Annotated in this window: 97 protein-coding genes and 4 pseudogenes (1 of these 101 running past the window's edge); 55 read left to right on the top strand and 46 right to left on the bottom strand. The window is 70.8% G+C overall.

Annotated elements, in window-relative coordinates; translation table 11 throughout:
• A protein-coding gene (locus ACZ5TL_RS22855) for an alkyl hydroperoxide reductase (RefSeq protein WP_468591975.1) crosses the window boundary here: on the bottom strand, positions 1-132 show its beginning. 402 nt of this gene lie to the left of the window's left edge; only the first 132 of its 534 coding nucleotides appear in the window; it begins with the start codon at positions 130-132; its stop codon lies off the left edge, out of view.
• Between the two features lie 6 nt (positions 133-138).
• Positions 139-693: a peroxiredoxin gene (locus tag ACZ5TL_RS22850; RefSeq protein WP_190195680.1), complete on the bottom strand. Its 555-nt coding sequence runs from the start codon at positions 691-693 to the stop codon at positions 139-141.
• A gap of 139 nt (positions 694-832) precedes the next feature.
• On the opposite strand from ACZ5TL_RS22850, the gene ACZ5TL_RS22845 reads away from it, so the two are divergent.
• Positions 833-1,777 (top strand): LysR substrate-binding domain-containing protein, encoded by a 945-nt coding sequence (locus tag ACZ5TL_RS22845; protein WP_468592087.1) that lies wholly within the window; start codon positions 833-835, stop codon positions 1,775-1,777.
• Positions 1,778-1,793: 16 nt separating this feature from the next.
• On the opposite strand, the gene ACZ5TL_RS22840 is transcribed toward ACZ5TL_RS22845, so the two are convergent.
• From ACZ5TL_RS22840 to ACZ5TL_RS22820, 5 genes are all read right to left on the bottom strand, one after another.
• On the bottom strand, positions 1,794-4,118 hold the full coding sequence (locus ACZ5TL_RS22840) for an FtsX-like permease family protein (protein WP_468591973.1): 2,325 nt from the start codon (positions 4,116-4,118) through the stop codon (positions 1,794-1,796).
• A complete protein-coding gene (locus tag ACZ5TL_RS22835) occupies positions 4,115-4,804 on the bottom strand; it encodes an ABC transporter ATP-binding protein (protein WP_468591972.1) in 690 nt (229 codons plus the stop codon). Before ACZ5TL_RS22835 ends, ACZ5TL_RS22840 begins: the two co-directional genes overlap by 4 nt.
• Positions 4,801-5,325 carry a PadR family transcriptional regulator gene (locus tag ACZ5TL_RS22830; RefSeq protein WP_468591970.1) on the bottom strand — a complete coding sequence of 175 codons (525 nt, stop codon included), beginning with the start codon at positions 5,323-5,325 and terminating at the stop codon, positions 4,801-4,803. The genes ACZ5TL_RS22835 and ACZ5TL_RS22830 overlap by 4 nt, the downstream gene beginning before the upstream one ends.
• Positions 5,326-5,478: 153 nt before the next feature.
• Positions 5,479-5,739, bottom strand: coding sequence for a type II toxin-antitoxin system antitoxin (locus ACZ5TL_RS22825; protein WP_468591968.1), 261 nt, complete (start codon positions 5,737-5,739; stop codon positions 5,479-5,481).
• Complete coding sequence (locus ACZ5TL_RS22820) at positions 5,736-6,689, bottom strand: SPFH domain-containing protein (RefSeq protein WP_468591966.1); 954 nt, start codon at positions 6,687-6,689, stop codon at positions 5,736-5,738. The genes ACZ5TL_RS22825 and ACZ5TL_RS22820 overlap by 4 nt, the downstream gene beginning before the upstream one ends.
• Before the next feature lie 272 nt (positions 6,690-6,961).
• Here ACZ5TL_RS22820 and ACZ5TL_RS22815 point away from each other — a divergent pair, with 272 nt between their 5' ends.
• Positions 6,962-9,250, top strand: a complete 2,289-nt coding sequence (locus ACZ5TL_RS22815) for a transglycosylase domain-containing protein (protein ID WP_468591965.1) — start codon at positions 6,962-6,964, stop codon at positions 9,248-9,250.
• Positions 9,251-9,309: 59 nt separating this feature from the next.
• Here ACZ5TL_RS22815 and ACZ5TL_RS22810 read toward each other — a convergent pair whose 3' ends face one another.
• The 3 genes from ACZ5TL_RS22810 to ACZ5TL_RS22800 all read right to left on the bottom strand — a co-directional run bounded on the left by ACZ5TL_RS22810 (position 9,310) and on the right by ACZ5TL_RS22800 (position 13,953).
• On the bottom strand, positions 9,310-11,454 hold the full coding sequence (locus ACZ5TL_RS22810) for a SpoIIE family protein phosphatase (RefSeq protein WP_468591963.1): 2,145 nt from the start codon (positions 11,452-11,454) through the stop codon (positions 9,310-9,312).
• Between the two features lie 301 nt (positions 11,455-11,755).
• Entirely contained in the window at positions 11,756-12,466 is a 711-nt protein-coding gene (fomD, locus tag ACZ5TL_RS22805) for a cytidylyl-2-hydroxypropylphosphonate hydrolase (protein ID WP_468591961.1), read from the bottom strand.
• 83 nt (positions 12,467-12,549) lie between these two features.
• Positions 12,550-13,953 carry a class II fumarate hydratase gene (locus tag ACZ5TL_RS22800; protein WP_468591960.1) on the bottom strand — a complete coding sequence of 468 codons (1,404 nt, stop codon included), beginning with the start codon at positions 13,951-13,953 and terminating at the stop codon, positions 12,550-12,552.
• Between the two features lie 145 nt (positions 13,954-14,098).
• Between ACZ5TL_RS22800 and ACZ5TL_RS22795 the strand changes: the two are divergent.
• Positions 14,099-14,491: pseudogene (locus ACZ5TL_RS22795) on the top strand (transposase); the annotation flags it as partial.
• Positions 14,492-14,638: 147 nt separating this feature from the next.
• Here ACZ5TL_RS22795 and ACZ5TL_RS22790 read toward each other — a convergent pair.
• Positions 14,639-16,309 (bottom strand): fumarate hydratase, encoded by a 1,671-nt coding sequence (locus tag ACZ5TL_RS22790; RefSeq protein WP_468591959.1) that lies wholly within the window; start codon positions 16,307-16,309, stop codon positions 14,639-14,641.
• Between the two features lie 165 nt (positions 16,310-16,474).
• Here ACZ5TL_RS22790 and ACZ5TL_RS22785 point away from each other — a divergent pair, with 165 nt between their 5' ends.
• Entirely contained in the window at positions 16,475-17,161 is a 687-nt protein-coding gene (locus tag ACZ5TL_RS22785; RefSeq protein WP_468591958.1) for a DUF1707 SHOCT-like domain-containing protein, read from the top strand.
• A 114-nt stretch (positions 17,162-17,275) separates the two neighbouring features.
• Positions 17,276-17,653, top strand: a complete 378-nt coding sequence (locus tag ACZ5TL_RS22780; protein WP_468591957.1) for a WhiB family transcriptional regulator — start codon at positions 17,276-17,278, stop codon at positions 17,651-17,653.
• 154 nt (positions 17,654-17,807) lie between these two features.
• On the opposite strand, the gene glpX is transcribed toward ACZ5TL_RS22780, so the two are convergent.
• Positions 17,808-18,842, bottom strand: coding sequence for a class II fructose-bisphosphatase (glpX, locus tag ACZ5TL_RS22775; RefSeq protein WP_150482819.1), 1,035 nt, complete (start codon positions 18,840-18,842; stop codon positions 17,808-17,810).
• Between the two features lie 127 nt (positions 18,843-18,969).
• On the opposite strand from glpX, the gene ACZ5TL_RS22770 reads away from it, so the two are divergent.
• Positions 18,970-19,494 (top strand): DUF4245 domain-containing protein, encoded by a 525-nt coding sequence (locus tag ACZ5TL_RS22770; protein ID WP_468591956.1) that lies wholly within the window; start codon positions 18,970-18,972, stop codon positions 19,492-19,494.
• A gap of 84 nt (positions 19,495-19,578) precedes the next feature.
• Here ACZ5TL_RS22770 and ACZ5TL_RS22765 read toward each other — a convergent pair whose 3' ends face one another.
• The 3 genes from ACZ5TL_RS22765 to xseA all read right to left on the bottom strand — a co-directional run bounded on the left by ACZ5TL_RS22765 (position 19,579) and on the right by xseA (position 21,778).
• Positions 19,579-20,169 (bottom strand): malonic semialdehyde reductase, encoded by a 591-nt coding sequence (locus ACZ5TL_RS22765; RefSeq protein WP_468591955.1) that lies wholly within the window; start codon positions 20,167-20,169, stop codon positions 19,579-19,581.
• A 145-nt stretch (positions 20,170-20,314) separates the two neighbouring features.
• On the bottom strand, positions 20,315-20,560 hold the full coding sequence (locus ACZ5TL_RS22760) for an exodeoxyribonuclease VII small subunit (protein ID WP_468591954.1): 246 nt from the start codon (positions 20,558-20,560) through the stop codon (positions 20,315-20,317).
• Between the two features lie 9 nt (positions 20,561-20,569).
• A complete protein-coding gene (xseA, locus tag ACZ5TL_RS22755; protein WP_468591953.1) occupies positions 20,570-21,778 on the bottom strand; it encodes an exodeoxyribonuclease VII large subunit in 1,209 nt (402 codons plus the stop codon).
• A gap of 257 nt (positions 21,779-22,035) precedes the next feature.
• Between xseA and ACZ5TL_RS22750 the strand changes: the two genes are divergently transcribed.
• The gene (locus ACZ5TL_RS22750; protein WP_468591952.1) at positions 22,036-23,061 is read left to right on the top strand and encodes a 4-hydroxy-3-methylbut-2-enyl diphosphate reductase; all 1,026 of its coding nucleotides are present in this window, start codon (positions 22,036-22,038) and stop codon (positions 23,059-23,061) included.
• A gap of 69 nt (positions 23,062-23,130) precedes the next feature.
• Positions 23,131-23,877, top strand: a complete 747-nt coding sequence (gene ppgK, locus ACZ5TL_RS22745) for a polyphosphate--glucose phosphotransferase (protein ID WP_468591951.1) — start codon at positions 23,131-23,133, stop codon at positions 23,875-23,877.
• A gap of 25 nt (positions 23,878-23,902) precedes the next feature.
• On the opposite strand, the gene ACZ5TL_RS22740 is transcribed toward ppgK, so the two are convergent.
• A complete protein-coding gene (locus ACZ5TL_RS22740; RefSeq protein ID WP_468591950.1) occupies positions 23,903-24,487 on the bottom strand; it encodes a DUF6542 domain-containing protein in 585 nt (194 codons plus the stop codon).
• Positions 24,488-24,656: 169 nt separating this feature from the next.
• Between ACZ5TL_RS22740 and ychF the strand changes: the two genes are divergently transcribed.
• Both ychF and ACZ5TL_RS22730 read left to right on the top strand, forming a co-directional pair.
• Positions 24,657-25,745, top strand: a complete 1,089-nt coding sequence (gene ychF / locus ACZ5TL_RS22735; protein WP_468591949.1) for a redox-regulated ATPase YchF — start codon at positions 24,657-24,659, stop codon at positions 25,743-25,745.
• A gap of 119 nt (positions 25,746-25,864) precedes the next feature.
• Positions 25,865-26,275: pseudogene (locus ACZ5TL_RS22730) on the top strand (relaxase/mobilization nuclease domain-containing protein); the annotation flags it as partial.
• Between the two features lie 51 nt (positions 26,276-26,326).
• On the opposite strand, the gene ACZ5TL_RS22725 reads toward ACZ5TL_RS22730, so the two are convergent.
• Together ACZ5TL_RS22725 and ACZ5TL_RS22720 are read right to left on the bottom strand one after the other, a co-directional pair.
• Complete coding sequence (locus tag ACZ5TL_RS22725; RefSeq protein ID WP_468591948.1) at positions 26,327-26,860, bottom strand: SMI1/KNR4 family protein; 534 nt, start codon at positions 26,858-26,860, stop codon at positions 26,327-26,329.
• An 84-nt stretch (positions 26,861-26,944) separates the two neighbouring features.
• Complete coding sequence (locus tag ACZ5TL_RS22720; RefSeq protein ID WP_468591947.1) at positions 26,945-27,544, bottom strand: hypothetical protein; 600 nt, start codon at positions 27,542-27,544, stop codon at positions 26,945-26,947.
• A 295-nt stretch (positions 27,545-27,839) separates the two neighbouring features.
• On the opposite strand from ACZ5TL_RS22720, the gene ACZ5TL_RS22715 reads away from it, so the two are divergent.
• A complete protein-coding gene (locus ACZ5TL_RS22715; protein ID WP_468591946.1) occupies positions 27,840-28,379 on the top strand; it encodes a hypothetical protein in 540 nt (179 codons plus the stop codon).
• A 725-nt stretch (positions 28,380-29,104) separates the two neighbouring features.
• The gene (locus tag ACZ5TL_RS22710) at positions 29,105-30,412 is read left to right on the top strand and encodes a nucleotide sugar dehydrogenase (protein WP_468591945.1); all 1,308 of its coding nucleotides are present in this window, start codon (positions 29,105-29,107) and stop codon (positions 30,410-30,412) included.
• On the opposite strand, the gene wecB is transcribed toward ACZ5TL_RS22710, so the two are convergent.
• The 4 genes from wecB to ACZ5TL_RS22690 all read right to left on the bottom strand — a co-directional run bounded on the left by wecB (position 30,400) and on the right by ACZ5TL_RS22690 (position 34,932).
• The gene (gene wecB, locus ACZ5TL_RS22705; protein ID WP_468591944.1) at positions 30,400-31,500 is read right to left on the bottom strand and encodes a non-hydrolyzing UDP-N-acetylglucosamine 2-epimerase; all 1,101 of its coding nucleotides are present in this window, start codon (positions 31,498-31,500) and stop codon (positions 30,400-30,402) included. The genes ACZ5TL_RS22710 and wecB overlap by 13 nt on opposite strands.
• Positions 31,497-32,150 carry an acyltransferase gene (locus tag ACZ5TL_RS22700; RefSeq protein ID WP_468592085.1) on the bottom strand — a complete coding sequence of 218 codons (654 nt, stop codon included), beginning with the start codon at positions 32,148-32,150 and terminating at the stop codon, positions 31,497-31,499. Before ACZ5TL_RS22700 ends, wecB begins: the two co-directional genes overlap by 4 nt.
• Positions 32,151-32,800: 650 nt before the next feature.
• Positions 32,801-33,793: a Gfo/Idh/MocA family protein gene (locus ACZ5TL_RS22695; protein ID WP_468592083.1), complete on the bottom strand. Its 993-nt coding sequence runs from the start codon at positions 33,791-33,793 to the stop codon at positions 32,801-32,803.
• Between the two features lie 41 nt (positions 33,794-33,834).
• Positions 33,835-34,932, bottom strand: a complete 1,098-nt coding sequence (locus ACZ5TL_RS22690) for a DegT/DnrJ/EryC1/StrS family aminotransferase (protein WP_468591943.1) — start codon at positions 34,930-34,932, stop codon at positions 33,835-33,837.
• Between the two features lie 530 nt (positions 34,933-35,462).
• Here ACZ5TL_RS22690 and ACZ5TL_RS22685 point away from each other — a divergent pair.
• The 4 genes from ACZ5TL_RS22685 (at position 35,463) to ACZ5TL_RS22670 (ending at position 41,183) form a co-directional block, all read left to right on the top strand.
• Complete coding sequence (locus tag ACZ5TL_RS22685; RefSeq protein WP_468591942.1) at positions 35,463-37,157, top strand: DUF4012 domain-containing protein; 1,695 nt, start codon at positions 35,463-35,465, stop codon at positions 37,155-37,157.
• A gap of 240 nt (positions 37,158-37,397) precedes the next feature.
• On the top strand, positions 37,398-39,302 hold the full coding sequence (locus ACZ5TL_RS22680) for an SDR family NAD(P)-dependent oxidoreductase (protein WP_468591941.1): 1,905 nt from the start codon (positions 37,398-37,400) through the stop codon (positions 39,300-39,302).
• Between the two features lie 62 nt (positions 39,303-39,364).
• Positions 39,365-40,027, top strand: a complete 663-nt coding sequence (locus ACZ5TL_RS22675) for a sugar transferase (RefSeq protein WP_468591940.1) — start codon at positions 39,365-39,367, stop codon at positions 40,025-40,027.
• On the top strand, positions 40,020-41,183 hold the full coding sequence (locus ACZ5TL_RS22670; protein WP_468591939.1) for a DegT/DnrJ/EryC1/StrS family aminotransferase: 1,164 nt from the start codon (positions 40,020-40,022) through the stop codon (positions 41,181-41,183). Before ACZ5TL_RS22675 ends, ACZ5TL_RS22670 begins: the two co-directional genes overlap by 8 nt.
• Before the next feature lie 241 nt (positions 41,184-41,424).
• Here the strand turns inward: ACZ5TL_RS22670 and ACZ5TL_RS22665 are convergent, their stop codons facing one another.
• The gene (locus ACZ5TL_RS22665) at positions 41,425-42,042 is read right to left on the bottom strand and encodes an acetyltransferase (RefSeq protein ID WP_468591938.1); all 618 of its coding nucleotides are present in this window, start codon (positions 42,040-42,042) and stop codon (positions 41,425-41,427) included.
• A complete protein-coding gene (locus tag ACZ5TL_RS22660; protein ID WP_468591937.1) occupies positions 42,039-43,346 on the bottom strand; it encodes a glycosyltransferase family 4 protein in 1,308 nt (435 codons plus the stop codon). Before ACZ5TL_RS22660 ends, ACZ5TL_RS22665 begins: the two co-directional genes overlap by 4 nt.
• 814 nt (positions 43,347-44,160) lie before the next feature.
• On the opposite strand from ACZ5TL_RS22660, the gene ACZ5TL_RS22655 reads away from it, so the two are divergent.
• Genes ACZ5TL_RS22655 through ACZ5TL_RS22640 form a run of 4 tightly spaced genes read left to right on the top strand, consistent with a single transcriptional unit; the run spans position 44,161 to position 50,270 of the window.
• A complete protein-coding gene (locus tag ACZ5TL_RS22655; protein ID WP_468591936.1) occupies positions 44,161-46,893 on the top strand; it encodes an O-antigen ligase family protein in 2,733 nt (910 codons plus the stop codon).
• An 8-nt stretch (positions 46,894-46,901) separates the two neighbouring features.
• Positions 46,902-48,116 (top strand): glycosyltransferase family 4 protein, encoded by a 1,215-nt coding sequence (locus ACZ5TL_RS22650; protein WP_468591935.1) that lies wholly within the window; start codon positions 46,902-46,904, stop codon positions 48,114-48,116.
• The gene (locus ACZ5TL_RS22645; RefSeq protein ID WP_468591934.1) at positions 48,113-49,087 is read left to right on the top strand and encodes a D-glucuronyl C5-epimerase family protein; all 975 of its coding nucleotides are present in this window, start codon (positions 48,113-48,115) and stop codon (positions 49,085-49,087) included. Before ACZ5TL_RS22650 ends, ACZ5TL_RS22645 begins: the two co-directional genes overlap by 4 nt.
• The gene (locus ACZ5TL_RS22640; RefSeq protein ID WP_468591933.1) at positions 49,074-50,270 is read left to right on the top strand and encodes a glycosyltransferase family 4 protein; all 1,197 of its coding nucleotides are present in this window, start codon (positions 49,074-49,076) and stop codon (positions 50,268-50,270) included. Before ACZ5TL_RS22645 ends, ACZ5TL_RS22640 begins: the two co-directional genes overlap by 14 nt.
• A gap of 70 nt (positions 50,271-50,340) precedes the next feature.
• On the opposite strand, the gene ACZ5TL_RS22635 is transcribed toward ACZ5TL_RS22640, so the two are convergent.
• Positions 50,341-51,225, bottom strand: a complete 885-nt coding sequence (locus ACZ5TL_RS22635; protein ID WP_468591932.1) for a glutaminyl-peptide cyclotransferase — start codon at positions 51,223-51,225, stop codon at positions 50,341-50,343.
• A 125-nt stretch (positions 51,226-51,350) separates the two neighbouring features.
• Entirely contained in the window at positions 51,351-51,860 is a 510-nt protein-coding gene (locus tag ACZ5TL_RS22630; protein ID WP_468591931.1) for a hypothetical protein, read from the bottom strand.
• Here ACZ5TL_RS22630 and ACZ5TL_RS22625 point away from each other — a divergent pair.
• Genes ACZ5TL_RS22625 through ACZ5TL_RS22615 form a run of 3 tightly spaced genes read left to right on the top strand, consistent with a single transcriptional unit; the run spans position 51,844 to position 54,367 of the window.
• Positions 51,844-52,125 (top strand): hypothetical protein, encoded by a 282-nt coding sequence (locus ACZ5TL_RS22625; RefSeq protein ID WP_468591930.1) that lies wholly within the window; start codon positions 51,844-51,846, stop codon positions 52,123-52,125. The genes ACZ5TL_RS22630 and ACZ5TL_RS22625 overlap by 17 nt on opposite strands.
• A gap of 17 nt (positions 52,126-52,142) precedes the next feature.
• Entirely contained in the window at positions 52,143-53,822 is a 1,680-nt protein-coding gene (locus ACZ5TL_RS22620) for a tyrosine-protein kinase domain-containing protein (RefSeq protein WP_468591929.1), read from the top strand.
• Complete coding sequence (locus ACZ5TL_RS22615; RefSeq protein WP_468591928.1) at positions 53,819-54,367, top strand: arsenate reductase/protein-tyrosine-phosphatase family protein; 549 nt, start codon at positions 53,819-53,821, stop codon at positions 54,365-54,367. Before ACZ5TL_RS22620 ends, ACZ5TL_RS22615 begins: the two co-directional genes overlap by 4 nt.
• 711 nt (positions 54,368-55,078) lie before the next feature.
• On the opposite strand, the gene ACZ5TL_RS22610 is transcribed toward ACZ5TL_RS22615, so the two are convergent.
• The gene (locus ACZ5TL_RS22610; RefSeq protein WP_468591927.1) at positions 55,079-55,249 is read right to left on the bottom strand and encodes a hypothetical protein; all 171 of its coding nucleotides are present in this window, start codon (positions 55,247-55,249) and stop codon (positions 55,079-55,081) included.
• Between the two features lie 183 nt (positions 55,250-55,432).
• Between ACZ5TL_RS22610 and ACZ5TL_RS22605 the strand changes: the two genes are divergently transcribed.
• The 7 genes from ACZ5TL_RS22605 (at position 55,433) to ACZ5TL_RS22575 (ending at position 64,034) form a co-directional block, all read left to right on the top strand.
• Positions 55,433-56,527, top strand: coding sequence for an acyclic terpene utilization AtuA family protein (locus tag ACZ5TL_RS22605; RefSeq protein WP_468592082.1), 1,095 nt, complete (start codon positions 55,433-55,435; stop codon positions 56,525-56,527).
• The gene (locus tag ACZ5TL_RS22600; RefSeq protein WP_468591926.1) at positions 56,520-56,843 is read left to right on the top strand and encodes a DUF4387 domain-containing protein; all 324 of its coding nucleotides are present in this window, start codon (positions 56,520-56,522) and stop codon (positions 56,841-56,843) included. Before ACZ5TL_RS22605 ends, ACZ5TL_RS22600 begins: the two co-directional genes overlap by 8 nt.
• Before the next feature lie 144 nt (positions 56,844-56,987).
• Positions 56,988-57,641, top strand: a complete 654-nt coding sequence (locus tag ACZ5TL_RS22595) for an NAD(P)H-binding protein (RefSeq protein ID WP_468591925.1) — start codon at positions 56,988-56,990, stop codon at positions 57,639-57,641.
• A 302-nt stretch (positions 57,642-57,943) separates the two neighbouring features.
• Positions 57,944-58,831: a universal stress protein gene (locus ACZ5TL_RS22590; RefSeq protein ID WP_468591924.1), complete on the top strand. Its 888-nt coding sequence runs from the start codon at positions 57,944-57,946 to the stop codon at positions 58,829-58,831.
• Between the two features lie 543 nt (positions 58,832-59,374).
• Positions 59,375-60,256 carry a universal stress protein gene (locus ACZ5TL_RS22585; protein WP_468591923.1) on the top strand — a complete coding sequence of 294 codons (882 nt, stop codon included), beginning with the start codon at positions 59,375-59,377 and terminating at the stop codon, positions 60,254-60,256.
• A 2-nt stretch (positions 60,257-60,258) separates the two neighbouring features.
• Positions 60,259-63,030 carry a cation-translocating P-type ATPase gene (locus ACZ5TL_RS22580; protein WP_468591922.1) on the top strand — a complete coding sequence of 924 codons (2,772 nt, stop codon included), beginning with the start codon at positions 60,259-60,261 and terminating at the stop codon, positions 63,028-63,030.
• A 98-nt stretch (positions 63,031-63,128) separates the two neighbouring features.
• Positions 63,129-64,034 (top strand): universal stress protein, encoded by a 906-nt coding sequence (locus ACZ5TL_RS22575; protein WP_468591921.1) that lies wholly within the window; start codon positions 63,129-63,131, stop codon positions 64,032-64,034.
• On the opposite strand, the gene ACZ5TL_RS22570 is transcribed toward ACZ5TL_RS22575, so the two are convergent.
• The 4 genes from ACZ5TL_RS22570 to ACZ5TL_RS22555 all read right to left on the bottom strand — a co-directional run bounded on the left by ACZ5TL_RS22570 (position 63,976) and on the right by ACZ5TL_RS22555 (position 66,425).
• A complete protein-coding gene (locus ACZ5TL_RS22570; RefSeq protein ID WP_468591920.1) occupies positions 63,976-64,461 on the bottom strand; it encodes a hypothetical protein in 486 nt (161 codons plus the stop codon). The two genes, ACZ5TL_RS22575 and ACZ5TL_RS22570, sit on opposite strands and share 59 nt — an antisense overlap.
• Positions 64,458-64,889, bottom strand: a complete 432-nt coding sequence (locus tag ACZ5TL_RS22565) for a class F sortase (RefSeq protein ID WP_468591919.1) — start codon at positions 64,887-64,889, stop codon at positions 64,458-64,460. Before ACZ5TL_RS22565 ends, ACZ5TL_RS22570 begins: the two co-directional genes overlap by 4 nt.
• On the bottom strand, positions 64,882-65,712 hold the full coding sequence (locus ACZ5TL_RS22560) for a DUF4397 domain-containing protein (protein WP_468591918.1): 831 nt from the start codon (positions 65,710-65,712) through the stop codon (positions 64,882-64,884). Before ACZ5TL_RS22560 ends, ACZ5TL_RS22565 begins: the two co-directional genes overlap by 8 nt.
• Positions 65,713-65,819: 107 nt before the next feature.
• Complete coding sequence (locus ACZ5TL_RS22555; RefSeq protein ID WP_468592080.1) at positions 65,820-66,425, bottom strand: RNA polymerase sigma factor; 606 nt, start codon at positions 66,423-66,425, stop codon at positions 65,820-65,822.
• Positions 66,426-66,590: 165 nt separating this feature from the next.
• On the opposite strand from ACZ5TL_RS22555, the gene ACZ5TL_RS22550 reads away from it, so the two are divergent.
• From ACZ5TL_RS22550 to ACZ5TL_RS22535, 4 genes are all read left to right on the top strand, one after another.
• Entirely contained in the window at positions 66,591-67,601 is a 1,011-nt protein-coding gene (locus tag ACZ5TL_RS22550; protein ID WP_468591917.1) for a MerR family transcriptional regulator, read from the top strand.
• A gap of 145 nt (positions 67,602-67,746) precedes the next feature.
• The gene (locus tag ACZ5TL_RS22545; protein WP_468591916.1) at positions 67,747-68,961 is read left to right on the top strand and encodes a lycopene cyclase family protein; all 1,215 of its coding nucleotides are present in this window, start codon (positions 67,747-67,749) and stop codon (positions 68,959-68,961) included.
• A complete protein-coding gene (locus ACZ5TL_RS22540; protein WP_468591915.1) occupies positions 68,958-69,689 on the top strand; it encodes a class I SAM-dependent methyltransferase in 732 nt (243 codons plus the stop codon). The genes ACZ5TL_RS22545 and ACZ5TL_RS22540 overlap by 4 nt, the downstream gene beginning before the upstream one ends.
• On the top strand, positions 69,686-71,254 hold the full coding sequence (locus ACZ5TL_RS22535) for an FAD-dependent oxidoreductase (RefSeq protein WP_468591914.1): 1,569 nt from the start codon (positions 69,686-69,688) through the stop codon (positions 71,252-71,254). Before ACZ5TL_RS22540 ends, ACZ5TL_RS22535 begins: the two co-directional genes overlap by 4 nt.
• Before the next feature lie 112 nt (positions 71,255-71,366).
• Here ACZ5TL_RS22535 and ACZ5TL_RS22530 read toward each other — a convergent pair whose 3' ends face one another.
• The 6 genes from ACZ5TL_RS22530 to ACZ5TL_RS22505 all read right to left on the bottom strand — a co-directional run bounded on the left by ACZ5TL_RS22530 (position 71,367) and on the right by ACZ5TL_RS22505 (position 79,187).
• Positions 71,367-72,374: a DUF5914 domain-containing protein gene (locus ACZ5TL_RS22530; RefSeq protein ID WP_468591913.1), complete on the bottom strand. Its 1,008-nt coding sequence runs from the start codon at positions 72,372-72,374 to the stop codon at positions 71,367-71,369.
• Positions 72,367-73,368 carry a phytoene/squalene synthase family protein gene (locus tag ACZ5TL_RS22525; RefSeq protein WP_468591912.1) on the bottom strand — a complete coding sequence of 334 codons (1,002 nt, stop codon included), beginning with the start codon at positions 73,366-73,368 and terminating at the stop codon, positions 72,367-72,369. The genes ACZ5TL_RS22530 and ACZ5TL_RS22525 overlap by 8 nt, the downstream gene beginning before the upstream one ends.
• Complete coding sequence (gene crtI / locus ACZ5TL_RS22520; RefSeq protein WP_468591911.1) at positions 73,355-74,926, bottom strand: phytoene desaturase family protein; 1,572 nt, start codon at positions 74,924-74,926, stop codon at positions 73,355-73,357. Before crtI ends, ACZ5TL_RS22525 begins: the two co-directional genes overlap by 14 nt.
• Positions 74,923-76,068 (bottom strand): polyprenyl synthetase family protein, encoded by a 1,146-nt coding sequence (locus ACZ5TL_RS22515; protein ID WP_468591910.1) that lies wholly within the window; start codon positions 76,066-76,068, stop codon positions 74,923-74,925. The genes crtI and ACZ5TL_RS22515 overlap by 4 nt, the downstream gene beginning before the upstream one ends.
• Positions 76,069-76,180: 112 nt before the next feature.
• Positions 76,181-77,548, bottom strand: a complete 1,368-nt coding sequence (locus ACZ5TL_RS22510) for a cryptochrome/photolyase family protein (protein WP_468591909.1) — start codon at positions 77,546-77,548, stop codon at positions 76,181-76,183.
• Positions 77,549-77,552: 4 nt separating this feature from the next.
• Positions 77,553-79,187 (bottom strand): SDR family oxidoreductase, encoded by a 1,635-nt coding sequence (locus ACZ5TL_RS22505; RefSeq protein WP_468591908.1) that lies wholly within the window; start codon positions 79,185-79,187, stop codon positions 77,553-77,555.
• 769 nt (positions 79,188-79,956) lie between these two features.
• Between ACZ5TL_RS22505 and ACZ5TL_RS22500 the strand changes: the two are divergent.
• Positions 79,957-80,070: pseudogene (locus ACZ5TL_RS22500) on the top strand (DUF4383 domain-containing protein); the annotation flags it as partial.
• 113 nt (positions 80,071-80,183) lie between these two features.
• Here the strand turns inward: ACZ5TL_RS22500 and ACZ5TL_RS22495 are convergent.
• A complete protein-coding gene (locus ACZ5TL_RS22495) occupies positions 80,184-81,761 on the bottom strand; it encodes a S8 family peptidase (protein WP_468591907.1) in 1,578 nt (525 codons plus the stop codon).
• Positions 81,762-82,083: 322 nt separating this feature from the next.
• A complete protein-coding gene (locus tag ACZ5TL_RS22490; protein ID WP_468591906.1) occupies positions 82,084-82,305 on the bottom strand; it encodes a DUF2283 domain-containing protein in 222 nt (73 codons plus the stop codon).
• A 232-nt stretch (positions 82,306-82,537) separates the two neighbouring features.
• On the opposite strand from ACZ5TL_RS22490, the gene ACZ5TL_RS22485 reads away from it, so the two are divergent.
• From ACZ5TL_RS22485 to ACZ5TL_RS22455, 7 genes are all read left to right on the top strand, one after another.
• Positions 82,538-83,677, top strand: coding sequence for a DUF4190 domain-containing protein (locus tag ACZ5TL_RS22485; RefSeq protein ID WP_468591905.1), 1,140 nt, complete (start codon positions 82,538-82,540; stop codon positions 83,675-83,677).
• Between the two features lie 147 nt (positions 83,678-83,824).
• On the top strand, positions 83,825-84,577 hold the full coding sequence (locus ACZ5TL_RS22480) for a GntR family transcriptional regulator (protein WP_468591904.1): 753 nt from the start codon (positions 83,825-83,827) through the stop codon (positions 84,575-84,577).
• 340 nt (positions 84,578-84,917) lie between these two features.
• Positions 84,918-85,109 carry an SPOR domain-containing protein gene (locus tag ACZ5TL_RS22475; RefSeq protein WP_468591903.1) on the top strand — a complete coding sequence of 64 codons (192 nt, stop codon included), beginning with the start codon at positions 84,918-84,920 and terminating at the stop codon, positions 85,107-85,109.
• Positions 85,110-85,229: 120 nt separating this feature from the next.
• On the top strand, positions 85,230-85,658 hold the full coding sequence (locus ACZ5TL_RS22470; protein ID WP_468591901.1) for a (deoxy)nucleoside triphosphate pyrophosphohydrolase: 429 nt from the start codon (positions 85,230-85,232) through the stop codon (positions 85,656-85,658).
• 134 nt (positions 85,659-85,792) lie between these two features.
• A complete protein-coding gene (locus ACZ5TL_RS22465) occupies positions 85,793-86,236 on the top strand; it encodes an ATP-binding protein (RefSeq protein ID WP_468591899.1) in 444 nt (147 codons plus the stop codon).
• Between the two features lie 252 nt (positions 86,237-86,488).
• On the top strand, positions 86,489-89,125 hold the full coding sequence (locus tag ACZ5TL_RS22460; protein ID WP_468591898.1) for a SpoIIE family protein phosphatase: 2,637 nt from the start codon (positions 86,489-86,491) through the stop codon (positions 89,123-89,125).
• A gap of 68 nt (positions 89,126-89,193) precedes the next feature.
• Positions 89,194-90,318: a glycoside hydrolase family 18 protein gene (locus ACZ5TL_RS22455; protein ID WP_468591896.1), complete on the top strand. Its 1,125-nt coding sequence runs from the start codon at positions 89,194-89,196 to the stop codon at positions 90,316-90,318.
• Between the two features lie 22 nt (positions 90,319-90,340).
• On the opposite strand, the gene ACZ5TL_RS22450 is transcribed toward ACZ5TL_RS22455, so the two are convergent.
• The 4 genes from ACZ5TL_RS22450 to ACZ5TL_RS22435 are packed head-to-tail and all read right to left on the bottom strand — an operon-like array spanning position 90,341 to position 94,254.
• Positions 90,341-91,117 (bottom strand): succinate dehydrogenase/fumarate reductase iron-sulfur subunit, encoded by a 777-nt coding sequence (locus tag ACZ5TL_RS22450; RefSeq protein WP_468591894.1) that lies wholly within the window; start codon positions 91,115-91,117, stop codon positions 90,341-90,343.
• Positions 91,114-93,054: a fumarate reductase/succinate dehydrogenase flavoprotein subunit gene (locus ACZ5TL_RS22445; protein ID WP_468591892.1), complete on the bottom strand. Its 1,941-nt coding sequence runs from the start codon at positions 93,052-93,054 to the stop codon at positions 91,114-91,116. Before ACZ5TL_RS22445 ends, ACZ5TL_RS22450 begins: the two co-directional genes overlap by 4 nt.
• Positions 93,055-93,072: 18 nt before the next feature.
• On the bottom strand, positions 93,073-93,909 hold the full coding sequence (locus ACZ5TL_RS22440; RefSeq protein WP_468591890.1) for a hypothetical protein: 837 nt from the start codon (positions 93,907-93,909) through the stop codon (positions 93,073-93,075).
• 54 nt (positions 93,910-93,963) lie between these two features.
• On the bottom strand, positions 93,964-94,254 hold the full coding sequence (locus tag ACZ5TL_RS22435) for a hypothetical protein (RefSeq protein WP_468591889.1): 291 nt from the start codon (positions 94,252-94,254) through the stop codon (positions 93,964-93,966).
• Positions 94,255-94,542: 288 nt separating this feature from the next.
• Here ACZ5TL_RS22435 and ACZ5TL_RS22430 point away from each other — a divergent pair, with 288 nt between their 5' ends.
• The 8 genes from ACZ5TL_RS22430 to ACZ5TL_RS22395 all read left to right on the top strand — a co-directional run bounded on the left by ACZ5TL_RS22430 (position 94,543) and on the right by ACZ5TL_RS22395 (position 106,066).
• Complete coding sequence (locus ACZ5TL_RS22430) at positions 94,543-96,735, top strand: ABC transporter family substrate-binding protein (RefSeq protein ID WP_468591887.1); 2,193 nt, start codon at positions 94,543-94,545, stop codon at positions 96,733-96,735.
• 111 nt (positions 96,736-96,846) lie between these two features.
• Positions 96,847-97,476: a hypothetical protein gene (locus ACZ5TL_RS22425; protein WP_468591885.1), complete on the top strand. Its 630-nt coding sequence runs from the start codon at positions 96,847-96,849 to the stop codon at positions 97,474-97,476.
• Between the two features lie 221 nt (positions 97,477-97,697).
• Positions 97,698-99,605, top strand: a complete 1,908-nt coding sequence (gene typA / locus ACZ5TL_RS22420; protein ID WP_468591883.1) for a translational GTPase TypA — start codon at positions 97,698-97,700, stop codon at positions 99,603-99,605.
• 620 nt (positions 99,606-100,225) lie between these two features.
• Positions 100,226-101,839, top strand: coding sequence for a peptide ABC transporter substrate-binding protein (locus ACZ5TL_RS22415; RefSeq protein ID WP_468591882.1), 1,614 nt, complete (start codon positions 100,226-100,228; stop codon positions 101,837-101,839).
• Between the two features lie 131 nt (positions 101,840-101,970).
• Positions 101,971-102,900, top strand: a complete 930-nt coding sequence (locus ACZ5TL_RS22410; protein WP_468591881.1) for an ABC transporter permease — start codon at positions 101,971-101,973, stop codon at positions 102,898-102,900.
• Positions 102,893-103,855: an ABC transporter permease gene (locus ACZ5TL_RS22405; RefSeq protein ID WP_468591879.1), complete on the top strand. Its 963-nt coding sequence runs from the start codon at positions 102,893-102,895 to the stop codon at positions 103,853-103,855. Before ACZ5TL_RS22410 ends, ACZ5TL_RS22405 begins: the two co-directional genes overlap by 8 nt.
• A gap of 11 nt (positions 103,856-103,866) precedes the next feature.
• Positions 103,867-104,925: an ABC transporter ATP-binding protein gene (locus ACZ5TL_RS22400; RefSeq protein WP_468591877.1), complete on the top strand. Its 1,059-nt coding sequence runs from the start codon at positions 103,867-103,869 to the stop codon at positions 104,923-104,925.
• Positions 104,918-106,066: an ABC transporter ATP-binding protein gene (locus ACZ5TL_RS22395; RefSeq protein WP_468591876.1), complete on the top strand. Its 1,149-nt coding sequence runs from the start codon at positions 104,918-104,920 to the stop codon at positions 106,064-106,066. Before ACZ5TL_RS22400 ends, ACZ5TL_RS22395 begins: the two co-directional genes overlap by 8 nt.
• Positions 106,067-106,299: 233 nt before the next feature.
• Here the strand turns inward: ACZ5TL_RS22395 and ACZ5TL_RS22390 are convergent, their stop codons facing one another.
• Positions 106,300-108,423, bottom strand: a complete 2,124-nt coding sequence (locus ACZ5TL_RS22390) for a prolyl oligopeptidase family serine peptidase (protein ID WP_468591874.1) — start codon at positions 108,421-108,423, stop codon at positions 106,300-106,302.
• Between the two features lie 178 nt (positions 108,424-108,601).
• Here ACZ5TL_RS22390 and ACZ5TL_RS22385 point away from each other — a divergent pair, with 178 nt between their 5' ends.
• Together ACZ5TL_RS22385 and ACZ5TL_RS22380 are read left to right on the top strand one after the other, a co-directional pair.
• Positions 108,602-108,796 (top strand): hypothetical protein, encoded by a 195-nt coding sequence (locus ACZ5TL_RS22385; protein ID WP_003992731.1) that lies wholly within the window; start codon positions 108,602-108,604, stop codon positions 108,794-108,796.
• Positions 108,797-108,896: 100 nt separating this feature from the next.
• Positions 108,897-109,040, top strand: coding sequence for a hypothetical protein (locus ACZ5TL_RS22380; RefSeq protein ID WP_468591873.1), 144 nt, complete (start codon positions 108,897-108,899; stop codon positions 109,038-109,040).
• 4 nt (positions 109,041-109,044) lie between these two features.
• Here ACZ5TL_RS22380 and ACZ5TL_RS22375 read toward each other — a convergent pair whose 3' ends face one another.
• Both ACZ5TL_RS22375 and ACZ5TL_RS22370 read right to left on the bottom strand, forming a co-directional pair.
• Positions 109,045-109,254 (bottom strand): DUF397 domain-containing protein, encoded by a 210-nt coding sequence (locus ACZ5TL_RS22375; protein ID WP_468591872.1) that lies wholly within the window; start codon positions 109,252-109,254, stop codon positions 109,045-109,047.
• Positions 109,251-110,126 carry a helix-turn-helix domain-containing protein gene (locus tag ACZ5TL_RS22370; RefSeq protein ID WP_468591871.1) on the bottom strand — a complete coding sequence of 292 codons (876 nt, stop codon included), beginning with the start codon at positions 110,124-110,126 and terminating at the stop codon, positions 109,251-109,253. The genes ACZ5TL_RS22375 and ACZ5TL_RS22370 overlap by 4 nt, the downstream gene beginning before the upstream one ends.
• 147 nt (positions 110,127-110,273) lie before the next feature.
• On the opposite strand from ACZ5TL_RS22370, the pseudogene ACZ5TL_RS22365 reads away from it, so the two are divergent.
• From ACZ5TL_RS22365 to ACZ5TL_RS22355, 3 genes and pseudogenes are all read left to right on the top strand, one after another.
• Positions 110,274-110,754 (top strand): annotated as a pseudogene (locus ACZ5TL_RS22365) (ATP-binding protein).
• Between the two features lie 280 nt (positions 110,755-111,034).
• Positions 111,035-114,577, top strand: a complete 3,543-nt coding sequence (locus ACZ5TL_RS22360; protein ID WP_468591869.1) for an nSTAND1 domain-containing NTPase — start codon at positions 111,035-111,037, stop codon at positions 114,575-114,577.
• A gap of 171 nt (positions 114,578-114,748) precedes the next feature.
• Positions 114,749-115,159: a VOC family protein gene (locus ACZ5TL_RS22355; protein ID WP_468591867.1), complete on the top strand. Its 411-nt coding sequence runs from the start codon at positions 114,749-114,751 to the stop codon at positions 115,157-115,159.
• Positions 115,160-115,343: the final 184 nt, after the last annotated feature.

Below are 115,343 nucleotides of genomic sequence, written 5' to 3'. Positions count from 1 at the left end.
GATCGCCGTCGCCAGCACGGTGCCCCACAGCTGCTGGGCCGGCAGCTCGGAGTTGCCGATGACCGAGCCCAGGTTGAGCTTCAGGTCCTTGGCGTAGTCCGGTAGGGCGGACTTGAGTGCGTCGAGGGACATGTCAGATCACTCTCCCGAGAGCAGGGCGACCGGGTCGAGCGTCTCGTCGCCCTTGGACCAGTTGCAGGGGCACAGCTCGTCCGTCTGGAGCGCGTCCAGCACCCGCAGGACCTCCTTCGGGTTACGGCCGACGGAACCCGCGGTCACCATGGAGAACTGGATCTCGTTGTTCTGGTCCACGATGAACACCGCGCGCTTGGCGAAGCCGTCCTCGCCCTCGATGCCGAGGTCGCGCATCAGCTCGTGCTTGGAGTCGGCCATCATCGGGAACGGCAGGTCACGCAGGTCGTCGTGGTCCTTGCGCCAGGCGTGGTGGACGAACTCGGAGTCGCCGGAGAAGCCGAGGACCTGCGCGTCGCGGTCGGCGAACTCGTCGTTCAGCTTGCCGAAGGCGGCGATCTCGGTCGGGCACACGAAGGTGAAGTCCTTGGGCCACGCGAAGATGACCTTCCACTGACCCTCGTAGGTCTTGTGGTTGATCTGCTGGAACTCCTTGCCCTTCTCCAGCGAGACGCAGGCGGTCAGATCGAACTCGGGGAACTTGTCACCGACAGTGAGCACACGCTCTCCTTGCAGCGAAGAAACACCCGGATTGCGGGTGTTTCCCATGGGTTGGACGGTGTTGATGTTGGCACAACGTCGATTGATTACAGAAATAGCTACACTCGGTCGAGTTGATCGAAGGTGGTTATCAGTGACTGTGGGTAGTAAGCGCAGGCAGCCCAGCCTCGCCCAGCTGCGGGCCTTCGCAGCCGTGGCCGAGCACCTGCATTTCCGGGACGCAGCCGGGGCGATCGGCATGAGCCAGCCCGCCCTCTCGGGAGCCGTCTCGGCGCTGGAGGAGTCACTCGGAGTGACGCTCCTCGAGCGTACGACGCGTAAGGTGCTGCTCTCCCCGGAGGGCGAGCGGATCGCCGTACGGGCCAAGGCGGTGCTGGCCGAGGTGGGTGCGCTCATGGACGAGGCCGAGGCGGTCCGAGCCCCGTTCACCGGTGTGCTGCGGCTCGGGGTCATCCCCACGGTGGCGCCCTATCTGCTGCCCACGGTCCTGCGGCTCGTCCACGAGCGGTATCCGCACCTCGACCTCCAGGTGCACGAGGAGCAGACCGCCAACCTGCTCGACGGCCTCACCAGCGGTCGGCTCGACCTGCTGCTGCTCGCCGTACCGCTCGGCGTGCCGGGCGTGGCCGAACTGCCGCTGTTCGACGAGGACTTCGTGCTCGTCACGCCGCTCGAGCACTGGCTCGGCGGACGCGAGGGCATTCCGCGCGAGGCGCTGCGCGAGCTGAACCTGCTGCTGCTGGACGAGGGGCACTGCCTGCGCGACCAGGCCCTCGACATCTGCCGGGAGGCCGGACGCGACGACGTGCCCGTCACCACCACCGCCGCCGGACTGTCCACGCTGGTGCAGCTCGTGGCGGGTGGGCTCGGCGTGACGCTGCTGCCGCGCACCGCCCTGAAGGTCGAGACCTCCCGCAGCAACCAGCTCCTCACCGGGTACTTCGCCGATCCGGCCCCCACCCGCCGGATCGCCCTGGCCATGCGGGCGGGGGCCGCGCGCGGAACGGAGTACGAGGAGCTGGCGGCCGCACTGCGGGAAGCACTGCGGCCGCTGCCCGTACGGGTCCTGGACGAGGACGCCTGACGGCCCGTGCGGGCGGCTACTCCGTCCGCAGACCGTCCGGCCGCACCAGCTTCAGCAGCGGCGGCAGGCTCAGCAGCGTCACCACCAGGACGACGCCCGCGCCGACCCCGGTCATCGACAGCACGCTCGGCCAGTCCACCCGGACGGTCGCGTTGACCATCCGCAGCAGGACCGCGCCCAGGGCCATGCCGACCGTCGCCGCGAGCAGCAGGCCCAGCCCGATCGGAATCGCCGTCTGCCACAGCACCGACAGGCCCAGGGTGCGGCGCCGGGTGCCGAAGGCGACCAGCGACGACAGCAGCCTGCGGCGTTCGCGCAACTGCTCCAGCTGCGAGATCAGCAGGCTCGCCCCGATCAGCGCCAGCACGCAGGCGGCGCCGACGGACAGGCCGGTGCGGATGGTGGCGTAGCGTTCGTCGCGTTCGACGGAGTGCCAGACCATGGGGTCGGAGCCGATGCCCATGCGTGCCGCCGCGTTGCGCACGTACTCGTACGCGTCCGGCTCGCCGGGGGCGAGGGTCAGGTAGAGCTCCTTCTCGGCGAAGGGCGCGAGCCCGGTGAACGGAGCGCCCGGCGTGACCAGGATGCCGCCGTGCTCGGTGCCGGTCGGGTCCTCGCGGGACTCGGCCTGCCGGATGTCACGCGGCACCGTCCAGGAGAAGCGCTCCTCGGGACCGCCCTCGTTCACGCTGTCGGACCACAGTCTCTTACCCGCCTCGGCCGTCACGGTGTCGTGCTCCGCCCCGTGCACGGCGAAGACGTCGCCGTCGCGGCAGGAGGGCAGCGTGGCCACCTCGCGCAGTGCGTCACAGTCGCCCAGGGTGACCCGGACGAAGGAGCTCGCGTCGGTGCGCCCGTCGGCGAGGTGGGTCTCGGCCAGGGCGGTGACCTTGCGCACGCCCTCAGTGTCCCGGAACGTCTCGGCGGTGGAGGCGAGTTCGAGGTGGTCCGGCACGTGGATCTGCATCTGGGCGCGGGAGACGTCGTACCGTGACGCGGCGGTGTAGGTGCCCTCCACACCCGCAAACAGCATCTGCAGCGCGATCGCCCCGGCCACCGCCACCGCGATGCCGTTGACCATCCGGGCCGCCGCGCCGCTGCTCAACTGGAGCCTGCGCACGGCCAGCTGCCAGGCCACCCCGCCCGAGCCGAGCCGGGCGACGACCGTCTCCACGATCCAGGGCAGCAGGGCCGTGACGCCGACGAGCAGGAGCATGACACCGCCGACGACGAGGTACTGGTTGAAGGTCCCGTCGTCGTTGCCCTGCCCGATCATGGGGACGAGCAGCGCGAGTCCGCCCAGCGGCAGCAGCAGCCGCCACCACAGCCGGCGCCGCGCGGGCTTGGCCGTGCGCACCACGCCGAGCGGCTCGATGACCACCCCGCGCAGCGCGAGGAGCGTCACCAGTACCGCGGCCGTCGGCACCGCCAGCGCGACCAGGACGGCCAGCAGGGGAGAGGGGGTCAGATAGCTCGGGAAGACGCTGACATGGAACACCTCGACAGAGGACGCCAGTTGACGTCCGAGCAGGAAGAACCCGGTGCCGAGGACGAGCCCGAGCAGGGAACCGGCCAGCGCCTCCCCGGCGGCGATCCGCCGGGTCATGCGACTGTCGGAGCCGACCAGCCTGAGCGCCGCGAGCCGGCGGTCGCGCCGCTCGCCGCCGAACCGTACGGCCGCGGCGATGAACACGGCCACCGGCATCAGCAGCACTACGAAGACGACCAGCACCAGCAGGAGCAGGACCGGGTCCCAGGGGTCCGACAGCCCCAGGTCCGGGTTGCCGAAGCTGTCGATCCGGGCCCCGCTGGTGTGTTCGAGCTGCTTGGCGAGCCCCTTGCCGCCCGCGAAGTAGGCGAGTTCCTGGGAGCCGACCAGCCCCTGCTCGCCGATGGTGCCCGCGATGCGGTAGTCCAGCCGCTCGCGCAGCAGCTTGCCGTCGTCGGAGGCGAGCAGCTCCCTCAGCGCGGGGGAGACGACCATCTCGCCGTCCGCCGGGAACGCCGAGACCCCCGGTGGCAGCGGAGCATCAGGGCCCTCCGCCTCCAGCACGCGTCCGCGGACGCCCCGGTCCCGGAACACGGTGTCCGAGTCCAGGACGACCAGGGTGTCGTCGGCCTTCGGTATCTTCTGCTGGCTGAAGGTGTGGTCGCTGCGCGCCCCCTCGCGCCGGTCCCGTTCCGCCAGCGCGTTGGGGACGGCGGTGGTGAGCAGCAGCAGCGCCACGCCGAGCCCGACACCGACGGCCGTCAGCAGCGCCCGGGTCCACCCCTCGCGCCCGCCCGCGAAGGCGAAGCGCACCCCCATGGCCAGCTCCCGGGCCCACGGTCCGACGCTCATACGACGCGCTCCATGTCCCGGGACCTGCCGTCCCGTACGACGATCTCGCGGTCGGAGTAGGCGGCCACCCGCGCCTCGTGCGTGACGAGCAGCACGGCCGTGCCGGCGGACCTGGCGGCGTCCGTGAGCAGTTCCATCACGCGCTCGCCGTTGAAGGAGTCGAGCGCGCCGGTCGGCTCGTCGGCGAAGACCACCCGCGGGTTCGTCACCAGCGAGCGGGCGACGGCGACCCGCTGCCCCTGACCGCCGGAGACCTCGCCGGGCCGCTTCCTGCGGAGGTCGTCGACCTCCAGCCGTTCCATCCACGCCAGGGCGGTCCGCTCGGCCTCCCTGCGGGAGGTGCCGTTCAGCCGCAGCGGCAGCGCGACGTTCTCCACGCAGGTGAGTTCCGGCACGAGCTGCCCGAACTGGAACACGAACCCGAACTCGGAGCGCCGCAGCGCACTGCGCTCGGCGTCGCTCATCGAGGTCACCTCACGCCCGCTGTACGTGATCGAGCCCGAGTCGGGCATGACGATCCCGGCGAGACAGTGCAGCAGCGTCGACTTGCCCGACCCGGAGGGGCCCATCACGGCCACGACCTCGCCCGGGTGGATGGAGAACTCCGCCCCGTCGAGCGCGGTCGTCGGCCCGTACGCCTTGCGCAGGTCCCGGGCGGTGAGGAGCGAACCAGCGGGAATCGTCACCGGGACACCGCCTCACGGAGCTTGTCCAGACGCGCCGCGGTCAGCTCCAGCCAGCGCAGGTCCGCCTCCAGGTGGAACAGGGCGTGGTCGCAGATGAGCTGGTCGGCCAGGTCGCCCTTGCGCTTGCGGTCGGTGAGGATCCGCATGCTGCGCAGGTGCTCCGAGCGCTGGGTGTCGAGGATGTCACCGGCGTCGCGGTGGGTGAGCAGTGCGAGGACGACCTTGGTGTAGAGGGTCGACTGGAGGTACGGCTCCGGCTTCTCGGGCGTGGCGAGCCAGCGCGCGACATCCGTGATGCCGGCCTCGGTGATCGCGTACCGCTTGCGCTCGGGCCCGCCGCCCGCCTCGATGCCGTTGACCTGGACGAGCCCGTTCCTCAGCAGGCGGGACATCGTCGAGTAGACCTGGCCGTAGTGGAGCGGCCGGTCGTGACCGAACTTCTCGTCGAAGGCCCGCTTCAGGTCGTAACCGTGCCGCGGACCGGACTCCAGGAGCCCCAGGAGAGTGTGACCGATGGACATGACCAGGACTGTACACGGGGTGTATACGCGGCATGTATACGCCGAGTGTGTAGAGCGTGGCGGGCGGTACGGCCGGGCAGGCCGGGGGCGGTTGTCACGGTTCCGCAACAGCCCCCGTCAACGGTCGGCCGATCAATCGAGCCGGTCAGCCGATCAGGCCGGCGGGGGCCCGGGGCCGGAGTCCCCGGGCGGCCGGCCACGCCGTGGCAGCGGGCCGGTCTCCCGGGGCAGCCGCCCCGCCTCCGCCAAGGCCCTGCGCAGCAGGAACTCGATCTGCGCGTTGGCCGATCGCAGTTCGTCCCCGGCCCACCGTGCGAGCGCCTCGTGCACCGCCGGGTCCAGCCGCAGCAGCACCTGCTTGCGCTGCTGCTGCGGCCGGCGCCGCGGGGCCGGGCCTTCGGACGGGGTGGTCACTGGTAGAGGGACCCGGTGTTGAGGACCGGCTGCGCGGCGCGGTCACCGCACAGCACGACCATGAGGTTGGAGACCATCGCCGCCTTGCGCTCGGAGTCCAGCTCCACGATGTCCCGCTCGGTGATCCGGGCGATCGCGTCCTCGACCATCCCCACCGCTCCGTCCACGATCTGCCGCCGCGCGGCGACCACCGCTCCGGCCTGCTGCCGCTGGAGCATCGCCGAGGCGATCTCGGGGGCGTACGCGAGGTGCGTGAAGCGGGACTCGATGATCTGCACCCCGGCCGCCTCCACACGCGCGTGCAGTTCGGCGGCGAGCTTCTCGGTGATCTCCTCGGCGTTGCCGCGCAGGGAGAGGCCGTCCTCCTCGTGGGCGTCGTAGGGGTACTCGATGGCGATGTGCCGCACGGCCGCCTCGGTCTGGGTGGAGACGAACTCGATGTAGTCGTCCACCTCGAAGACGGCCTGGGCGGTGTCCTCGACCCGCCACACCACGACCGCGGCGAGCTCGATCGGGTTGCCGTAGGCGTCGTTGACCTTCAGGACGGCGGTCTCGTGGTTACGGACACGCGTCGAGATCTTGGTGCGCGAGGTGAGGGGGTTCACCCAGCGCAGGCCGTCCCGCCGTATGGTGCCCCGGTACCGGCCGAAGAGCTGGACGACGCGGGCCTCGCCCGGCGCGACCATGTTCAGACCGCCCATGGCGAGAGAGGCCGCGAGTGCGACCAGGAGGCCGCAGATGACCAGCGCCGTCTTGGCGCCGGTCGCGTCCACCGCCGTGGAGGCCGCGATCAGCCCGGCGCCGGCCAGCAGCCCGAGCAGGCCGAGCAGCAGGGCGAGCCCGCCGCCGATGCTCTGCGCGGTGAACTCCCGCACGCGGGGCGCCGGCATCTCGGGTACGTCGGCCGTGACTTGTGTGACCTGTGTGACCTGCGTGCCTGGTGCGGACATGGGTGGTCCCCCCGTTCTTCTGCGAAGCCACTCCCGCGTAGCTTCTGTCTAGCTAAGTGATATCACTTTATCGCGTTCTGGCAACCCTGCGCGTGTCTCGTACGTCGGTTCCGTTGGGAGGGGTTTGGGGTGGGTGCTGATTGTCACGTCCGCAAAGGGGCGGATCGGCAGCCCTTTCTCATATCTCCCGGTGTTAACTTTCTGAGCTGACCTGAGCGGCGAACCTGTGTGACGCGTGAGCACACACGAACGAAGCGGAGCGGATCGGACCCATGGGACGAGCGGAAGAGAGACGCGCCCGACAGCGCGGTGGGCGCCGGGCGGCACCCAAGCGCCGCCGTTCGTCGGGCGCGGCCGGGAAGAGCGGCATACGCAGACTCTTCACCTGGAAGAAGATCCTCGGCACCTTCCTCGGCCTGTGCCTGCTGGGCATGGGCGCCTTCATCGTGCTGTACATGATGATCGGAATCCCGAAGGGGAACGCCGACGCCCGGTTGCAGAGCAACGTCTACAAGTACAGGGACGGCTCGCTGCTGGCCCGCGCGGGTGAACGCAACCGCGAGATCGTGGGCCTGGCCGAGGTGCCCAAGCCCGTCCAGAGGACCTTCGTCGCCGCCGAGAACAAGACCTTCTACAAGGACGCCGGTGTCGACCTGAAGGGCACGGCCCGCGGTCTGCTCAACACCGTCACCGGCAAGGGCGCGCAGGGCGGCTCCACGATCACGCAGCAGTACGTCAAGAACTACTACCTGACGCAGGAACAGACCGTCTCGCGCAAGCTGAAGGAACTGGTCATCTCGCTCAAGCTGGACCGGGAGGAGTCCAAGGACTACATCCTCGCCGGCTACATCAACACCAGTTACTACGGTCGTGGCGCCTACGGCATCCAGGCCGCCGCGCAGGCCTACTACCAGGTGGACGCCAAGGACCTGACCGTCGAGCAGGGGGCCTACCTCGCCGCGCTCCTCCAGGCGCCGAACCAGTACGACTGGGCGATAGCCTCCGACACCGGCAAGAAGCTGGTCAAAGACCGCTGGAACTACGTCCTGGACAACATGGTCGACGAAGGCTGGCTGGACCAGGCCGAGCGTCAGGCCATGAAGTTCCCGGTGCCCGAGGAGCCGAAGGCCGACCCGAGCCTGGGAGGGCAGACCGGGTACCTGGTGAAGGCCGCCGACGCCGCTCTGCAGAAGCAGCTTGTCGCCGAGGGAGCCGCCGAGGACGCCAAGCAGGCGGAGGCGCTGGTCAACCAGGGCGGCTGGACCGTCACGCTCAACATCGACAAGAAGAAGCAGGCGGCGCTGGAGAAGTCCGTCAAGCAGCAGCTGACCAGCAAGCTCGACCCCGAGAAGCGCAAGGTCGACGGGGACGTCCAGGCCGGTGCCGTGTCCGTGAACCCGAAGACGGGCGCCGTGGTCGCGATGTACGGCGGTGTGGACTACTTCAAGCACTACATGAACAACGCCACCCGCCCCGACTACCAGCCGGCCTCCACCTTCAAGCCGGTCATCCTGGCCGCGGCCCTGGAGGAGCAGGCACAGACGCAGGACGGCAAGCCGATCACCGCGAACACGATCTACGACGGCACGAGCGAGCGCCCGGTCGTCGACAACGGCAGCAAGGTCGGCTTCGCCCCCGAGAACGAGGACGACGGGAACTACGGGAAGATCACCGTGCAGACGGCGATGAACAAGTCCGTCAACTCCGTCTTCGCGCAGATGGGCGTAGACGTGGGCATGACCAATGTGGTGGACGTCGCCGGCAAGCTCGGCATGGACACCAAGAACATGGAGGCCGTGCCCGCCCAGACCCTGGGCAGCATGGGCGCGAGCCCCCTGCAGATGGCCGGTGTCTACGCCACGCTCGACAACCACGGCAAGAAGGTCACCCCGGCCCTCGTGAAGTCGGCTGAGCACCTGAACCGGACGGTCACCATGCCCGACCCGGTCGGCGAGCAGGTCATCAGCCGCGAGGCCGCCGACTCCGTCACCTCGGTGCTGACCGGCGTGGTCGACGACGGCACCGCCCAGGCCTCCGTACGGGACAACCCCCAGCGCGACGGCCAGCAGGTCGCGGGCAAGACGGGTACGTCCGACAACAACAAGTCGGCCTGGTTCACGGGCTACACGCCGAACCTGGTCACCTCGGTCGGCCTGTTCGGCGAGGACGCCAAGACCCAGGCCCAGGTCCCGATGTACAAGGCGCTCGGCGAGCCCCGGATCAACGGCGGCGGCTTCCCGGCACGGATCTGGGCGGCCTACACCTTCGGCGTGATGGGCGAGGTCACCAAGTTCGACCTGGACACCGAGCAGGGCGCGGCCGTCCAGCCGACGCGGACGCCGACGCCCACGCAGGAGCCGACCAAGGAGCCGACCGAGGAGCCGACGACCGAGGAGCCGTCGTCCTCCCCGCCGCCGACGACGGAAGAGCCCTCGTCGTCCCCGCCGCCGCCGACGCCGTCGACGAGCCCGCCCACCTCCACACCGCCCACGGTCCCGGAGACGTCACCGCCGACCGACGGCGACCCGTTCGAGCCGGTCAAACCGGACGAAGACGAATAGGACAAGCCGAAGGGCGCCCGGCGAGGAACGGGCGCCCTTCGGCTTGTCCGTACGGCGTGTCAGCCGTGGTTGAGCTCGAACCACACCACCTTGCCCGTGCTCAGCCGGGTCGCGCCCCAGCGCCGGGCCAGCCGGTTCACCAGGTACAGCCCGCGTCCGCCCTCGTCCGTCGCGCGGGCCTGCCGCAGACGCGGCAACTGCGGGACGTCGTCACCCACTTCACAGCGCAGCACGTCCGTGCGCAGCAGCCGCAGCGTGACCGGCCGGGACGAGTACCGCACGGCGTTCGTCACGACCTCGCTGACCAGCAGCTCGACGGAGTCGCTGAGTTCCTCCAGGCCCCAGCGCTGGAGCGCGCGCCGGGCCAGCCGGCGGGCCCGGCCGGGGGCGGCGTCCTCCGGCTCCAGGAACCAGTACGCCACGTCGCTGGGCGCGATCCCGTCGAAGCGGGCCGCGAGCAGCGCGATGTCGTCGTCCCGGTCGCCCGGGCCGAGCATGTCGAGCACCTCGTCGCACAGCGCTTCCAGGGGCGGCGGATGGTCCGGCCCGGTGAGCTGCGCGACCGCGGCGAGCTTCTCCCGCAGCTGCTCGATGCCCGTCCACACGTCCCGGAGCCGGGACTCGACCAGGCCGTCGGTGTAGAGCAGCAGGGTCGCACCGGCGGGCGCGTCCAGCTCCACCGCCTCGAAGTCCACGCCACCGACCCCGATGGGGGCACCGGCCGGGACACGCAGCACCTCGGCACGGCCGCCCAGGTGGAGCAGGACGGGCGGCGGATGACCGGCGTTGGCGATGGTGATGCGGTGCGATACCGGGTCGTACACCGCGTAGAGACAGGTCGCCATGCGGTCCACGCCGAGGCGCTGGGCCTGCTCGTCGAGGTGGTGCAGCACCTCCTGCGGCGGCAGGTCGAGGCCGGCGAGGGTCTGGGCCGTGGTGCGCAGCTGGCCCATGATGGCGGCCGACGTCATGGAGTGCCCCATGACGTCACCGACGACCAGGGCGACCCGGCTGCCGGGCAGCGGGATCGCGTCGTACCAGTCGCCGCCGACGCGGGCCGTCTCCGCGGCCGGCAGATAGCGGGAGGCGAGCCGCACCCCGGTCGGGCGGGGCAGCGTCTCGGGCAGCATGGTGCGCTGCAGCTCGTCCGCGATGTAGGCCTCGCGTCCGTACAGCACGGCCTTGTCGATGCCGAGGGCGCTGTGCGTGGCGAGCTGGGCGGCCACCAGCAGGTCGTCCGGCTCGAAGGCGATCCGCTCGGGCCGGCGCAGGAACAGCGCGGCGCCGATCACCCGGCGCCGGCCGCGCAACGGCGCGAGGATCGCGCGCTGCCCGTCCGGCACCGCGAACGCGCCGCTCTCACCGAGCAGTTCCGGCAGCGCTGCACGGGCCGCGGGGGCGTCGGTGAACACCGGGCGCACCCCCCGCAGGACCTCGGCGAGCGCACTGCCGGGCCGCACCTCGCACAGTTCGGCGCCGACCGTGTCCAGCTCGCTCGGCTCGGGCTGCGCGGCCGGCAGGAAGCCGTTCTCGGTGTCGCGCTCCGCCGGTATCCGGTCGGTGCGGCGCAGCCGCAGCACCAGCGGGCCGGTGGGCCGCTCGTCGCCGACGGGCAGCGGGTCGCGCAGATAGACCAGGATCGCGTCGGAGAAGGTGGGCACGGTGGCCCGGCACAGCCCCATCACGATCTCGTCGAGATCGATGCCGCGGGCGATCCGCCGGGTGGCGGCACCCACGAACCTGAGCCGGTCGCCGTCGCGGCGCATCGGCGTGGGCCGCCCGGGCGGCAGGCTCTGGCCGCTGCGGCGCTCCTGTCCGTCGAGGTCCGGCACCGGCCGGTCCTGTTCGTCGGCCGGCTGGACCGGGATGCCCTCGGGGGCGGGCCGCGGCCGGGGAGTGTCGCGCTCGGCGGTCTGCTCGGCACCCGGCTGGGAGTGCTCTGAGGCGGGGTCGCTCACGGTGTCCTTGCCCTTGCCGAACGGCGTGGAGGTGCCCGGCCCCGACGTGCCCGGCGTGGTGTGTGCCGTCGTGACCGGAACGGTGACGTCGCCGCCGGGGCGGCCCTGTACCGGTAAGGCGCCCGCTCCGGGCGCACGCGCCGGTGTCGGGGTGTGCAAGAGCGCCCCGCGCGGGTCCGCGGGGTCGACGCCCGGCTGGGGGCGTTCGAAGGAGGTCGGCTGCTCCGTCACGCGTGTCGAATCCATCCGTCCGGGGCTGCGCGCCTCGCACGCAGGTGGTCCCGCCGAAACTCCGATACCCGGAATACGTGCCCCAGGAACGGAATTCCCGCGTGGTCAGAGGTTGTTCCTGTGCCACCGGCGGACCGTCTGCGGCCCTGAAGGCCTGTGGCGCAGGCCCCGCCGGTGTTGCCCTCGTACCCCTCGCTCACGTCCTGCCGCCCCTCGGTGACGATCGGTCAAGCTCAGCGCGTGCTCCGGTGGTTGCCGCCGCGCGCCCTTGCGGAGGACGATCCTACGTTTCTTGCCCGGGGGCGCAGCAAGGGTCTCACGAGGACACATGCGCGGGCGTACGATCCCAGTCCTCCGGCAGTGACGGTACCGCCCAGGACGGATCCGGGCGCCAGTGCTGCCAGCCATCCGAGAACGGCGGCCCCCAGGCGCGGATCACCTCCACCGCGGCCTGCCCCGCCGCCCGTACTCTTTCCGCCTGCTGGTCGTCCATCAGCCCGTCACGCCGGGCCTGGGCGAACTCGTCCTCGTCGCGCCAGTGCCAACTGCGGTCCGGGTGGACGGAGATGTCCAGGAAATGGTCGACGGAGTCGACGCCGCCCGCCCAGCGGGCCAGCGGTTCCTCCAGGTTCACGTACCAGTTCTTGAACCGCCAGCCCGGGTCCCAGAACAGCCACACCGACCAGGGCAGGCCGGGCCGGGCGAGCTTCAGCACACCCGTGCCGAACCACCGGTCGCGCTGCACGGTCCGAGGCTTGGTGTAGCGCGACTCCAGCGGCTCCTGATGTACGGGCGTGCCGTCGGCGAGCACGGGTTTCACACACTCGGTGCCGGGCGCCAGCCACACGGCGAGCAGCTCCGCGTCGTCCTGGACGACGGTGACGGGACGCGCGATGTGGACCTGCGGAGCCCCCGCTCGCGCGGCGCCGCCGTTCTCCCGGTACCGCCACAGGATTTGGCTCCCGGGCGCCCAGAAGCCTGCCGCACCACCCGTTTCCACGCGTCTCATCGCTTCACCGTCTGCCATGGACAGATATTAGGTGTCACAGGCATACGACGCTGCGGCGCGTGTCACGGTTCACGCGCCGGGCGCTCCGGGCCGGCCGATCGTCACGGGCGTGTCATCCGCAGGACATCCAGCGCCTCGTCGAGCTGCTCCCGCGTCAGGTCCCCACGCTCCACGTACCCGCCGTCCAGGACGACCTGACGGATCGTCCTGCGCTCGGCCAGGGCCTTCTTGGCGACCTTCGCGGCCTCCTCGTACCCGATGTACTTGTTGAGCGGCGTGACGACGGAGGGGGAGGACTCGGCGTACTCCCGCGCGCGCTCGCGGTCGGCGGTGATGCCGTCGACGGTCCGGTCGGCCAGCAGCCGCGAGACGTTGGCGAGCAGCCGGACGGACTCCAGCACGTTCTTCGCGATGACGGGCAGCATCACGTTGAGCTCGAAGTTCCCGGCGGCGCCGGCCGTGGCGACCGTCGCGTCGTTGCCCACCACCTGAGCGGCGACCATCAGCACGGCCTCCGGAATGACCGGATTCACCTTGCCCGGCATGATCGAGGAGCCGGGCTGGAGGTCGGGCAGGGCGATCTCGGCGAGGCCGGTGCGCGGCCCGGAGGACATCCAGCGCAGGTCGTTGGCGATCTTCGTGAGCCCGACCGCGATGGTCCGCAGCTGCCCGCTGGTCTCGACGACGCCGTCCCGGGCGCCCTGCGCCTCGAAGTGGTTCCGGGCCTCGGTGAGGGGCAGCCCGGTGGTGCGGGCGACCTCCTCGATCACGGCGGCGGAGAAACCGGGCGGGGTGTTGATGCCGGTGCCGACGGCCGTGCCGCCCAGGGGCAGTTCGGCGAGCCGGGGGAGGGAGGCCTCGAGCCGTTCGATCCCGTACCGCATCTGAGCGGCGTACCCGCCGAACTCCTGGCCCAGCGTCACGGGCGTCGCGTCCATCAGGTGGGTCCGTCCGGACTTCACCACGTCCGCGAACTCCTCGGCCTTGCGCTCCAGGGAGGCGGCGAGATGGTCCAGGGCGGGGACGAGGTCGCGCGTCACGGCTGCGGTGGCGGCGATGTGGAGGGAGGAGGGGAAGACGTCGTTGGACGACTGCGAGGCGTTGACATGGTCGTTGGGGTGCACGCTCCGGCCCAGCCGCTCACCGGCCAGGGTGGCGATCACCTCGTTCATGTTCATGTTGGACGAGGTACCGGACCCGGTCTGGAACACGTCGACCGGGAAGTGCTCGTCCCACCTCCCCTCGGCGACCTCCCCGGCCGCCTCCTGGATCGCCCCGGCGATGTCCTGGTCCAGCACCCCCAGCTCGGCGTTGACCTTGGCGGCCGCGCCCTTGATCCGGGCCAGCGCCTCGATGTGCGCCCGCTCGATGCGCTGCCCGGAGACCGGGAAGTTCTCGACGGCGCGCTGGGTCTGGGCACGCCACTTGGCGTGGGCGGGCACCCGCACCTCGCCCATCGAGTCGTGCTCGGTGCGGTACTCGGTCCTGTCCTGCTCGTCGGTCATCGACGATCACCTCCACGTGTCACAGCGTCCGCGCCGGGACCACTGTTCCCCGTGGAGGCGCGTCGTCACCGCCATTGTCAGGCGAGTCCGGGACCCCGTACCGGAATGGATGTGAACGTGGGCGCCGCCGGGTCCTGAAAGAATCCGGTACTCCACCAACCACCAGGTTGTCATCGACGCCGACCCCTGGCTTGTCGTCGCGGTCGGCCGACCAGTCGCCGGCAACCCCGACGACTGCAAGGCGTGGGAGCTGTCCGGCGCGAGAGACGCCGTCGGCAAGACCACGGTCATCGCGGACGGTGGCTACCGGGGTACCGGCCTGGTCATCCCGCACCGCCGCGAGAAAGGCCGGACCGAACTCCCGGCCTGGAAGGAGGAACGCAACGCCTCCCACCGTAAAGTCCGCGCCCGCGTGGAGCACGTCTTCGCCCGGATGAAGGGCTGGAAGATCCTTCGCGACTGCCGGCTGAAAGGCGACGGCGTCCACCACGCCATGCTCGGCATCGCCCGCCCGCACAACCTCGCCCTTGCCGGGTGACGCAGAAACCAGCTGGTCACCCAACACGTCAAAGATCATTTACGGGACGGCCCTCAGGCGGGCGCACCCGGAGCACATTTGTCTGCCCGCAGCGACAGACCCCCCGGCGGGCGTCGAGGGGTCTGAGAGGGGGGGCATCAAGGGCACTCAGGCCAGGCCAGGACCCCGCACCGGGATGCTGGTGAACGTCGGCTGCTCAGGTTCCCGCGAAGTGAAGAAGTCGTTGCCCTTGTCGTCGACCACGATGAACGCCGGGAAGTCCTCGACCTCGATCTTCCAGACGGCCTCCATGCCGAGCTCCTCGTACTCGAGGACCTCGACCTTCTTGATGCAGTCCTGGGCGAGCCGGGCGGCCGGGCCGCCGATGGAGCCGAGGTAGAAGCCGCCGTGCGCGTCGCACGCGTCCGTGACCTGCTTGCTGCGGTTGCCCTTGGCCAGCATCACCTTGGAGCCGCCCGCCGCCTGGAACTGCTCCACGTAGGAGTCCATCCGGCCGGCCGTGGTCGGACCGAAGGAGCCGGACGCGTACCCCTCGGGCGTCTTCGCCGGGCCCGCGTAGTACACCGGGTGGTCCTTCAGGTACTGCGGCATCTCCTCGCCCGCGTCCAGCCGCTCCTTGATCTTGGCGTGCGCGATGTCACGGGCCACGACCAGCGGCCCGGTGAGGGAGAGCCGGGTCTTCACCGGGTACTTGGTGAGCTCCGCGAGGATCGTCTCCATCGGCTGGTTCAGGTCGATCCTGACGACGTCGCCCTCTTCGAGGTGCTCGTCCGTCGTCTCCGGCAGGAACCGCGCCGGGTCCGTCTCCAGCTGCTCCAGGAAGACGCCCTCGGCGGTGATCTTCGCGACGGCCTGGCGGTCGGCGGAGCAGGACACCGCGATGGCGACCGGGCAGGAGGCGCCGTGCCGCGGCAGGCGCACCACGCGCACGTCGTGGCAGAAGTACTTGCCGCCGAACTGCGCCCCGATGCCGATCTTCTGCGTCAGCTCGAAGACCTTCTGCTCCAGCTCCTGGTCCCGGAAGCCGTGCCCGAGCGCCGACCCCTCGGCGGGGATCTCGTCCAGGTAGTGCGCGGAGGCGTACTTCGCGGTCTTCAGCGCGTACTCGGCGGACGTGCCACCGACCACGATCGCCAGGTGGTACGGCGGGCAGGCCGCCGTACCGAGCGAACGGATCTTCTCCTCCAGGAACTTCATCATGGAGGCCTCGTTCAGGACGGCCTTCGTCTCCTGGTACAGGAACGACTTGTTGGCCGAGCCGCCGCCCTTCGCCATGAACAGGAACTTGTAGGCGCCGCCGTCGGTCGCGTACAGCTCGATCTGCGCAGGGAGGTTGGAGCCGGTGTTCTTCTCCTCCCACATGGTGAGCGGAGCCATCTGCGAGTAGCGCAGGTTCAGGTTCTGGTATGCGTCGTGGATGCCGCGGCTCAGGGCCTCCTCGTCGCGGCCCCGCGTCAGCACGTTCTGCCCGCGCTTGCCCATCACGATCGCCGTGCCCGTGTCCTGGCACATGGGCAGGACGCCCGCCGCCGCGATGTTCGCGTTCTTCAGAAGGTCCAGCGCCACGAACTTGTCGTTGCCCGACGCCTCGGGGTCGTCGATGATGCGGCGCAGCTGCGCGAGGTGCGCCGGGCGCAGGTAGTGCTGGATGTCGTGGATGGCCTCCTCGGCGAGCTTGCGCAGCGCCTCCGGCTCCACCTGGAGGAAGGTCCGCCCGTCCGGCCCCTCGACCGTGGAGACACCCTCGGAGGTCACCAGCCGGTAGGGGGTGGTGTCCTCTCCCTGGGGGAGCAGATCGGTGTACGCGAACTCAGGCATCTCGCCCATTCCTCACTCGACAGACGCGGCCCGCCTCCTTTGGCGGGCGCCCACCAGCGTAGAACCTGCCGCTGACAGCGGGCTTGTGAGGTAAGGCTCAGTTCGTCACGGTCGTAGGCGACGCGGGGGGTATCGCGATCTATCGTGAGTGGGTACGCTGCTGTCGTGGACCTTCAGAAGCAGACCGTGCCCGCCGTCTCCGAGCTCCGCGCCTCCGACGCCGAGCGCGACCGCATCGCCGACATCCTGCACGACGCCCTGGCCGAGGGCCGCCTCACCGCGGACGAGCACGCCGAGCGCGTCGAGGGGGTGCTGCGCGCCAAGACCGTCGGCGAACTGGAGGTCTTCATCCGGGACCTGCCCGCGGCCCACCGCCGGGGCCCTGGCCCCGCCCACGCCCCGGCCCCGTACCGCCCCACGGCCGGCGCCATCCCGGCCGACCCGGACGACAACGTGGTCGCGGTCTTCAGTGGTGCCGTCCGCAAGGGCCGCTGGCGCGCGGGCCGCCGGATCCACGCCTACGCGATCTTCGGCAGCGTCGAGATCGACCTCAGCGAGGCGCTCTTCGACCACCAGCAGGTCGTCGTCAAGTCGTTCGCGATCTTCGGCAGCGTCGACATCCGCGTCCCGGAGAACGTGTCGCTGCGCGGCATGGGCGGCGGCGTCCTCGGCAACTTCGAGGTGGCCACACTCGACTCGGGCGACCCGGAGGCCCCCATCGTCTACGTCGACGGCTGGGCCGTCCTGGGCAGTGTCGAGGCGCGGCCCCGGCGCGGCAAGATCGTCGCGGACATCCTGGACCGGGTGCAGCGCAAGGTCGACAAGGGTTTGCGTAAACACCTGGGTCATTGACAGTCGCGAATCCCCCGAAACCGGCGGTTCGGAACTCAGTGCATAGGCGCGCGCACAGCGGGTAGGCCTTGCTGCATCGTCTCTCGCTCGCGAAGCCGTCGTCAGGAGTAGACCGTGCCGCAACCGCCGCATTCGTCCCTGCAGGTAGCTGCCGTTCCGGCCCCGCGGGTGCCAGCGCGAGACAGGGACCAGGACGCCCCGTGGCACACCGAGGCGGTGTGCCGGCGTGACGAGGCCGGCCTGTTCTTCGCGCCCTCCAAGGAACCCACCGCCGCCCGGCTGTCCCGGGAAGAGGCGGCGAAGCGCGTCTGTGCCCGCTGCCCGGTCATGGTCGAATGCCGCGAGCACGCCCTGCTCCAACCCGAGCCCTACGGCGTCTGGGGCGGCCTCACCGCGGCGGAGCGCCGTGTGGTCCTGGCCCGGCGCCGCCGCCGCGACATGGAGCTGAAGAAGGCGGCCCGGGCGACGAACCCCATAGCGGCAGCGGGCTGACCGCACGCCGCACGAAGGGCGTCCCCACCGCACGGCGGTTTCCAGGGGACGCCCTCTTCGTTCGGCCGGCCTTCCTGGGGGGCGCGGGGAGCCGCGCGACACGTCACCGACGGCCCGCAGCCGTCCATGACCTACGACCCCAACCCCCGGCGCGCTACTTCCCCTTGTCGAAGTCGATCGCGCTGTAGGCCCGCAGCTTGCTCAGCCGGTGCTCGGAGTCGATCCTGCGCACCGTCCCCGACCGCGACCGCATCACGATCGAGTCGGTCGTGGCGGTCTCGGCCCGGTACCGGACCCCCCGCAGCAACTCCCCGTCCGTGATGCCGGTGGCGACGAAGAACACGTTCTCCCCGGTGACCAGGTCCTCCGTGGTCAGCACCCGGTCGAGATCGTGCCCCGCGTCGATAGCCCGCTGCCGCTCCTCGTCGTCCTTGGGCCACAGCTTGCCCTGGATCGTGCCGCCCAGGCACTTCACCGCGCAGGCCGAGATGATGCCCTCGGGCGTACCGCCGATGCCGAGCAGCAGATCGACCCCGGTGCCCTCCCGTAGCGCCAGGATCGAGCCGGCCACGTCGCCGTCGGAGATCAGCCTGATGCGTGCCCCGGTGTCGCGGATCTCCTTGATGATGCCCTCGTGCCGGGGGCGGTCCAGGATGACCACGGTCACGTCCTCGGGCGCGGACCGCTTCGCCTTGGCGACCCGCCGGATGTTCACCGACACCGGCGCGTTGATGTCGACGAAGTCGGCCGCCTCGGGCCCGGTGACGAGCTTGTCCATGTAGAAGACGGCGGACGGGTCGAACATCGACCCGCGCTCGGCGGCGGCGAGTACCGCGATGGCGTTGGTCATGCCCTTCGCGGTCAGCGTGGTGCCGTCGATCGGGTCGACGGCGATGTCGCACTCGGGCCCGGTCCCGTCGCCCACGCGCTCCCCGTTGAAGAGCATCGGGGCCTCGTCCTTCTCACCCTCTCCAATGACGACGACGCCGTTCATCGAGACGGTGGAGACGAGGGTCCGCATGGCACGCACCGCGGCACCGTCGGCGCCGTTCTTGTCACCGCGTCCGACCCAGCGGCCCGCGGCCATCGCCGCCGCCTCGGTGACCCGGACCAGTTCCAGGGCGAGGTTGCGGTCCGGGGCCTCGGAGGGCACATCGAGTTCGGACGGCAAGTGATGATGCTCGGTCATCGGAGCGCACCTTTCTGTACGACGACGGCCGGATGAGGGCTTTGTCGCCCGACTCTATCGCCGAGCCGCCAAAATGAGCAGGGGCCCCCACGGATGAGCGCACTGGAGACCTGCGACGATAGGGGGCGTGGCAGGCACCAATGGCATGCAGAAGACGGCGCGGGACATGATCCTCTCTCTGGGGGTCATAGCCCTTGTGGCGGGCGTCATGTACCTCTTCATCCCGCACGACGACACCGCACCCGACCTCAAGCGCGTCGACTACCGGGTCGAACTGCTCACGGCACGCCGTGCCGCCCCGTACCCCATCGTCGCGCCCGAGGGCCTGCCCGACACCTGGAAGGCCACCTCCGTCCGTTACCGGGGCGACGACTTCGACGCCTGGCACCTGGGTTTCCACGACCCCGAGGGGGAGTACGTGGCGGTCGAGCAGTCCACTCAGCGCCGGCCCGTCTTCCTGGACGAGGTGACCCAGGGCGCGCGGGAGACCGGGAGGACCGAGAGGATCGGCGGGGAGACGTGGACCCGCTGGGAGGGCGGCCGGTACGACGCGCTGGCCCTGGAAGGCACGGAGGGCTCGACGACGGTCGTGACGGGCACCGCGCCGTTCGCCCGACTGGCGGAGATGGCGAAGGCACTGAAGGCGGAGTGAGACCTCCCTCACTCGCATGGCGAAGCCCCTCGCCCACATGGAAAAGGCCCCCGGCGTGCCGGGGGCCTTTCTGGTGCGCGGGTGTCAGACCGTGGTGACGACCTGGTCGAACTCCAGACGAGGCGAGCGCGGGTACCAGGCGTCCGGACCGGGGCGGCCGATGTTGACGACCATCAGCGGGGTGTGGTCGTCGTCCAGGAACTCCTTGCGGATGCCCTCCAGGTCGGCGCCCGTCATGGGGCCGGCGGCCAGGCCGGCGGCGCGGACGCCGATGATGAAGTAGGCGGCCTGCAGGGCGGCGTTCAGTGCGGCGTGGCTCTCGCGGACGCCGCGGTCGCCGAAGAAGGCGTCCTTGGCCTGCGGGAAGTGCGGGAAGAGGTGCGGCAGTTCCTCGTGGAACTCGTTGTCCGCGGAGAGGATCGCCACCAGCGGCGCGGCGGCGGTCTTGGCCTGGTTGCCCTCGGCCAGGTGCTGCACCAGGCGCTCCCGGGCCTCGGCGGAACGGACCAGCGTGACGCGCAGCGGCGACTGGTTCATGGAGGTGGGGCCGTACTTGACCAGGTCGTAGATCGCCTGCACCTGCTCGTCGGTCACCGGCTCGTCGGTGAAGGTGTTGGCGGTGCGGGCCTCGCGGAAGAGCAGGTCCTGGGCGGCGGGGTCAAGGGCGAGAGACATGAGCGAACCTTCTCGGGGACGTGCGTCGGGTCCGGGGCCGGACCGGCTGGCGTCTGCGACGGTACGCCAGTGAAGTTCAACGTTCAACCAAGCTCGGGGTGTGGTGATCCACTTCACAGAGCCGCACTCACGCCGGCGCGTTCTGCTACCCGGCGTCCTCTTCCGCCGCGCTCTCCTCCGCCAGGGCCGCGTCCAGCCGCGCCCGCGCCCCGTCCAGCCAGCGCCGGCACACCTTGGCCAGCTCCTCGCCCCGCTCCCAGAGCGCCAGGGACTCCTCCAGCGTCGTACCGCCCGCCTCCAGGCGGCGGACGACCTCGATCAGCTCGTCCCGCGCCTGCTCGTACCCGAGCGCCTCGCTCATGCCCGGCGTCTCATCAACCTCGCTGGTCATCCACCCACCCTATGTGTCCACTCGTACGGAGAACTCACCCTCGGAGACCCGCGCGCGCAGGGCCTCGCCGGCCTCCACCTCGCCGGGATCGCGGACGGCGTGCCCGTCCGCCTTCTGCAGCACGGCGTACCCGCGCTTCAGGGTCGCGGCGGGGGAGAGGGCCACCACGCGTGCGTGCGTGTGCGTCAGCTCCGAGTCCGCCCGGTCGAGCTGGTGCCGCAGGCAGCGCCGGGCCCGGTCGAGCAGGTCCGCCACCTGGTCGGCGCGCTCGTCGATCATCCGGTGCGGATCCTCTATCGAGGGCCGCGCGAGCGCGTGGGCCAGGCCGCGCTCCTCCCGCTCGACCAGCGCCGCCACGCATCGCCGCGCCCGGTCCCGCAGCAGCCGCACGCGCTCGTACTCCTCGCCGACGTCCGGCACGACCTTCTTGGCGGCGTCGGTCGGGGTGGAGGCGCGCAGGTCCGCCACGTAATCCAGCAGCGGGTTGTCGGGCTCGTGCCCGATCGCGGACACCACGGGCGTACGGCACTGGGCGACCGTCCGGATCAGCTGCTCGTCGGAGAACGGCAGCAGGTCCTCCACGCTGCCGCCGCCCCGGGCGACGATGATCACGTCCACGTCGTCGAGCGCGTCGAGCTCCTTCACGGCCTGCACGACCTGCGGCACGGCGTGCACGCCCTGCACGGCGACGTTGCGCACCTCGAAGCGCACGGCGGGCCAGCGGTGCCGGGCGTTCTCCAGCACGTCCCGCTCGGCGGCCGAGGCCCGGCCGCAGACCAGCCCGACCAGCTGCGGCAGGAAGGGCAGCGGCTTCTTCCGCTCGGGCGCGAACAGCCCCTCCCGCGCGAGGGACTTCTTCAGCTGCTCCAGGCGCGCGAGCAGCTCGCCGACCCCGACCGGCCGTATCTCGGCGGCCCGCAGCGACAGCTGCCCGCGCGGGGCGTACCACTCGGGCTTGGCGAGGACGACGACCCGGGCGCCCTCGCTCACCACGTCCGCGACGTCGTCGAACACCTGCCGGTAGCAGGTGACGCTGACGGAGATGTCGTACGACGGGTCCCGCAGCGTCAGGAACACCACACCGGCACCCGGCCGCCGCGACAACTGCGTGATCTGCCCCTCGACCCACACCGCCCCGAGCCGGTCGATCCACCCCCCGATGAGCCGCGACACCTCACCGACGGGCAGCGGGGATTCCGGAGTCGTGTTCACTGCCATGCCCGCGAGAGTAGTGGCCACCACTGACATCGCCGGTCAGACGCCCGGCGAGCCCCCGCCTCCCGCTCCGCGCCCCGGACTGCGTTGCAGGGCGAGCTCCCCGACGCCGTGGGGACCGCCGCCCCGTTCCCGGCCACCGTCGCTCCGCCTCCGCCTTCATCCCCGCTTCCGCGTTCCGTCGCACGCGCCGCGTTCAGTCAGTCTTCCCGGGGACTCCACACGGACGCGATCTTCGACCCGCCGGACGCGGCCTTACGATGGGACGCATGTCTGCTTCGCCTGGCCGCCGTGTCCTGCTCGCCGCCCCCCGTGGCTACTGCGCGGGCGTGGACCGCGCCGTGATCGCCGTCGAGAAAGCGCTGGAGCAGTACGGCGCTCCGGTCTACGTCCGGCACGAGATCGTCCACAACAAGTACGTCGTGCAGACCCTGGAGAAGAAGGGCGCGATCTTCGTCGAACGGACGGAGGAGGTCCCGCCGGGCAACATCGTGATGTTCTCGGCGCACGGCGTGGCCCCCGTCGTCCACGAGGAGGCCGAGCGCGGCCGCCTCGCCACCATCGACGCCACCTGCCCGCTGGTCACCAAGGTCCACAAGGAAGCCGTCCGCTTCGCGAACGAGGACTACGACATCCTCCTGATCGGCCACGAGGGCCACGAGGAGGTCATCGGCACCTCCGGTGAGGCCCCCGACCACATCCAGCTCGTCGACGGCCCGGGCGATGTCGGGAAGGTCGAGGTCCGCGACCCGTCCAAGGTCGTCTGGCTCTCCCAGACCACGCTCTCCGTCGACGAGACCATGGAGACCGTCGACGCCCTCAAGGAGAAGTTCCCGCAGCTCATCTCCCCGCCCAGCGACGACATCTGCTACGCCACGCAGAACCGCCAGCTGGCCGTGAAGCAGATGGGCGCCGAGTCGGACCTGGTCATCGTGGTCGGCTCCCGCAACTCCTCCAACTCCAAGCGGCTCGTCGAGGTCGCCAAGATCGCGGGTGCCCGCGCCGCCTACCTCGTGGACTTCGCCGACGAGATCGACGAGGCCTGGCTGGAGGGCGTCTCCACCGTCGGCGTCACCTCGGGCGCCTCGGTGCCGGAGGTCCTGGTCGAGCAGGTGCTGGAGTGGCTCTCCCAGCGCGGCTTCGAGGACGTCGAGATCGTCAAGGCGGCCGAGGAGTCCATCACGTTCTCCCTTCCCAAGGAGCTGCGCCGCGACCTCCGCGAGGAGGCGGCGGCCCTGACGGCCGAGCGCGGCGGCGCCGGGAGCGGTGAACATTCCGGGGAGTGATCGCGGACGGGCCGGGCAGTGACCGCTGTCCGGTCTGTGACCGTCAGTCGTTCGTCGTAACGTGGGGCCATGCAGATCTTCGGTGTGGACATCGGCGGATCCGGGATCAAGGGCGCCCCGGTGGACCTGGACAAGGGTGACCTGGCGCAGGAGCGCCACAAGGTCCTCACCCCGCAACCGGCCACGCCCGCCGGGGTGGCCGACGGCGTCAAGCAGGTCGTCGACCACTTCGGCTGGACGGGCCCGATCGGGGTCACGTTCCCGGGCGTGGTCACCGACGGAGCCATGATCCGTACGGCGGCGAACGTCGACGACAGCTGGATCGACACCGACGCGCGTGCGCTGCTCGGCGAGCGGCTGGGCGGCCCGCAGGTGACGGTGGTGAACGACGCGGACGCGGCGGGCGTCGCCGAGATGAACTTCGGCGCAGGCCGGGGCCGCCGGGGCACGGTGATCCTGCTGACGCTGGGCACGGGCATCGGCAGCGCGGTCTTCGCGGACGGCGTCCTCGTCCCCAACACCGAGCTGGGCCACCTGGAGCTGGACGGGCACGACGCGGAGAAGCGGGCCTCCAGCAGGGCCCGGGAGGACCACGACATGACGTGGGAGCACTGGGCGGCGCACCGCGTGCGCAAGTACCTCGCCCACGTCGAGATGCTGTTCTCGCCGGAGCTGTTCATCATCGGCGGTGGCGTGAGCCGCAAGTCGCACAAGTTCCTGCCCTACATCGAGGGCATCAAGGCGGAGATCGTCCCGGCGCAGTTGCAGAACAACGCGGGCATCGTCGGCGCGGCGATGCGGGCGGCCGGACACTAGGGGGTCTTCGTACCGGCGGCGTGTGTCACAGCGGCGGGCGGGCTCCGGCCGTCCGCCGCCGGTGCACCAGCCGGACCCGCCGGACGATCACGATCAGCCCGGCGACGAGCGTGCCCCCGTACAGCCACCCGGCCTGCGTGGCGAGCGCCGTCACCAGCCCCATCAGCTGGCCGCCGGTCCCGCCGTCCCCGTCGGCCACCGGCAGCAGTCCCACGGCGAACGCGATCGGCACGACCACGGGGGCGGTCATCAGGTCGCCCCGGCGCACCCAGAGGGCGGTCAGTACGCACACCGGCAGGAACAGCACGCCGTACGCCGTCAAGGACGCCCCGAACAGCGCCGCGCAGAGCGCGCCGAGCAGGAACATCACCACCGCGCAGAACAGTCCGCTGCCCAGTCCGGTCAGGCGCGGGTTCGGCAGCCGTCCGGCCGCAGGTGCGGGTGGGGGCGCGGGCCGCCGTGCCGGTGCCGGACGGCGCTGCGGCCCGGGCGGCCGGGCCGTCCGCACGGGCCCGCCGCCCGCACCCCGTTTCGCCTGGGGCGGCAGGGGCGGCCTCGGCCGGTCCCGTCGCGGTCCGTGCTGGGCAGGTCGCGTCCTGTATTGCTCCACCGCACCAACTTAGGTCGTTCAATATGCCGAATAGCCCGTCAGACACGCCGTTGGCCGAGGCTTGGCCAAGCGTTCGATACGCCGCCCGGGTGGTTCCGGACACGCCGTAGACTGGTGGATCGGCCGGTCTCCTGGCCCCCTGCCCTCTCCACTCACGGGAAGTCGCAACGTGTCGCTCACGATCGGAATCGTCGGCCTGCCCAACGTCGGCAAGTCGACCCTGTTCAACGCCCTGACCAAGAACGACGTGCTGGCGGCCAACTACCCGTTCGCCACGATCGAGCCCAACGTCGGCGTCGTCGGCGTCCCCGACGCCCGTCTGACGAAACTGGCGGAGATCTTCTCCTCCCAGCGGGTCCTTCCGGCCACGGTCGACTTCGTCGATATCGCGGGCATCGTGCGCGGCGCGTCCGAGGGCGAGGGGCTGGGCAACAAGTTCCTCGCGAACATCCGCGAGTCGGACGCGATCTGCCAGGTCATCCGTGCCTTCAAGGACGAGAACGTCGTGCACGTCGACGGCAAGGTCTCGCCCAAGGACGACATCGAGACGATCAACACCGAGCTGATCCTCGCGGACCTGCAGACCATCGAGAAGGTCCTGCCGCGCCTCCAGAAGGAGTCGCGCATCAAGAAGGACATCGCGCCGAAGGTCAAGGCCGTCGAGGAGGCCCAGGAGATCCTGGAGAAGGGCGACACGCTCTTCACCCACGGCATCGTCCAGGGCAGCGAGCGCGCGGAGCTCCTGCACGACCTGCACCTGCTCACCACCAAGCCCTTCCTCTACGTCTTCAACGTCGACGAGGACGAGCTGACCGACGAGGACTTCAAGAACGAGCAGCGGGCCCTGGTCGCCCCCGCCGAGGCGATCTTCCTCAACGCCAAGCTGGAGGCGGACCTCGCCGAACTCGACGAGGACGAGGCGCTGGAGCTCCTGCAGTCCGTCGGACAGGAGGAGCCCGGCCTCGCCACGCTCGCCCACGTCGGCTTCAGGACGCTCGGCCTGCAGACCTACCTCACGGCCGGCCCCAAGGAGTCCCGCGCCTGGACCATCAAGAAGGGCGCCACCGCCCCCGAGGCCGCCGGCGTCATCCACACGGACTTCCAGAAGGGCTTCATCAAGGCGGAGGTCATCTCCTTCGGCGACCTGGTGGAGACGGGCTCGGTCGCGGAGGCCCGCGCCAAGGGCAAGGCGCGGATGGAGGGCAAGGACTATGTGATGCAGGACGGGGACGTGGTGGAGTTCCGCTTCAACGTCTAATACGTTCGGCGGAAGGCCGTCTGACCTGCGGCGGAGCGGGTTGGGCGGCCTTTGCGGTCCGCGCAGAGTCCGCAGCGTGCTGGATGAGTCCGGCGCGCGGGGGAGCGCCTACGCCGCGTCGTCGACTGGTGGCTGGGCATCGGCGGACCGGTCCGCGTACGCCTTGTCGCGCACCACGACACGCAACCGCCCGCCGCTTCGAGCGGGACCTTCGCGGCTCTCCCCGACCACGCCGACCGGATCCTCACCGACCCCGCTTGGGCTGCCCTGGCCACAACACTCGCCCATGCCGAGACCGCCGGCCACAACCCCGACGCCTCCTGGTCGAGGTAGGCGCCCAGCGCGAGCTCGACAGCGCGGAGCGCCCCGCCGAGGTCCTCGACTGGCGCATCACCGCTCAGCCGAACCGGCGGACGCTAGCAGCTCGCAGACGAAGCACCATCAGCGGCACATCGGCCAGGTCCGCCACGCCACATCCTCCGGCCACACCAACGGCCACGAGGCCCGAAGAGCGCAGTCGGCACCGCTGACCCCGGTCAGATGCCCTCGCCACACGTCGTGGCGGGGGCATCGGGACGGGTTCAACGGCAAAGCTTCATGATGGTGCCATCGAAGTCAGGAAACTTCTGTGTGGCCTGCGCGATGATCGCCGTTGCCGACGCTCGGCGGTCCGGGGCGAATTGCTCCGCGACAGCTGCCAGGTCGCGATTGGCCTGGGGAGCCCAATCCGGCTCGGGCTCGTATGAGGTGGCTGCTTCCCACGGGCCGAAGCCGTCAGCCAGCAGCCACAGGAAGGCGCCCAGGTCGCGAGCGACAACGCCTGTCTCTCCTTCGGAGCCCAGAAAGACAACGGGCTGCTCCACCAGCTCCCGACCTGAACGAACCAGCCAGAATGCCGCGTTCCCGCCGGTGCCGTCCTGGCCAAACACGCGGAAGTTGTCGCCGTTCAGCTCGCTGTTGCCTGTCCACGCACGGAACCACTCGGTGGTCTCATCAGCAGTCAGAAAGGACTCGTAGGGTTCGAAGTCGACACCGTCCTCGCCCATGCACTCGAGCCGGACCGCCATGGCAGCGGCGAGCGGGGAGGGGAACTGGCGATCTTCGTTCGCGGTCATGCGAAGACAGTAGCGATCGGTTTGCGCTTGGCAGCATCGCCTGCTCCATATCCACCCCAGCCGAGACGAGGTTGAACGACAAGGTCAGCCATTGTCGTCCACGCCTCCTCGCAGTCCCCACTCATCGAGGCCGGAGTAGAAGTCGGGCCCTCTCCGCCAGGTGTCTGCCAGGCCCATCACCTCGCGCACCGGCGCATAGCCGTTCAGGTCGATGCCGTCGACGTCATCGCCGACGAGCTTGGTGACCTGTCTCGCCCACATAGATGCATGGTGAGCCAAAGCGAGCGACTCCACCCAGCCCTCGATGGTCGCGTGGAGGGGTGCCCATTCAACTGCCCGGATACCGAACTCACCAGACGGACTGATCATGAATGAGTAGGGGACTGCGGTCCGCTGCATCCCGGCTTCGAACCACCACCCTGCGGAGTCTGCTTCGGGCGAGTCCGGATCGAGGTACTTGGGGCCTCCGTCGTACTGCGGTGCGGGTGGCAAGAGCAGGCCGCCCCATCGCTCTTGGTAGGCCGCCATTCGATCGATCACCGCTGCTGGGATGTCCCGCTCAAGCCACCACTGCCTGTGCCCCTCGACGGGGCGAACGTCGACCTTGACGCCATGCGCGGCGACAAAGGATCGCGCTCGTCGAGTCAGGCCGGCGGGCACATCGTTGATGGGGTGAAGATTCACCCGAGGGACGCTACCCAGCAGCCGTGGGGAGAGCATGCCCGCGGCCGGCCTCCGTACCCAGAAGCGGCTCTCCCCCTGGTCCACGACCCCCATGCCGCACGTCTGAATAGCCGAAGCTGCCGATAGACGCCAGCGGACAAGCCCCTGCGCTCCTCCGGGGTCGGCCCACCGCCACCTCCCCGGCCGGACACTGACACCAGCCGGTCTTCCGGTATCCGCACGCACTGCAACATCGCAGTGCAATAGTTCTGCGACCTGACCAACACACCCAAACCCGCCACACTTCGGAGCCATCATGCGTAAGCCCGCCCTGTCCGCTGCCGCCCTCGTCATCGCCTTCGCGGCCATGACGGCATGCGGGTCGGGGAACGATCAGAAGAACGACCAGCCGAAGAACACCCCCACTGCAACCGCTGGCGTCCCGACCAAGCCGCCAGCGAAGGAGCTCACCGCCAGCGACATCTTCAAGGTCCTTTCCGGCAAGGTCGCGTCCGCCAAACTCTCGGGCGTTGTCACCGAGGACGACGACCCGAACCACCTCCTCGGCCGCCCCAACCAGTACACCAGCAAGGTCACGTTCACGGACTCCCGCATCAAGGTCGACGACGTCGCGGACCCGGAGCCCGGCAGCGTCGGGCTCGGCGGAGCGATCGAGGTCTTCACGACCGCAGCCGACTCCCAGGCCCGCGCCGACTACATCCAGAACGTCACCAAGGCCATGCCCATGCTCGCCGAGTACGACTTTGTCAGCGGCACCGTACTCATCCGCGTCAGCCGCTACCTCCCCCCGACTCAGGCCGCCGACTACAAGGCCGCTGCCGCCGCCCTCGGGTAGGCGCCACCACGCCGGCGGACCTGCCATCGCTTCCCTCTGGGCGGACACTGCAGGGAGCCCGAACGGCTCGTCGACACGACGAAGGCCGGACCCGCGAGGCAATGACCCACGTGAGCGCGTGTATCTGTCAAGCGTCCAGGTCAGCAGGGGGCGGACTCTCTTGAGTCCGCCCCCTGCAGTGTTTACGTGGAGCCCCGTCCTCCTCCTCGATGCAGCAGTGGTGCGGGATCCCGGCCTCCGCGTGGTTGCGGAGCTTGACCCTGCGGTCGCGGCGAGTGGATTCGGGGGAGACGACCTCGACGGCCAATCGCACTTCGTCCGGGCGAACAAGGTGCGATCACCGTCGTGGCCGGCGGTCGTCACCAATGGCTCCGGCTCGGTCCGGTTACGCTGATCGGACTTGCTCGTCATTTCTCGGGGCATCGACGAATGCCTGCCGGATCGCGACCGGCGAGTTGGCCCAGCACGGTGGGGATGGGCGATGCTGACGCAGCAGGCACGGTCTTCCGTTGCGGTGGTCAGTGAACTCGATAACTCCTGATCACCGAGGTCGTCCTTCACGCGTCCCGCCGACACAGCTTCGCTCGGACGATGGTGCGCCCCTTTGTGTCGGCTCACTGGAAAGAAATTACAGAGATAGGGTGCGCAGTGCGAACTCTCTGTCAATGCGTGTCGACTCTCTGGGGTCGCCTGCGCAGCTTATGGCCTCTCGGAGGAAAGTAGCCGTGCAGATCTGTGTAGTGGCGCTCGGAAAGATCGGCCTGCCGCTGGCTGTCCAGTTCGCTGCAAAAGGCCATCACGTCATCGGCGCCGACGTGGACGGACACGTCGTACACCTGGTCAATGAGGGCGTTGAGCCGTTCCCCGGCGAGGCCGGACTCGCTGAGAGGCTGAAGAGCGTCGTCGCGGAGGGGCGGCTGCTGGCCACCACCGACACGACCGCGGCGGTCATGCAGGCCGAGGCGGTAGTCCTGGTCGTTCCGGTATACGTCGACGCCCGGGGCACCCCCGACTTCGGCTGGATGGATACGGCGACGCGGGCTGTGGCCCGCGGGCTACGGCCCGGCACACTCGTGTCGTACGAGACGACACTGCCCGTCGGCACCACGCGAGGGCGCTGGGCGCCCATGCTCGAGCAGGGCAGCGGGCTGACCGCGGGCCGGGACTTCGCTCTCGTCTTCAGCCCCGAACGGGTGCTGACCGGGCGGGTATTCGCCGACCTGCGCCGCTACCCCAAGCTGCTCGGCGGCATCGACGCGGCGTCCGCGCGCCGAGGTGTCGAGTTCTACGAGTCCCTCCTCGACTTCGACGTACGAGACGAACTGCCTCGCCCCAACGGTGTCTGGAACCTCGGCTCGGCAGAGGCCGCGGAGTTCGCGAAGCTGGCCGAGACAACCTACCGTGACGTGAACATCGGGCTGGCGAACCAGTTCGCACGGTTCGCGGACCGCACCGGCATCGATGTGGACCTGGTGATCGACGCCTGCAACTCGCAGCCCTACAGCCACATCCACCGGCCCGGCATCGCCGTAGGCGGTCACTGCATTCCCATCTATCCGGCGATGTACCTGTGGAACGACTCGGACGCGACGGTCGTACGAGAGGCCCGTGCGACCAACGCCTCGATGCCCGAGTACGCGGTACGGCGGCTTGCGGAGGTGTACGGCGACCTGACCGGCGCAGGTGTGCTGGTATGGGGCGCTGCCTATCGGGGCGGCGTCAAGGAGACCGCGTTCTCCGGGGTGTTCCCCGTCGTCGAGGCGCTGCGGTCGCGCGGCGCCGAGCCGTACGTGTCCGACCCGCTGTACAGGGCCGATGAGCTGAGCGCACTCGGCCTGCCGCCGTACAGCGGCCAGACAGTCACCGCCGCCGTCATCCAAGCCGACCACGGCGAGTACCGGGAGCTCGGATCCGACCAGTTCCCGCAGGTGCGTGTCGTGGTCGACGGGCGGCGGATCACCGACCCCGACCGATGGGCCGGGGCCGAGGTGATCGTGCTTGGCGCGCCGTCGCCGACAGCTCAGCGGGCCTGAGATCCGCTCGTGTGATCTTCCAGCGCCCGCACCACGCGGGGTGCTGCTGTGCCGTCCCCGTACGGCATGCCGCGGGAGCTCTTGGGCGCAGGGCGCAGGACGATGTCGGACCATGCCTGGGAGCCCAGTTCACGAGGATCCGGCACGAGTGTGTTCCAGCCACCCCGGAGCGTTTCGGGCCATTCCGTCTCCGTGCGGAGTGTCGTGCAGACGCGCTCCAGCAGGAACGCCTCTTTCTGGAGTCCTCCCGAGTCGGTGATCACGCCGCGCGAGCCGAGCACCGTGCGGATCAGCTCGGCGTAGGGAAGGGGGCGGCTGACACGGAGAGAGCCGTGGTCGAGCTTGATGCCGAAGTCCTCGGCACGTGCGAGCAGCCGGGGGTGGGCGGCTAGGGCGACGGGAACCGGCAGACTGGCCAGGGCGTCCACGAGAGCGGCCAGGCGCTCGGGATGATCCGTGTTCTCGGCCCGGTGCAGTGTGGCGAAGAGGTAGGGCTCCTGGGCGTCGAGGAAGGCCGGAAGTGCGGCGGTGGCTTTGTCCCTCAGCACCTTGTCCCTGATGCGCAGGCAGACATCGACCATGACGTCCCCGGTCAGGATCGCGCGGTCGGCCAGGCCCTCGGCTGCCAGGTGGTGCACCGCCTCCTCGGTGGGTGCGAGCAGCAGATCGGCAGCGTGGTCGGTGAGGACGCGGTTGTGCTCCTCGGGCATCCGCCGGTTGAAAGAGCGCAGACCCGCTTCCAGGTGGGCCACGGGGATGTGCTGTTTGGCCGCGGAAAGGGCGCCGGCAAGAGTTGAGTTGGTGTCTCCGTAAACCAGCACCCATTCGGGATGTGCGGCGGCGATGACGGGATCGAGGGCCGCCAGGATGGTACCGGTCTGCACGCCGTGGGTGCCTGAGCCCACGCCCAGGTGGACATGGGGCTCAGGGATGGAGAGGCCGGTGAAGAAGACGTCGGACAGACCGGCGTCGTAATGCTGGCCGGTGTGGACGATCGTATGATGGTGCTCCGTGTTGCCGAACGCTGCGGCGACTGCGGCAAGCTTCACGAATTGGGGGCGCGCCCCCACTACACTCATGACCTTCACGGGCTCGACTTTTCTCGCTGTTGAGCTGAATCCTCGGTCAGAATTCCGTCTTTCTCTGCGTAGAGAATCCCCTTACTCGGGCACTCCCAGAATCCGACCCGATCCGGCAGTGCATGCAGACGCTCACCAGCTCGTCCCACCCATCCGATCTGATGGGCAGGGACACCGGCAACGAGGGCGAAATCCGGCACATTCTTGGTGACTACGGCCCCCGCGGCGACCATCGCCCAGCGGCCGATGCTGACCGGAGCCACACACACTGAGCGTGCGCCGAGTGACGCGCCCTCAGCGACCCGGACGCCGACCGCCTCCCAGTCACCGGCGCGTTTCAGACGTCCGTCCGCGTCGACGGCGCGAGGATTGCGGTCGTTCGTGAGGACGACCGCAGGCCCGACGAAGACGCCGTCGGCCAGCTCGGCAGGCTCATACACCAGCGCATGGTTCTGGATCTTGACCCTGTGGCCGATCTTCACCCCAGGTCCCACGTAGACCCCCCGGCCCACGACGCAGTCACAGCCGAGCACGGCTTCCTCGCGAATCTGCGCGAGCTCCCACACGGTGGTACCAGGGCTCAGCACGGCTGACTCGTTGACCTGCGCACCGGGCGCGATCCGCACCCGCGGAGACGCCACGTTCCCGCTGAGGTTCATGTGCTGAGCAACGAGCACGGACTGCTCCGGGCACGGCTTGCTGAGCCCTTTCCAACTCGGCTCGTTCAGCGGCCAGCTGGTCTGGCGAACGGAAGAAGTCCCTGGTAGACGGGGCCTCGACCAAGCGAAACGTCTCCACCAGAGGCGTCGCGTGCTCGTCTTCCCGTCCGGCGTCGACGTGGGCGCCGCCTACCGCGCGTGGGCGGGGCGCTCCTCGGCGAACGCCGAGGCTTGCATGTGGTAGGTGCGGGCGGCACAGCCGAGAGGCGGTGCGGACCTGGTGGGAGGAGACGGCCGGCGGTCCGGGCGACGGCGAAGGCCGAGAACGGTGAGGTGCTGTTCGCCGACCAGGTCGACATCCGTTCTGACCAGGCCACCGGCCGCACCTCGGGCGAGAAGGGCAACTTCATGGTGTTCACCGAGACCTTCGACGCGAAGGTCATGTGCCGTTTCCTCGACCGGCTCGCCCGGCCACTTCGACCGCAGGACTCACCTCGTGGTGGACGCGCACTCCGCACACTGCTCCCGCGAGCAGCAGGGCCCGCAGTCAGGCCCAACTTGCGGCCGAGCAGCAGATTCTTCCTGACTTCTGCACCTGGTGACCGGCTCGCCGAACCGGCTGGTTCCCTGGCGCTCGGCAGGGGTGCTCGTCACGACCGCTGGGTGACCATTGCCAGGGCCGGAGTGTGCGGGTGCCGCAGGCTCACAGACGCCTTCCTCCGGGCCGAGTCGAGGACCGCCTCCGCCACCTCGACCGTCCTCAGCCCCTGATCGAGAGTGACGATGTCCGTCGCCTTGCCGTCCACGGCATCACGGAACCGCTCGTGCTCGACGAGGAGCGGCTCGCGCTTGGGGATGGCGTAGCGGACCATGTCGCCCTCGGCTACGCCGCGGAAGGCGCGCAGCGCCTCCCACTCGGTGGTCACCGCTCCGTTGGCGTGGAAGGTCAGGTCTGCCGTGAGAGTGTCGGCGACGAGGCAGCCACGCTCGCCGGTCACCGCCGTGTAGCGCTCTTTGTGGGGACTGAGCCAGTTGACGAGGTGGCTGACCAGCGTGCCGTCGCTGAGGTCGCCGACCACGGAGACCATGTCCTCATGGGGGCGGCCGCTCTTGGACACCGTGCGCGCCGAGACCGAGACGTAGTGGTGGCCGGTGACCCAACCGGTGAGGTCGATGTCGTGGGTTGCCAGGTCCTTGACGACCCCGACGTCGGCGATGCGGTGCGGGAAGGGCCCCTGACGGCGCGTGACCACTTGGAAGACCTCCCCGAGTTCTCCCGCCTCGAGGCGGGAACGCAGGCTCTGCAGTGCCGGGTTGAACCGCTCGATGTGTCCCACACCGGCGACCAATCCGGCTCTGCCGAAGGCGTCGACCAGCCGTTGTGCGGCCGTTGCTGAGTGGGCGAGCGGCTTCTCGATCAGCGCGGGAACGCCGTTCTCGGCCAAGGCCAGGCCGACCTCCTCGTGCAACGCCGTGGGACAGGCGACCACCGCGTAGTCGAGTCCAAGCGTGAGCAGCTCGGGCAGGGAGGCGACGACGGGGGTACCTCGGCCGGCCCTCGTGGAATCGCCTGCCGGGTCCATGACGGCCACCAGCTCCACACCGTCGATTGACGAGAGCACCCGGGCGTGGTTGTGCCCCATGGCTCCAAGACCGATGAGCCCGGCCCGCAGGGTGCGCCGGCTCACCGTACTCCTCCGGGACCGCTCACGGCCTGTGCGATCCGCTCCAGCTCGGCCTGCCCCAGGGTCGGGTGAACCGGGAGGGACAGAACCTCGGCAGCTGCCCGATCGGTGTCGGGGAGGTACGGCCTGCCCTGGTCCTGATAGGGCCTGAGTCGGTGGATCGGGGTCGGGTAGTACACCGTGCTGCCGATGCCCTGTCGCGCCAGGTCCTGCTGCACGGAATCCCGGAGAGCGCCCGGGATGCGGACCGTGTACTGATGGTAGACGTGCCGCGCGCCGTCTGCCTCCTGTGGAAGCGGCAGTCCCTCGATGTGGGAGTCGAGTACCTTGGCGTTGGCTCTCCGCTGCTCCGTCCAGGCTGGTAGCTGCTTCAGCTGCTCACGGCCGACGGCCGCCGCGACGTCGGTCATCCGCATGTTGGCCCCGACAATCTCGTTCTCGTACCGCTGCTCCATGCCTTGGTTCCGCAAAAGCCGAAGGGTGCGGGCGAGGTGCGGATCGCCGGTCGAAATGATGCCGCCCTCGAGAGCGTGCATGTTCTTCGTCGGATAGAAGCTGAAGCATCCTGCCTCACCGAAGCTGCCGACGGGGCGTCCGTGCAGCGTGGCTCCGTGCGCCTGACACGCGTCCTCCAGTACGGCGAGCCCATGGCGTGCGGCAAGCTCCATCAGCTGGTCCATGGGCGCGGGGTGCCCGTACAGATGCACCGGCACGAGGGCCGCGGTGCGCGGACCGATCATCGCTGACGCGGCGAGCGGGTCGAGGCAGTAGGTGCCGGGCGTGATGTCGGCGAAGACGGGATCGGCGCCCACCAGGCGTACCGCGTTGGCGGTCGCCGCGAACGAGAACGAGGGCACCACGACCTCGTCTCCCGGCCCGATGCCCAAGGCCATGAGACTCAGCTGCAGGGCGGAGGTTCCGGAGTTGACCGCTACGCAGGCGCGTCCGTCGACGAACTCGGAGAACTCGTCTTCAAACGCGGCCACTTCTGGTCCCTGGACGACACGGCCACTACGCAGAACACGTACGGCCGCAGCGATCTCGGCTTCACCGATCACGGGTCTGGCCACCGGAATCGATGGAAAGGAGCGGGTCAATGGACTTATCCGTTCGGGGCGAGAGAGAGTCGACCTACGGTCAACTTCTGCTCACCCCACCCGGTTTTCCTGTGCGTCACATATTCACTCTTATGGACGATCAGTGGCGATACACGTCGCTTTATTCAGGAACGCATCGAGTGTGCGCGCCACGATAGGCGTCACCATGGGGGGTGCACCCTTTTCAACTTCAGTTCTTCTTGGTCGTGTGTCACGAACGCTGTGGGAGGCGTCGATGCAGGCGCTCCTGGAAGCAGTGCTGTCTGAGAGATTGAGGCTAGGCCGTTCGGATCAAGTTTCCCGCCACCTGGCGTGGTGACGCTTGCAACGCGTCTTAGTGGCTGTCATTACTGATTCAGTTCAAATGCTTGATTCCGGCGGCCCCTTCGATTGACGGGTAGGCAATGAAGGCAGGGAAGGACCCAGCGTGCAGCCGGAAGGGCGCTGCGGAGAGTGCGCGGGCATTCGCGGCTCTGATGCTACGGCGCCGCCGCCGTGCCTTCCTCTGGGTTGCCGGAGTCGTCGGTCTGTTGTCCGCCGCGTCGGCCGGTTTCCTGGTGTGGGAGGTCCGCGCGGTCCAGAGCAATCTTGCTGAGGCTCAGGCCGCCACTGACCGACTGCAAACGGAGATGGTCCGTCATCGCCGGCTCTCGGCCGAGGGGTTGGGCGACATCCGGAGACACGCAGCTGCCGCCCGGAGCGCGGCCGGCACGCCGGTGTGGAGCGTGGCCGAGAGCCTCCCACTGATCGGCCCACCGCTCCGTTCTGCCCGGGGGCTGAGTGTCGCCGCCGACCGGATGGCCACCGGGGTGCTGCCGGAGGCTCTGCGACTGCATCAGATACTCGCGTCCGGCCGGATCGTGTCCCACGGTCGCGTCGACCTCCGTCGGCTTTCGGCTGCCGCGGACCTGCTGGGGAATGTGGACCGTCAGCTGATCGGAATCAAGACGAGTTTGAACGGCCTGCCCGGCTCGACGGTGGTCGGTCGCCTCGACACGGCACGGCAGCGGCTGTCCGACCGAGTGGCACGCCTTTCCGACTCGGTCTCCGAGGCCGAGGCGAGGACGCGGCTGCTGATGCCTCTTCTGGGTGCCTCGGGGCCACGCTCCTACTTTCTTGCCTTCCAGAACAATGCCGAGGCCCGGGGCACCGGTGGCCTCGTAGGTACCTTCGGCATCTTGACAGCGGATCATGGTCGCATCACTTTGCACGACTTTGCGTCGGATGACACGCTGCCGCGTACCACTACTCCCGTGGCGAACTTCGGACCGGCGTTCGACCGCCGATACGGAGCTGCTGAGAGCACCCAGGGGCTGGCCAATTCCAATCTGTCCGCTCATTTTCCCTATGCGGCGCAGATCTGGGTGGGCTTGTGGCAGCGACATACGGGGCAGCGTCTCGACGGGGCCATCGCGACCGATCCTGTGGGACTCGCCCGTGTTCTCAAAGCCACGGGCCCGGTCCGACTTCCAGACGGAAAGCAGCTGACGGCGGAGAACACCGTAGAGTTCACCGAGAGCACCCTGTACGCGTCGTACAGCAACATCGAACGAAAGCGTTTCCTGGTACAGCTCGCACAGTCGGTCGCTGCTGCCTTGCTGGGTCACCACCACGATTCGGTGGCCCTTCTCCACGCACTGCGGCAGAACGCCGACGACGGCCGACTGCGTGTGTGGAGCACAGACGCCTCCACCGAGTCGGCACTCGAAGAAGCAGGACTGGCCGGCGACGTCCCCGAGAGAACAGGGCCGTTTGCCTATCTCGTGGTCAACAATTCCGCAGGCAATAAAATGGACTACTATCTGCGGCGGTCGCTGACCTACGAGCTTGGTCCTTGCGAGGGCGGTACTCGTTCCAGCGTGGTGCGAATCAGGCTGACAAACACCGCTCCCGCTGCGGGCCTGCCTGCCCTCGTCGCTCTCCGTTCCGACGATCCCCGACGCTCACACCTCCGGGGGTCCACAAGCATCTGGCTTTCGCTGTACGCCAGTTCCGGTGCGCGGTTCACCGGTGGGACTCTTGACGGGCGGCCACTTCTGTTGTCGTCGACCGAGGAGCGCGGCCACCCGGTACTCGGGACGCAGGTGGAACTCCTGCCCGGTCAGACGCGAGAAGTGGACATTCGTCTGCTGGAACCGGCTTCGGACCGCGCCCCCGTGGTGCCCCTGCAGCCGTTGGCATGGCCGCAGATCACCAAGGTGCGTGCCCAGCCGTGCGTGAAGTAGTCGGGCCGTTTGAGTGAACCCTCAAGAGGCCCACGCGGGCAGCGGAATGGTACCCACAGAAAATCAAGTACGCGAGAGCGCAAGAAATATTCTGACCACCCAGAAGGATGCGGCGGCGTCCGTGGCCATGCCGTCGGCAAAGTGCCGAAATAGATTCGGCAAATGACGACCTGCTGATCGGGGTTCACCTTGCGTGGGGAATGCGCGAGCAACGACAAGCTGACAGCGGTTCATCCTGCGGTGTTCCACACCGCACAGGAAAGCCGCGTTGTGCCGGGTGGTTGGTCTGGCGTTGCCGCCCGGTATCGTCGGCCGGCGGTGCAAGCCGCCATAGACGCCGTCGCCTGGACTTGCGGCCTGTTGATCGCCGGCCTGACCATCAGCGCTTCCGATCTGCTCGTCGGACCAGACGATCTGATGATCATCTGTGCTGTCACATCGACAGCAGCGGTACTGGCCGGCGCCGCGTGCGGGCTCTACTCCGGGCGCTATCAGGCGGAGACCGGAGCGGAGTTGTGCGCGGTGCTGGTCTCCGCCGGGCTGACCGGGCTCCTTCTGGAGGGCATCTGCCAGGCGGGGCTTCCCCTGGTGGGCGACAAGCCCGGCGTGGCCGGCCTCGCCGCCCTGGTCGGTGTGCTTGCCGTGATCACCGTGAGGGCCGCAGTCGCGGCCATCCGGCGCAGGCCGAGACGGCCCGCGCCGACCGCCGTCAAGGTGATCGTGTTTGGTGCAGGCAGCGCCGGAACGCAACTGGTGCAGCGGCTGATCGGTCAGCCTGGCGCCCGGTACCAACCGGTTGCCCTGCTGGATGACGACCCGGGCAAGCGCCGACTGCGGATCTGCGGTATCCGAGTGCGCGGCGGGCGCGAACGGCTTGCGGAGGTCGCTGCGGAGACCGGGGCGACGGTCATGGTGATCGCGATCGCAGGCGGGTGCCGGGACGGCCAGGTGATCCGTGAGCTGATCACACTGGCCGAGTCGATCGGCCTGATCACCAAGGTGATTCCGCGCGTTGAGGAACTGGTCGCCGGACCGGCGCGGATCGACGACGTCCGCGACCCGCGGATCACTCAGCTGCTGGGCCGCGATCCGATCCGGCTGGACCTTGAATCGGCTGCCGGTCAATTCGCCGGACGCCGCATCCTTGTCACCGGTGCCGGCGGTTCGATCGGTTCGGAGCTGTGCCGCCAGTTGCACCGGCTGGGTCCCGCGTCGCTGGTGATGCTCGACCGGGACGAATCAGCTCTGCACGCGGTCCAGCTCGCGCTGCACGGCCGTGCGCTGCTCGATTCCGACGAGGTTGTGCTCGCCGACATCACAGACGCCTCCCGCATCCACGAGGTCTTTGCGCAGACCCGCCCCGAGATCGTGTTCCACACGGCGGCGGTGAAGCATCTGCCGCTGCTCGAGCGGTATCCGGCCGAGGCGCTGAAGACGAACGTGACCGGCACGCTGAACGTGCTGCAAGCGGCTGCGGCCTGTGGCGTGCGGTCATTCGTGAACGTCTCCACCGACAAGGCGGCCGACCCGGCGAGCGTCCTCGGCACCTCCAAGCGGATCACCGAGCGGCTCACCGCACACATGGCCGGTGGATTCCCTGGAACCTGGGTGTCCGTCAGGTTCGGCAACGTCCTGGGCAGCAGGGGTTCTCTGCTCGGCTCGCTGTCCGCGCAGATCGCTGCGGGCGGCCCGGTCACCGTGACCCACCCTCAGGTCGCTCGCTACTTCATGACAGCCACCGAAGCCGTCCAACTGGTACTGCAGGCCGTGGCCGTCGGGGAGAGCGGTGAGGTCCTCGTCCTTGACATGGGAGACCAGGTCCGCATCGTCGACCTCGCCCGCCGTATGGCCGCCGCCGCATCGCGGCCCGTCGAGATCGTCTTCACCGGCCTGCGACCTGGAGAAAAGCTGACCGAGGATCTGTTGGGCAAGGGGGAGCCTGACCACCGGCCGAGGCATCCGCTGGTCAGGCAGGTGCCGGTGCCCGTACTCGATGCCGGTGAGGTCGTCGGCATCGGTCACCTCACCGATCCGGATGAGGTACGCGCCGCCTTGGCGCGTCTCGCCGCCGCGCCCGGACCTGAGCAGCCGGCCGGCCAGCCCGTGCTGCCCGGCCAGCCCGAAAAGGCGGAGGCCAGCACATGACCGCGCCGCCTCTGCCAGGCCGGTACCCGGCAGACTCGGAGATCCCGGAGGCGCCCACCGCGGTGTCCGGCGGCGCCCGGGTCGTCAACCAGGAGCCTCACCGCAGGTCGTACCGCGGCAAGCGCCTGCTGGACCTGGTCGTGGTCAGCCTGATCATCGTGCCGGCCGCGCTGCTCTGCGCGATCGCCGCGCTGGCGCACCTGCTCGCGCATGGCAGACCCGTACTCTTCCGTCAGCAGCGGGTCGGCCGCGACGGCCGTCTGTTCGTGCTGCTGAAGCTGCGCACGATGCGGAATGTTCCAGCCGGCCCGGAGAGGCCGGGTGACGCCGATACTGCCCGGGTGACCGCAGTCGGTCGGGTATTGCGCCGCACGTCCCTTGACGAGTTGCCGCAGTTGGTCAATGTGCTGCGTGGACAGATGAGCCTGGTCGGGCCTCGGCCGACCTTGCCCTACCAGGTACGCCGGTACACCGGTCGTCAGCAGCTGCGGCTGGTGGCCACCCCCGGCCTCACCGGCCTGGCGCAGGTGCACGGGCGACAGCGGCTGAGCTGGCCGGAGCGCATCGAGTGGGATCTGCGTTACGTCCTCCGCCAGAGCTTCCGGCTCGACCTGGCCATCTTGTTCCTCACCGTCTGGACGGTCCTGGCCGGGCGCGGAGCCACCGCCGGCCACGACAGCGATCCGATCGCCCGCGAACCAGAAAGGATGCTCTCAGGTGCCTGACAGCAACGTCCGGATCCGGCTTGCCAGCCCCGATCTCGGTGAGGAGGAAGGGGAGGCGGTACGCAGGGTCCTGCGCAGCGGTGTTCTCACCAACGGCGTGGAGAACGAGGCCTTCGCGCAGGAGTTCGCCGACCGGCATCAGGCTCGGTTCGGCGTGACGTTCTGCACCGGCACGACCGCGCTGCATGCGATGTTGCTAGCCGAGGGCATCGGCCCAGGCGACGAGGTGATCGTCCCGTCGATGACCTTCGTCGCCACCGCGACATCGGTGTGCCACGTCGGGGCCACCCCGGTGTTCGCCGACATCGACCCACGGACGTTCAACCTCGACCCGGTATCGGTCGCGGCCCGGATCACCCAGGCCACACGGGCGGTCATGACCGTCCACTACGCCGGGCAGCCCGGTGACCTCGACGGGCTGGCGGGGGTATGCGGCGCGGCCGGCGTGCCGTTGCTGGAGGACGCCGCGCAGGCGGCCGGCGCCGAGTACCGCGGCAGACCGGTCGGCACCTTCGGCCGGTCTGCCATGTTCAGCTTCACTCCTACCAAGAACATCACTACCGGTGAGGGCGGCATTGTGCTGACCAACGACCCGGGCGTCGCGGAGCGGCTGAAACTGCTCCGCAACCATGGCCAGACCGGGCTGTACCAGCATGAGAGCCTCGGCTACAACTGGCGGCTGACCGAGATGCAGGCCGCGATCGGCCGGGTGCAGCTGCGCAAGCTGGACGGCATCCTGGGGCGCAAACAGCTGATCGCGGAATCACTGACCCGGCGGCTGGCCGGGCTGCCCGGCCTGACGACGCCGCATCAGCTACCCGATGTCCGGGGAACCTGGATGCTCTACACCTGCCTGCTTCCCGGCGTCCGCGACCAAGTGCTCGCCGACCTGTTGGACCAGGGCATCGAAGCACGGATCTACTTCCCGCCGGTACACCGGCAGCCGATCTTCGCCCGGCGGGACGGCGGCACCTGGGAGGCCGCGGCACTGCCGGTGACCGAGGCCGTCGCCCAGGCGATGCTCTCGCTGCCAGTGCACCACCGGCTGACGGAGGCCGAGGTGGCTGAGATCGCCGACGCGGTGACCACCGCCGTCGGCCGGGCAACCGAGTCGCCGGATGCCACGGATCGGCCGATGCCGGTCGGTGCCCGGTGACCGCGCATCGCGAGCGGGCGTACACGACCTGGGTGTGATGGGCCAAACCGCGCCCAGGTCCTGGCCGCGCTGCCCGGTGTACGTCTGGTCGCGGCCCGCGACGGGACCTGACCGGCGGCACGGTGGTGCCCGGCCTGCCCGTGCTGCCGGTCCTGTACCAGTCGCTCGCGCTGGACGTGGACTCCTGCAGGGGATCTGCACAGACGCCGGGTGCTGGGGATTCCGTGATCGAGCCGGACGGTCAGGGCTCCCGGGCCCTGGCGGGGACGCCGACGACCAGCTGACCGACGGCGACATCGCGGGTCACCAGAGCCGCGGCGCCGACCATGGCGGATGGCCCGATCCGCCGGCCTTGCAGCACGGCGGCGTTACTGCCCACCGTGGACCCGGCGCCGATGGTCACGTTGCCGGCGATGTTGGCCCCCGGCAGGATCGTCACGAAATCATCGAGTACCGTGTCATGACCGATGCTGGCCTGGTAGTTGACCTGGACGTGTGCGCCGGTGACGGTCCCGGTGGAGATGAACGTTTGACCCAGCACAACGCAGCCACGCCCGATCCTGGCGCCGGGGGAGACAACCGCACGCGGGTCGATCACTGTCGCCGCTCGCAGGCCGCGATCTTCGAACTCGCGGGCCAGCCTGCGGCGCGCGCCGGCGTCGGCGATCGCGACCACGAACTCGTCCCGCTGCCCGCCGGAGGCAGCCAACTGCCCGGGCAGCAGCACCGGACAGCCGTCCACCGTAGTGGCTGCCGGGTGCTCGTCCACGAAAACAACCTCGGGTGCCGCGGCTGTCGCCCTCACCGCGTCCAGCGTCTCCCTGCCGAAACCGCCTGCGCCCACGATGTGCAGCGTCACAGCCGTGCCTCCGTCACCGGGCCCCCGCGCCGCGCCGGTTCCGAGACCGCGGCGAGGAATGCGCCCGCCAGCGCGGTCATGCCGTGATGCTGGTAGACCCAGCGGCGGCCGCGCTCGCCCATCCGCTCCCGCTCGGTCTCGCTCATCGCGGCCAGCCCGGCCAGCGCGTCCGCCATGTCCGCCGGTGACTCGGCGGGCACGCACACGCCGCCGCCGGACTCGCGCACCGGGCCGCCGGGCGCGTTGCTCGCGAACAGCACAGGCTTGCCGGACGCCAAGTAGTCGAACAGCTTGTTGCTGCTCAGGCCGTACTTGAAGACCGCGACGTCGCGCAGGCAGAACAGCGTCACGTCCAACTCGGCCAGCACGGCCGGCACGGCCTGCTTCGGCACCGGCGGCCAGAACAGCACGTTGTCCAGGCCATGCCGGTGAGCGAGCCGTTGACACGCGGCCTTCTCCTGGCCGTCACCGACCATCACCACAGCGACCCGCGGATGGCCGGGGCCCCGCAACTCCGCCGCGGCCGCGACAATGGTCGCCACCCCGTTGGCCGGTCCGTGCGAGCCGATGTAGCCGGCGGTGAGACAACCATCCTTGCGGAAGCGCCTGATCCGCTCGATCAGGTCGGCGGCCCGGTTCCCGGGGTCCGCAACGTTCGGGCCGGGCGGCTCACCCGGTGCCATCGGCCGGGGGAAGTCGGCGATCCCGTTCGGCACGTAATGGATTTTGTCGGCCGGGAGACCACGGGCCTTCAGGTAGTCGGCGGCACCGGGCAGCAGGCAGATCACGGCGGACGCACGCCGGCAGCAGAAGGACTCGGCCAGCCGGAGCAGCCGGGCAGGCAGCCCGTTCGCGCGCAGTGCGCCCATGTCGATCAGTGTCTGCGGCCACAGATCGCGTACCTCGAAGACGAAGCGGGCGCGGCGGACGCGGGCCGCCAGCCAGGCGGCGAGCACCGCGGCCAGGTGTACCGATGAGCCGACGATCACATCCGGCCGGTTCAGGCCGCGCTGCGCCGAGAGTACCCGGGCCGCATAGTGGGCCATGTTCAGCACGCGGCGGTATCCGTTGCCGGTGTAGGGCGGCGTGCGAACCCAGACGAAGCGGACGCCGTCGATCGTCCGGGTGGCCACCTTCTCGCCGGGCGCGAGCCGTTCCTCGCGCCTGCTGAAATGGCTGAAGCCGCTGGCGAAGATGGTGACGTCATGTCCCTTCGCCGCCAGAACCCGGCCCAGCTCGTAGTGCCGGGTGCCGGCGGCGCAGTCCGGTGGCGCCGCGTAGTGGTTGAAGATCCAGATCCTCATGTCCTCACCTCCGCCGAAGTCGCCCTGCCGCACCTGACGGCGTGCTGAGCCATGGGCTCGTCGTGGGCCCGTGGCGCCAGTACGTCGATGATCCTGACGGCGGCTTCACCGCCACCGCAGGGTGTTGGCGGCCCGGCCACTGCCGCCGGCAGCTCTCGGAGATCGGGCACCAGGACGTTCGAGCCCTGCGGAGTCTCCGGCCACTCCGTCTCGGCGCGCAGTGTGCGGCGTGGGACCTCGAGCACCAACGCCCCTTCCGCGGGCCGCCGGGGTCGGTGATCAGCCCGTCGGCTCCGGCCGACGTGGCGTTCACGCTCCGGTGGGGCAGCGGCTCTGCCGAGTGGCCGATCGAGCGTCGCGAGCATCCTGGACGTCTGCGTGACCTGGCTGGCCGAGCCGGCTTCCAGGTTCAGGTCCGGACGCGGGACGCCGAGTTCGTCGGAGAAGGATTGGGACAGCAGATGGTCGTAGTGCCGGCCGGCGTGCACGATCAGCTGTTCATCGCCGCGGCGGGCGAGTCGCCACGCGACCGGGGCCGGCCGGACGATCCGCGGACGTGCGCCGACCACGCTGAGCACCTTCACAGCTGCCTTCTCCTGTCCTGCCCGGTCGTCCGCGCCGGAAAGCCTTCTCCCGGCGTCTGGCCAAGGCGGCGATGGCCGGCCCGGCGACCAGAAATCTACTACTCACCGCGCATGTGTCACTACTTTCTGCTACCCGTGCCGCTACATTGTGCCTGCCTGCAGAGGCGGCGAGAGCATCCGCCGCTCCCAGCAGCACCGATCCGACTCGCGACTCCGGAGGCCGTTCCCTGGTGCTGTCGATCACGAAGAGTCTCCGAGCCCGGCTGCCGGGGGTAAGTCCGGCGGCGATCGGGGGAACACTGGCCACGCGATTGCTGGCCACGGCGATGAGCTTCGCGGCGGGCGTCATCACCGCGAGGGCACTCGGGGTGGGAGGCAGGGCCACCTTCGCGGTCATGATCTCGGTCCCCTCCGTGCTGAGCATCGTCACGGTCCTGGGTGTGGACAACGCCAACGCCCGGTTCGCCGGGACCTCGCACACCGCATTCCGGCAGATCGTCCGGTGGAGCCTGGTGTTCTCCATGGTTTCGGGTTCCGCACTGGCGGGGCTGTGGCTGCTGCTCGGTCATCTCTGGCCGGCCGTGCTGCTCGGCGTGCCGTACCGGCTTGCGCTGCTCGTGGCCGCCATATGTCCGGTGAGCCTGCTGACCACGCTGCTCGGTATGGCTGAGCTCGGTCGCGGCCGGGTCTTGATGTACAACCTGCTCAGCATCGTCCCCGCGGCCGGCTACCTCGTCGGTGTCTGCGGCCTGCTCGCCGCGGGTTCGCTGACCCCCATCAGCTGCTTCCTGTCGGTGCTGGCCGGCCAGTTGCTCTGCGCCGCGATGCTGCTGATCGCGTCCACCACCCGCGTCCACGCCGATGGTGAACCCCTCGTCGGCCGTACCTTCGGCAGCTTCGCCATCAGGTCCTATCTCCCGAACCTGATCCACTACGGATTGCTGCGCCTGGACGTGCCGGTGATCCAGACGCTCGCCGGGGCGACGGCCGTGGCCGTGTACGCGGTGGCGCTGCCCCTGGCAGAGGGGCTGCTCCTGCTGTCGACGACGGTCGCGCTGGTGATGTTTCCCGCCGTTACTTCCGGTGCAGTCGATGCGCGGGCAGCGGCCAGGATTGCCCGGACCGTGTTCGTTGCCGCCGCCACGGCGGCAGCCGTGACGGCGGCAGCCGCACCCATCCTGATCCCAGCGGTCTACGGGCGGCCGTACTCCGGTGCCGTGCCGGTGATCTGGGCGATGCTCCCCGGCCTCGTGTTGTTCAGTGCGGCCCGCTCGGTCCAGCCCTACCTGGCGGCCGCCGGCCTGCTCCGGCCGGTGATCACGGCCACTGTGATCGGTGCGATGGTCAACATCGCGCTGCTCGTGGCCTTGACGCCCCACTATGCCGCGGTCGGTGCCGGCGCCGCCGACTCGGCCGGGTACCTGGTGCTCGCCGTCCTGCTCGCCCACGGCGTGCGCTCGGCTGTCCGCGCCCGCCGGCGCCACCCGGCTGAGTGCGCCGGTGACGAGGCGGCGGCACCGGCGCGCCGGCCCACCGGGCGCCTGTCGGTCAAGACGCTCGGAGACCGCTGGCGGGGCGCGTACCCGAGGCAGGTGAGGCCCGTTCTGGCCAGTAGAGGACTCATGGTGGCGGCGGTACTCCTGACCGTGGCGGGTGCCGGCTGGCTCGCGACGGCGTACAGCCCTGCCCTCAGTGTCGCCGGCGCCGTAGGCGCCGCCGCCACGCTCGTGGTCATTGTGCTGGTCCTGGTCCCAGAGGCGGGTCTGTGTGTACTCGCGGCGGCCATCCCGTTCTCACAGTCCGACATCGGCGACTCGCTGATCACCCCGAGTGTGCTGATCGCTCTCATGCTCGTCTGCCTGCTGGGCCGCGTCATCGCCGGCCGGGGGATCGCGCGGCCGAAGCCTGCCGGTGTCCTGATCACCGTTGGCACGATCGGTTACCTGGTGGCCTCCAGCGTCCTGGTCGGCGATGCCGATCCGCTGGGTGCCGACAAATGGCAGTACCTACTGCTGATGTGCGCGCCGCTGATGCTGCTGCCGCTGGTCGCCGAACCTGGACGGGCTCTCGACCGGGCGCTCGTGGTGTTCTGTTGCGGCAGCGTGATCGTGGCCTTGATCAACATCGTCCGGATCGGCTCCGTCTTCGCGGCGAAGTCGGGTCTGGCACCTGCTGACACCGCCGTTCTGGCCATCACTCAAGAGGACACGGCCAACCACAACGCCGTGGGTGCCCTGTTCGTCATGGCGGCCGCGGTCCTGCTCAGGCGTTACCCGGCCGTCCGGGCGCCCCTGCTGCGGCTGGCGATCGGCGCGGGGGTCGTCGTGCTCGCCCTGGGGGTCGCGTACTCACTGAGCCGCGCGGCCTATCTGGCGGGAATCTCGGTGATCGCGCTCTACGCCGCCCGTAGATCGCTGCGTGGTGTCCTGGCCCTGAGTGTCGGCGCGGCCTGCCTGGTACCGCTGCTGCCGGCCGCGATCGCGGCCCGGTTCGACTCGATCGTCGGCGGCGCGCCGGACGTCAACTCCGCGGTACGGCTCGATCTGTGGAGCAGCGCACTACGGATGTTCGAGGCGCACCCGGCTTTCGGTGTCGGGTATCTGAACTTCGCCAACCATTTGCCCGTTTACTACCAGGCCACAGGTGATTACGAGGTCATGCTCCTCCAGTTCCCGCTCCTGCACTTCGCTCACAACACCTACCTGACAGTCCTCTCGCAGACCGGCCTGGTGGGCGCGGCCGGGATCGGCACGCTTGTCGTGCTCGGCGTCCGCCGGGCGTGGCGCGCGGCTCGATCCGGTGATCCTGCGGGCGAGCCGGCGCTGCTGGCCATGGCCGGTGCCGGGGTCTGCTCGCTGTTCGGCGAGGTCCTGCTGGTCCCACCCCTGCTGGCCGGTCTGATGCTGATCATCCTGGCCGCGAAGCCGGCTCCGGACAACGGACCGCTACCGGTGGCGCGATGAGCACGTCCGTGACCGGGAAGCCGCGGCCGCTGCGCGTCCTGCAGATCACCTCGGCCGCCGTCGGCGGAAACTGGTTCCACGACCAGGTCCGGGGCCTTGCCGAGCTGGGCAACGAGGTGTGCGCGGTGCTGCCCCGAGAGGGCCCGCTCGCCGACCGGCTGCGCGGAGTTCGCGGCGTCCGGGTGGAAATCATCCCGTTCGGAGTGCCTCATCGGATCAGACAACTACCAGTGCTGATGGCTGGGCATTGGCGGCTGATGAGGTTCGTCAGGGCGTACAAGCCGGATGTCATCCATTCGCACCTGATCATCGCGAAGCTCGTGGCCCGAGTGGTGTCGGCCGCCTACCGGCCGGCACTGGTCGTATCGCAGGTTCCCGGACTGGTGCATCTACGGATCGCGCCCTTCCGGATCCTGGAGCGGCTTTCGCTGCGCCGGGACGATCTGGTGCTCGGATCCTGCCGGGCGATCGCGCGCCGCTACCAGGCCATGGGAGCGCGGTCGGTCGCGGTCAGCTACTACGGCTGCGACGTACACCGCTTCGATCCGGCAACCTCGCCGGATGCGTTCCGCCGCGAGTTCGGCCTCACCGACGACACGCCGGCTGTCGGCATGGTCGCCTACATGTATCCGAGCAAGTTGCGGGAGTTCCGACAGGTTGGTGTCAAGGGGCATGAAGTCTTCATCGACGCCGTCCCGCTGATCCTGCGGACGAATCCCGAAGCCAGGTTCTTCGTCGTCGGTGACGAGTTGGTCGGTGACGGGGAGTACCGGCGGGAGCTGGAACGTCGCGCCGCCCGGCTCGGCGTCGCCGACCGGATCCGGTTCACCGGCTTGCGGTCCGACATCAGCTCGGTGATGGCCGGGCTGGACGTCCTGGTGAACCCGTCCATGGACGAGTCCGCCTGCTATACCGTGGTGGAGGCTTTGCTCATGCGTAAGGGCGTGGTGGCAACCGATGTCGGTGGCCTGCCGGACACCGTCCAGCACGGCCGCACCGGCCTGCTGATCCCGCCCGCCGATCCGGCGGCACTGGCACAGGCCGTGAATACACTGTTCGCCGATCCGGCAGCGCGTCTCCACATGGCCAGCCGCGGCCGTGAACACGCGCTCCGGCAATTCGATATCGCCGGAACCGTAAGCCAGGTGAACGAGCTGTACCACCAGGCACTGGCCGCGCGGGGACGACGTCGGAAGCTGCTCCGCAGGGAGAGCCCGGCGTGAAGGACAACAGGGCGTGGGCCAGAACGACGCTGGCCGGCATGGCGGGGAAAGCGGTACGCGATCTGCGGCGGCCGAGCTTCCCGGTCGACACGACGCCGCCGGGTGACATGACCACCGGCCAGCCGGGCAGGTATCCGCTCGACCTGAGGCCGATGACGACCGGGAGCACGCTCGACCACGAGCGCGTGGTGGTGACCCGTGCCGCGACCGGCGAGACCTACCGGAACCCGGTCTCGGTCAGCCTGTATGCGCTCGCACAGCACACCGACGCGCTCGCCGCCGGCCGGCACCCGGCCACTGGGGACGAACGGCCGCCGGGCGTGCAGGCTCTGCTGACCCAGGCAGGATGGCTGCGCGCCAGCCAGGACGGCAACGGCGGCTGGCGCTATCCGGTACCCGTACCCCGGTATGGGGTGAGCCCGGGCTGGTACTCGGCCATGGCCCAGGGCCTGGCGGTGTCGGTGATGCTGCGCGGATACGCCACGACCGGCCAGCGGTCCTTTCTCGATGCGAGCGAGGGCGCGGTGGACCTGATGCTCCGGCCGCTGGACGCGGGCGGTTGCTCGCACTACGACCAACTGGGGCGCCCTTTTCCCGAGGAGTGCCCGTCGGACCCGGCCAGTCACATCCTCAACGGTGCGGTCTTCGCCCTCTTCGGTCTCTGCGAGCTGAGCCGGCATCACAGCGGGACTGTCCACGAGCACGTGGCGGACCGGCTCCGCGACTCGCTGACCGCGTTCGACCTGGGGTACTGGACCAGATACGACCTCCGGCACACCGCGCCCGCCAGTTTCGCGTACCACTGCCTGCACGTCGCGTTGCTGACCGCGGCCGGAAGAGTGCTAGCCGACCCGCGATGGCCGGCGGTGGCCATCGCGTGGGACCGCTACACGCGCAGTCCGGCCAGCCGGCTGCGGGCTGCGGCGGGCAAGGGCCGGTTCGTACTAAGGGAGCATTGTGTCCGGTCATGACCAGGCCCCGCGACGGCTGGGCGTGTGCGATGCTCCGGCCGCGCCGCTGCGTGTCGTCCTGCTCGCGTCGGCCACGTCGGCGCACACCCGGCGCTGGGCGGACGATCTGGCCATGCGGGGGCATCAGGTGACTGTCTGCAGCTGGCATGCGCCGGGCCTGCGTCCCGACGGCTGGCGAGCCGTGTCCGCCCCCACCGGAGCGTGCCTGCCGTTGCGGGCAGTGCGCGCGGGGCACTGGCTGCGCAGCGAGGTGCGCCGGGCTCGGCCGGATGTCATCCACGTCCATTCGCTCGGAGTGCACGGGGCGCTCTCCCTCCTGCTGCGGGCCCACCCGGCAGTGCCGGTCGTGATCACTCCGTGGGGATCCGAACTGCGCGCGGCGGACCGGCATTCGGCCCGGGCGATGGTCGCTCGGCTGGCGCTCCGGCGGGCCGCACGCGTGGTGCCGACCTCCCGGGAGGTGGCTGAGCTGGTCGCGAGCCGATACCGGGTCCTCTCTTCACGGATCACGGTCCTTTCCTGGGGGGTACCGGACGCGCTGCTGGATGCCGGAAACGACACCGATCCCCGGTTGACGCGCGCGAAGTACGGCATTCCGGCCGGAGCCACGGTCGCGCTGTCGGTCCGCAGCACGTCGGAGGTCTACCGGACCCACGAGATTCTCGCGGCGTTCACTCGTGCCGCGCGAGTCCGGCCCGACCTGTTCCTCGTGTTGGTGGCGGGTCACCAGCCGGCTCATGCCGCCGCCAGACGCGCGCAGCAGGACTATCTCGCGCTTCTGCGTGCCCGGGCACAAGATCTGGCCGACCGGGTCGCCGTCATCGATCGGACACTCGGACAGGCCGAGGTGTTCGGCCTGATGCGCGCGAGCGATGTGGCGATTTCGGTTCCCCGGGCCGACCAGCGAAGCTCATCGGTGCTCGAAGCCGCGGCTGCCGGGTGCCGGCTGCTGCTCTCCGACATCGCGCCCTACCGAGAGCTGGTGGAGGAGGGCCTGCTGGCGGATCTGCTTCCCGATCCGCTGGTCGGCTCGTTGGCTGACGCTCTCTCAAACGCAGGGCCGTTGGATGCCGATGATCGCCTGTCCAATCGGAAGCTGATCAGCCAGGCCGAGCGCGGCTCCCTGAAGGTCGCGGAACTCGAACGGCTGTACAGGGATGTGGCCCGCGCGGGGACGGTGTGATCAGGGCCCACTGTATGCGGAGGGTCAACGATGAGTGAGTACCTCGTGCCGGAAGGCCCCACCGCCCGGTTCAGCGGGCAGGGCGGCTCGGCGGCTGTGCCGGAACAAGGACGACACGGAACATCTTGGGCCAGAACTTGCCCGTCAGGAGGAATTGGTCCGTTCCGGGGACGGCCGCGATGCCGTTCAGGGTGGAGCCGGGGACGACTTCGTCGGCGTGCAGGAGGCCCGAGGCGTCGATACTCGCCGTCACCGCGCCGGTGACGGTGTCGATGCGCACGATGCGTTCGGTGGGCAGCACGTTGGCGTAGACGCCGTGGTCGGCGCACTCCAGCTCGTTCACTCCCGTCACCGGCCGGCCGTCTTCGGTCACGGTGACCTCACCGGTCTTCGCGAGGGTGCGCGGATCGCGGAAGGTCAGTCGTGCCGAGCCGTCGCTCGTCACCAGCTGCCGCCTGCCGCGGTTGAAGCAGATGCCCCAGCCTTCGTCGGGGTACGGGACGCGGCGCAGGTCCCTCAGTGTCGTCGCGTCCCGCTCGATGGCGATCCGGTCCCGCCAGGTCAGCTGCCACAGGGTCCGGCCCAGCAGGGTGATCCCCTCACCGAAGAGAGGAGCGGGAAGGCTGGTGTGCACCACGGGTGGCTTGCCAGGGGGCCCGGACTGCACGGAGGACCGACCGGACAGCCCGGTGCCCTCGTAGAGCGTGTCGCCGGCCATCTCCAGACCCTGAGTGAACGATTTCGGGTCGTGGGGGAGGGTTTCGAGGACCTTCACCCGCAGGTGTTCGACCCGGTGGGGGCTGACCTGCCGCCAGTGCGTGCGGCTTCGGCCGGCGGGATCGTCGGACACCGCTTCGACGTATCGTCGGCCCGTGAGCGACTCCGATCGTGTGACCAGCCCGGTGGCCGCGATGCAGACGGAGCCGGTGACCAGGAGCGCCGCGATGGCCGGCAAGGCGTGTCTCAGTGTGCGGCGACGGCCCGCCGCCCGGTTGCCGGAACGACTGGTTCCAGGCAAGCGGACGGCGTCCTGGCCCGGGCCGGGACGCCGTGGTTCCGCCGTGTGCACGTACTGATCTTTCAGGAACTGCGACGACGGCGTACGACCAGCACCGTGCCACCGCCCGCCATGAGCAGGGCGGTCGCCGTACCGCCGATCACCAGGGCCTGTTCACTGCCCGTCGCCGCGAGCCCCTTGCCGTTCTGGTCCGAGTCCGGGGAATTCGACGGCTCGACGGCTGCGGGGACTTCATGGGCATCATTGCGGCCGCCGCCGTCTCCGTGGTGCCCACCGTACCCCGGCTTGTCAGGGTGCCCGGGCTTACCCGGGTGGTGGGGCGGCTTTGGGGACGGGGTGGGCGTCATCCTTCCGTACACGTAGATGCTGACGCCGACACTCTGGTGGGGGTGCTTGGAGGTGAGTCGGAAGACGTGCCAGCCGGTAGCGGTGTCCGCCGGGATGGTCACGGTCCCCGCAACCGAGCCGTCGGCCCGGGCCCGGAAGTGGCCGAGCACGACCGGGCGTGATTGCAGCAGCGCCGTGACGAGCGCCCCGGGCTCGAAGACGCCGGAGATGGTGCTGAAGCTCAACTCCTCCCCGGCTGTCACCGTGGTGGTGCTGACGGACAGGGGCGGGCTCGACGGCGGGTACGGCTGTGCCGAGGCGGCCTGCGCCCCGATCAGCGGTGCCGCGATGAGAATGGCAGCCGATGCCGCCGATGCCAGAGCGGCCCGCCATCTGCGCGATGCTGTCATCTTCTTCGATCTCCTCGACTTGGGTCCGGGCCTGGTCGTGCGGCGGCCGCGATTCGGTGTGGACACCAAGACCTGGATACATGTCGCAAATAGAACATAACGACATTCATTGGTTTGATGGCGCAAGAAGTCACCGGATTGGGGGAATCCCGGCTCGCACGGTGTGCGTCGCGGGCGGTTCGAGGGGGCGACACAGGGGGTGGCTCCCTCGCTCCAAGAGTCCGAGTCCCTATGGTCGACTGCGTCCATAGGGAACAGAAGCCCCAATTCGGGTGGTTCCCTCAGTCCCGTGAGGGGTGCAGCTTGGATCTCCAAGGATTCCTGAAGGCTCTTGCCAGACGCTGGCCGACGGTCGTGGTCTGTCTGGTTCTCGCGGTCGGGGTGGCGCTCGCGGTGACAAGCGTGAGTACCCCCGTCTACGAGGCGAAAGCACAGCTCTTCGTCGCCACCCGCACCGGCGAGAACACTCTTGATCTGAACGAGGGGCAGACGTTCTCACAGGCGCGTGTGCAGTCGTACGCCGAGATCGTGAGGACCCGTCAGGTCACCGCTCCCGTGGTGAAACGGTTGCGGCTGCGCACCACCCCGGAAGAGCTGGCGTCCCGGATCACCGCCGTCGTTCCGCTCAAGACCGTGCTCATCGACATCACCGTCCGGGACACCGAGCCCCGGCGCGCGGCACGTATCGCCAATGCCGTGGCGAGCAGGTTCAGTTGGGTCGTCGAGCAGTTGGAGACCCCCAAGCGGCCGGCCCCCTCGAAACTGCCCGAAACGGATGACGAGGCCGAGGACGCCGCGCCTGTCCCACCGGTATCCCCGGTCTCCCTGGGCGTCACCGAGGAAGCCGTCGCCCCGACCTCTCCCACATCGCCCCGCCCGTTGCTGAACCTGGCCGCGGGTGTGGTCGGCGGCCTGCTGCTCGCTGCCGGGCTGGTCGCCCTCCGCGAGACGCTCGACACCACGTTCAAGACGAGCGAGGCACTGGACGCATTCATCGCTCTGCCCGGCCTCGGCGCCATCCCGTACGACAGGACCGCCCCAAGGCAGCCGCTGGTCAGTGCCGACGGGCACTCCAAGCGCGCCGAGGCGTTCCGCAGACTGCGTACCAACCTGCAGTTCTCGCAGGTCGACGATCCACCGCGGATCATCGTGGTGACGAGCTCGGTGCCCGGTGAGGGCAAGACGAACGTCGCGATGAACCTCGCCCGCTCACTCGCCGAGGCCGGCGTCTCCACCTGCCTCGTGGACGGCGACCTGCGCCGCCCGTGCGTGGCGTCGGCTTTCGGCCTCGTCCAGGACGGGGGCCTGACCACAGTGCTCATCGGACAAGCCCGTGTCGAGGAAGTGATGCAGCAGGTCGCCGGCGGCCTCTCGGTGCTCGCCAGCGGTGCTGTGCCGCCGAACCCCGCGGAACTGCTCGCCTCAACGCGTATGAAAGAGGTGCTGCGCGAGCTCGTGGACGTGTACGACGTTGTGATCATCGACACCGCGCCGCTGCTGCCGGTCGCCGACACCGTGGGGCTCGCCTCTCTCACCCAGGGTGCGCTGCTTGTCGTACGGGCCGGGAAGACCCGCCGGGACCAAGTGCGCACCGCCACGGAAGCGCTGGAGCGAGTGGGCACGCGCGTGCTCGGCACCGTGTTCAGCATGGCTCCGGTTTCCAAGGGCGGCCGTTATGGCCGTTATGGCCGTTACGGTGCCTACGGGCAGTACGGTGAGCTGCCCGCTCCGCGTATGTCGGCCACGGGGGAGGGAAGGGCTGCCTCCGTGGTGATGCGGCCCACGGACGGGAGATGACTCGGATCCTGTTCGTCTGTACGGGCAACGTGCACCGCTCGGTGCTCGCCGAGCGCCTGCTGGCGGCGAAGCTGCCGCCAGGCTCGGCCCTGCGGCCGGAGAGCGCCGGCACGGAGGCGTGGCACCGTTTCCGTATGGAGGACACCACTCGGGCGGTCCTGGAGGAGCTGGGCGCTGATGGCTCCGGATTCGCCTCCCGCCCGCTCACCGCACAGCTCTTGGCGGGCGCCCCGCTGGTCCTCGGGCTCGCGCGCGAGCACCGCGAGGCGGCCGTGCGCCTCGCGCCGGCGGGGATGCGGCGCTGCTTCACCCTGAAGGAGTTCGTGCGGCTCGCGGATGGGGGAGCCGCAGGGGGTGGCGGGGGCGGCTTCGAGGCCGTGGTTGCGGCGGCCGCCACACGCCGCGGTGCCGCGGCCCCAGTCCCACCGGCCGAGGACGACATCCCGGACCCCTGGAGCAGGCCCCGTGAGGAGCTGTACGAGTGTGCCCTGGAGATCGACAGGGCGGTGAGCGGGCTGGTCCGGCTGTGGGGGCTGCGTCATTAGTACCGCGGTTGCGGTTCTCCGTTTGATCCCGTCGTGTCAGCACTTCCAAGAAGGCGTGCCAGTTGGTCGATGCGGACGGCAAGACGAAGTACACGCCTGGCAACTGCGGCAACGTGAGTGACCGTCGGGACCCGGCGCACGCCAACGGAGAAGTTCCCGGTCAACGCAGGTGGTGCGGCTCCGCAGCAGGGTCGGGATCAAGCCGCACGCATTCCCCTTCAAGGTTGGTCCTGAAGGGCGCGGGCGCTGGAGGGCCCCAGAGGCGGCTCGTCTCCCTGGACCGCGACATCATCACTCTGCTCCATCGGCGCGCCGCCGTCGCGGAGCAGATGCGCATGCTGGAACGGATGTCCGGGCAGCGGGAATCGGCCGTGGCCCGGGAGAACGACATGCTCGGCCTCTGCCACGACGCCCTCGGCCGGCCCGGCGTCGGCATCGCCATGCGACTGCTTGTGATGACCCGGATCGAGCGGTCCCGCGATGCGCACAGGGCTGTGGACATGGCGGACTCATCAGCCAAGGCTGCCTGGGCGCCCGTACCGTCGCACGCCTCGGACGAGATTGCGCCGCACCCCTACGGACGCGCCTCCCCCGCTCCCACAAGCGGGGGAGGCGCGTCCGGGTGTGCAGCGGTCCCGTTCGCAGAACACAGGCTCCCGGCAGCGCGCACGCGCCGCCGGGAGCCTTGCTGTTCGCCCGCTGGAGAGCCGTCTACGCCACACTCGCCAGCACCGGCTGGGCCTCCCCGTCGGGCGCGGGCCGGGAGCCGTGCGGTCCGCCGCCGTGCGTCGGGTGGCGCAGGGCCGCCAGGACGCGGCGATCGTCCCGGGTGCCGTCGGGAAGGCCGAGCTTGCCGAAGACCGCGGCCCCGTGCTTCTCCACCGTCCCCAGCGAGACATGCAGCTCCTGCGGGATGGCACCGTTCGTGGGCCCCTGGGCCCGGAGCGGAATCCGGGTGGGACGTGCCGGCACCGTCCCGGCACGGGAAACAGCAAGGGTTCGACCAGTCGTCGCGGTCCGAAGCCGGAACGAGCACGGGCGCCTGCGTGACCGCGCCGGTTCGGCATCAGGGGCGGTGGACGGCCTCACCGGGACCGGCCACGATCCCAGTGGCGCGGCTTTGACACCCGGGTTCAGTCCGACTGCGTCACGCCGGCCATCGAGGGGCTGAAGGCCGGCCACAACCACGCCCTGCCTCCTCTGGGAGACCTGCGGCCCGAAACACTCGAGAGCTGCACCCACATCGTGGGCATGATGGGCCACGAGCCGATCGTCGCCGCGCTCGAAGCCGGCGTCCAGGTCGTGCTGGCAGGCCGCGCCACCGACACGGCCGTAGCGGCCGCCTATCCCCTCATGAAGGGGATGCCGCCCGGACCGACGTGGCACGCCTCCAAGATCGTTGAATGCGGCGGACAGTGCACCAGCAACCCACGTGCCGGTGGGGTGCTGGCCACCATCGACGCCGATGGCTTCACCATCGAGCCGCTCGACGCAGCCGTGGCCTGCACACCGATCCTGGTCGCCGCCCACATGCTCTACGAGACCGCGAACCCCTTCCAGATGCGTGAGCCTGACGGCACCCTGGACGTCCGCGAAGCCACCTACACGGCACTCGACGACCGCACGGTACGCGTCGAGGGCTTGCGGTTCCACGTCGCCGCCCAGCACACCGTCAAGCTGGAGGGCGCGAGAATCACCGGCTACGAGACGATGTCGTTCACCGCTGTTCGAGACCCTCACATCCTTGCGAACATCGAGGACTGGGCCGACCTCCTGCGGGTGATGATCAGTCAGCGGGTGGAGCAGACACTCGGCCTCGGTGAGGGCGAGTACGCCTTCGACGTACGCCTGTACGGCTACAACGCGGTACTGAAGGACCGCGACCCGGCCCAGAGCCCACCCCGTGAGGTGGGAGTCATGCTGCTGGTGAACGCGCCGGACCAGGAGACGGCCACAGTCGTGGCGAAGGTCGCCAACCCGCTGATGTTGCATCTGCCGACAGCCGACATGACCTACCTGCCCAGCCTCGCCTTCGCCACCTCCCCGGCCGAAGTCGAGCGCGGGCCCGCGTACGAGTTCGTACTCCATCACGTCGTCGACAGCGTCACTCCCACCGGCATGTTCCGCATCGAGATCGAGGAGACCGTGCACCATGGCTGATACTGCCACTCTCGGAGACCTGGCACTCGAGGTCCGGTCCAAGAACGCCGGGCCGTTCTGGGTCACCATGGAGCTGTTCATGAGTGACGCGGCCGGTTACCGTATCGCGGCCGACGAGTCGTTCCTCAAAGAGCGCACGGTGGCCGAGCTCTACGGAGTCGACGAGACCGAGATCCAGATGTTCCGCATCCCCTCGCTGAACGTCGTCAAGATCTCCTTCCCGCGTCCCGTCAGCCAGGCTTCGCTCCGTGACCGCGACATCCACTCCGGGCAACAGCATGTGCCCCTGGCGATGCTGCCCTTGCCCGCAGCCTGACAGCCGGCCGTAGCTCGGAACCCCCGCGGTGGAGCCGACGCGCCGCAGGCTCGGAACACCCGTGCGGACTCGGTGCGTTGACCGCTCAGGCGTCGGTCTTACGACGGGGCCGAGGAGTCGCATCGAGAGAACGGAGCATCAAAGGTGGACGTCTTCATCATCGGCATCACCGGCGGCGTCGGTGGTCTGCTGGCGCAGAAACTGCGCTCTCGAGGAGACGCCGTCCACGGGCTGGTGCGCCGAGACGACCAGCGGGCCGGACTCGCACCGCAGGGCGTGAACGCGCGCGTCGGCGACCTCTCCATCATGACGGTGGAACAACTCGCCGCAGCGTTCGGTGATGTCGACGTGATCGTCTTCACCGCCGGATCGAACGGCGGCAGCAGGGAGGTCACGACGGCCATCGACGGTGAGGGGGTCGTCAAGGCGATCGAGGCGGCACGCCTTGCCGGTGTGGAGCGCTTCGTGCTGGTCTCGGTGCTCCCGGAATCATGGCGGGAACGCGACCTCGGAGACGAGGTCGAGTACTACTTCGCCGTGAAGAAGGGCGCGGATGTCGCACTCAGCCGCAGCGATCTGAACTGGCTGATCCTCCGCCCCTCGCTCCTTCTCGACGGCCCGGGAACCGGCACCGTGTCCCTCGGCCCGGCGGAGCCCCACGGCCAGATCACTCGCGACGACGTCGCCGCCACCCTCGCTGAACTGCTCCACGAGCCCCGGATCGGCCGGCAGATCCTCGAACTCGACACGGGGCCGACACCCATCGAAGACGCGGTCCGAGCGAACGTCCGCTCCTGACCTGCCTGGTTGCCTTGCGCAGGTCGTGGAGCAGATCGAGGCCAGGGATCACGTGAGCCGGTGAACACCGCCTGAACCGGGTTCTCTCCCGCCACCTTCGCGGACCCCGATGGCGCGGTGCGCAGCTCCCGGCGGGCATGGTCCGGTCCGGCCCCTGACGTCCAGGGGCCGGACCACGCCCCGCCGGACGACCGCCACCGGACCGGTCGGCCCTGACCGTACCCACTAGGCCCCATGACAACGGGGGTGTGTCGGGGTGGACTGGGAGGAGAGAGCCGAGGCGTCTGGCTGGAGGAGGAACGATGAGTGGTCTGGTGGTCGTGGGTGTGGACGGGTCGGCGTCGGGGCTCGCCGCGGTGGAGGCGGCAGCCCGGGAGGCGAGGGCGCGTGGAGCGGGCCTGCGGGTGGTGCACGCGTTCATCTGGCCGGCCATGCATGTGGCCCTGGGCCCGTCGCCGCTGGGGCCGCCCGAGGGCGGGCTCCAGAATATGGCCGACCGTCTGGTGGCCGAGGCGGTGGAGCGCGCCCGGGCGACGGCGCCGGAGGTCGAGGTCAGCCACGCGGTGGTGACCGGTGAGCCGCTGACGGTCCTGGAGGCACAGTCACGTGACGCCGAGCTGGTGGTGGTCGGGTCCCGGGGCATGGGCGGCTTCGTCGGACTCCTGGCCGGGTCGACGGCGGTACACCTGGCGGCGCACGGCCGGTGCCCGGTGCTGGTCGTGCGTGAGCAGCCGAGTGCGGAGGGCCCGGTCGTGCTGGGTGTCGACGGCTCGGCCGCGGGCGAGCGGGCGGTGGACTTCGCCTTCGCCGAGGCCGAGCTGAGGAAGGCGCCGCTGGTGGCGCTGCACGCCTGGACCACGTGGAACGCGCCGATGCCCGAGCCGATGGACGCGTCGATGCCGTACGCGAACCCGCCGGGCGCCCTCGCCGGGGAGGAGGAGAGCCTGCTGTCCGAGGCACTCGCCGGCCACCGGGAGCGGTACCCGGGTGTGGTGGTGGAGCACAAGGTGGTGCACGGCGGGACGCGGGAGGCGCTGATCGAGGCGAGCCGGTCCGCGCAGCTGGTGGTGGTCGGTGCCCGGGGGCGTGGCGGTTTCGCCGGGCTGCTGCTCGGATCGGTCAGTCAGGCCTTGCTGCACCACGCCCACTGCCCGGTCGCCGTGGCGCGGGGCGCGGGCGCGCGTCACTGACGGCGTCCGGTGCGGGGTCCGCCGTCCGGTTCCGCCGTGGGCCGTCCGGTTCCGCCGTGGGCCGTCCGGTTCCGCCGTGGGACGGGCGGGGCCCCCTCCCGTTTCGCCGTAGGGGCGGGCGGACCCCCGCTCCCGTTTCGCCGTGGGTGCGGGCGGGGGCGTCGACCGGTTCCCCGGTGGGTGCGGGCGTCTGCCGCGAGGCCGAAGAGGCCGCGAGGTGGGTGAGGCGGGGTGAGACGGGGTGAGACGGGGCGGTCCGTCGGCCGGTGCCCGCCAGGCGGGTGAGGCGGTGGCCGCAGACGGCGAGGAGCATTACGTAGGCGGTGACCAGGGCCGTCGGGCGGCTCCGCGTGGAGGCGGTGGCCAGGCCGATGACGATGACGATTACGGAGAGCCGGCCACGGGCGATGAGCGCGATTCCGGTCAGGGCCGAGTGGCCCCCCCGGGACGGCCCGACGGCCCCTGGGCGTACCGGGCCGACCGCACCAAGACTGGTGAAGCAAAGAGCCGCGCGTCGGCTGTGTCCCGGGACGGGAGTACCCAGTGAGTGATCCGGTGATCGTAGGGGTGGACGGCTCTGCCTCCAGTCTTGAGGCGGTCGACCTCGCGGCCCGCGAGGCACACCTGCGCGGGGTGCCCCTGCGGATCGTGCACGCGTTCGGGCATGTGCCCGGACACCGGCCGGCCGGCGGGCCGCGGTGGAGCCCGGCCGACCACGGTCTGGAGCCGATGGCGCGGGGCGTACTGGCCGGTGCCGAGGAACGGGCGCACGCGATCGCGCCGGAGTTGGAGATCACCCGGTCGGTGGTGGCCGGGGATGTGCTCGAGGTGCTGGAGATCGAGTCGCGGTCGGCGTCGCTGGCGGTGGTCGGGTCCCGGGGACTGGGCAGCTTCGCCGGGTTGCTGCTGGGCTCGACCGCGGTGCACCTGGCCGCGCACGGCCGCTGTCCGCTGATGGTGGTGCGTGGCCGTCCCGATCCGGCCGGTGCGGTGGTGCTGGCCGTGGACGGCTCCGATGCCGGTGAGGCGGCGGTGGAGTTCGCGTTCGCCGAGGCGGCCCTGCGCGGGGCGCCGCTGGTCGCCCTGCACGTGTGGAACACGTGGAGCGAGCGCGCCTACGAGGGTCCCGGCGACCCCCTGAACGCCATGGTGGTGGACATCGACCGGCTCCGGGAGGCCGAGCAGCACCTGCTGGGCGGGACGGTCACCGCCTGGCAGGAGGCCTTTCCCCAGGTGTCGGTGGAGCGGCGCCTGGTGCGGTCCCGGACCCGCCCGGCCCTGATCGACGCCAGTCTCGACGCCCAGCTGATCGTGGCCGGCGCCCGGGGACGCGGCGGCTTCACCGGCCTGCTGCTCGGCTCCGTGAGCCAGGCCCTGCTGCACCACGCCCACTGCCCCGTCACCGTCGTCCGCGGCAAGGAGTGACCGTGCCTCAGCAGGCCATGGCCGGGGACCACCACCTGCCAGTACAGATGCTTCAACAGCCGGACGCCCACCGGCGCGACGCCGCGGACGTGGCGGACTCGCTCGCCGTGGTCCCGGCCGTGGGGCTGACCACGGCGGACGCCGAGCGGCGGACCGCCGCCTGGGGCGCCAACGAACTGGCCGAACCGGCTCGCCGGCCGCAGTGGCTGCGTCTGCTGGACCAGTTCCGCAGCTGGCTGATCGGCATCCTGCTCGCCGCCGCCGTCATCGCCGGAATCATCGGCGAGATCAAGGACGCCCTCGTCATCACCGTCGTCCTGCTCATCAACGCCACCATCGGCTACCTGCAGGAACGCCGTGCCGAGCGCAGCCTGGAAGCGCTGCGCCAGATGCTGGTCCCGACCGCGCGGGTGCGCCGCGACGGTCAGGTGAGGGTGATCCCGGCCGGCACCCTGGTGCCCGGCGATGTCGTCCTCCTGGAAGCAGGCGACCGCGTCCCGGCCGACGGGCGCCTGGCCGTCGCCGAGTCGGTCGAGGCCGCCGAGGCGGCGCTGACCGGCGAGTCCCAGCCTGTCGCCAAGACGACCGCGCCCACCGCGGCCGACGGCGACGAGCCCGTGCCCGTCGCCGAGCGCGTCGGCATGCTCTTCATGAACACCGCGCTGACCCGCGGCCGCGCCGAGATGATCGTCACGGCGACCGGGATGCGCACCGAGGTCGGCGCGATCGCCGAGGCGCTGCGCACCGGCGCGGAGCCGTCCAGCCCCCTGCAGGTCCAGATGGACAGCCTGGGCCGTCGCCTGGCCCTGGTCAGCGGCGTCGCCGTGGCCGCCTACGCGCTGGTGGCCCTCCTGCGCGGCGAGGAACTCGCCGATCTCGCCCTGCGGGCGGTGGCCCTGGCGGTCGCCGCGATCCCCGAGGGGCTGCCGGCCGTCCTCGCGCTCACTCTGGCCCTGGGCGTCTACCGCATGGCCCGCCGCGGTGCCATCGTCAAGCGCCTGGCCTCCGTCGAGGCGCTCGGCTCCGCGACCGTGGTGTGCAGCGACAAGACCGGCACCCTGACCATGAACGAGATGACGGCCCGCGCCCTGTGGGCCGCCGGTCGCGACTACGAGGTGACCGGCGAGGGCTACGACACCACCGGCACCGTGCTCCCCGCGAACGGGGAGGGCGGCGCGGACGTGCGCGACGCAGTGGTGCCGTTCGCGCTGTGCAACGACGCCCGTGTCACGGCGGACGGCGTCATCGGGGACCCCACCGAGGCCGCCCTGATCGTGCTCGCCGCCAAAGCCGGTCTCGACGCCGGACTGCGCACGCTGATGACACGTACGGGTGAGGTGCCCTTCGACCCGGCCGCCAAGTACATGGCCACGTTCCACGCTGCCGCCGACGGCCGCGTCGGCGTCCACGCCAAGGGAGCCGTCGACGTCCTGCTGGACCGCTGCACCCATGTCCTGACCGGACAAGGCCCCGTCCCCCTCGACGCCGAGCGCCGCCGGGAGGTCACCGAGGCCGCCCGGCGGATGGGCAGCCAGGGCCTGCGCGTCCTCGGCGCCGCCACCTCCACCGCCACCGCCACCTCCACCGACCAGCCGCGCGCGGAGGAGGTGACAGGGCTGACCCTGACCGCCGTCGCCGGGATCGCCGACCCGCCCCGGCCCCAGGCCCACGACGCGGTCGCCCTCGCACAGGCCGCCGGCGTCACCGTCAAAATGATCACCGGGGACCATGCCGACACCGCAGCCGCCATCGCCCGCGAACTCGGCATCACCGGAGACGTCGTCTCCGGCACCGAACTGGCCCGGATGAGCGATGAGGACCTCGCGGACCGCATCGAGGACATCGGCGTCTTCGCCCGTGTCGCCCCCGAACACAAGGTGACCATCGTCCGCGCCCTCTCCCGGAAGGGCCACATCGTGGCCATGACCGGAGACGGCGTCAACGACGCCGCCGCCCTGCGCGCCGCCCACATCGGCGTCGCCATGGGCGTCACCGGCACCGACGTGGCCAAGGAAGCCGCCGACATGGTGCTGACCGACGACGACTTCTCCACCATCGTCCGCGCGGTCCGCGAAGGCCGCTCCATCTACGACAACATCGTCACCTTCGTCCGCTTCCAGCTGTCCACCAACATCGGCGCCATCCTCACCCTGCTCGCCACCGTGCTGGCCGGGCTCCCCGCCCCCATGTCCGCGATTCAGCTGCTGTGGGTCAACATCATCATGGACGGACCGCCCGCCATGGCCCTGGCCGTCGACCCCCCGCGGGACAACGTGATGCGGCGTCCGCCCCGCCCGCCCGGCGAACGCATCCTCAACGCACGCCGCCTGGCCGCCATCACCCGCTCCGGCGCGGTCATGGCCGCCGGCACCCTCGCCGTCTTCAGCGGCGCCCGCCACCTCACCGGCACCGCGACCGCCGCCACCATGGCCTTCACCACGTTCGTCCTCTTCCAGCTCTGCAACGCCCTGGCCGCGCGCAACGAGGACGGCCCCGTCCTCGGCCGCCACCAGCTGCACAACCGCACCCTGTGGATCTGCCTGGCCGCCGTCCTGGCCCTCCAGGTCATCGCCGTACAGATGCCCTTGGCCCAGGGGGTCTTCGACACCGTCTCCCTCAGCCCGTCCCAGTGGGCGATCTGCCTCGCCACCGCCTCCACCGTGCTGCTGACCGAGCACGCCTGGCGCACCGCCCGCGCACGGTTCGGCCGCCCGGCCGACGCGCGGCACGAGAACCGGCCCCGGGACACCACCACGTCGACCGGCCCGTCGTAAGGGCCGGTCGGCCCCCGCCCGGGACCTGCGGCCCCTGTCCGGCAAGCCCGCTGAACGAGACGCTGAATCCGCATCATCCGACACAGGAGGAGGACATCATGGCCCGCACGATCACCGTGGGATTCGACGGCTCGGCCGAGAGCAGGGCCGCTGCCGAGTGGGCGGCTCGCGAAGCGAAGCTGGGCGGCCTGACGGTCAGGCTGGTCCACGTGTGGCAGCCGGTGCCGGAGTCCATGGCCCGGAGGCTGCACCACAGCGCCGAGGCCCTCCAGCACTGGACCGAGCGGATTCCCCGGGAGGCCGCCGAGGGCCTGAGGCTGCGTCACCCCGGCGTCGAGGTGGGCATCGAGCAACGTGACGGCACGCCCTCGGGCGCACTCGTGGAAGCCGCCCGTGACGCGGAACTGCTGGTCCTCGGTTCCCGCGCGCTGAGCGGGCTCGGCGGCTTCCTGGTCGGTTCCGTCGGCCAGGCCGTGATCGCCCGCACCGACACGCCCGTCGTCCTCGTGCGGGCCGGGGAACAGGCCGCCGACGAACATGTCGCGGACCCCGTCGGTGCTCCGTCCGGCGACACCGCCTTCCGGCCCGTCGTGCTCGGCCTCGACACCGGCAGCCTCCACGACGCCGTGATCGCCTTCGCCTTCGAAGAGGCCCGGCGCCGCGCCACCGAGCTGCACGTCGTGCAGGGCTGGAACGTGTCGCCCTATGCCGTCTACACCAGGGGATCGGGCTTCGAGCCCCACGAGGAGTTCGCGCGCGAGATGGCCGGTGTGCTCGCCGAGGCGTTGCGGCCCTGGCGGCAGAAGTACCCGGACGTCGAGGTCGTCGAGGTGTCCCGCTCCGGCAGCGCCGCCGGCCTCCTGACCGACGCCTCCCGTGACGCCTCCCTCGTCGTCGTCGGCCGGCGCGTGCGCCGCAACCCGTTCGGCTCCCACATCGGTGCCGTCACCCACGCGGTGCTGCACCACTCCACCGCCCCCGTGGCCGTGGTCGCTCACGACTGACGCGCCGGGTGCCCGGGGCCCGGCACCGCTGTCGGAGCTCCCGGGATCGGATCACCTGAAGTGCGGCCTGGGGATCCCGCTTCAACGCGCAGCGGGCGGCGACGGCGCCGGCGGCCACCGCGAGCGTGAGGACGGCGTAGAGCGTCCGCTTCCCGCGGTGGCCGAGGGGCCTCGGGGGCGGTCGGGGCGGGCCGGGCTCGCGTGTCAGGCCCTGGGCGATGCGCCGCCAGACCCGCTCCGGGGGCGCGGCCGGCAGGTCCACCAGCTCCGCGGTGCGGGCGGCGGCCACCACGCGGGTCATCATCCGGAGATCGTCCCGGCAGCGGCCGCACCGCTCGACATGCCGCAGGGCCTCGGCGTCGCCGTCGGTCGGCGGGGTGTTCCGCAGCGCCAGTTCCACCAGGTGAGCAGGCTCTACGTGGGTCACTGCGTCCTCCCGTTCCCCGGGCCCCGGGACTCGGCGGGCTCCGCCGTGACGCCGAGGCCGGACAGGTAGCCTCCCCGCTCGGGCACGAACGGGGGCGCGCAGGCGCTGCCCGGAGCCGGGCCGTAGCGGTACCAGCCGGCCACGGCGGGATCGTCGGGGACGGTCATGTCGCCGCGGTCGGTCACGCCCACCGGGCCGATCCGGGCGTCGAGGTCCACGTCGCGCACCAGGACGCGCCGGGGCGGCGGATCCTGCTTCGTACCGGGTGCCGCCTTCGCGCCCGCCCCGTCCGTGCGCGCGGAGGGCGCGGCCACGACGTCGGGCGGAGGCGCGGCCGAGTGTGACGGCCCGTGGGGAAAACCGAGGGCGGCTGCCAGAGCGGCAGCCGCCACGGTCGGTCCGGTCAGCCGTCGCGCGCTGTCAGCCACGCCGGCCGGCGACCCTGCGGGCCGCCAGGACGCCCGTCACCGTGACCACCCCGGCTGCGGCGGCCCAGGCCAGCCACGCGGCGGAGTCGTTCGGGGTGACGGCGGCGGCACCGCTGCCGCCCGCGCCGACGCCCTTGGGCGACGATGCCATGCCGCTGAAGGACTGGGTCTTCAGGGCCAGGTTCTGGTCGTCGGCGCTGCCCCACGCGTAGACGACGGTGCTGGTGCCCTCCTCGAGGTTCAGGTCGGCCGGGCCTATGGCCACGGTGTCCGTCCCGGCGAGCACCACGTCGGCGTTGATCATGCCCGCGTCGACCTCGGCGGTGGCCTCCTTCGGGTTGGTGAGGTCGTTGAATACGGGCTCTCCGCCGGCCCGGACGTCGACGGCGGGTGCGGCCGCGACATGGCGGACCGTCAGACGCGCCTTGCCGGCGTCGACCTGCGAGACGTCGTTGGTGAAGGCCGTCAGCTCGGGGTTGCCGTCGGCGGAGAGGTGGGCGGCGACCGTGGCGTTCGCGCCGTCGGGTACCTCGATCTCCTTCTCCAGGGCGGGAGTGCCGTCGGGGCCCTGGCCCGCTTCGAAGACCTGGATGTCGTAGGTCCCGGCGTCGAGGGCCTGGGGATCCGCCACCGTGCCGGGCTTGAAGTCGCTGAGCAGTTCGTCGCCGTTGGCGTACACGTCCACGGTCATCCCGGGGATGCCGTGGAAGACGGACACCATGGCCTTGTCCTGCTCGCCGGCCATGGCCGGCGCTGCCATGCCGAGGGCCAGGGCGCAGGCGCCGGCCGAGGCTGCGATGGCGAGGTGGATTCGGGAGTTCATGGGGATCATCCCTTCGAAAGGAGTCTCCGTACGGTGCGGAGTCTCAATCCCGTTTCAGGCGGGGTGGCCGCCTTGGATGCGCGGCCGGCGTCGCTTCTGCGGCACGGTCACGCCATGCCGGGGGCGGCGGACTGCTCGAGCACCCGGCGCAGCCGGTGCAGGCCGCGGCGGGCGTGGCTCTTGACAGTCCCCAGGGGCATGCCGGTCCGTTCCGCGATCTGCGCCTGGGTCAGGTCCTCGTAGAAGGCCATGCAGAGCACCTCGCGCTGCTGCTGCGGCAGCCGGGACAGGGCGTCGATGAGCAGCACCCGGTCCAGGACGCGGTCCGCCGCCGTCTCGCCCTGGCCGGTGCCGGGGTCGGCACCGTGGGCCGCGGAGTCGATGAGCGTCAGACGTCTCGTCCTGGCCGCCAGCGCGTCGACGATCTTGCGGCGGGTGATGCCGACCAGCCAGGCGCCGAGCGGGCCCCGTTCCGGGCGGAAACCGGCCCGCCCGTGCCAGGCGCCGAGGAAGACCTGCTGGGTCACGTCCTCCGCCTCGTGGGCGTCACCGAGCAGCCGGGTGGCCATGGTGTGGACGAGCGAGCCCCAGCGCCGGTAGATCGCGGCGAACGCGTCCTCGTCGGCCGCGACGAGGCCACGGGCCAGCTCCTCCTCGTACCGGGCCTCCTCCACGGGCGGGACGGGGGCCGTGGGTCGCGTGTTCGTTGTGATCATGGCCTGGTTCCTCCTGCCGGGCGTCGTGCGGGACGGAAGACCGTCTGCCGAACCACACCGGTCGCGCTGCGCGGAGCGGCGACCATGCGCTCGAAAGCCAGTGTTCGACGCGTAAACGACGCGCGGCAACATGCGTCGATTGTGCGTCGTACGGTTGGGGGTATGGCTGTACACGAACGGGATGACGAGGGCCTGCCGTCCGGCGGCGGGCTGACCACCGGCGAGGTGGCCCGGCGGCTGGGGGTGGCGCCCACCACGGTCCGCACCTGGGACCGCCGCTACGGCCTCGGTCCCGACGCGCACACCGGCGGCCGGCACCGGCGGTGGACGGCCGGGGACGTGGCACGGCTGGAGCGGATGTGCGCCCTGACGGCGACCGGGATACCGCCCGCCGAGGCGGCGCGCATGGTGCGGGGCGATACCCCGCCCGAAGCGGCCCCGGCCGTGCGGGCCGCCGACATGGCACCGCGCCCCGCCGCCCGGGCCCGCAGCCGGGCGGGCAGCCGGGCCGGCAGCGGGCTGCGCCTGGGTGACGTGCGTCAGGAGTGCAAGGGCATCGCCCGTGCGGCCCTGCGCCTCGACGCCACCGCGCTGGACCGGCTGCTCGACGCCGCGATCGGCGAGCACGGGCTGGTCACCGCCTGGACCGAGGTGATCATGCCGACGCTCCAGGCGGTCGGCCGCAAGTGGGAGAACTCGGGCGAGAAGTACGTCGAGGTCGAGCACTTCCTGTCCTGGCACGTCTCCGGCGCGCTGCGGCGCGGGACCCCGTCCGCGGTCGCCGACCGCCCGGGCGCCACCGCGGTGCTCGCCTGTGTGCCGGGGGAGAGCCATACGCTGCCTCTGGAGGTGCTGGCCGCCGCGCTGGCCGAACGTGGTCTGCCGGTGCGGATGTTCGGCGGTGCCCTGCCGGTGGAGTCACTGGTCACGGCCGTACGCCGAACCGGGCCGGCCGCGGTCGCCCTGTGGGCCCAGTCCCGTACTACCGCGAGTCGGCCGCTGGCGCAGCACGTGGCCGCGATGGAGTGGGGGGTGCGCGGGGCCCGCCGCAAACCGGTCGTCCTGACGATCGGGCCCGGCTGGACCGGCCGGGCGGCGGCCGGCCTGCCGCGCCCGACAGGGCTGGCCGAGGCCGTCGCGCTCCTGGAGTCGGTCGTGTCGCACCAGACCTGACCGGCTGCATCCGAACACGGCCGACGGCCCGAAGCGGTGAGGGAACGGATCGGTGCCGCCGGCGCGGCGGCCGGGAACGGGGTGTGAAGATGATCGGGGCGCGCGTCCTCAGGACCGGTGCAACCGGCGAGCGGGCCGGGGCCCGGTGAGCCAGGGCCCTGCCGCCGCTTCGGACGTTGTGATCGTCGGGGGCGGCGCCGCCGGCCTCAGCCTCGCGCACCGGCTGACCGGCACCGGCGCCGTGACCGTGACCGTGGTGGAGCCGCCGGACGGTCCCACGCGCCCGGCGGAGCGGACCTGGTGCTACTGGGACGAGGACGACGGCGACCTCGGCGAAGCGGTCGCCGCGACCTGGCCCCTGCTGCGGGTGCACGGCCCCGACGGTGGCGCGCTCACCGTCGATCCCGCCCCCTCGCGCTACCGCATGGTGCGGTCCGCCGCGTACGAACGGCTGGTGCACGCGCGGCTGGCGCGCGCACCCGGTGGGCGTCTGCTGCGCGCCACGGCACAGACGGTGCGCGACGTACCCGGAGGCGCCGAGGTCCGCTGCACGGCACCCGGCGGCCGCGGTCTGACGCTGCGCTCCCGGTACGTGTTCGACTCACGCCCCCTGCGTGCCCTGCCGCCGGCCCGGACGCAGCTGCTCCAGCACTTCCGCGGCTGGTTCGTGCGCACCCGCACCGACCGCTTCGACCCCGCCGTCGCCGACCTGATGGACTTCCGGGTGCCGCAGCCCCGGCACGGGCTCGCCTTCGGCTACGTCCTACCGCTGGCCCCGGACCGGGCGCTCGTCGAATACACCGAGTTCTCCCGGGCCCCGCTGACCACCGCGGCGTACGAGGCGGCACTCGGCCACTACGCCCGCGAGATCCTGCGCCTCGGGGCGTTCAGCGTGGAGACGGCGGAACAGGGCGTCATCCCCATGACCGACGCCCGCTTCCCCCGGCGGACCGGCCGGGCCGTCTTCCGCATCGGGACGGCGGGCGGCGCGACCCGCCCCGCCACCGGCTACACCTTCGCCGCGGTACAGCGCCACAGCCGGGCCATCGCCGCCGCCCTGCGGGACGGCCGCGGCACCGTGCCCCCACCCCACGGGCGGCGGGCGCTCGCCATGGACGCGGTACTGCTGCGGGCCCTGGACACCGGACGCGTCGACGGCCCCGCGTTCTTCACCGACCTGTTCCGCCGGACCCCGGCTCCGCGACTGCTGCGCTTCCTCGACGGCGCCACCTCGTTCCGGGAGGAGTGGGGCATCGGACTGCGCGCGCCGGTGGTCCCGATGCTCCGTACCGCGGCCGAACTGCCCTTCCTGCCCCGCCGCCCCCACCCCGCCCCACGAACCGGAGAGAGCCCCCGATGACCCTGCTGCGCGACCACGACCTGGCACGCGCCTTCGACCACGCGTCCCACGCCTACGACCGTCTCACCGCCCTCAGCCCCGGCTACCGCGCCGACCTGCTGCGCTCGGCCCGCCGGCTGCGGCTGCCCCGGGACGGGGCCGGTCTGCACCTGCTCGACCTCGGCTGCGGTACCGGCGCCTCCACCCGGGCCCTGCTGCGGGCCGCGCCCCGGGCGCGGATCACCGCTGTGGACGCCTCCTCGGGCATGCTGCGGCGGGCGCTGGCCAAGCCGTGGCCCGACGAGGTGCGCTTCCTGCACCTGAGCGCCGAGGAACTGACGACGGCCGGAGAAGGCCCGTTCGACGCGGTCTTCGCCGCCTACCTGTTCCGCAACGTCACCGACCCGGACGGAGTCCTCCGCTCGGTGCGGACCCTGCTGCGGCCGGGCGGGCGCCTCGCCGTCCACGAGTACAGCCTCGGCGGCTCCCCGGCGTACCGCGCCCTGTGGACGGCCGTCTGCCGGGGAGTGATCATCCCGGCGGGCACGCTCTCCGGGGACCGGGCCCTGTACCACCACCTGTGGCACAGCGTCCTCGCCTTCGACACCGCGCCGGCCTTCACCAGCCGGCTGACGCGGGCCGGGTTCACGGACGCGCGCGTACTGCCCCTCGCCGGGTGGCAGACCGGCATCACGCACACGTTCGTCGCCCGCGAAGGCTCCGCCCCGGCAGCGGAGGCCGCCCGATGAGCACCCGCGCCGACCGCGCCGCCCGGCGCGGCCGGGACCGCAAGGCCGAGGTCCTGATGCCCGCGCCCGGCCGGGACCGGTTCGGGCGCGGGGACGCGCCGTCCGTCGCCGTGGTGGGCGGCGGGATCGCCGGTCTCGCCGCGGCCACCGGTCTCGCCGAACGCGGCGCCCGGGTGACCCTCTACGAACGCGAGGAGACCCTGGGCGGACGCCTCGCCGGCCACCGGACCCGGCTGGCGGACGGCTCCGAGGTGACCATGAGCCGCGGCTTCCACGCCTTCTTCCGCCAGTACTACAACCTGCGAGGCCTGCTACGGCGCACCGACCCCGCCCTCACGCGCCTCACCTCGCTGCCCGACTACCCCCTGCGGCACAGCGGCGGACTCACCGACAGCTTCGCCAGCGTCCCGCGCACCCCGCCCCTCAGCGCCCTCGGGTTCGTCGCCCTCAGCCCCACCTTCGGCTGGCGCGACCTCACCGCCCTGGACGCCCGGGCGGCGCTGCCGCTGCTGGACGTGCGCGTGCCGGAGGTGTACGCGCGCTTCGACCAGATCAGCGCGGCCGGCTTCCTGGAACGCGTCCGCTTCCCCGAGGCCGCCCACCATCTGGCGTTCGAGGTGTTCTCGCGGAGCTTCTTCGCCGACCCGCGCGAACTGTCCGCCGCCGAGCTGATGCTGATGTTCCACATCTACTTCCTCGGCTCGTCCGAAGGACTGCTCTTCGACGTGCCCGGCGAGCCCTTCCCGCGGGCCCTCTGGGAGCCGCTCGGCGCCTACCTCCAGCACCTCGGCACCGACATCCGCACCGGCACCCCGGTCCACGGCGTGGACCCCGTCGCCACCGGGGGCGCCGAGGTGCGCACCGGCACCGGCGCCGACCGGCACGACGCGGTGGTGCTCGCCCTGGACACCGGGGGACTGCGGCAGACCGTCGCCGGCTCGCCCGGCCTCGGTGACGGCCCCTGGCGCGACGGCATCGCCGCCCTGCGCACCGCCCCGCCCTTCCTCGTCTCGCGGCTCTGGCTCGACCGCCCGGTCCGCGCCGACCGCCCGGGGTTCCTCGGCACCAGCGGCTACGACGGCCTGGACAACATCAGCGTCCTGGAACGCTACGAGGGCGAGGCCGCCCGCTGGGCCGCGCGGACCGGGGGTTCGGTCGTGGAACTGCACGCCTACGCCGTCGCCGCCGGGGCGGACCCGCAGACCGTGCAGAACGAACTGCTCGGGCAACTGCGGCGGGTGTACCCGGAGACCCGTGAGGCGCGGGTCGTCGACGCCCGGCACGAGTGGCGCTCGGACTGCCCGCTCTTCCCGGTCGGCACCCACCACCGGCGCCCCACCGTGACGACTCCTCACCCGTGGCTGACGCTGGCCGGTGACGCGCTCCGCTGCGACCTGCCCGTGGCCCTGATGGAACGCGCCGCCACCACCGGCTTCCTGGCGTCCAACGCCCTGCTCGCCCGGTGGGGCGTCCGCGGCCAGGTGCTGTGGACCGTCCCGAGGGCGGGCCGCTCCCCGCTGCTGCGAGCACTCGGCACGCTCGCGCGACGCCCGGCACGCCGGTGACGCCGTAGTGCCGCACGGGCAGTGACGGCCGGGGCGGTGACGCCGTATCACCGCACGGCTCGCGACGAGCGGGACGGCGCCCCCGCCCCGCCGAAGGGCCCGTGGGGTCGGCTCAGCCGGGGAAACGCCCGGTGCTGCGCAGTGCCCAGCGCCGCTCGGCGTAGGCCAGGTCGTCGCGCCACAGGCGCCCGGCCGTCCGCCGCATCAGGGGGCGCAGCACGGGGGCGGCGGCCCGGGCCAGCGCGAAGCCGCGCCGGTCCGAGGTGGCGACGACGGCCTCGACCACGGCCGTCCGCGGCCGTTCGCCGTCCGCGGCGGTCAGCGGCGTGGCATGCGTCTCCACCACGGACGTGGCGCCCTCGCCGTCGGTGATGCGCATGACGACGGTGCGCGGCTCGGGCGCGGTGAACTCCGCCCGCACCGGCACCACCAGACGCCCCGCCACCCGGAAGGAGACGTCGACGACGAAGGCGTCGTCCTCGTCGCCCCGCGGTTCCCGGGCGACCGTCAGGTCGACGAAGGAGTGCGGGTGGAACCAGGACCCGTGCCACGGGTCGAGCCGGTTGGCCACCACGTCCTGCGGTTCGCACCGCCCGACCGCCGTGAACACGGCGTCCACGCCGCTGCCCGGAGCGGGACGCGCCGGAACCACGGGCCGCTGCGACGGCTCCTCACCGCCGACCGCGTCCAGCCGCACCCACACCAGCACCCCGTCGTCGTGGACGGGGTACGGCTGCCAGCCGGCGAACGGGGAGCCGTCCAGCGCCAGTCCGTGCCAGTGGCACACCAGCGTGCCGCACACCACCCGGCTGTCCCGCAACGGGGCACCCAGGTGCGGGCAGACGCCCGGACCCGCGTGGAGAACGCCCGCCTCCGAGCGCCACAGCACCACCTCGACCCCGCCGATGGTCCGGCCGCGGGGGCTGCCGCCGGGGCGCACGTCCCGGGAGGCACCGGCCACGAACCAGTTGCCGCAGGGCCGGGCCGACGCCCGTTTCAGGGCCTCGGCGATCACCGCCGGGCGCGCCTCCCGCCAGGTCGGTCGCTGCTCCGCCCAGGCCGGTCCGCGCCGCCGCCGCAACGGCGGCGTCCAGCGCGCCCGGTCCGCCCGGTCACCCACGGCCCGTCTCCTTCCGCTCCAGTAGCGCCGCCCCGCCCGCCGCCGGCGCCGGGCACGTCGAACGGGCCCGCCACCGGGCGCCGGCCACCCGCAGGGCACCGGCCGCCGCGGTGGCCGCCCGCCGCCGCCGGGGCACCACCGCACGCCGGTGCAGCACGGTGTGGCCGTGCCGCGCGATCGCGTCGAGGATGCCGCCGTACAGCGTGAACGCGGTGCGGATGCAGGGGCGTACCCGCGGGTCGAGCATCGCGATGCCCGGCTCCGCCGTCCGGTACACGTCCCTGGTCATGGCCTCGGCCGCGACCAACGCCGCCCGGATCCGCGGGTCGTGGCGTCCGGTGCGACGGCTCCACTCCAGGAGCGGCCGGTCCACGCCGTGGGCGGCGAGCAGGTCGGCGGGCAGGTAGACGCGACCGCGGTCCAGGTCCTCGCCCACGTCCCGCAGGAAGTTGGTGAGCTGGAAGGCGACCCCGAGGGCCGCCGCGTGCGGCGCGGCCTCCTCGCGCGGGACGACCGTGCCGAGCACGGGCAGCATCTGCAGGCCGATCACCGCGGCCGAGCCGTGCATGTAGGCGCGCAGGTCGGCGTAGGTCGGGTAGTCCGTGACGGTCAGGTCGGCCCGCATCGAGGCGAGGAAGTCGGCGAACAGCGTCACCTCGATGCCGTACCGGTCGGCGGTGTCGGCCACGGCCCGGACCACCGGTTCGGCTCCGTCGCCGGTGCGCAGGGCCTGGGCGAGATCGCTCTCCAGCCGCTTCAGCAGCAGGTCACGCTCGTCGGGTGTCCGGTGCCGGTCCACGTCGTCGACGATGTCGTCGGCCCAGCGCGCGAAGCCGTACAGGGCGTGCACGGCCGACCGGCGTTCCAGCGGCAGCAGGCGCGTGGCCAGGAAGTAGGTGCGGCCGTGGCGGGCGTTGAGCCGCCGGCACCGGCCGTAGGCGGCGCGCAGTCCGGGGTCGGTGATCCCGGCGGCGTCCAGTTCACGACGGGTCATGGGCACCTGCTCCGGTCGGGGCGGACGGGAGACGCTCCGCGGCCGGGCGGGGCCGGGACACCGGAGAGGGGCGTCCCGTGCCGCCGGTGACGCGGGCGGCGGCGAGCTTTCCGCTGATGAGCACGGTCGGTACGCCCACGCCGGGTGTGGTCCCGCAGCCCGCGAGCACGACGTTGTCCAGGCCGCGCACGAGGTTGCGGGGCCGGAACGGCCCGGTCTGGGCGAAGGTGTGGGAGACGGAGAACGGGCTGCCCGCCGCGTGTCCCTGGGCCGTCCAGTCGAGCGGGGTCACCAGGAGTTCCTGCTCGGCGCTGTCCGCGAACCCGTCGAGGCCGCGGCGTTCCAGCTCGGCGACCAGGCTGTCGCGGTAGCGCGGGCCGAGGTCCCGCCAGGCGGCGGCCGACGGCCCGACGTCGGTGTTGGGGCAGGGCGCCAGGACGTAGTGGAGATGGCGGCCCGGCGGCGCCAGGGAGGCGTCGTGCGCCGTCGGGCGGGTGATGAGCAGGGACGGGTCGCTCATCAGCGCTCCCGTGCGGGTCAGTTCGTCGAAGGTCCGCTCCCACGCGGCGCCGAAGGACAGCGTGTGGTGGGCGAGGTGGGGCCAGGTACGGTCGGTGCCCGCGTGCAGGACCACCGCGGACGGCGCGTGCCGCAGCCGTACCGGGCGCCGGGGTGCCCGGCCCAGCAGGCGGTGCGCGGCGGGCAGTTCACAGGTCAGCACCAGCGCGTCGCACGGGATGCGCTCGCCCGAGGCGAGATGGACGGCCCGCACCCGGCCCGCGGCGCGTTCCAGCGAGCTCACCTCCGCCGACCACCGCAGCTCGGCACCGGCCCGGGCCGCCGCGTCGGCCATCGCGCGGGGGAGCGCGTGCATGCCGCCCCTGGGGAACCAGACGCCGGCCACGGTGTCCATGTAGGCGATCACCGCGTAGGCGGCGAGGGCCCGGGCCGGGGCGACACCGGCGTACAGGGCCTGGAAGGAGAAGACCCGGCGCAGCCGGGCGTCGGACAGGAAGCGGCCGATCCGGCCGTCCAGCCGCCCGAAGCCGCCGAGCGCCGCCAGACGGGCCAGGTCGGGGTGCGCGAGCTGGAACGGCGAGTCGAAGTTGGTGTCGATGAAACGGCGCATCTGCGCCCGGTACAGCCGTTCCAGCCAGTGCCGCAGCCTGCGGTAGCCCGCCGCCTCGGCCGGGCCGGCGAAGCGCCGCACCTCCGCCTCCATGGCGTCGCCGTCGGTGTGCACGTCGAGCCAGGTCCCGTCCGCGAAGCCGGCCCGGTAGGCGGGGTGCAGCGGCATCAGCTCGACGTGCCGGGCGAGGCTGTCGCCGACGGCCGCGAACGCCTCGTCGGCCAGGTGCGGCATCGTCAGCACGGTGGGCCCGGTGTCCACCAGGTAGCCGCCGAGCCGTACGCGCCCGGCCCGGCCGCCCGGACCGGCGTCCCGTTCGACGAGGGTGACCCGGCGTCCGGCGCCCAGCAGGTGCAGGGCGCACGCCAGGCCGGACAGGCCGGCCCCCACCACCACGACATGATCGGTCAGCCCCGTGACCGTCCTCATACGAGCTCCTCCTCGGCGGGGCGCGGGGCGAGACCTGAGGCCCGCTCGACCAGGGCGGCGAACTCCCGCCGTACGACGGGGGCGGCGCCGGTCGTCTCGAAGTGCCGCAGAGCGGCGGCCGTCAGCTCCGCGATCCTCGCCTCCACCTCGGCCCGGGCACCCGTCCGCTCCAGCGCCGCCCGCATCCGCTCGACGGTGTGCTCCGGCCGCGTGTCCGCACCCGGGGCGAGTACCTCGGCGGCCTCGCGGTCGCCGGTGGCGCCGGCGAGCCGCACGGCGACGGCGAGGAGCGGGGTGAGCTTGCGGGCGCGCAGATCGCCGTCGGCCGGCTTTCCGGTCCGGGCCGGGTCGCCGAAGGCGCCGAGGAGGTCGTCACGCAGCTGGAAGGCCAGCCCCGCGCAGCGGCCGGCGGCACGCAGCACGTCCAGGGCCCGGGCGTCCGCACCGGCCAGTGCCGCACCCAGCGCCAGGGGCCGAGCGACCGTGTACAGGGCGCTCTTCAGGACGGCCACGTCCAGTGCCTCCTCGACGCCGGAGGAACCGCTCGCCTGCGCTGTCAGGTCCCGGTACTGCCCGGCGACCATCTCGGTGCGCATAGCCCGCCACTCGGCGTACAGGCGCGAGCCCTGCGGCGAGTCGAGCGCCGTCTCCGTCAGCAGATCGTCCGCCCACGCCAGCGCCAGGTCACCCGCGAGCACGGCGGCCGACGCCCCGAACGACTCGGCGGATCCGCCCGGCCGGCCGGGCGGATGTCCCCGGGCGAAGTCCACGTGCAGCGCCGGTGCGCCCCGGCGCAGCGGCGACCCGTCCATCACGTCGTCGTGGATGAGGGCGCAGGCCTGGAGCAGTTCGAGGGCGGCCCCCGTGCGCAGCACCGCCGCGGCGTCGCCGGAGCCGCCCGCGGCCCGCCAGCCGCACCACACGAACGCCGTCCGCAGCCGCTTGCCGCCCCGCCGGGTGAACGCGGCGACGCGCTCCGCCATGTCACGGGCGAACAGCGCGTCGGCGCCCCGGGCCTGCCGCACCCGCGCGTCGAGCACCCGTTCGAGGACGGCCTCCACGGCCTCCGTCACCCCGGGAGCGGTGAGCGGGGCGTCGTCCGGTTCCGCCGGTCCGGCCCCCGTCGGCCGTGGTCCCTGCATGCGCAACCCTCTCTCGCTTCCGGTCATTCGCACGCCAGTGCTTCCGCCGGGAGTGCTGTCCCGGATGCATCCGTCCGCCCCGCGGACGCGGGGACGCGGCTGTGCCGGCTCCTCAGTCGCGGCCCCGGGCCTGCCGGAAACGGGCCAGGCCGTCGCCGAGGTCGAGGAGCGGCGCGGGATAGCGGAGCCGGGCCCGCTCGTCCGCCGGGAGCCGCCAGGGCTCGTGCACCGCGGTGCCGCCGACCTCCGCCAACTCGGGCACCCACCGGCGTACGTAGGCGCCGTCCGGGTCGTGGCGCCTGCCCTGGAGCACGGGGTTCAGGACGCGGTGGGGGCGGGTGTCGGTGCCGGTGCCGGCGACCCACTGCCAGTTCAGCTGGTTGTTGACGAGGTCGCCGTCCACCAGGAAGTCCAGGAAGTGCCGGGCGCCGATGCGCCAGTCCACGTACAGCGTCTTGGTCAGGAAGCTCGCCACCAGCAGCCGGGCCCGGTTGTGCATCCAGCCCTCCTGCCGCAACTGGCGCATGCCCGCGTCGACCACCGGGTAGCCGGTGCGGCCCTCCCGCCAGGCGGCGATGTCCTCGGCCGCGTCGTCCTCGCCGCGCCACCGGTCGTGCCGGGTGCGGTAGTCCAGGACGGACGCCCCGGGCCGGGCCGCGAGGACCTGGTGGTGGAAGTCGCGCCAGCACAACTGGCGTACGAACGCCTCGGCCCCGGCGCCGCCCTTCGCACGGGCCCGCTGGACGAGTTCCACCGGCGAGAGCGCCCCGAAGTGGAGGTACGGCGACAGGCGCGAGGTCGCGTCACCGGCCAGATCGTCGTGCCGTTCCTCGTACCGGGGCAGGTCCGCCGCCGCCCACCGCGCGAACCGGTCGCGTCCCGCGCTCTCCCCGCCCGCCGGAAGGTCCGGCGACGTGCCGGACCCCCGGGACGGCGGCTCCTCGCCGCGCACCGCGTCGGGAACGCGCACGGCACGCGGCGCGGGCAGGGGCTCCCGCAGCCGCTCCCGGGACCAGCGGCGCAGGTACGGGGTGAACACGGCGAAGTGATCGGAGCCGGCCGGTGTCACGGAACCCGGCGTGACGGCGGTGATCACGCCGTCGTGCACCCGCAGCGCCACCCGGTCGGCGCCCAGTTCCTTGCGCAGCCGCTCCTCACGGCGGTGGGCGTAGCCGCTGACGCCCGCGGCGAGATGCACCGCCGTGGCCCCGCTCGCTGCGGCGACCGCGCGGACCTCCCGGGCGACCGGCCCGGTCCGTACGACCAGCCGCCCGCCGCGCCGGCGCAGCGAGGCGTCGAGGTCGGCCAGGCAGTCGGCGAGGAAGGCGGTGCGGTTGGGCACGTCGAAGCCGGCCGCGTGGACGGCGGGGTCGCGGACGAACAGGGGCACCACCTCGTCGGCCGCGTTCAGCGCGGCGTGCAGGGGCGGGTGGTCGTGCAGACGCAGGTCCGCGGTGAACAGGACGACCGCGACGGTCATGGTGTCACTCCTGGTGCGGTGGTGCGGGGCTCGCGTGGTGCTGCCTCTTGCTTCGCCCGGCCCGGGCCCGCCGGATGCGGCCGGCGCGCGGGGCGGCCCGGCGTGCGCTCCTGCGGCCCGCCGCGGTCCGGCGTCCGCCCGTGCCGCCCGCCGCGGCCCGGGCGATGTTGCGCGCCATGCCGCCGAACACGGCGGCGTGGAAGGGGGCGACGCTCCACCAGTAGGCGTGGCCCAGCAGACCGCGCGGATGGAACAGGGCGCGCTGCCGGTACCGGGTGCGGCCCTCGTCGTCGGTCTCGGCGTATATCTCCAGCCAGGCGAGGCCGGGCAGCCGCATCTCGGCGCGCAGCCGCAGCAGACGGCCCGGCTCGATCTCCTCGACCCGCCAGAAGTCCAGCGAGTCGCCGACCCTCAGGTGCTGGGTGTCACGGCGTCCCCGGCGCAGTCCGACCCCGCCGGCGAAGCGGTCCAGCCAGCCCCGAACCGCCCAGGCCAGCGGAGAGGAGTACCAGCCGTTGTCGCCTCCGATGCCCTCGACCACCGTCCACAGCGCCTCCCGCGACGCGTCGACCGGCCGGTGCCGCTCGTCCTGGTAGAGGCTGCCGCCGGCCCAGTCCGGGTCAGTGGGCAGCGGGTCGCTGGGGGCTCCGGGCACCGAGGCGGAGGACCAGCGCGTGGAGACCTGGGCCTCCCGCACCCTGCGCAGCGCCAGTTCCAGCGCCTCGTCGAACGGCAGCGGCCGGCCCGGGGCGTCCGGCACGTACCGGGCGATGTCGTGCTCGTGGCAGACGACCTCGTGCCGCAGCGACTCGGTCAGCGGCCGGGCGAGGGACGCGGGGACCGGGGTGACCAGGCCCACCCAGTGGCTGGACAGCCGGGGCGTGAGGACCGGGACCGGCACGATGAACCGCCGGCGCAGCCCGGCCATGGAGGCGTACCGGACCATCATGTCCCGGTAGGTGAGGACGTCCGGCCCGCCGATGTCGAAGGCCCGGTCGACGTCGGCCGGCATGGTGGCCGACCCGACGAGGTAGCGCAGCACGTCCCGGACCCCGATGGGCTGGGTACGGGTGTGCACCCAGCTGGGCGTGACCATGACGGGCAGGCGTTCGGTGAGGTAGCGCAGCATCTCGAAGGACGCCGATCCCGATCCGATGACGATGGCGGCCCGCAGCACCGTGGCGGGCACCGGGGAGGCGAGGAAGATCTCCCCCACCTCGGCCCGCGAACGCAGGTGCGGGGAGAGCGACGCTTCCGGGACGCCCCGGGGTGTGAGCCCGCCGAGGTAGACGATCCGCCGTACGCCGGCGGCGCGCGCCTGTTCGGCGAAGATCTCGGCGGCGGCGCGGTCGGTGTCCTCGAAGCCCGAGCCGGTGCCGAGGGCGTGCACCAGGTAGTAGGCGACATCGATCCCGCGCATCGCGGCGGCGACCGACTCCGGGTCCGTGACGTCCCCCTGCACGGTCTCGGCCTCCGCCGCCCAGGGGTGGTCGCGGAGTTTGCCGGGGGAGCGGGCGAGGCACCGGACGCGGTGGCCGGCCTCCAGCAGTTCCGGCACCAGGCGCCCGCCGATGTACCCGGACGCCCCTGTCACCAGGCAGTGCAGCCGCTGCCCGGTCGGCTCTCCGTCCGCAGCCATGGTCGTGCCTCCCGTCGTCCGCCACCGTCGCCGGGCCGCCGGATCACGGCCGGCCCCGGCACGAAGACTTCCCCCTCGGCACGCGTGGCGGATGCACGACACCAGGCTCCGCCGGCCGTTCAGCCGGGCGGAGCATCGGCACCGGCCGTCCGGGGGCCGAGGGGGCCGAGGGGGCAGAGGGGACCGGGAGGGGGGCAGGGCGTCAGGTACGCGACGGGTCCGACGGGTCACGCCCTGTGCCCCCGCGGGCCAGGACGCTCGGCCACCACGCCCGCGGCCCGATGTCGATCACCAGCGCGGGCACAAACTCCGCACGCGTGATGTTCCACCTGGCTGTCTGAACCCGGCTGGCGTTGATGGCGCAAGACCTCCTGGAGCGCTGCTCGGGGAGGCGGCCTGAGCCAGGAATCCCCTCACCTTCAGGGAGGGGGATTTCAAGAAGATCTCGTCGAGCGCGCCCTGCGCGGACTTCTCCGGCGGCTTCGGCCGGGACGGCCAGTAGGCGGTGCGGCCCAGCACCTGCACTACGCGGACGTCGCCAGAGGCCTCGCCCGTGACTACTTCCGGCCCCTGGCCCGCGGCACCGACGCGGCGCGCGGCAGGTTCACACCCGAGGAACTGGCGGTGGTCGTCCGGTTCCTCGCCGAGATGAACGCGGAACTCGGCCTCCTGCGCCGGGGCCCTGGCTGAGGGCCCACCCGGCGGCGCCTGGCCCGTCAGGGACGTGCCCCCCCGCATCCATGACCGTCATGAGCGGCGAAACACGGGCATGAAGCCACGAGACGAACTCCCGGTCGATCACCACCTGGCGACCGTCTACCGCTACGGCGCCGGCTTCTGCGGCCTGGTCCTGCTGGTGTTCGCGGGCCTCGGCCTCGCCGACGGCCCCGGGCGCGCGCGAACGCCGACTGCCGGAGTGATGCCCGCACGACGCGGCCGCGCCCGGCGTCGACGCGGCCGGGGGCCGGACCGCGCGGGCCCGGCCCCCTCGCCCCGTCAGAACTGGAGCGCCCAGGCGTCGATCCGCCCGGTGTCGTAGCGGGCGTTGTCGCTCACCCGCAGCTTCCACGTGCCGTTCGCGGCCTCCGAGGAGGCGTTCACGGTGTAGGTCGTGTCGATGTTGTCCGCACTGCCTCCGGTGCCGTAGCCCTTCAGCGTGTACGCCGTGCCGTCGGGGGCGATCAGCTGGACCTGGAGGTCACCGATGTAGGTGTGGACGATGTGCACCTCGACGGCCAGGGCCGAGGGCGCGTTGCCCGGGACGCCGGAGACGGTCACCGGGGACTCGGCGGTGGCGTTGTCGGCGATGGCCTGGTCGGCGGTGTTCTCGAAGCGGGGGCCGGGCGGGGTGGTCGTACCGCCGCCGACGTTGAGGAGCCGGTTGGGCGATCCGGTGCCGGGGCTGGTGACGACGCCGGTGGTGGCGGCGGCCGTCAGCGCGGCGGAGACCTGCGCGGGCGTGGCCGCGGGGTTGTCGGCCAGGTGCAGGGCGGCGGCGCCGGCGACGTGCGGGCTCGCCATCGACGTACCGGAGATGGTGTTGGTCGCGGAGTCGCTCGTCCGCCACGCCGAGGTGATGGACGAGCCCGGGGCGAACAGGTCCAGGACGGAGCCGTAGTTGGAGTAGCTCGCCTTCGCGTCGCTCGACGTCGTCGCGCCGACCGTGACGGCCTCGGCGACGCGGGCCGGAGACCTGGTGGAGGCGTTGGTGGACTCGTTGCCGGCCGCGACCACGAAGGTGACGCCGGCGGTGATGGCGTTGCGTACGGCGGTGTCGATCGCCGTGTCGCCGGGGCCGCCGAGGGACATGTTGGCCACGGCCGGCTTGACCGCGTTCCGGGCGACCCAGTCGATACCGGCGACGACCTGGGCGGTGGTGCCCTCGCCGGAGTTGTTCAGCACGCGCACGCCGACGACCTTGGCCTTCTTGGCGACGCCGTAGGCGCTTCCGGCGACGGTGCCGGCGACGTGCGTGCCGTGGCCGTGGCCGTCCTGGGCGGTGTTGTCGTTGTCGACGGCGTCGTAGCCGTTGGAGGCGCGGCCGCCGAAGTCGCTGTGCGTGATGCGCACGCCGGTGTCGATGACGTACGCCGTGACGCCCTCACCCGCCGTGTCCGGGTAGGTGTAGGAGCTGTTCAGCGGCAGGTTCTTCTGGTCGATGCGGTCCAGGCCCCAGGAGGGCGGGCTCGGCTGGGTGCCGCTGATGGTGAACGTCCGGTTCTGCACGACGGAGGCGACGGCCGGGTCGGCGGCGAGACGTTTCGCCTCGGACGCGGAGGCCTCGACCTCGTAGCCGTTCAGGGCCTTGGTGTAGGTCCGCTCGATGTCGGCACCGTACTTGTGCGCGAGCGCACGGCCCTCGGCGGAACCGGCCCTCTCGGTCTTCAGGGTGACGACGTAGCTGTCGGCGACGGCGTTCGCCGCGCCCTCGTACTGGATGCGCCCTTCGGCAGCGGGGGCCGCGCCGGCGGGGAGGGCGGAGACGAGGCTCGCGACGAGCGCCGCGGTGGCCGTCGCGCCGAGCGCGGCCAGTCTTCGCCGGGAGGTGCGGTGGGGAGTACGCATCACTGCCATCTGAGGGGTCCTCCTCAATCGGTGGTGCGCTGTGGGGTGGGGTGCACGCCCGTCGGTCGCCGCCGATGAGGTCATTGGGTCATGGCCATGTCAAGCCAACGGCAACTCCCGTGCGTGAGCGAAAGATTGAGGCCTCCACAGGAATTGCACAAGGGGCCCTGCACGGACGGGCAGGGCCCCCGTGACGGCCCGTCAGCCATCGAAGGCGGTGCTCCGGCCGCGTTTCTCCCACGCCGGGCCTCGTCCCGCACCCGGCCGAGATGGCCGAGAACCGCGCAGCCCGCCCCGCCCCGCCAGTGCCGAAACAGTCGTTGGTCCGGTGTCAGCCCGTAAAGGACTGCTCCAGCGCTTCGGCCGGCAGCGCACCGCCGGCGCCGATCACCTCGATGCCGAGCAGCCGTCCCGACGCGTCCACGTCGAGGAACACCTCGGCGTCCGCCCCGACCCCGTCGACGGGGATCTGCCGGACGGCGGCGCCGTCCACGGTGTGCGCGACGAGTGAGACATACGCGGTGTCGTTCTCGCGGTCGTACTCGATGTGCATGCTTCGCCTCTCGGGAACGGGCTCGTCGGTGGGTTCGGTCGGTGGGTTCGGTCGGTGGGTTCGGCCAATGGGCTCGGTGAGTGGGATCGGGAACGGGTCCGGTTGCGGCCGGCGGACACGGCACCGCGGCTGACCAGGGCGGAACCGGTTCCGCCCCGCCACCCGGCCGCCTACGATGCGCACAGCCGTACGACGGATCCCGCCCGCTGCCCGAGCCAGGAGCACCGTACCCGTGTCCATACCCCCGCCCCCCGGGAACCCGCAGCCGCCGGACCCGTACGGCCCGCCCCCTGCCAACTGGCCTGCCGCACACGGCCCGTACGGCCCCGCCGGGCATCCGTACGGCACCCCGGTCTCCGTCAACGCCCTCGCCGTCGCCGCCCTCGTGCTCGGCGTGCTCTGCTTCCTGCCCGCCGCGGGGCTCGTCCTGGGGCTGATCGCGCTGCGGCAGATCAGGAAGTCCGGGCAGAGCGGGCGGGGCATGGCGATCGCCGGGGTGGTGCTGTCGTCCGTCGGGGCGGTGCTGTGGGCGGTGGTGCTGTCCACGGGTGTCGTGTCCGAGGCCTGGGAGGGCTTCAAGGAGGGCGCGCGGGGCAACGGGGGTGTCACGCTGGAGAAGGGCGACTGCTTCGACGCGGCCGGCGGTCTGAAGGGCGACCCGTACGGCGTCGAGCCGGTGCCGTGCGAGGTCCGGCACGACGGCGAGGTGTTCGGGGTCGTCACGTTGCCGCGTGGCCCCTTCCCGGGTGATGCCGGGATCACCGGCATCGCGGGCGAGCGGTGCTTCGCGCTGCAGGGCCAGTACGCCATGGACACCTGGGCGATGCCCGCCGACGTCGACGTGTACTACCTGAGGCCCTCCAGGGACAGCTGGCGCTACGGCGACCGCGTGATCACCTGCCTCTTCGGCCACACCGAGGAGGGGATCAAGCTGACCGGATCGCTGCGCGGCGACCGCACGACGCTCGACAGCGACCAGGTCGTCTTCCTGTCCTCGGCCAACGCCGTCGACGCGGCGCTCTTCGAGGAGCCCGAGGGCACCCCCGAGGACGACCTCGCCGGTCACCGGGCCTGGGCCGCGCGGGTCCACGACGTGCTCGGCGAGCAGATCGAGTCCCTGCGCGGGCATTCCTGGCCGTCCGGTGCCCGGGGGCCGGTCGCGGTGCTGGTCGCGGACCTGGAGGACGCCCGGGAGGAGTGGCGTCGGGCGAGTACCGCCGGTGACGCGGATGCGTACTCCACGCACTACTACGAGGCGGACGGCTTCCTGGGCGGGCCGGCGATCGTCACGGCGCGCAAGGCCCTCGGTCTGGCCGCCACCCCGCCGCCCTACGAGGGGGACGAGGGCCAGGACTCCGAAGCGCAGGTGTGAGGGCGGCTATAGCGGGGAGAAAGTTCCTGCGTAAAGCCCCGAGGGCCCCCTTGTCATCACATCGAGTGATTCTCTGGCCTTTGCTTGCACCGCACAACCCACGGTTGCCACGCTGTTGCTGTCTGTACAACCTGATGGGAGCGGCCAGTGACATTCGGTGAGCAGCCGGCGTACCTGCGCGTCGCGGGTGATCTCCGCAAGAAGATCGTCGACGGTCAGCTGCCGCCCCACGCCCGGCTCCCGTCCCAGGCCAGGATCCGCCAGGAGTACGGCGTCTCGGACACCGTCGCGCTGGAGGCCCGCAAGGTGCTCATGGCGGAGGGGCTGGTCGAGGGCCGCTCCGGCTCGGGGACGTATGTGCGCGAGCGGCCCGCGCCCCGGCGCATCTCCCGCTCCGGCTACCGCCCGGACGGCGGGGCGACGCCGTTCCGACAGGAGCAGGCCGACGACGAGGGGCGCGGCACCTGGGAGTCCGGCAGCGAGCAGTGCGAGGCCAGTGTCGCGGTCGCCGGGCGGCTGGGCATCGAGCCGGGTGACCGGGTGATGTGCACGAGGTACCTCTACCGCGAGGGCGGCGAGGCGATGATGCTCTCCACGTCCTGGGAACCGCTCGCGGTGACGGGCCGTACGCCCGTGATGCTGCCGGAGGAGGGCCCGGTCGGTGGCATGGGCGTCGTGGAGCGCATGCGTGCCATCGACGTGATCGTGGACAACGTCACGGAGGAGGTCGGCGCCCGCCCCGGCCTCGCCGAGGAACTCCTCGTCCTGGGCGGCGTCCCGGGCCATGTGGTCCTGGTCGTCCAGCGCACGTTCTACGCCTCCGGCCGCCCGGTCGAGACAGCCGACGTGGTCATCCCGGCGGATCGGTACCGGGTCGCCTACCACCTTCCGGTCAAGTAGCGAACGCTCACATTCGTCCCGCGGCGCGCTCCCCGCGCGCCCCGCTCACCCGATCGCCGTGCCGCCCGTCCGCGGCCGGGGTTGTCCATGCCTCGCATCAGGACGTCCTTTCCGCAGGTCGGCAGCGGCGTGTGCGGTATGCCTCCGACCGGATGCATCGGGGTGCGCGGACGGCGCGTTCGCCGACGCGCGCCCCTGCGTTCTGGCTGGTTGTGTACCTCTTTGTGAAAAGGCGTATTCGCTCCGTGAAGGTTAGGCGTAGGCTCGGGCATATGCGCATTGCGGTTTCCTTGGCGGGCGGGGCACGGCACAGGCCACGGGCGGGAAGTGGAGGGGCGCGATGAACGACAGCACGGTCACTCTTCCCTGGCTCGTCATACGGGAAGACGACAACGGCAACCGGTACCGCGTGGGCCGGTACGCGACCCGGGCGGAGGCCCAGGAGATCGCGGACAGCCTCGACGGCCCCGGCCACAAGCAGCTCTACTGGGTCGAGCGGCTGAGCCAGAGCGGGTCGGTCGCCCACGACTGACCGGGGACGCCGGAGGGTTGACCCGGCGTCTGGTGGCGCTGACCGGAGCCTGGTGGCGGCTGACCTGGAGTCGGGTGGCGGCCGGCCCTGAGTCCGGTGGTGCTCCCGTAGGCTCCCCGCATGAGCGAGCGGATCGTCGTCGTGGGTGCGGCGCTGGTCGACGACGGGCTGCTGCTGGCTGCCCGGCGCAGCGCGCCCGTAGAGCTGGCCGGGCGCTGGGAGTTGCCCGGGGGCAAGGTCGAGCCGGGGGAGACGCCCTGCGCGGCGCTCGAACGTGAACTGCGCGAGGAACTCGGCGTGGACGCCGAGGCCGGCGAGCGCATCCCCGGGGAGTGGCCCCTGAGGCCGCCGTACGTCCTGCAGGTGTGGACCGCGCGGCTGCGGCCCGGTTCCGCCGCGCCCGAGCCCCTGGAAGACCACGACCAACTGCGCTGGCTCACCCCCGGCGAGATCTGGGACGTGCCCTGGCTCGACCAGGACGTACCGGCCGTACGGCAGGCCCTTGACCACCTGGGCGGCCCCGGCGCCCGGGAAGTGCCCGGCGCCTGAAGCCGGTCGGGGGAGTGCGCCGCCCGCGCGGCCGCTGTACGGGCGCCCCTTACGCTTTGTGCGCCTTTCGTGTCAGAGCGCGCTGCTCCACGCGATACTCCGCCCCGTATATCGGGTATGTGCCCATTAACCCCATGAAAGCGGACATGGGTGGGCCGCCAGCCTGGGAAGTGATCGGCGTGATGGACACCGAAGGTGACTGCGCCGAGTGGATCTTCCCCGCCGAACCAGGTGCCGTGCGCACCGCCCGTCAGGTCGTCCGCGGCAAGCTCCGCAACTGGGGCCTCGACAGCCTTGCCGACCTCGCGGCGCTGCTGGTCAGCGAGTTGGTCACCAACGCCCTGCGGCACGCCACGGGCCCCATCGGTGTCCGCCTGGTCCGCCCCTCCGGCCTGGGCGGCGTCCTCCTGGTCGAAGTCTCCGACCCGCTCCCGGACCCGCCCCGTGAGCGCGCCCCGCGCCTCGACGACGAGAGTGGCCGGGGACTGCTCCTGGTGGCTTCCGCCTCCCGCCGCTGGGGTACCCGGCCGGGCGGTGCGGGCAAGACCGTGTGGTTCGAACTCGCTGTGCCGGGGTGAAAAAACGGTGTACGTACGTCGTACCGCTGTAGAGCGATTGGTTCAGGCCAGTGGCGGTTGTCCCCGGACGGGATTCGACGACGTCTCCCCTGGTTAGAAGACGGGAAGTGTTGGCACGGTCCGGACCGAAAACCATCGGGACCGTGCTGTGATCGTGAACACCGTGTTGTGCGGCACCGTAGTGCTGGATACTGCGGGCAGCCGCCCCCGGTGACCGGTGCCGGGCGCGGTGAGCTGGAGGGGACGGTTCGCGTGAGCGAGATACCAGCGAAGGCCACGGAGTCCGAGGACCCGTCGGAGGGCGCGAGGGCGAGGGCCGCGGACGGCCTGGCCTCCGCGGTCGGAGGTGCGCTCGCGGCCGACGGGGTGCCGACCGGGGACGCCATGTGGCAGAGCAGTCCCCCTGGATCCATCTACGACTACATCAAGGTCGCGTCCTTCTCCATCGGCCCCGACGGGCTGGTCGACCAGTGGAGTCTGCGCGCCGAGCACCTCTTCGGCATCCCCGCCGGACGCGCCGTCGGCATGGACCCCATCGAGGCGTTCATCGATCCGCGTCATCGCGAGCGGGGCATGCGCAAGATGGCCGAGATCCTCGACGGCCGCGAGTGGACGGGCGTGGTGCCCTTCCGGATGCCGAAGGGCGTCGCGGGGGAGTGCGGTCACGAGGGGCTCGCCGAGGTGTACGTCATGCCGACGCGCACCGAGGAGGGGGAGAAGGCCGCCGTCTGCATCGTCGTCGACGTGCGCACCCTGCGCAGCATCGAGACCGACCTCGCCGCCTCGCAGGCCATTTTCAGTCAATCCCCGTTCGGTTTCCTGCTGATCGATCCCGACCTGCGGGTCCGCCGCGCCAATCAGCGGTTCGCGTCCATCTTCGGCGGCGCTCCCGACGACCACCGCGGCAAGGGCGTCCACGACTACCTCCAGCGCGGCGAGGCCGAGCGGGTCGCCGCCACGCTGCGCCGCGTGCTGGAGACGGGCAACTCCATCACCGACATGCACGTCACGGGCTTCCTGCCGGGCTCCGACGAGCGCCGCCACTGGTCCGTCAACCTCTACCGCGTGCACAGCGGTTCGGGCCGGCCCATCGGGATCGCCTGGCTCGGCACCGACATCACCGCCCGCCGCGCCGCCGCCCGCGAGGCCGCCGCCGCCCGCCGCAACCTCGCCCTGCTGAACGAGGCCGGCGCCCGCATCGGCAACTCCCTCGACCTGGAGACCACGGCCCGGCAGCTGCTCGATGTCGTCGTCCCCGGCTTCTGCGACCTGGCCACCGTCGACCTCTACCAGGGACTGCTGGCCGGCGACGAGACCCCGCCCGGGCTCGCCGACGGCAGCGCCGAGCTGCGCCGCGTGGCCTTCGCCAGTGCCGTCTCCGACGCGCCCTTCGCCGGTACCGGCGTACCCGTCGCGGTCGGCGCCGTCCACCACTACCCGTTCAGCTCGCCCTGGGCGGACGCCCTGCGCACCGCCCGCCCCCAGACCGTCCCCGGCGAGGACGGCGGGATCGTGCAGTCCACCCTGGCCGTGCCGATGGTCGCGCACGACACCGTCGTAGGGCTGGTGCAGTTCGCCCGGGCCAAGGGCAGCGAGCCGTTCGGCGACCGCGACCGTGACCTCGCCGTCGAACTCGCCGCGCGGGCCGCGGTCTGCATCGACAACGCCCGCCTCTACCGCCGCGAGCACGAACGCGCGTTGATACTGCAGCGGTCCCTGCTCCCGCCCGGTGACCCGGAGGCCTCCGGCCTCGACATCGCCTGCCGCTATCTGCCCGGCAACGTCAACACCGGCCGGCCCAGCGAGGTCGGCGGCGACTGGTTCGACGTCATCGAACTGCCCGGGCACCGCACCGCGCTGGTCGTCGGCGACGTCATGGGCCGCGGTCTGCGCGCCGCCGTCGCCATGGGCGAACTGCGCACGGCGGTACGGACCCTGGCCCAGCTCGACCTCGAACCGGCCGAGGTGCTCTCCCAGCTGGACGAGATCGCCCGCGGCCTCGGCGCCCCCGGCGGTGTCCAGCAGGCGACCCGGGCGGCCCGCCGCCCGCGCGAGGCGGACCTGTCGGAGGTGTACCTCGCCACCTGCGTCTACGCCGTCTACGACTCCGTCACCCGGCGCTGCACGTTCGCCAACGCGGGCCATCTGCCGCCGGTCCTGGTCGAACCGGGCGAGGCGGCCCTGATGCTGGACGTGCCGCCGGGCATGCCGCTCGGCGTCGGCGGCGAGCCCTTCGAGGAGGTCGAGGTCGAACTGCCCGAAGGCGCCCTGCTCGCGCTCTACACGGATGGACTGGTCGAAAGCCGCGACCACCCCCTGGACGAGGGCCTCCAGGCCTTCGTCAGCGCGCTCGCCGACCCCACCCAGCCGCTGGAGGACGTCGCCGACCACGTCCTCAACACGCTCGACACCCATCACGGCGAGGACGACATCGCGCTGCTGATGGCACGTGTACAGGGACTGCCCACCGAATCCGTCGGCGACTGGACCCTGCCGCGCGAGCCGCGCAGTGTGGGCCGTGCCCGCGAGTACGCGCGTGCCCAGCTGATCAGCTGGGACATGGAACTGCTGGTCGACACCACGGAACTCCTGGTCAGCGAACTCGTCACCAACGCCCTGCGCTACGGCGAGGGCGAGATCCGGCTCCGGCTCCTGCTGGACCGCACCCTGGTCTGCGAGGTCTGGGACGCGGGCCTGGTCCAGCCCCGCCGGCGCCGTGCCCGAGACACGGACGAGGGCGGCCGCGGCCTCCAGCTCGTCGGCCTCCTCAGCGCCGCGTGGGGCTCGCGTCGAACGCCCCGGGGCAAGACGGTGTGGTTCGAACTGCCCCTGCCGAACGGCGGAAACGGGCTACCGGACCCGGCGGAGGCACTGCTGAGCCTGTTCTGACCGCAACCGAACGCGGGTACGGATCGTCCTCCCCGGCAACACCATCCGCACCACCGGGGGGAAACGGCATGGACCGCCGCACGGATGGCACGACCCCGCCCGAAGCCGAAGCCGAAGCCGAAGCCGCCCACGGCGACGGGGAGCAACCCCGACAAGAGCCCCACACCCCCGACAGCCGGAGAAGCAGGACGCGCCGACGCCGGGTCAGACGTACGGCGCTCGTCCTGCTCCTGGTCCTGCTGCTCCCTCTGCTGTCCGCTCTGACGGCTCTCCGCGTCAACTACACGGGCGACCCGGCGGACGGCACCCACACCAGGAACCGTGACGCACTCTGGCTCGGCCACGCCTGGGTCGACGGCCGCAAGAAGGACGCCGACGTCACCGCCCTGGCCCGCCGCCTGCGGGGCACCGGCATCCGCGACCTGTACGTCCACTCCGGCCCGCTGGAACACGACGGCACGCTGCCCGAGTCGGTCTATCCGAGAGCCCGCTGGTTCACAGACGCCGTACACGAGAAACTCCCCGGCATCCGGGTCCAGGCGTTCCTGGGCGACGTCCTCGCGACCGAGAGCCCCGACGGCATGCGCCTGGAGAACGAGGACACCCGCGCCGCCGTCCTCCGCTCCGCCCGCCAGACCCTCGACACCGGCTACGACGGCATCCACCTCGACCTGGAACCCCTGCACTCCGGCGACCGCGATTACCTCAGCCTCCTCGACGCCCTGCGCCGCGAGACCCGCTCGCGCGGCGCGCACCTGTCCGTCGCCGCACACCAGATCGACCCGCTCCCGGCCTTCCACACCGTCTGGGGCCGCCTCACCGGCCACCCCAAGTGGTGGTCGCAGGAGTTCTTCGGCCAGGTCGCCCGCCGCGTCGACCAGATCGCCGTCATGTCGTACGACACCATGCAGCCGCTGCAGAGCACCTACGGCGGCTACGTGGCCCAGCAGACCTCCCTCGCCCTGGAGGTCACCCCGCCCTCCACCGACCTGCTGATGGGCCTGCCCTTCTTCCACGAGAACCGCTTCGGCCACTGGAACCACGCCGAGACCGTCCCCGCCGCGGTCCGGGGCGTCCGCCTCGGCCTGTCCCGCACGGACCCCGGCCGATCCCGCTTCGGCGTCGCCCTGTACATCGACTTCGCCGCGACCGAGGCGGACTGGCGCGCGTACGAGGAAGACTGGGTGCGGTGACACTCCCGCCTGCCGATGCTCCTCAGCCTGCGGAGGAGCGCCTCCTGATCTTCGAGCCCAGCCACACCAGCGGGTCGTACTTGCGGTCGATCGCCCGTTCCTTCAGCGGGATCAGCGCGTTGTCCGTGATCTTGATGCCCTCCGGGCAGACCTCCGTGCAGCACTTGGTGATGTTGCAGTAGCCCAGGCCGTGTTCGTCCTGGGCGGTGGTCTTGCGGTCCAGGCCGGATTCCGCCGCCGCGTCCAGGGGGTGCATGTCCAGTTCCGCCACCCGCATCAGGAAACGCGGCCCGGCGAACGCCTGCTTGTTCTCCTCGTGGTCGCGGACCACATGGCAGGTGTCCTGGCACAGGAAGCACTCGATGCACTTGCGGAACTCCTGGGGACGGTCCACGTCCTCCTGCATCATGCGGTACTCGCCGGGCGCGACACCGGCCGGCGGCACGAAGGCGGGGACCTCCCTCGCCTTCCGGTAGTTGTAGCCCACGTCGGTGACCAGGTCACGGACGACCGGGAACGCCCGCAGCGGCGTCACCGTGATCGTCTCCTCCCGGTCGAAGACCGACATGCGCGTCATGCACAGCAGACGCGGCCGGCCGTTGATCTCCGCCGAGCACGAACCGCACTTGCCGGCCTTGCAGTTCCAGCGGACGGCGAGATCGGGGGTCTGGGTGGCCTGGAGGCGGTGGATGATGTCGAGGACCACCTCCCCGTCGTTGACCTCGACCTCGAAGTCCTCCAGGCCGCCGCCGCTCACGTCCCCGCGCCACACCTTGAAGTGGGCCGTATAGCCGCTCATTCGTGGAGCTCCTCTTCGGCGAGGTACTTGACCAGCTCCTCCTTGTCGAACAGGGCGAGCAGGTCGGCACGGACGGGTTCGGTGGTCTCGGGGGTGAGGGTGATCTGGCCGCGGACCGGGTCCGCCGCCGCCAGGCCGCCCGCCGGGTCGGTGAGCGCGCACAGCAGGTTGATCCGGCGCCACTTGCGGTCCATCGCCGGATGGTCCTCACGCGTGTGCCCGCCGCGCGACTCGGTGCGCTCCAGCGCGGCCCGCGCCACGCACTCGCTGACCAGCAGCATGTTCCTGAGGTCCAGGGCGAGGTGCCAGCCCGGATTGAACTGCCGGTGCCCCTCGACCCCGGCCCGGCGCGCCCGTACCCGCAGCTCGGCCAGCTTCTCCAGGGCCTGCTTCATCTCCGTCTCGCGGCGGATGATGCCGACCAGGTCGTTCATCGTCTGCTGGAGTTCCTGGTGCAGGGTGTACGGGTTCTCCGGCGGGCCGCCCTGCGGCTCCTCGGTCTCCGACTCGGCGGAGAAGGGCCGCAGGGCCTCGGCGGCGGCGGAGTCGATCTGGACGTCGTCCACGAGGGGCCGCGCCCCGGCCAGTCCCGCCGCGTACTCGGCCGCGTGCCGGCCCGCCCGGCGGCCGAACACCAGCAGGTCCGACAGCGAGTTCCCGCCGAGCCGGTTGGAGCCGTGCATGCCGCCGGCCACCTCACCGGCCGCGTACAGCCCCGGCACCCCGCGCGCCGCCGCCGTGTCGGACTCGACCGCGACACCGCCCATCACGTAGTGACAGGTGGGCCCGACCTCCATCGCCTCGGCCGTGATGTCGACGTCCGCCAGCTCCTTGAACTGGTGGTACATCGACGGCAGCCGCCGCTTGATGACCTCCTCGGGCATCCGGGTCGACACGTCGAGGAACACGCCCCCGTGCGGGGAGCCGCGCCCCTCCTTCACCTCGGCGTTGATCGCCCGCGCGACCTCGTCCCGGGGGAGCAGCTCGGGCGGACGCCGGTTGTGGTCCGGGTCGTCGTACCAGCGGTCGGCCTCGTCCTCCGTCTCGGCGTACTTGTCCTTGAAGACGTCGGGGACGTAGTCGAACATGAACCGCTTGCCGTCGGAGTTGCGCAGCACCCCGCCGTCGCCGCGCACCGACTCGGTGACGAGGATGCCCTTCACCGACGGCGGCCAGACCATGCCCGTCGGGTGGAACTGCACGAACTCCATGTTCAGCAGGGGAGCGCCCGCGAGGAGCGCCAGCGCGTGGCCGTCGCCCGTGTACTCCCACGAGTTCGACGTCACCTTGAAGGACTTGCCGATACCGCCCGTCGCGATCACGACGGCCGGCGCCTCCAGGACGAAGAAGCGGCCCGACTCACGCTCGTAGCCGAAGACGCCGGAGACCCGGCTCTCCTCTTTCAGTACGCGCGTGACCGTGAACTCCTGGAAGACCCTCAGCCGGGACTCGTAGTCGCCGGTCTCCGCGAAGTCCTCCTGCTGGAGCTGGACGATCTTCTGCTGCAGGGTGCGGATCAGCTCCAGGCCCGTGCGGTCGCCGACGTGCGCGAGACGTGGGTACTCGTGGCCGCCGAAGTTGCGCTGGGAGATCCGGCCGTCCTTGGTGCGGTCGAACAGCGCCCCCCAGGTCTCCAGCTCCCACACCCGCTGCGGCGCCTCCTGCGCGTGCAGCTCGGCCATCCGCCACTGGTTGAGGAACTTGCCGCCGCGCATGGTGTCGCGGAAGTGCACCTGCCAGGTGTCGTTCTCGTTGGCGTTGGCCATCGCCGCCGCGATGCCGCCCTCGGCCATCACCGTGTGCGCCTTGCCGAACAGCGACTTGCAGATCACGGCCGTGCGGGCACCCCGCTCGCGGGCCTCGATGGCGGCGCGCAGTCCGGCACCGCCCGCGCCCACCACGACGACGTCCCACTCCTGCCGGTCGACCACGGACATCAGAACGCCCCACTCCTTTTAGAAGAATCGCGGATCGTCGAAGGCACCGGTCGCGACCAGATAGACGTAGAAGTCGGCGAGCGCCACGCTCACCAGTGACGCCCAGGCGAGCTGCATGTGCCGGGCGTTGAGCTTCCCCGTCCACTGCCACATCCGGTAGCGCACGGGATGTCTGGAGAAGTGCTTGAGCTTGCCGCCGACGATGTGCCGGCAGGAGTGGCAGGAGATCGTGTACGCCCAGATCAGCACGATGTTGACCAGGAACACGAGGGTGCCGAGACCCATGTGGCCCCACGCGTAGTTCTCGTCGCGGAAGGCGAGCACGGTGTCGTAGGTGAGGATCCCGGCGACCAGGAGCGCGGCGTAGAAGAAGTACCGGTGGATGTTCTGGAGCACCAGCGGGAAGCGGGTCTCGCCGGTGTACTTCTGGTGCGGCTCGGCCACCGCGCAGGCGGGCGGGGACGCCCAGAAGCCCCGGTAGTAGGCCTTGCGGTAGTAGTAGCAGGTCAGGCGGAAGCCGAGCGGGAAGATCAGGATGATGATCGCGGGCGAGAGGCCCCACCAGCTGCCGAAGATCTCCCAGTTCGGGCCGGCCTTCATCGGCACGCAGTTCTCCGCCAGGCAGGGGGAGTAGAAAGGCGAGACGTACGGCGCCGCGTAGTAGTCGGCGTTCGCGAGGGCCCGCCAGGTCGAGTAGACGATGAAGGCCAGCAGGCCGGCGGCCGTGCCGGCCGGGGCCAGCCACCAGCGGTCGGTGCGCAGGTGGGGAGCGGTGATCGCGGCGCGCGTACCCGCCCGTACGCCGCCGCCTCTCGGGTGGGGATCTGTGGCGGGAGGTTCCGTACCAGTGGCCACGTGACGACTCCGGTCGGGTTCGGGGGAGGTGCCGGTCGCTCGACGCCCTCCCGGTCAGGGGGCGCGCCGGTCCCGGGCGCCGAGCCCCTCGTCGTCCGAGTCGACCCACAGGGAGGGGTCGTACGGCGTGTCCGAGATGGTGACGAGGTCGGGGCGCTTCGATGGGGCCGGCGTGGCGGCGGCGTCGCGCAGCAGGGCGACGCTCTCGCGCAGGTGGCTGGCATCGGCCCGGACGCGGCGCATCTCCAGGCCGCCGGTGCCGAGCTGCTTCTCCAGGCGCCCCAGCGATCGGAACAGTTCGTCGAGACTGCGCTGGACTGACGTCAGTTCGTCGTGAACGGACATGACTTGCCCTCACTTCCGCGGGTCCTTCGAGGCCCAAGGCGGCAACGTTCATGCGCCTGCGAGTGTTGCGCGTCACACCTTGTGCTGTGAAGGGATGTGCATCGATTGGCCGAGGCGCGTGGGTGCACCCTGCGGTGCGCTGCGCCGGACGGGTGACTTCCCGCCCGTGACCGCCGTGTCGCCCTGTGTTGCTGAACCCTTTCCTCTTCAGTGGCCGCATACATCAGACAAGCTCCAAATACCGCCAAATGTGATCGTAACGCCCGCGGCTTCCCGGAGGTAGCACAGATGTCCCAGCACGCCGTCGGCCCGCGTGCGGTCACGCGCTCGGTCGCCTTCCTCACCGCGGGCGTGCTCGCGGTGCCCGCGCTCGCCGGATGCGGCTCCAAGGACCCGGCCGGCAAGCCGCTCGCGGCGCCGGACATCCAGCCCGCGGGCCGCGACCGGATCGCCGACGGCGGCACCCTGCGCTGGGCGGTCGACTCCGTGCCCGACACGCTGAACACCTTCCAGTCGGACGCCGACGCCACCACCACCCGCGTCGCCCAGGCCGTCCTGCCGTCGATGTTCCGGATGAACGCCTCCGGCCGCCCCGAGCGCAACCCCGCCTACCTGGAGTCCGCCAAGGTCGTCGAGACCGAGCCCAAGCAGGTCGTCCTGTACAAGCTCAACCAGCAGGCCGTCTGGAGCGACGGCCGGGAGATCGGCGCCGCCGACTTCGCCGCCCAGTGGCGCGCCCTGTCCGGCAAGGACACCGCCTACTGGACCGCCCGCAACGCCGGCTACGACCGCATCCAGAAGATCGAGCGCGGGGACAGCGCCCTTGAGGTCCGGGTCACCTTCAGCCGCCCCTACGCGGACTGGCGCTCCCTGTTCTCGCCGCTGTACCCGAAGGACGTCATGGGCACCCCGAACTCCTTCAACGACGGGGCCCGCAAGAAGCTCAAGGTCACCGCCGGTCCCTTCACGGTGAAGAAGGTCGACACCAAGGACGAGGAGATCACCCTCGCCCGCAACCCGCGCTGGTGGGGCGAGCCCGCCAGGCTCTCGGAGATCGTGCTGCGCGCCGTCCCGCGCGACAAGCGGGCCTCCCAGCTGGCCGCCGGCACCCTCGACCTGGCCGAGATCGACCCCGCCGCGGCCCGCCGCATCACCGTCGCCGCCCGCCCCCAGAGCTCCAGCAGCCCGCTGATGGGCCCCGGCGCCGACCGGTCCGCCGCGGACGCCCTGCACTCCTGGGCCGTCGCCAACGGCTCCGACGAGGACGCCGCCGACGAGGAGACCGTCGCCCGCAAGAAGCTGCGCAAGGCGGCCGCCAGGTACGCCCGGCAGCAGCAGGCCCTGCGCGGCTTCGAGGTGCGCAAGTCCCTGGAGCCCGCCTACACCCAGCTCGCCCTGAACGGCGCCGAGGGCCCGCTCACCGACGAACGCGTCCGCAGGGCCGTCGCCCGCGCCCTGGACCGAAAGGAGCTGGCCAAGGCCGTCCTCGAGCCGCTCGGACTGCCCGCCGTCCCGGTCGGCAGCCACCTGGCCCTGTCCGGCCAGGCCCACTACGCCGACAACAGCGGCGCCCTCGGCGGCCAGGACACCAAGGAGGCCCAGGCCCTGCTAGCCGACGCCGGGTGGGTGCGGGGCGGCCCCGTCAAGGAGCAGGAGAAGAAGAAGGAGGGGGAGAAGGCGGCAGGCGCCGAGGGCGAGAAGGCAGGCGCCTCCAAGAAGGAGTCGGACGACGACGGCACGTACGTCGTCGGCGAGGACAACAAGGCGCACGGCCGGCAGGACCCCACCGACCACCTCGCCCATGAGGGCAAGCCGTACCAGCAGCCGGCCCAGGGCGGCGCCCCCGGCGCCTACGCCCCCAAGGGCACCGCCGCCCCGGCGGGCCAGGAGGCCGCCCGGCTCGCCAAGAACGGCAAGGCGCTCACCCTCCGCTTCGTGCTCCCCTCCGGGCCCGGCTCCCAGACGCTGCGCACGGTCGCCGACCGCATCTCGCGCATGCTGGAGCGCATCGGCATCGGCACGGAGATCTCCAAGGTCTCCGACGAGTCCTACTTCAAGGACCACATCGCGTCCGGCCAGTACGACCTCGCCCTGTACTCCTGGCCCGCCACCGCCTACCCCGCCACCGACGCCCGCCCCGTCTACGCCAAGCCCGTCCCGGCCGCCGACGGCTCCCTGAACATCGAGCAGAACTACACCCGCGTCGGCACCGACCAGGTCGACCAGCTCTTCGACCAGGCCATCGCCACCCTCGACGAGGGTGAGTCCCGTTCCCTGATCCGCAAGGCCGACTCCCGCATCTGGGCGGCGGCCGGCTCCATCCCCCTCTTCCAGCGCCCCCAGCTGGTCGCGGCCCGCAAGAACCTGGTCAACACCGGCGCCTTCGGCTTCGGCACGCCGGTCTACGAGGACATGGGCTTCCTGAAGAAGGGCGCGAAGCCCGCGTCGGGACCGTCGGCGAAGGGCTCGGCCGCCCCGTAGCTCTGGAAACGCTCAAACGCCTTGCTGCCCACGCCCGGCGCCCGCACCATGAGATCAACAGTGATCATGGTGCGGACCCGGGCGTCCGTACGCGGGGGCGGGAGTCGGCGGATGAGCGGCACGGTACGGCGCTACTGCACAGCGGGGCTGGTCGCCGCGACCCTGGCGACGGGGGCGGCGGCTTGCACGGGGGACTCGGACGAGCGCGGCACCGACAAGGCGGCGGCCTGCACGAACGGCACCTATGCCTGGTCCGGCGTGCGGCGGACGGAGAAGCTGACCGAGATGAGCGACCCGATCACGTTCGAGAAGCGGACCGCCTCCTACTCGGCCAAGCTCAAGCCCGTGGATGACAAGACCTACCGGCCCTCGGTGACCGGCGCGCCCCGGGGCGTCGGCGCGGCCGCCGTGATCACGGCCCTGGGCAGGCACCTGAAGGTCGAGGAACCGCTCGCTGGTCCGTCCGAGAAGGAGCCCCCGGGGCCGGACCACTACTTTGAGGCGGCGACCGGCGACCTCAAGGGCGACTACTACTCCTGGGGCTACATCAGGATGGTCACGGCCGACTTCGCGTACACCTGCGGAAACGGCGAGCCCGTCAAGGGGCAGGTGCTGACCTGGGAGGGCACCGGCAGCGGATTCATGCCCTGTTCCGAGGAGCTGCCCGAAGGCGTGGGCGCCCGTGCGGCGGCCGGTGCACTGTGCCCGGCGGGCTCCCGGGCCGCGAGGGCAGCGGACTGAGCCGTGCCTGCCCCGAACGGCCACGGCGGCCCCGCCCCCGGCCACCGGGCGCCTGGAGAAACGGTGGAACCCTCGCCACCTGCCTATATACCTCCCGGCACGTCCCAGCGGCAGCGCACCCGTACCATGGGGTGAGGCCGTGGCACGTTCAGCCCGGCAGGGCCCGCGCACCGCAGACGTCCGCGCAGGGCATTCCTCACACTCCGGGAGTACGCCTTCTTATGGCCACGCGCCACGACATCCGCAACGTCGCCATCGTCGCCCACGTCGACCACGGCAAGACCACCATCGTCGACGGCATGCTGAAGCAGGCCGGCGCCTTCGCCGCGCACCAGCTCGAAGGCGTCGACGACCGCATGATGGACTCGAACGACCTGGAGCGTGAGAAGGGCATCACGATCCTGGCCAAGAACACGGCGGTGAAGTACCACCCGAAGGACGGGGGGGACGTCATCACCATCAACATCATCGACACCCCCGGCCACGCCGACTTCGGTGGCGAGGTGGAGCGCGGTCTGTCGATGGTCGACGGCGTCGTCCTGCTCGTGGACGCCTCCGAGGGCCCGCTCCCGCAGACCCGCTTCGTGCTGCGCAAGGCGCTCCAGCAGCGGCTGCCCGTCATCCTGTGCATCAACAAGACGGACCGCCCGGACTCCCGGATCGACGAGGTCGTCAACGAGACCTACGACCTCTTCCTCGACCTGGACGCCGACGAGGAGCAGATCGAGTTCCCGATCGTCTACGCCTGCGGCCGTGACGGCATCGCCTCGCTGACCAAGCCGGACAACGGCACGGTCCCGCCGGACTCCACCAGCCTGGAGCCGTTCTTCTCCACGATCCTGGAGCACATCCCGGCGCCCACCTACGACGAGGCCGCCCCGCTCCAGGCCCACGTCACCAACCTGGACGCCGACAACTTCCTCGGCCGTATCGCGCTGCTCCGCGTGGAGCAGGGCGAGCTGCGCAAGGGCCAGACGGTCGCGTGGATGAAGCGCGACGGGTCCGTCAGCAGCGTCCGCATCTCCGAGCTGATGATGACCGAGGCGCTCACCCGCAAGCCGGCGGAGATGGCCGGCCCCGGTGACATCTGCGCGGTCGCCGGAATCCCGGACATCATGATCGGCGAGACCCTGGCCGACCCGGAGAACCCGGTCGCCCTGCCGCTGATCACCGTCGACGAGCCGGCGATCTCCATGGTCATCGGCACCAACACCTCCCCGCTGGTCGGCCGTGGCGCCACCGGCAAGGGCGCCGACAACAAGGCGGCCGTCAAGGACCGCAAGGTCACCGCCCGCCAGGTGAAGGACCGCCTCGACCGCGAGCTGATCGGTAACGTCAGCCTCCGCGTGCTGGACACCGAGCGTCCGGACGCCTGGGAGGTGCAGGGCCGTGGTGAGCTGGCGCTGGCCATCCTGGTCGAGACGATGCGCCGCGAGGGCTTCGAGCTGACCATCGGCAAGCCGCAGGTCGTCACCAAGGACGTCGACGGCAAGGTCTACGAGCCGGTCGAGCGCATGACGATCGACGTGCCCGAGGAGCACATGGGTGCCGTCACGCAGCTCATGGGCGTCCGCAAGGGCCGCATGGACAACATGTCCAACCACGGCTCCGGCTGGGTCCGCATGGAGTTCGTCGTGCCCTCGCGCGGCCTCATCGGCTTCCGGACCGAGTTCCTGACCCAGACCCGCGGCACCGGCATCGGCCACTCCATCCACGAGGGCTTCGAGCCCTGGTTCGGCACCCTGCAGACCCGTAACAACGGCTCGCTGGTCGCCGACCGTGCCGGTGCGGTCACCGCGTTCGCGATGACCAACCTGCAGGAGCGCGGCGTGCTGTTCGTGGAGCCGGGCACCGAGGTGTACGAGGGCATGATCGTCGGCGAGAACTCCCGCGCCGACGACATGGACGTCAACATCACCAAGGAGAAGAAGCTCACCAACATGCGGTCGTCGACGGCCGACGTGACCGAGTCGATCGTCCCGCCGCGCAAGCTGTCCCTGGAGCAGTCCCTGGAGTTCTGCCGCGACGACGAGTGCGTCGAGGTCACCCCGGAGGCGGTGCGCATCCGCAAGGTGAACCTGGACGCCCGCGAGCGCGCCCGCGCCGCGAGCCGCGCCAAGCACGGCTGACCTTCCCGCGACGGCACCGGGCACCCCGCGTGGGCGGGGTGCCCGGTGCCGTTCGTTGAGCGTGCGCCTCGTCACAGGGGGAGGCCAAGCGAAGGAAAGGGTGAGGGAAAACCCTCGATTTACGGGCGACATCCGTCGGGGGCGGTCCGCTCCCACTACCCTGCTCCGGAAGCGCCGCGCCTCCCCGGCTCCGGGGACGGCACAACGGCCTTGCCGCACAAGCTTCTTGAGCGCGCGACAGACATCAGTGGCACCCTGCACGGGAGTCACGTCGGTCGCAAGCGGTTTATCTCACTCTCGCGTCCGGAATGCGGACAGTAGCCACCGATAGATGTGTAACAAGTCCGTTTCGCAGGGATCTCTCACCAAACCCTTTGTCCGGATTTTGGAAGATGTAGGCGAGAGCTGTGATCGAACCGAGACCTCGAGAGTGTGGTTCGGTCCTGGCGTTTGGCAGATAGTTAGGCGCGTAGAGCTCGGATGAACGGGTCACTCGCTGGAGGCGGCGCCGACTCACGAGCGCGGGGGCACCTGACGATTTCCGGCACCGGCGACGGGCGGTGGCGGTGGTCTGTCTGTGCTCCCTTTGCGGTGAACCAATGACTTCATAGGAGGAACCCATGCGCGGTGCCAAGAGCGCCAAGTGGGTCGCGGGGGCGATTGTCGTCGCCCTGGCCGCCACCGCCTGCGGCGGCAACGGTGATGGTGAGGGGAAGAGCAAGGGCTCCGGCCCTGCGGGATACGTCTCGATCGACGTCGGCGAGCCCCAGAAGCCGCTGATCCCGGCGGACACCAACGAACAACTGGGCTCGTACGTCATCCAGTCCCTGTTCACCCAGCTGCTGGACTTCGACGCCAAGGGCAACATCGTCTACACGAACGCCGAGTCGGTCACCACTGACGACTCCAAGACGTGGACGGTCAAGCTCAAGAAGGGCTGGAAGTTCCACAACGGCGAAGAGGTCACGTCCAAGTCGTACATCGACGCTTGGAACTGGTACGCCAACATCAAGAACAACCAGCAGAACTCCTTCTGGTTCCAGGACATCAAGGGCTACGACGATGTCCACCCGGAGAAGGGTGACCCGAAGGCCGAGACCATGTCCGGCCTGAAGGCCGTGGACGACCACACCTTCACCATCGAGTTGAAGAACACCATGCCGTACTTCAACTACAAGCTGGGCTACAGCACGTGGGCCCCGCTGCCCAAGGCCTTCTACGACGACCCGAAGGCCTTCGGCCAGAAGCCGGTCGGCAACGGTCCCTACACCTTCGAGAAGTGGGACCACAAGAAGCTCATCCAGGTCAAGGCCTGGGATGACTACAAGGGCCCGAACAAGGCGAAGAACAAGGGCGTCCTGTTCAAGAACTACACGACGGTCGAGGCCGCCTACAAGGACGTCGTCTCCGGCAACCTGGACATGATCCGCCAGGTCGGCCCGACGGACCTGCCGAAGTACAAGCAGGACCTGGGCGACGGCGCCATCGAGCAGCCGTACGCGGCCCTCCAGACGCTGACCCCGGCGTTCTACTCCAAGACCTTCAAGGACATCGACCCGAAGGTCCTGCAGGGTCTGTCGATGGCGATCGACCGTGACACGATCACCAAGACGGTTCTGAACAACACCCGTACGCCGGCCAAGGGCTTCACGCCGCCTGGCGTCAAGGGCTACCAGAACCTGGACACCGACGTGTTCACGTACAACCCGGAGAAGGCCAAGCAGCTCATCGAAGAGGGCGGTGGCGTTCCGGGTAACAAGTTCACCGTCCAGTACAACACCGACGGTGGGCACAAGGAGTGGGTGACCGCGGTCTGCGGGTCCATCCGCAAGGCCACCGGCGTCGAGTGCGTCGGCGACCCGAAGCCGGACTTCGCCACGGACCTCGAGGCCCGTGACAACGACCAGGTGAAGGGCATGTACCGCGGTGGCTGGGTCGCCGACTACCCGGTCAACGCCAACTTCATGAAGGAGCTCTACCACTCCACGGCCGAGGCCAACAACGGTCGCTTCTCCAACAAGGAGATCGACAAGCTGATGAACGAGGCCGACAAGGCCACGTCCCTCGAGGAGTCGGTGAAGGCCTTCCAGGAGGTCGAGAAGAAGCTGCTCGACCACATGCCGTCCATCCCGCTCTGGTACTACCGCATCAACGGCGGCCACGGTAAGAACGTCGACAACGTCAACGTCGACTTCCACGGTGACCTCGAAGTGTGGGCTGTCACCACCAAGTAAGAGGAGCCTTGCGGGCTCTTCCCACTCGGCCGTAAGCCCGCCGCCATTCAGGGGCGGCGGGAGGTGCGCGGGGTCGTCTCGTCATCAGGAGACGGCCCCCGCACCTGCGTTAACCCCTCACGGAGGCACCTATGGGGCGCTATGTCGCACGACGACTGCTCCAGATGATCCCGGTGTTCATCGGGTCAACTCTGCTCATCTTCTGCATGATGTACGCCCTGCCCGGCGATCCCGTCCGGGCGATGATGGGGGATCAGGCGTACGACCCGACGGTGGTCGCGAACATCAAGAAGGACCTCGGCCTCGATCAGCCGCTGCTGCAGCAGTATGTGAACTACATGACCGGGTTGCTCCAGGGCGACTTCGGTACCCAGATCGCCAGTCAGCAGCCCATCAAGGACGTCATCCTCGACGCGTTCCCGGTGACTCTCCGGCTGACGCTCTTCGCCTTCACCTTCGTCACGCTCGTCGGCATCGGCCTCGGCGTCATCGCCGGCCTGCGTCCCGACACGCTGCGGGACCGCGGACTGCTGACGCTGACCCTGTTCCTCGTCTCGATGCCGTCCTTCGTGCTGGGCTTCCTGCTGCAGTACCTGCTCGCGTTCAAGTGGCAGGTCACCACGCCCACGGTGACCGACTCGACGGACTTCTCCCAGCTCGCGCTTCCCGCCATCGTGCTGGCGTCGCTCTCCCTCGCCTACGTGGCCCGCTTGACCCGCACGTCGATCGCGGAGAACCTGCGCTCCGACTACATCCGCACCGCCGTGGCCAAGGGGCTGCCGCGCCGCCGTGTCATCGGTGTCCACCTGATGCGCAACTCGCTGATTCCCGTGGTCACCTTCCTCGGTATCGAGATCGGCAGCCTGATGACCGGGGCCATCGTGACCGAGGGCATCTTCAATGTGCGGGGTGTCGGTATCGAGGTCTACGAGGCGCTCACCCGGCGTGAGGGCGCCACGGTCGTGGGCATCGCCTCGCTGCTGGTGCTCATCTACCTCGCTGCCAGCCTGATCGTCGACCTGCTCTACGCGGTCCTGGACCCGAGGATCCGGTATGCCTGACAAGACCGCTGAGAAGAAGATCGAAGCCCTTCCCGGTGACACCGTGAGCACCGCGGGTGTCGTCGTGACCGACGCGGGCCCGGCTCCCGAGAAGGCGCGCAGCCTGTGGTCCGACGCCTGGCACGACCTGCGGCGCAACCCGCTGTTCCTGGTGTCGTCCGTGCTGATCGTGTTCCTGCTGGTGATGTCCATCTGGCCGGGACTGTTCACCAGCGCCTCGCCGCGCGACGCCGATCTGGCCAAGCACTATCTGGGGAAGCCGAACTGGGGTCACGTCTTCGCCCCGGACTGGCTCGGCTACGACGTCCAGGGCCGTTCGATCTACGCCCGGGTCGTCCACGGTGCCCGCGCCTCGATCACCGTCGGTGTGGGCGTCACCGTCGCCGTCACCGTCCTCGGTACGGTCATCGGCATGATCGCCGGCTACTTCGGCGGCTGGACCGACACCCTGCTCTCGCGGATGACCGACATCTTCCTCGGCATCCCGTTCCTGCTCGGCGCCCTGGTGGTCCTCAACTCCTTCGACGACCGCACCGTCTGGGTCGTCATCATGGCCCTGGCCTTCCTCGGCTGGACCCAGATCGCCCGTGTCGCCCGCGGTGCCGTGATAACCATCAAGCAGTCGGACTACGTGGTGGCCGCCAAGGCACTCGGCGCCTCGACGTCCCGGATCCTGTTCCGGCACATCCTGCCCAACGCGCTCGCGCCCATCATCGTCGTGGCGACCATCGCGCTCGGCGGCTACATCGCCGCCGAAGCCACCCTGTCCTTCCTGGGCGTGGGTCTCGGTGACTCGGCGGTATCCTGGGGCGGCGACGTGGCACGAGGACGTGAGCAGCTCCGTATCGCCCCCCACACCCTGATCATCCCCTCGGTGATGGTCTCGATCACGGTGCTCTCGTTCCTGATGTTCGGCGATGCGGTACGCAACGCCCTCGACCCCAAGATGCGCTGAGGGAGGCGTACGTGACCATCATCGATGAAACGGCCGGGAGTCCCGCGCCGGACGGCTCGGCGGACACGGGCCGCCCGCTGCTCGAAGTCCGCGACCTGCACGTGGAGTTCCACACCCGCGACGGTGTCGCCAAGGCCGTCAACGGCGTCTCCTACTCCGTCGCCGCGGGCGAGACGCTCGCCGTGCTCGGCGAGTCCGGCTCCGGCAAGTCCGTCACCGCGCAGGCGATCATGGGCATCCTCGACATGCCGCCCGGCCGCATCTCCAAGGGGGAGATCCTCTTCCGCGGCCAGGACATGCTGACGATGTCCAACGAGGAGCGCCGGAAGATCCGCGGCAACAAGATCGCGATGATCTTCCAGGACGCGCTGTCCTCGCTGAACCCGGTGCTCTCCGTCGGCTACCAGCTCGGCGAGATGTTCCGCGTGCACCAGGGCATGTCCAAGAAGGACGCCAAGGCCAAGGCGATCGAGCTGATGGACCGGGTGAAGATCCCGGCCGCCGCGGCCCGGGTCAACGACTACCCGCACCAGTTCTCCGGCGGTATGCGCCAGCGCATCATGATCGCGATGGCGCTCGCCCTGGAGCCGGACCTGATCATCGCCGACGAGCCCACCACGGCCCTCGACGTGACCGTCCAGGCCCAGGTCATGGACCTGCTCGCGGAGTTGCAGCGCGAGTACAACATGGGACTCATCCTGATCACCCACGACCTCGGCGTGGTCGCCGACGTCGCGGACAAGATCGCCGTGATGTACGCGGGACGCATCGTCGAGCGCGCCCCGGTCCACGAGCTGTACAAGCGCCCCGCGCACCCGTACACCAAGGGCCTGCTGGACTCGATCCCGCGCCTGGACCAGAAGGGCCAGGAGCTGTACGCGATCAAGGGCCTGCCGCCCAACCTGACGCGTATCCCGTCCGGCTGCGCCTTCAACCCGCGGTGCCCGCAGGCGCGGGACGTCTGCCGTACCGACGTCCCGGCCCTGAACCCGGTCGCCGAGCGGGACGGTACCGAACTGGCCGGCCGCGGCTCGGCCTGCCACTTCTGGAAGGAGACGATCCATGGCTGAGCTCAGCAAGACCGACGAGCCGCAGGACGCCACGCCGAACGTCTCCGAGGTCGACGTCGTCGACGCCCACTCCGAGTCGGAGGCGGTCGCCGCGATCGAGGCGCCGGCCGAGCGGGGCGAGCCGATCCTGCAGGTGCGCAACCTGGTGAAGCACTTCCCGCTCACCCAGGGCATCCTCTTCAAGAGGCAGGTCGGGGCGGTCAAGGCCGTCGACGGCATCTCCTTCGACCTCTACCAGGGCGAGACGCTCGGCATCGTGGGCGAGTCCGGCTGTGGCAAGTCCACGGTCGCCAAGCTGCTGATGCTGCTGGAGAAGGCGACCGCGGGCGAGGTCTTCTACAAGGGCCAGGACATCACCAAGCTGTCCGGCCGCGCGCTGAAGACGGTTCGGCGGAACATCCAGATGGTGTTCCAGGACCCGTACACCTCGCTCAACCCCCGTATGACGGTGGGCGACATCATCGGGGAGCCGTTCGACATCCACCCCGAGGTGGCCCCGAAGGGTGACCGGCGCCGCAAGGTGCAGGAACTCCTGGACGTGGTCGGCCTCAACCCGGAGTACATCAACCGCTATCCGCACCAGTTCTCCGGCGGTCAGCGCCAGCGCATCGGCATCGCCCGCGGCCTCGCGCTCAACCCCGAGATCATCATCTGCGACGAGCCGGTCTCGGCCCTGGACGTTTCTGTCCAGGCGCAGGTCATCAACCTGATGGAGAAGCTCCAGGACGAGTTCAACCTCTCCTACCTCTTCATCGCGCACGACCTGTCGATCGTCCGGCACATCTCGGACCGGGTGGGCGTGATGTACCTGGGCAAGATGGCCGAGATCGGCACGGACGCGGAGATCTACGACCACCCGACGCACCCCTACACCCAGGCGCTGCTGTCGGCCGTCCCGGTCCCCGACCCGGAGTCCCGCGAGGGCCGGGAGCGGATCATCCTCACCGGCGACGTCCCGTCCCCGGCCAACCCGCCCTCGGGCTGCCGCTTCCGCACCCGCTGCTGGAAGGCCGAGGACAAGTGCGCCGAGGAGGTCCCGCTCCTGGCGGTCCCCGAGCGCTTCCAGGGCGAGGACACCCTGGCGGCGCACGAGTCGGCCTGCCACTTCGCCGAGGAGAAGGACGTGGTCCACGCGGCCTGACCGCACGGCCCCGATTCCCGGCATCCCCCAGGGGTGCCGGGATTTGGCGTTCGAGGGTTTCGGCGTACTGCATCCGCATATCCCCGCAAATCCCCACCAACTGCGTTAACACGCAGGCAACTTCGCCGACCCGATTCCGATATACGGACGCGTCAGGCTGAGCAGCGTACGGCCGTGCGGGTGCCGTAAGCGGGCCGGGGCGCGCCATGTAGCCCCGGCCCGTTGCCGTGTCCTCAGGTGCCGGTGAGGCCCAGGGAGCGCTTCAGGAAGTCCACCTGGAGCAGCAGCAGGTTCTCCGCGACCTGCTCCTGCGGGGTCATGTGCGTGACGCCCGACAGGGGCAGCACCTCGTGGGGGCGGCCGGCGGCCAGGAGGGCCGAGGAGAGGCGCAGGGCGTGCGCGACCACGACGTTGTCGTCGGCCAGGCCGTGCACGATCATCAGGGGGCGGTGCGGCCCGGCGGGGGAGGACAGGTCCCCGGCGGTGACGAGGGAGCTCTTCGCGTACGACTCCGGGTGCTCCGCCGGAGTGCCGAGGTAGCGCTCCGTGTAGTGGGTGTCGTACAGGGACCAGTCCGTCACCGGCGCGCCCGCGATGCCCGCGTGGAAGACGTCCGGGCGGCGCAGTACCGCCAGCCCCGCCAGCCAGCCGCCGTAGGACCAGCCGCGGATCGCCACCCGGGAAAGGTCCAGTGGGTACCGCCGCGCGAGGTCCTCCAGCGCCTCCACCTGGTCGTCCAGCGACAGCGTGAAGTCGTGGTGGACCGCCTTCTCCCAGGCGGGGGAGCGGTGCGGTGTGCCCCGGCCGTCCGCGACCACCACCGCGAAACCCTGGTCCGCGAACCACTGCGAGGTGAGGTGCGCGTTGTGCGCGGCGGCCACCCGCTGGCCGTGCGGGCCACCGTACGGGTCCATGAGCACCGGCAGGGGGGTGTCACCGTCGTAGTCCCGTGGCATAAGCACGGCGCACGGGATTCGGCGTGCGCCCCCCTCGGTGAGCGTCACGCGGGGGGACATACCGGGATCTTCGGCGTACGAGCGGACAGTCACGGTCGCTTTTCCGTCGCGCAGGATCCGCACCCGCGAACCTGGCCGATCCAGCGCGGCCGACACCAGGACCGTCACCGCCCCGGCCCGCACCGCCGCGTGCACGCCCGGCTCCTGCGACACCCGCTCCACGCCCAGCTCGTTCACCCGGTACACATGCACCTGGCCCGTCTCCGCCGCACCGGCCTCCTCGCCAGCCGACGCCGAGACCAGCACGTCCGCGTCGGAGACGTCGAGCACGGCCCGGACGTGCAACTGCGCTCCCGTGAGCGGCCGCTCCCCGACCGCAAGCACCCGCGCACCGCCCTCGTCCGCGATCCGGACCAGCTGCCCGGACGGGCTCCAGCACGGCACCCCGGCGAAAAGTTCCAGCCATGTTCGATCTTCGTCGGCGTGCACCATCCGCGTCGCGCCCGACTCCGGATCCACGGCCAGGATCAGCTGGCTGCGCTGGTCGCGCGCCTGTACGAGCAGCAACGGCGCACCCGCCGCTGACCAGTGGACATGCGCCAGATACGGGTACCGCGCCCGGTCCCAGGCGACCTCCGTGCGCGTGCCGTCCAGGTCGATCACGAACAGCCGCACGTCCGCGTTCTGGGTGCCCGCCGCCGGGTACGCCACCCGCTGCGGCTCCCGCTCCGGATGCGCCGGGTCCGAGATCCACCACCGCTGCACCGGCGTGTCGTCCACCCGCGCCACGAGCAGCCGGTCCGACTCCGGAGCCCACCAGAAACCCCGTGAACGTCCCATCTCCTCGGCCGCGATGAACTCGGCGAGTCCAAATGAGACATTCTCCGACTCCGGCTCGGCGAGCGCCCGGTCGCCCGCCCCCTCCGCGCCCACCACGCGCAGGGCACCCTGCGCGGCGTAGGCGACGAACCGCCCGTCGGGCGACGGGCGCGGGTCGATCACCGGCTTCGGCGTGGGCAGTTCACGCGCCGTCCCAGCCCGCAGCTCGGCCGCGAAAAGCCGTCCTGACAAGGCGAAAGAGGCCACCTCGACGGCCGAGTCGGTGGCGTACCCGACGATGCCGGCGCCGCCCTCACGGCTGCGTTCCCGCCGCGCCCGCTCCTCGGGCGAGAGGTTCTCCGAGGCACCGCCCAGCAGGGCGCGCGGGTCGGCGGCCACGCGCTCTCCGCCTTCCTGTGTGTCGAGGACCCACAGCGAACTCGCCCGGTCCGTACCGGAACTGGAGCGCAGGAACACGACACGCGAACCGTCGGGCGCCACAGTGAACGAACGCGGCGCGCCGAGGGTGAAGCGCTGGGTACGGGCGTGCCGTCGGGGGAAGGAGTCAGGCTCGGTCGTCATGCCCTGACCATATTGGCCATGCGCCCCCTTGTGCGGCCGTGCGCCGATCGATGCGCACGGAGGGATAGTTATGATCAATGTCGCATAGTGGGTATGAACCTGCTGGCTGCTGTACGGATTTACTGCCCCCATAGTCCGACCCCCCCGCGCCCTCGTGGATCTTTGGAGGTGAACCGCCGTGGCACTCTCGATTTCGGCGGTGGTGCTGCTGGCGATCATCGTCTTCTTGTTGATCAAGAAGTCGGGACTGAAGGCGGGGCATGCGATCGTCTGCATGTTGCTCGGCTTCTACCTCGCCTCCTCGACCGTCGCTCCCACGATCAGCGAGCTGACGACGAACATCGCGGGCATGATCGGCAGCATCAAGTTCTGACCGCCGCGCCTCCCGGCCGGGGCCCGAGGGAAGCCCTGGGCCTTCGGCCGGAGCCCGTGCCGCGTCCGTCCCGGTGGCCGGCATTCCCGGCTCGGGTTCCTTGAGCCTTGCGGGCCGGGCGCGCCGGACCGAGGTGATCACCGAGCAGATCGCCCCGCGACCTCCAGTCCGCCCTGACGAGTTCACGGCCATCGCCCGCTCCCAGGGCGGCGACGTGGACGTACCAGAGGTCGAGGTCGAGTAGCCGTTCAGCCCTTGGACGCGTACGTCACGAAGTCGGCCCAGGCCACCGGTGAGAGCTGGAGGCGGGGGCCGACCGTGTGCTTGGAGTCGCGGACGTGGATGGTGCTGGGGGTGTTGGCGACCTCGACACAGTCGCTCGGGTTGCTGCTGTCGCTGTAGCTGCTCTTGAACCACACCAGCGCGGATACGTCTTCGGCAGAGGCCTTGCGGATCATCTTTCTCCCACCAGTTGCTCGATGAAGGCCAGTGACTCCCGTGCGGTCAGAGCCTCGGCCCGGATGATGCCATAGCGCAGTTCAAGGATCCTGACCTGCCTCGGATCATGGACGGGGCGGCCATTGAACTCGTCGTCCATGCGCCCAACCGCCGTACCATCCTCGAACTTCAGCACCTGGATGCGGCCTCCGGTCCCAGGATGATCCCAGCGGTCCGTCGGCATCACCTGAATCTCCACGTTTGGCAACTTCCCGACTTCCAGGAGGTGTTCGAGCTGACTGCGCCACACCATCTTGCCTCCGACGGGGCGCCTGAGTGTCGTCTCTTCCAGGACGAAGCTGAGCTCAGGGGCTGGTGCACGATCGTAGATCGCCTTTCGGGCCATGCGTGCCGCCAGTGCCTGCTCCAACTGGTCTTCCGGGTTCACCGGCCGCCGTGTTCTTAGCAAGGCCCACGCGTACTCCTTTGTCTGGAGCAAGCCGTGCAGGTTGTGATTGCCGTACGAGAGCAGCTCTACGGCCTTCGCCTCCATCTCCGCCAGATCCCGCACCTTCTTCGGGTACCGGACCTTCTTCACGTCCTCCTTCATCGCCGAGAGCAACCCACCAGCGCCCAACACCTCGTCGGCCATGTCCAGGTACTCGGGGCGTGGGATCCGCTTACCCGCGTCGATCTTGTACACCATGTCTTCGCCGTACCCCACCGCCTCCCCGAACTCGGCAGCCCGCATCCCCACGGCCTCCCGCCGGAGCTTCAGCTGCCGCCCAACGGTTGCGATGACCGCCAGTCCCCATTCGTCGTCCGGGTCCACCTCCCAACCCGGTTCGTCCGCCTCGGTCTTGAGTCGCCTGACCTCACCGTCCACCGACATACCGTGCCCCTCCGTCGTACGGCCTTACCGACCCGCCTCGTACGCGTCCGGCCCGTCCCGACAGGCCCGGACATCACCGGACAAGCCCCGGACAGTCACCGTACGCAACGGCGTCGTCACTGTTCACGGTAAGCGCACTCCGCCACGCTGAGTGACGCGAATCAAGAAACCGCCATCCCCGAGGTTCAACTCGACACACCGATCCGCAATTTCAGCGTTCAGTTGTCACCCACGCCCCGCGGAGCCCGCCTCGCCCGACTGCTCGCCACCGAGCAGCTCCGCTCCTGGGGCCTCCCCTTGGACCCGGCGGCGCACATCGTGGCCGAGCTCGCCGCCAACGCCGCCGCGCACAGCCGTGTACCCGGCCGGGACTTCAGGCTCACCCTCTACGTCGGCGGCGACACCCTGCGCATTGAGGTCACCGACACTCGGGGTGACCGCCTCCCGCGGTTGCAACAACCCACCCACCCCGCATGCCGAGGCCGGCCGAGGCCTCGTCCTCGTCGACGCGCTCGCAGACCGCTGGGGCACGGCCCTCGGGCCGTCCCCGCGTAAGACGGTGCGGGCCGAGTGCGAAGTCGGTCCGCCACCGGAACCCGCCTGCCCGTGCTCCGTGCTACGACGGTGAGAAGGAAGCTCACCTACCCCACCCCTACCGCCCGCAGCGCACACCCCCACCGATCCCCGCCGGGGCGGAAGAGCCGTGACTCCGCATGGCTGAAACGCATACGTACCGTTGAACGCGCCTGAGAAGCCCCAGAAGATGGTCATGAGCGCCCTGCCTCACGGATCCACGGGGTCCGGGGCGAATGACACGGTGCCGGCGTTTTGAGGTCGGTGGGATCGGAGGCTGAGCGGGTGCTGGCGGGTGGCGGCGCGGTCGTGAGCGGTGTCCGATGAGGAACCGTATGCAGGTCGCGCTTCAGATCATGCTGGCGCTGGTCGCCTGCTTGCTCGGGATCGCTACCAACTACGCGACCAGTACCGACGATGTCCCTTGGGCGATGGCGGCGATTCAGCGGTTTTCCGTTCCGGCCATCGGAGTGCTGATCGTGGCACTCGTGGTCGGGCAGGTCGTTGTCTACCGGCTGGAGAACCCCGCACCGCCTCGGGTCGAGTGGCCGCGTGACCGGGTTCCGTACCCGGGCCTCGACGCCTTCGACGAGGACGAGGCGCCCGTCTATTTCGGCAGGGAAGCACAGGCTGCCGAACTGACGCGCAGGCTGCACGCCACCGCGACGCACCCCGCTGACCGGTTCCTGTTGCTGGTCGGGGCGTCCGGAAGCGGAAAGTCCTCGCTGGTCAGGGCAGGGGTGATGCCTCGGCTTCGGGAGCGCCGCTGGACCGTTGTACCGGCCTTCGCTCCCGGACCCAGCCCGCTGGGCGCCCTCGCGGGTGCGTTGGCGGCCGTCGCCGAGGGGACGGAACCGGCGAGTGCCGTACTGCGCAGGCTGCGTCAAGGGCCGGACGCGCTCCGAGCCGAACTGTCGCGGCTGCGTGGTGGCCGGTTCCGACGGGTGCTCCTCGTGGTCGACCAGTTCGAAGAGGTCGTCACCCTGGCGGGGGAGCGTGAACGCGTCCAGTTCCTCGAAGCGTTGCGGACCTGTGTGGAACGGGATCCGGCGGTCCGCGTGCTGGCCACGCTCCGGGTTGATCTGCTCGGCAGGCTTCTCGGCACCGGACAGGCGGAACTCTTCCAACACCCCGTCGTCATAGGTGCATTGGGCAGAACGCAGCTCGTCGAAGTCGTGGAGCGGCCGGGGGCCCTCGTCGGGCTCGGCTTCGAGGCCGGAGTCGTCGACTCCATCGTGAGCGAGACCGGGACGGACGACGCACTGCCGCTGCTCGCCTATCTCCTCCAAGAGCTGTACTTCGCCTCCGGCGCTGGCGGGACGGTGACCGAGGAGCTGTACCGGCGGCTCGGCGGAGTGCCTGGCGCGCTGGCGCGACAGGCAGACAACACCGTGACCGGGCTCGGTGCAGGCGTGGGCATCGACGCCGTGCTCCGGGTTCTGCTCCGGTTCGTCACTGTCGAGGGGCAGGAGGTGGCTCGCCGCCATGTACCGCTGCCCGAACTCGACGGACAGGACCGCCATGTCGTCGACGCCTTCGTTGAGGCACGGCTGCTGCGCACCGACGTCACGGGAGGCGGTTCCACAACCACCAGTGAGCCCTACGCACAGGTGACGCACGAGGCCCTGTTCCGCCAGTGGGCCCCGTTGCGGCAGGAGGTCGAGGCGCGTGCCGAACGGCTTCGCGAGCGCGCCGAACTGGAGCGGTGGGCGGCCGACTGGGAGCGGGCCGGACGCAGCGACGACTACCTGCTCACCGGGGAACGCCTCAGCGCGGCCCGGCGCTGGCTGGAGGCGCTGGAGGAATCCGGGCAGGCGTCCCCACCCGCCCGCGCACTCGTAGAGTCCTCGCAGCGCCGCGACCTGACCTTCCTCAGCCGCGTCTCCGACAGCATCGGTCGGCAGGTCCTCCTGAGCGCGGAGGGCGAACCGGAGCGTTCCCTGCTGCTGTCGCTCGCCGCGCTCGGCGAGTGCACACCCACGCCCTCGGCCAGACGCGGGCTGATGGCGGCACTGGCGGCAAGTCACGTTCGTGTCCGGCTCGACGGACACACCGACACAGTCCGGCACATCGCCTGGTCCCCCGACGGGCGCATGCTGGCCACGGCGTCCAGGGACGGCACAGCCCGCGTTCACGACGCACCGTCCGGACGCACCCGGCTGGTGCTGCCGTGCGACGGCGTCATGGTCGAGTCCGTTGCCTGGTCGCCGGACTCGACGCGGGTGGCAACCGCCGGCCGTGACCGAGTCGTACGGATCTGGGATGCCGCCTCGGGAGATCCGGTCCGTCTGCTCACCGGAGCTGGGGACCTCAGCAGACAGGTCGCCTGGTCGCCGGATGGCCGACTCGTAGCGGCGAGCTCCAAGGACCGGATCGTCCGGGTCTGGGAGGCTGACAGCGGTCGGATCGTGCACGAACTACACGGGCACAGCGAGGACGTGTGGGGTGTGGCCTGGGCGCCGGGTGGTGATCGCCTCGCCTCCGCCTCCCACGATCAGACCGCGATCGTGTGGGACCTGACGACCGGGACGGCGGCCACCACGCTCACCGGACACTCGGACTTCGTCGAGGGCATCACCTGGTCACCCGACGGACGGCACATCGCGACCGGCTCCGGGGACCACACCGCCCGCATCTGGAATGCCATGACAGGCGACCTGCGCCTGTTGCTGCGAGGACACACCGACTACGTGTGGAACCTGGCCTGGTCGCCGGACGGTCGGATGCTGGCCAGCGCTTCCTCGGACCGCACCGTGCGCATCGTCGACACCGAGGACGCCAAGGTCCTGGCCGTGCTGCGGGGCCACGCGGACACCGTGTGGGGCGTCACCTGGTCGCCCTGCGGAACCATGCTCGCCACCAGCTCCACCGACGGCACTGGCATGGTGTGGGACCTGCGCCCGCGTGGCGCCGAGGTCGTACTGGCCGATGGACACCAAGGCCCGGTGAACCGTGCCGCGTGGCCCAGCGATGGCGACCGTTTCGCCACGGCCTCGGACGACGGCACCGTACGGGTGTGGGACGCGGTGACCGGCGCTCCAGCCGGACCGGTGATCGAGTGCGAGGACCGGGTCTGGTCCGTCGCCTGGGCTCCCCAGGGGGAACGACTCGCGTTCAGTACGAACGACGGACTGTTTCGGATCATCGACGGGCGCGGCAGCACACTGTTCGAGCGAAACGGCGAGGTCATCGAGGGGTGCGCATGGTCTCCGAACGGCGGCCGGATCGCCACCGGTGGTCACGACGGTGCCGTGCGCGTCCGGTCCGCGCCGGACGGGACCGAGCTGCTGAAACTCACGGAACATCAGGACTGGGTGGGGCGCGTGGCCTGGTCGCCGAGCGGTCGGCTGCTCGCCAGCTGCTCCGACGACCGTACGTGTCGACTGTGGGACATCGGGGAGGGGCGGCAGTTCACCGTGCTGCGCGGCCACGAGAACTACGTGGAGGACGCGGCCTGGTCTCCGGACGAGACGAGGATCGCCACCGCTTCCGGCGACTGGACCGCAGCTGTGTGGGACGTCGTCACCGGGCGACGTATCGAGGTGCTCAAGGGGCACGAGGGGCGGCTTCGCGCCGTCGCCTGGTCGCCCGACGGCCTGCACATCGCCACGGGCGGCGACGACCGCACCGTACGGGTCTGGTCCGCCACGACTCTCGAAGAGGTCGCCGTCGTGGGTGTGCACCAGGACAAGGTGCTCTCCGTGGCCTGGTCCCCGGACGGCACACGGCTGCTCACGGGATCGGCCGACGGGACGGCGCGGGTGTGGAGAGCGGAGCCCGACTACGACCTGCTGGAGGCCACTGCCCGGGGGAGGGTCTTCCGTACCCTCACCCACGAGGAACGGCGGCAGCATCTACTGCCGCTCGACCCCGTGTGACCTGAGCCGTGTATCGAAAGTACTGGTCAGGGCCGTTGAGGTCCTCGGCAACCAGGACTAGGACCAGCGCCCGATGGCACACGGTCACTTGATCTCTAAGCTCGCTGCCATCCAAGCCCACGGACACAGCCACTGGTTTTCACAGGCCTGCCCCAATCACGAGGTACAACAATGCCGGCTGACGCCGCAGCTCACATCCGCATAGCTCGGCCCTCACGCGACCTCCGAGCAGCAGAACACTTCTGGGTCTCGGGCCTCGGCCTCGACGTCCTGTACCAGCATGCGGCGGACGGCACCCCAGGCCGGAGTTCGCTTCTCATGGTCGGCTGGCCCCATGCCGGCTGGCATCTGGAACTCGTTCACGATCCCGCCGCTCCCTTGGAGCCGCGGCCGACCCTCGAAGACCTACTGGTCATCTACCTCGGCGAGCCAGTGGCCGACTCTCTAGTGGAACAGCTCGAGCGGCACGGCGGGAAACGAGTGCCAGCTCATAATCCGTATTGGGACACCTGGGGTGTGACTCTCCAGGACCCAGACGGCTATCTGCTCGTGCTGTCCACCCGTGCCTGGTCCAACTCGTAGACGCTCACAAACTTGCTGGCCACAGCCACCTGTTGATGGCCGCGACGGGGACGGTCGCCTCGTAGCGGACGGCAAGCTTGTCGTATCGCGTGGGTGCGCCACGAGGCGCCATGGAATCGAGTGAGGTGAGAGACCTTCACCGCCGGGTTGTCGCAGCAACCTGGTTGAAGCTGGGGGCAGTTCG

The sequence above is a fragment of the Streptomyces sp. NPDC033136 genome, assembly GCF_055578235.1.
This window is presented reverse-complemented; position numbering and strand designations above follow the sequence as displayed.

Coding starts and splice junctions, on each gene's coding strand:
- ACZ5TL_RS22575 (WP_468591921.1), top strand. CDS start 63,129: ATGGCCCGCACGATCACCGTGGGATTCGACGGCTCGGCCGAGAGCAGG.
- ACZ5TL_RS22700 (WP_468592085.1), bottom strand. CDS start 32,150: ATGAACCTCAGCGGGAACGTGGCGTCTCCGCGGGTGCGGATCGCGCCC.
- ACZ5TL_RS22535 (WP_468591914.1), top strand. CDS start 69,686: ATGAGCACCCGCGCCGACCGCGCCGCCCGGCGCGGCCGGGACCGCAAG.
- ACZ5TL_RS22475 (WP_468591903.1), top strand. CDS start 84,918: ATGAACGACAGCACGGTCACTCTTCCCTGGCTCGTCATACGGGAAGAC.
- ACZ5TL_RS22450 (WP_468591894.1), bottom strand. CDS start 91,117: ATGAGCGGCTATACGGCCCACTTCAAGGTGTGGCGCGGGGACGTGAGC.
- ACZ5TL_RS22410 (WP_468591881.1), top strand. CDS start 101,971: ATGGGGCGCTATGTCGCACGACGACTGCTCCAGATGATCCCGGTGTTC.
- ACZ5TL_RS22395 (WP_468591876.1), top strand. CDS start 104,918: ATGGCTGAGCTCAGCAAGACCGACGAGCCGCAGGACGCCACGCCGAAC.
- ACZ5TL_RS22620 (WP_468591929.1), top strand. CDS start 52,143: ATGGCGCAAGAAGTCACCGGATTGGGGGAATCCCGGCTCGCACGGTGT.
- ACZ5TL_RS22750 (WP_468591952.1), top strand. CDS start 22,036: ATGGGACGCATGTCTGCTTCGCCTGGCCGCCGTGTCCTGCTCGCCGCC.
- ACZ5TL_RS22715 (WP_468591946.1), top strand. CDS start 27,840: ATGCGTAAGCCCGCCCTGTCCGCTGCCGCCCTCGTCATCGCCTTCGCG.
- ACZ5TL_RS22455 (WP_468591896.1), top strand. CDS start 89,194: ATGGACCGCCGCACGGATGGCACGACCCCGCCCGAAGCCGAAGCCGAA.
- ACZ5TL_RS22840 (WP_468591973.1), bottom strand. CDS start 4,118: ATGAGCGTCGGACCGTGGGCCCGGGAGCTGGCCATGGGGGTGCGCTTC.
- crtI (WP_468591911.1), bottom strand. CDS start 74,926: ATGAGGACGGTCACGGGGCTGACCGATCATGTCGTGGTGGTGGGGGCC.
- ACZ5TL_RS22725 (WP_468591948.1), bottom strand. CDS start 26,860: ATGACCGCGAACGAAGATCGCCAGTTCCCCTCCCCGCTCGCCGCTGCC.
- ACZ5TL_RS22470 (WP_468591901.1), top strand. CDS start 85,230: ATGAGCGAGCGGATCGTCGTCGTGGGTGCGGCGCTGGTCGACGACGGG.
- ACZ5TL_RS22510 (WP_468591909.1), bottom strand. CDS start 77,548: ATGACCGTCGCGGTCGTCCTGTTCACCGCGGACCTGCGTCTGCACGAC.
- ACZ5TL_RS22405 (WP_468591879.1), top strand. CDS start 102,893: ATGCCTGACAAGACCGCTGAGAAGAAGATCGAAGCCCTTCCCGGTGAC.
- ACZ5TL_RS22765 (WP_468591955.1), bottom strand. CDS start 20,169: ATGTCTCTCGCCCTTGACCCCGCCGCCCAGGACCTGCTCTTCCGCGAG.
- ACZ5TL_RS22370 (WP_468591871.1), bottom strand. CDS start 110,126: ATGTCGGTGGACGGTGAGGTCAGGCGACTCAAGACCGAGGCGGACGAA.
- ACZ5TL_RS22590 (WP_468591924.1), top strand. CDS start 57,944: ATGAGTGGTCTGGTGGTCGTGGGTGTGGACGGGTCGGCGTCGGGGCTC.
- ACZ5TL_RS22660 (WP_468591937.1), bottom strand. CDS start 43,346: ATGAGGATCTGGATCTTCAACCACTACGCGGCGCCACCGGACTGCGCC.
- ACZ5TL_RS22525 (WP_468591912.1), bottom strand. CDS start 73,368: ATGACCCGTCGTGAACTGGACGCCGCCGGGATCACCGACCCCGGACTG.
- ACZ5TL_RS22360 (WP_468591869.1), top strand. CDS start 111,035: ATGCAGGTCGCGCTTCAGATCATGCTGGCGCTGGTCGCCTGCTTGCTC.
- ACZ5TL_RS22435 (WP_468591889.1), bottom strand. CDS start 94,254: ATGTCCGTTCACGACGAACTGACGTCAGTCCAGCGCAGTCTCGACGAA.
- ACZ5TL_RS22810 (WP_468591963.1), bottom strand. CDS start 11,454: ATGGATTCGACACGCGTGACGGAGCAGCCGACCTCCTTCGAACGCCCC.
- ACZ5TL_RS22415 (WP_468591882.1), top strand. CDS start 100,226: ATGCGCGGTGCCAAGAGCGCCAAGTGGGTCGCGGGGGCGATTGTCGTC.
- ACZ5TL_RS22550 (WP_468591917.1), top strand. CDS start 66,591: ATGGCTGTACACGAACGGGATGACGAGGGCCTGCCGTCCGGCGGCGGG.
- ACZ5TL_RS22465 (WP_468591899.1), top strand. CDS start 85,793: ATGAAAGCGGACATGGGTGGGCCGCCAGCCTGGGAAGTGATCGGCGTG.
- glpX (WP_150482819.1), bottom strand. CDS start 18,842: ATGACCGAGCATCATCACTTGCCGTCCGAACTCGATGTGCCCTCCGAG.
- ACZ5TL_RS22615 (WP_468591928.1), top strand. CDS start 53,819: ATGACTCGGATCCTGTTCGTCTGTACGGGCAACGTGCACCGCTCGGTG.
- fomD (WP_468591961.1), bottom strand. CDS start 12,466: ATGGCAGACGGTGAAGCGATGAGACGCGTGGAAACGGGTGGTGCGGCA.
- ppgK (WP_468591951.1), top strand. CDS start 23,131: ATGCAGATCTTCGGTGTGGACATCGGCGGATCCGGGATCAAGGGCGCC.
- typA (WP_468591883.1), top strand. CDS start 97,698: ATGGCCACGCGCCACGACATCCGCAACGTCGCCATCGTCGCCCACGTC.
- ACZ5TL_RS22760 (WP_468591954.1), bottom strand. CDS start 20,560: ATGACCAGCGAGGTTGATGAGACGCCGGGCATGAGCGAGGCGCTCGGG.
- ACZ5TL_RS22375 (WP_468591872.1), bottom strand. CDS start 109,254: ATGATCCGCAAGGCCTCTGCCGAAGACGTATCCGCGCTGGTGTGGTTC.
- ACZ5TL_RS22355 (WP_468591867.1), top strand. CDS start 114,749: ATGCCGGCTGACGCCGCAGCTCACATCCGCATAGCTCGGCCCTCACGC.
- ACZ5TL_RS22790 (WP_468591959.1), bottom strand. CDS start 16,309: ATGCCTGAGTTCGCGTACACCGATCTGCTCCCCCAGGGAGAGGACACC.
- ACZ5TL_RS22490 (WP_468591906.1), bottom strand. CDS start 82,305: ATGCACATCGAGTACGACCGCGAGAACGACACCGCGTATGTCTCACTC.
- ACZ5TL_RS22540 (WP_468591915.1), top strand. CDS start 68,958: ATGACCCTGCTGCGCGACCACGACCTGGCACGCGCCTTCGACCACGCG.
- ACZ5TL_RS22560 (WP_468591918.1), bottom strand. CDS start 65,712: ATGAACTCCCGAATCCACCTCGCCATCGCAGCCTCGGCCGGCGCCTGC.
- ACZ5TL_RS22695 (WP_468592083.1), bottom strand. CDS start 33,793: ATGGGGCACAACCACGCCCGGGTGCTCTCGTCAATCGACGGTGTGGAG.
- ACZ5TL_RS22820 (WP_468591966.1), bottom strand. CDS start 6,689: ATGTCCGCACCAGGCACGCAGGTCACACAGGTCACACAAGTCACGGCC.
- ACZ5TL_RS22445 (WP_468591892.1), bottom strand. CDS start 93,054: ATGTCCGTGGTCGACCGGCAGGAGTGGGACGTCGTCGTGGTGGGCGCG.
- ACZ5TL_RS22495 (WP_468591907.1), bottom strand. CDS start 81,761: ATGGCAGTGATGCGTACTCCCCACCGCACCTCCCGGCGAAGACTGGCC.
- ACZ5TL_RS22425 (WP_468591885.1), top strand. CDS start 96,847: ATGAGCGGCACGGTACGGCGCTACTGCACAGCGGGGCTGGTCGCCGCG.
- ACZ5TL_RS22430 (WP_468591887.1), top strand. CDS start 94,543: ATGTCCCAGCACGCCGTCGGCCCGCGTGCGGTCACGCGCTCGGTCGCC.
- ACZ5TL_RS22505 (WP_468591908.1), bottom strand. CDS start 79,187: ATGGCTGCGGACGGAGAGCCGACCGGGCAGCGGCTGCACTGCCTGGTG.
- xseA (WP_468591953.1), bottom strand. CDS start 21,778: ATGGCAGTGAACACGACTCCGGAATCCCCGCTGCCCGTCGGTGAGGTG.
- ACZ5TL_RS22625 (WP_468591930.1), top strand. CDS start 51,844: ATGGTGCTGAAGCTCAACTCCTCCCCGGCTGTCACCGTGGTGGTGCTG.
- ACZ5TL_RS22600 (WP_468591926.1), top strand. CDS start 56,520: ATGGCTGATACTGCCACTCTCGGAGACCTGGCACTCGAGGTCCGGTCC.
- ACZ5TL_RS22515 (WP_468591910.1), bottom strand. CDS start 76,068: ATGCAGGGACCACGGCCGACGGGGGCCGGACCGGCGGAACCGGACGAC.
- ACZ5TL_RS22815 (WP_468591965.1), top strand. CDS start 6,962: ATGGGACGAGCGGAAGAGAGACGCGCCCGACAGCGCGGTGGGCGCCGG.
- ACZ5TL_RS22390 (WP_468591874.1), bottom strand. CDS start 108,423: ATGACGACCGAGCCTGACTCCTTCCCCCGACGGCACGCCCGTACCCAG.
- ACZ5TL_RS22800 (WP_468591960.1), bottom strand. CDS start 13,953: ATGACCGACGAGCAGGACAGGACCGAGTACCGCACCGAGCACGACTCG.
- ACZ5TL_RS22830 (WP_468591970.1), bottom strand. CDS start 5,325: ATGTCCATCGGTCACACTCTCCTGGGGCTCCTGGAGTCCGGTCCGCGG.